The following is a 112,848-nucleotide window of genomic DNA, read 5'->3' on the forward strand; positions in this document are numbered from 1 at the left end:
AGCGCTGCCAACTCGGTCATCTCCCGCAATCCCAACCGCCAGGAAAAGCGTTTGTGGACCGCGGAAGGTGACGGCGAGAAAATCATTGGCTACGTGGGTGAGAACGAACACGACGAAGCCCAGTTCATCGCCAAGGAAATCGACCGGTTGCAGGATGAAGAAGGCTTGCGTCCGGGCGACGTCGCCATCTTCTACCGCACCAACGCACAGTCGCGTTCCATTGAAGACGTTCTGGTCCGGGTGGGACTGCCGTACAAGGTTGTTGGTGGGACGCGCTTCTACGAGCGCAAGGAAATCAAGGATGCCCTGGCCTACCTCCGCGTCCTGGTGAACCCGGACGACGACGTCAACCTCCGCAGGGTACTGAACGAACCGAAACGCGGGATCGGGGATCGTGCAGAGGGCGCCGTGGCTGCCTTGGCCGAGCGGGAACGCACCTCGTTCATGGCCGCTGCGCGCCGCGTTGACCAAGCGCCGGGCATGGCCACACGCTCCATTAACGCCGTCCTGGGATTCGTTAAGCTGCTCGATGACCTTGCCGAGGTGGCTTCGGGCTCTGGTGCTGCCGCTGCGTTGGAAGCCGTCCTCGAACAGACCGGCTACTTGGCGGGGCTGCGCGCCAGCAACGATCCACAGGACGAATCCCGGGTGGAGAACCTCGCCGAACTGGTGGCAGTGGTCCGGGAATACGAACGCGACAATCCGGACGGGTCTCTCGGTGAATTCCTGGAGCAGGTCTCCCTCGTGGCCGATGCCGACCAGATTCCGGACGCGCCGGGCGCTGACATTGATGCCGCCGTCGCGGAGGCCAAACGCATGGGCGTTGTCACGCTCATGACGCTGCACACAGCCAAGGGCTTGGAGTTCCCGGTCGTGTTCCTCACCGGCATGGAGCACGGCATCTTCCCGCACCAGCGTTCCGCGACGGATCCGAAGGAACTCGCGGAAGAACGGCGTCTGGCCTATGTGGGCCTCACCAGGGCGCGCAAGCGCCTCTACGTCACTCGTTCGGAGGTCCGCAGCATGTGGGGCCAGAGCCAGTACAACCCGGCCAGCCAGTTCCTGGAAGAGATCCCTTCCGAGCTGGTGGAGTGGAAGCGCGAAGGAATCAGCCGTCAGGCCGCAGGCGGCTGGGGGAGCGCCCCCATCGGGTCCAACCGCTACGGTGGTTCCTTCTGGGGTGCGGGCACCTCCCGCGGCGCTGCCGCAAGCCCGACCGCAGGGTTCGACGCCGACGTCCCTGCCGCCGTCGTACGCAACAGGGTCCAGCCGCAAAAGGAAGTCATTTCCGTGGTGGTGGGGGACAAAGTCAACCACACGAGCTTCGGCAACGGTGTGGTGCTGGGCATCGAAGGCGCGGGGGACAAGACGGTTGCGAAGGTGAAGTTCGACGTCGGCGAGAAGCGGCTGCTGTTGCGGTACGCGCCCCTGACCAAACTCGATGCATGAAACGGCACGGCATAATGAGGGACATGCGACGGACTGTTTGGGGGATACTGGCCGCCTTGATCATGGTGCTGGTCACCGGGTGTTCCTTCTCCACCGAAGATCCCAACTATGTGCCTCCGGCCCCATTGCCGCCGCTGGAGCAGCTCCAGCAGGTTCCTGTCACTGAGCAGACCACCCTGTCCGCGGGCGAGGATGTCACAGCGTTCATCACTGCTGACAAGAACATTGTGTGCGCCCTGACATCTTCCCGGGGCGGGCACCTTAACCTTCCCTATGAGGCCAACTCCTACTCGGACGCGGCCAACAACAAGTTCGCGGTTGTTCCTGTGGCGCACTGCGAGCTGGCCAAGTATGCCAAACCGGACCTGGATGACGTTGTGGAGGACTGTGCTGGAACAGGCCTTGGCTACCTTGGCGGGACAGCGCTGCTGACTCCTGAGAAGGCTGTCTACGGCTCATGTCGTTCCGGCGTAACACAAATGGAATCGGAGTTCGGGCCAAAGGGCAGTGGTGGGGGTCCTATCTCCAAGCTCCGGGAGCTCCCGGACGGGCAGAACATCGAGCGCAACGGGCTACGGTGTTCGGCCTATAACGGCGGCGTTGCCTGCGGAAACGTCTCTGGTGGCGTGGCATTCTTCGTAAACCGCGAGGGTTACCAGTTGATTTCCGACGGCGGCAAAACGGTCCGCGGGAACCTGAAAGAAGCGTCCTGAACCGCATTCGAAAGCCTTCCGACAGCCCAAAAACCGCGTCATTATGCGGTTTTTCTACATCCGATAGAAGTGTAAGGTTACTCACTTAACAGGTAGTGTGTAGCTGGCGGGACTCCTCAAAGGGCTAAAGTTCCGAGAGGACCTTACGCAATGTGACCGGCTTCAATCCCGGTTGCTACCGCGTACTTTCCGCAGCTGGCTATCGCGGTCATCGCGGTTCCCGGCTGAACAGAAAACTACTTCGACGTAGAAGGACACTAAACCGTGGACCTGTTTGAATATCAGGCGCGCGATATGTTCGAGGCGCACGGTGTACCCGTGCTCGCCGGCATCGTGGCGCACACTCCTGAAGAAGCGAAGGCAGCTGCCGAGAAGATCGGCGGCGTAACTGTCGTAAAGGCACAGGTTAAGGTTGGTGGCCGCGGCAAGGCTGGCGGCGTCAAGGTTGCCAAGACCGCCGAAGAGGCACTTGAGCACTCCACCAACATCCTGGGCATGGACATCAAGGGCCACACCGTCAACAAGGTGATGATCGCCCAGGGTGCTGACATCGCCGAGGAATTCTACTTCTCGGTCCTCCTGGACCGCGCCAACCGCAACTACCTGGCCATGTGCTCGGTAGAAGGCGGCATGGAAATCGAGCAGCTTGCAGTCGAGCGTCCCGAGGCCCTGGCCAAGATCGCCATCGACCCCGCTGTGGGCATCGACCAGGCCAAGGCTGACGAGATCGTTACAGCTGCAGGTTTCGCTGAGGAACTGCGCGGCAAGGTAGCCGACGTCATTCTGAAGCTCTGGGACGTTTTCAAGAAGGAAGACGCAACTCTGGTTGAGGTCAACCCGCTGGTCCGCACCGGTGCTGGCGAGATCGTTGCCCTCGACGGCAAGGTCTCCCTGGACGAGAACGCTGACTTCCGCCACGTGCACCACGCACACCTGGAAGACAAGGACGCAGCTGACCCGCTCGAGGCGAAGGCCAAGGCGCAGGACCTCAACTACGTCAAGCTGGACGGCGAAGTAGGCATCATCGGCAACGGCGCCGGTCTTGTGATGTCCACCCTCGACGTCGTTGCTTACGCCGGCGAGAACCACGGCAACGTGAAGCCCGCAAACTTCCTGGACATCGGCGGTGGAGCATCCGCCGAGGTCATGGCCAATGGTCTGGACGTCATCCTGGGCGACTCCCAGGTCAAGAGCGTATTCGTGAACGTCTTCGGCGGCATCACCGCTTGTGACGCTGTTGCCAAGGGCATCGTCGGTGCACTGGCTGAGCTCGGTTCCTCCGCGAACAAGCCGCTGGTAGTTCGCCTCGACGGCAACAACGTTGAGGAAGGCCGCCGCATCCTGACCGAGGCCAACCACCCGCTGGTTACCCTGGCCGCCACCATGGACGAGGGCGCCGACAAGGCCGCCGAGCTCGCCAACGCAGCTAAGTAAAGGGACGCGACATGTCTATCTACCTCAACAAGGACTCCAAGGTCATCGTTCAGGGCATCACCGGCGGCGAGGGCACCAAGCACACCGCCCTGATGCTCAAGGCCGGTACCAACATTGTTGGTGGCGTCAACGCCCGCAAGGCCGGCACCACGGTCCTGCACGGTGACAAGGAAATCAACGTCTTCGGCACCGTCAAGGAAGCCATCGCTGAAACCGGCGCTGACGTCTCCATCGTCTTCGTTCCCCCCGCATTCACCAAGGACGCCGTGGTTGAAGCAATCGAAGCCGGCATCGGCCTCGTCGTTGTCATCACCGAAGGCGTGCCTGTTCAGGACTCCGCCGAATTCTGGGCACTCGCCCAGTCCAAGGTGGACGCTGACGGCAAGCAGATCACCCGCATCATCGGACCGAACTGCCCCGGCATCATCACCCCCGGCGAAGCCCTGGTTGGCATCACCCCGGCGAACATCACGGGCAAGGGCCCCATCGGCCTCGTATCCAAGTCCGGTACCTTGACTTACCAGATGATGTACGAACTCCGCGACCTCGGCTTCTCCACTGCGATCGGCATCGGCGGCGACCCCGTCATCGGTACCACGCACATTGACGCCCTGGAAGCCTTCGAAGCTGACCCGGAAACCAAGGCAATCGTCATGATCGGTGAGATTGGTGGTGACGCTGAAGAGCGCGCAGCCGACTTCATCAAGGCCAACGTCACCAAGCCGGTTGTTGGCTACGTTGCCGGCTTCACCGCTCCCGAGGGCAAAACCATGGGCCACGCAGGCGCCATCGTTTCCGGTTCCGCCGGTACGGCCCAGGCCAAGAAGGAAGCTCTCGAAGCCGCTGGTGTAAAGGTTGGCAAGACGCCATCCGAGACCGCCAAGCTGCTGCGCGAAGTTTACGCAACGCTTTAGTCTTTACAGCAAATTCACGACGACGGCCCTGGGTCTTCCCAACGGAAGGTGCAGGGCCGTCGTCGTTCCTTAAACCAGCTGACGCGAGCCGAAGAGTCTGGGGGAAAACTCCGACCCGCGCCAGGTCAATGGGGCCGGCTAAGCGATGATCTTCATCGCCTGCCAGCCGGTGCCGAGGCTGATGGGCGGTACGGTGCTGAACGCTCCGCTGCCTGTGCCCGGATACAGCCACAGGGTGTCAGCGATGCGGCCTATGACGTCGTTGCTGCCATCGCCATTGAGGTCGCGGGGCCCGGCTATCGATGTTCGGTTGTCCCAACCCGTGGAGATCTGTTTCCATGGCAGCCATCCACGGGTTCCGTTTCCGGGGTACAGCCAGAGGGCGCCTGTGTCAGAGCGTCGCGCCAGCACGTCTCCCTTTCCATCTCCATTAAAGTCCCCCGTGCTCAGAATTGCATTCATAATATTCCAGCCGGTTCCCACGGTGGTGGGCGTCCGCTGTCCGCCGGTCCCGTTGCCTTCATACAGACGCAACTCGCCGGTGCTTAGCCGCCCCATGAAGTCCGGAATCCCGTCGCCGCTGAAGTCCCCGGGTGAAAACAGTTGGCTCATGGTGCTCCAGCCAGAGCTGACCTGCACCCGGGCCCCGAAGCTGCCGGCACCGTCACCCGGGTAGAACCATAGGATGTCACCGGCACGGGCCAACAGGTCCGGTTTGCCATCCCGGTTGAAGTCACCTGGAGTGATGGTGTCAGTCACGGTGGACCATGCAGGTGCCGGCAGGGCTACCTGCCGGGGCAAAAGGCCGCCTGCGCCGTCTCCTGGGTAGAGATACAGATTGCCGGCAGTATCAGAGGCCAGGACATCGGCTTTGCCGTCACCGTTGTAGTCATGGGCCGACGGCGGCCCTGCTGCCGGGACAGTGTACGTCTGGCTGCCCACGGCCGAGACGTTGCCGGCTGTGTCCACCCCGATGTACTTGAGGACTAGCGTGGAGCTCCCCATGGCAATCGGGGCTGTGTACTTGATGTTGGTGGCCGAGTCCGTTGCCGTGGGCGTGCTGCCATCGGTGGTGTAGTAAATGGCCGCCTCTGGTTCATTTGCCGAGAGGGTGATGGTGGCCCCACTGGCCAAGGCCCGGCTGGTGGGGTTGGCTGTCACCACGGGCGCCGTGGTGTCCGGTGGGACGGTATACGTCTGGGTGACGACGTCGGAGACGTTTCCGGCAGGATCCGTGGCGGAGTACTTCAGTGTCATCGGGGCCGTACCGGGGAACGCTATCGGTGTGGAGTACACCTGTCCGGCTGTCAACGGGTCGCTGCCATCAGTGGTGTATTTGATCACCGAGTTCGCTTCGTTAACCGTAAGGGTGATGGTGGTGCCTGGAGCGTAGGCGCCGCCCAAGGGGTTGGCGGTCACCACCGGCTTGGTCACATCCGGTCCAGTGGAGTACGTCTGGGTAACCACGGCGGAGGGATTGTTCGCAGAGTCCACCGCGAAGTACTTCAGGGTCAGCGGGCCGTCCAAGGTGAACGGGGTGGCGTATTTGCTGCTGGCCACCGTGGGCGTAGACCCGTCCACTGTGTAGTAGATGGTAGCTGGCTCACTGGCGGTAAGTGTGACCTTTTGCCCGATGTCGTAGGTTCCGCCCTGTGGTGTGGCTGTCACCACGGGGGCAACGATGTCAGCGGTGATATGTGCTTCGAATTCGGCCAAGCCCACACTGGTGGTGGAACTGCTGACGGAGGTGATGTTGAAGCGCACGGAGCTGACAGTCCTTGCCGGGAAATTCACTGTCAGGCCGGAGCCATTGTTCGGCAGGGCGGCAACCGGGACAGTGCTGCCATCCGAAAAGACGAGATTGCCGCCCGTGACATGGTCGCTGGTGACGGGTCGATCAAAGAGCGTCACAGCATTGATGGTCTTTGCGGGCGAGAAGTTGTATTGGATCCAGCTGCCCGCTTTGCCCCCGTTGGTGACCCACTCGCGGTTGGCGTCCATGGGGGTGCCCCAGGCGTAGCCGTCACGGGCCTTTTCCGGGCTTTGTGCAGAGGCCCTTTGGGAGGATGCTGAGACTGTGGTGCCTGCCGACTTCGCTGCGTTACCTGTCCATTCGATGGCCGTGATGTACTGCCGTTTGAGCCAGTCGCTGTAGGGCGTGCTCGGACAGATAGCACCGCAGAGGTGTTTGTCGAAATTAGCGAAGTGGACGAAGGCGTCCACCTTGCTGGTGAGTTCATGCCCGTGCACGTTTTGGGCGTACTCATCGATGACGTAGGCATCGTAAGCCGATGACGTATGAGGGCCGGTGTAAGCCCTTGTTGCGATTTGGGCAAACTTGGCCGCAGCCCAGTGATCACTGTGGTCGTAAGGGGTGGTGAAATTACCTGTCCAGTCCTGGGTACGGAAGGTGATGGGCTGGAAGTTGGCTATCAATCTGTTCAGGGTGCTTTGGAGCTGTGCCTTGGTGTAAGTGGCAGACCCGTCAACAGGGCGAATACTGGAGATCCGGCCATCCCACAGTTTGAGGATGCTCTGACCGTTGTAGCGGGAGGTGCCGCCGCCGTTGGGGTAGCCGTCCGGAAGCCGCATGTAGACGACGGAGATATTAGGTGCAGCGTTGAGGGTGTGAACCGTCAATGGACGGCCCGGTACCCCGGCGTCCGAGGCTGTCCACGCGTTGGCAACCCCAGCCATTTTGGCGTAGGTCGACCTGATTCCGTTTTCAAGGCTGCTCCAGTACGCCTGGCCCTCGCCAGCTTCACCAGCGGTGATGAAAACAGTTTGGAGACACCGCTTGGCTTGGATATCGCGCATGAAATCGGGGCTGATGAAGATCAGTTCATCATCGGTGTGCGCGACGATCTGCATGGCACCGCCGGTCCCCGGGCACGGAGGCACGGCGGCCGAAGCGGGAGTGGCAAAACCGAACGTAAGCGCAGAAAGGGCGACAGAAAGGCCCAGCAGGAACCCAATGACTTGCTTGGAAAAGGCGCGGGTCCTAAAGGTGGAATGGCGAGTATGACGACGGGCGTATTTTGGACGGTCCACAACTATGCTCCTTGAGCAGGTGTTGGGCCCCCCAGCCGGCAAACTTACGACGCCCCCAAGACGTCATTTCGAATTCAGTTGTTCACTGCGGGACCCCTTCGGCGGACCGAAAGTGGTGCAGTGACCGCTACTGTACTCCTGCAGACGGGCTATGAATAGGGTTCCCGCAGACATCCACAAAATTCTTGAACGGCAACAACCGCTCAGCGTCGGGTAACTGGGAGGCCTCCGGATGCCATTGGACCGAAACGACCCATCGCGAGGGGTCTTCCAAGGCCTCCACGGTTCCGTCGTCTGCCCCGGCAGTGACCTGCAGGCTTTCGCCTACCCGGGACACAGCCTGATGGTGTCCGGAGGCAATCTTAATGGTGCTCCCACCAGGAGCTCCATATAGCCCTGCAGTCTTGGAACCGGCCGCCAGGAGCACGTCATGCCAAGCCCATTCACTTCCCTGGGTGTCGTGCGGATCCAAGCCGTTGTGGTTTACTGCCGACGGCTCCATGTCCTGGATCAGCGTTCCTCCGTAGAGGACGTTCAGCAACTGATGGCCGCGGCAGACGCCGAACAGCGGCAGGCCGGCGTCGATAGTGGCCCGGGCAACATCCATGTCCAGGTGGTCCTGCTCGGGGTTCACATCATAAAGCGACTCGTGAGGGTCCTGTCCATAGAGGCGTGGGTTGATGTCGCCGCCTCCCGGCAGCACAACGCCGTCGAGCGTTTGCATCTCGGTGGCCAAGCGCCCGGCGCTGTCAGCGGAAACCGGGGTCAACAGCACTGGCTGTGCGCCCGCTTCGCGCAGGAGGTCCACGATGTACGTAAAGAGGTCGTTGGCTTCACCCACACGGGCGTCGGGATTGCCCGAACTACTGAGACGTACCGGAACGCCGATGCGCGGACGAGCAACTCTTGAACTCTTCATGTCTCATGATGCACCGGACTGCTGCCGCACACCCAAAACTTGTAGCAGGCGTTCCGGGCCTGGCCCTCAGAAGTCCTTGCTGCAGGGGCCCGTGCCCAGCTGGGCCAAACCCGTCCGGTCGCCCGCAGCGTATCCGCGAACCCAGGAAGCTTGGTCGAACATGAGCTGTCGGGGATCATCCACATGGTCCAGGCCGAGCAGGTGTCCCAGCTCATGCATGATAACTGCCACGCCGATCTCTTCGCCGCTGGGAGCGTCCACGATATCAGCGAATTGTGGGGCATCCAGGGACACCGTGCCTGTCACGTAGGCCTTGTAGCCGTTGCTGAGGCCAATCGAGGAACTTCCGCCAAGGCCCACGGTCTGCCCGCTCAGGCGTGGCACCTGCTCGGGAGTGCTCCACGCGATGAGGACAGGAGCCCAGCGGTCTCCGTACCTTTCGGGCTGGTATCCGGACCTGTTGGGGGAGGGGATTTCGGAACTGGGGCCGTCGTAGATGAACTTCAATCCTGTGGCTTCGCCGGCCTGCCTCACGGCTTCTTCCACCAGCGGCTGCCACGAGGCCGGTGCGAGGTCCGAGTTGACCACGTAGTGGATGGGCCGGCACGGCGAGTAGGCCAGCGGAGTTCCGTCTTCCTTGAGAGCCAGGAACTTGTACGAGGAACTGGTGCGGTTCAGAGGTGCCGGCGTTCCAAGCGGTGAGTCGGCTTCCTCGAGTCCCGGGACAGGCTCCTGGCGTTGGCCAAACGGGACCAGCCCAGGGCGGGGCGCCTGGCTCTGAGTGGCGGACGATCCGTACAGGAGTTGGTGAAGTTCGCCGCTGAAGTAGGCGCCCGCGCACACCAGGCCGAGCACGCTGAAAAGGAACAGGATGGCCGCGACGCTGCTGTGCTTTATAGGCGGCCTGACCGGCGGAGGATCCGGCGGGCGCGGGGTATGCGGAAGGTAATTCGGACGAGGGGGATCGTGGTCCGGCCACTTGGGCGACCCGTAAGGTTCCATGGAACCCCCTGACGTGGCGGCTGCGGCGGGAAGTGGGGCGCCGCCGTCGGCCGTATTTGTCAGCATAAGTCCCGCTCCGCCGGGAGTCCATGCCGGGAATGCTTGAAGCGCGAAAGGGTTAGATGTCTTTGCGGCAGGGTGCCGAGGCAAGGAGATGCAGGCCATTCAGGTCGCCCGCCGCGAGTCCGTCGGGAGCTCCGATTTCCGGGTACATGAGTTGGATCGGGTCATCAACGTGGTCCAAGCCCATCACGTGGCCCAGCTCGTGCTGCATGACGGCCAGGACATAGTCGGCCCCGCCGGGACTGGCGAGCAGTTCCGTCACCTGCGGAGTGTCCAGCTCCAAGCTTCCAGTGATGTAGCTCTTGGGTCCTTCGTTGAGGGAGTACATGGTGCTGCCTCCTGTGCCGATGACATTGTCAGCCAGTGCAGGTGCTTCCACGGGTGTGGTCCAGGAAATCAGAAGGGGGGCCCACCGGTCGCCGTACTTGGAGGGCTGGTATGGCTCACGCCGGTCCACCGGCAACTCGTCCGTGGTGCCATCGTTGATGAACTTGATGCCGGACGCCGCAGAAATATTTGCCAGGGCGGCGGTCAGGAGGGCATCTGAGCCAAGGGGTGCGGATGCATCGTTGACCACGTAATGGAGCGGACGGCAAGGTGAATAACCTACCGGGGTGCCGTCGTCGTTCGTGGCCAGGAACTTGTACGAATCGTTGGTGGTGCCGGGCGCTGAAGGCGAGGCCAGTGGGGCGTCCGCCTCCTCAAGTCCAGGCGGCGGCGCGTCCAGGGGACGCGCTGGTTCTGCTCCACCTGGCCGGTCCTGCGTGGTTCCCGGCATGCTCACGCCCGGGAAAAGTGCGGAAATACGAGGATCACCCTGCAGGAATCCACTGACCAGGACGGCAACGACGGCGGCAATGGCGGCCAAGAGAACGCCGCGGAGAACACGCATGGCCGTTCCAGTGCGGCGGTGCTTTGGCACGCGCGTTGCTTCCCGCTCCGGGTCCACGGTTCTCCATTCCTGATGCCCTGGTCACGCGGGGCAGCGCGGAGGACGAACCAACATTACGGTCTCCGGACCGAAGCGTCCAAACTTAGACGATTGCTGCTCCGAAGGCCAGGCCCAGCCCGTACGTGGCTGCAGCCGCTCCCAGGCCGATGGCAAGCTGCCGCAGCCCGCGGCTCAGCGGCGAGGTTCCGGACAACAAGCCGACGACGGCGCCGGTAGCCAAGAGCGCGATGCCCACCAGAACGCCGGCCACCAGCAAGGCGGCGATGCCCGTCATGCCGAAAATGAACGGCAGGATGGGCACAATGGCGCCTGAGGCGAAGAAACAGAAGCTGGACATCGCGGCACCCCACGCCGAACCCACGGATTCATGATCGTCAGTGGGCGGCTTCTCCGGCTGCAGGGAGAGGCTGGGATCGCAGTCGCAGCCAAACAATCCCATGCGCTCGGCAGCGCGGTGCTCCGCGGCTTCCCGTGTCATGCCGCGGGCCAAGTACACCAGGACCAGCTCGTTGTGCTCGATGTCCAACGATGGCGCTGCGGTCAGTGTGGCCTGCGTGGGCAGCGTGGCATTAAGCAGCTCCCGCTGGGAGCGGACCGAAACGTATTCACCCGCGCCCATGGAAAGTGCACCGGCCAAGAGGCCCGCCACGCCACTCATGAGCACCACGGAGCTGGAAACACCGGTTGCGGCCATGCCCATGACCAGTGAAAGGTTGCTGACCAGGCCATCATTGGCGCCAAAAACGGCGGCGCGGAAGGTTCCGGAGAGCCTGTTGCGTCCGCGGGTGGCCAGGCCCCGGACTACTTCTTCGTGGATTTGTTCATCGGCCACCATGGCCGGCGTCGCCGCAGGTTCGGTACCGTACGGGGAACGGCCTTCGGCGCGCTGGGCCAAAGCGAGGACAAACACTGACCCGAAGTTACGGGCAAGGAAGCCCAGGAACTGGCTGCGGGTGGAAGCTGCCTTGGGCATTCCGGCGTGCTCGCCCAGGAGCTTGAGCCAATGGGCCTCGTGCCTGCCTTCCGCTTCGGCCAAGGCGAGCAGGATTTGGCGTTCTTCGCCGTCGCGCCGCTGCGCCAATTCGCGGTAGACAGCGGCCTCGGCACGCTCGTCCGCCAGGTACTGCCGCCACCGGCGGATGTCCGCGTGTGAGGGCGGCGGGGCTTGGGTCCCGGTGTTTCCGGCGGCTGCTGATTCGGGGGTGGGGTCCGGAGCGGAGCTCGACGAACTGTGGGATTCCTGGTGCATCTGCACTTTGTCTCCTGTGCTGGGTGGGGTAGTTGCGGCCCCATTGCACGCCCCACACTACCGCTTATCCGCGCGGATTTTTGGCTGGTATTCCTTAAATGGAATGTTCGGTGCACCGTAATTTCCTTGACCCTCGCTTGTGCCGGTGCTCAGATGGAAGGACAGGGGCGGGGCCCTCCCGCCGCTGGATTCCTGCATTCGGGTCAACGGGCAGAACCGCCCACGAGAACCGGCCCACGAGACGGAGGTTGCACCATGAACACCACCGAATCACACGCCAACTACCCGGAACGGACAACTATTGAGTCCGACCCGGCCTACGACTACGCCGAAGACCAGGAAGTGGACGAACCCTGGGTGGAGGAAGTGGACGCCCCCGAGGACGACGAACGTGTTGTCCCCATCGACGAAACCGAAGAGTTCCGCGAGGAAGACGACGAAATCTAAGCTCTGTCCTCGTGCCCCAGTGTGAAGTGACGTTGGAGGCCTTCCCGTTTGCCGACGGCGGCAATAGTCACCGTTAGTGTCTTGGACGACTCGCACCAGCGAGTTGGCCGGACGGCTTGGGCCAACGCCTGCGCGATGAGTTGCGGTTGGGGATGTCCGAATTGCCCGGTTCCCGCGTGGGAAGTGATGGTCACCGTGCCCAGGAAGAGGTCGACGGCGGGAATCACCGCCACGGTGGGGGCAGCCTTTTTGGTGGGGGTGCTTGTTGCTGCTGTGTCTACCTGGGTGGTATCGCCTTGGTACGGCAAGGGACTGCTCCTTGGGGGAGTGCTCTTGCCCGCTCGGTTGTCTCTGGTCCGGGACGGGCCGCTTCCTCATCCGAACCACCCGTGAACATGGGGTTGGTGTGTGGCCAGTCGGAGCTTGGCACCACATCTCTTGAAGCTGGGACCACCCTATCCCATTGCTGTCCACGCCCCCGCGTTGTGGGGCCTGGTTTGCGTCCTTTGGGGTGGTGTTGGCGCGCAGAGCGGGCCTTCCAACGGACGGGGATATAACGCAACGGCGGCGCCGCCCGAAAGGGGAGGCGCCGCCGTCGAACTTTGCTTGTTTCCTGAACCTTGCTTAGTTCCTCGTGCCTGCTTAGGACGCGGGCGTTGTGAGCTCGTCCTCCGCCACGCGGGTGCCGGCGACGCGGTCCGTCCAAGCCTTCATGACCGCCGGATCCGTGGGCTTGCTCAGAAGCGATACGATCACGAACACCAGCGCCGAGGCAATCAAACCGAAGTAGATCGGCTCGTTGGCATACACCCCGTCCAAGGGCTGCTCGGCGTTGATCTCAAGGACGATCATGGTGCCCAGCGTGATCACGGTGCCTACAGCCATGGATGCTGCTGCGGCGATGCCGGTTCCACGCTTCCAGACAAGGCCGCCGATGATGGCGACCAGCAGGCCGCCCACCAGGATGTCGTAGGCGATGGTCAGGGCAGCCACCACGTCCTGGGTGGAAATGGCGATGACGATGGCCACAATGCCCAGGCCAAGGACCCACATGCGGTTGGCCCTGACATCGTGCTCGGGGTTCTCCGAATCGGAGGTGTCGATGGTCTTGCCAAACCAGCTGGCCACGAACGGCAGGACGTCGGCGCGGGCGACTGTTGCGGCAGCGATCAGCGAACCGGACGCGGTAGACATCATGGCAGCGACGGCTGCGGCCAGGACAAGCCCGCCGATGCCAACGGGCAGCAGGTTCGTAGCGACCTCTGCGTAGACGTCGTCATTGGTTTCGATGGCAATATCAGACAGGGCAACGCTTGCTGCCATGCCGATCAGCGCTCCGGCCAGGCCGTAAAGGATGCAGTAGACGCCGGCGGTGGCGCCACCCCAGCGCGCAACAGTGGGTGTCTTGGCGGTGAAGACGCGCTGCCAGATGTCCTGGCCGATCAGCAGGCCGAGTGTGTACACCACAAAGTAGGTGATGATCGTCTGGATGCCGATGCCGTCGATCTGGAAGAAGCTCTCATCAACACGGGCGCGGATTCCGTCCAGGCCACCGGCTGCGTTCAGGGTGAAGGGGAGCATGAGGAAGAAGATGCCCACGGTCTTGATGATGAACTGGACCTGGTCGGCAAGGGTGATGGACCACATTCCACCGATGGTGGAATAGACGAGAACGATCGCACCGCCGACGGCGATTGCCATCCAGCGCTCCCAATCGAACAGGACCACGAAAATGGTGGCGTAGGCGCCGGTGGAGGTGGCGCAGAGCATCAACGTGTAGGCGAGCATCACGATGCCCGAAGTCTGAGTGGCCCTGCTGCCGTAGCGAAGCGTCAGCATCTGGGAGACCGTGTAGATCTTGAGCTTCTGGATGGTGCCGGCGAACAAAAGGCTGAGCAGCAGCACGCCGCAGCCGATGGCCACAACCAGCCACATGCCGGAGATGCCGAACTTGTAGCCGAGGCCGACGCCGCCCACGGTGGACGCGCCACCGAGGACCACTGCGGCCATGGTGCCGGTGTAAAGGAAGGGTCCCAGGCGGCGGCCGGCCACCAGGAAGTCGCTGTTGTTCTTTGTGCGGGACTTGCCCCACCAGCCGAATGCCAGCATGGCGAGCAGGTACACCACCACGATTGCGATGTTTATAGCCGAAGATTCCATGAACGGTCCTTGGAGCTGATGCACGGAGGTTGGGGTTTTCGACGATACTCCTGCGAAGCGTCGAAGTCTCTGTGCTGACGATTGGAGATTGTGGATGTGTTGTGTGCCTCACAGACAACACTTGTTGCCTATGAGGATATGTTGTGATGGGAGTAACAGTCAAGATCCTTTGGTCATGCTTCCGGGTATTCTGGCGCTCTTGGCCTGTCTCCCGGCTACTATTGCTCCAATGACAGGGCCACATGACAGGCCTGAAAGGTTCGTGAATGAAGGCTCTACCCGTTGAACCGAGCAATGTTCCCGTTGCCATCGGTTCCAGAATCCGCGCAGCCCGGCAAGCGCAGCGCCTCACCATCGAGCAAGTGGCGGATGCTACCGGACTGACCAAAGGCTTCCTCAGCCGTGTGGAGCGTGACCTGACATCGCCGTCGGTCGCTTCGCTGGTTACGCTCTGCCAAGTGCTGTCGGTATCCGTAGGCGACTTGTTCGCCGCCCCGGAGACCCACCTGACCAGGCGCGACGACGGCCCCCGCATCTCCCTGGGCGGTCAAGGCATAGTGGAACGCTTGTTGACCGCCCGCTCCGAGCGTCGGCTCCAGATCCTGCAGGCAACCATCGAACCGCGGGGCCGTGGTGAAAACGAGCTCTACGCCGTGGACTGCGACGTTGACGTCCTGCATGTGGTCAAGGGCCGGATCAAGCTCATCCTGACAAATGAAGAGTACGACCTCGAAGAAGGAGACACCCTCTCCTTCCCGGGCCGTGAACCCCACACCTGGATCAACCCCACCGACGAGACCGTCGAGGTGCTGTGGGTGCTGGTTCCTGCGGCGAGCCGCTAGCCCACGTGGACCCACGGCCGCCGGGTGACGTCCGGCTCGGCTTCCCTCAGCACTTCGCGGGTTACCGGCGCGATCTCGCCTTCGCCGAAGAACAGGAACCTGCTGAGGTTGGAAATCGGGTTCCCCTCCGTCCACCGGAAGTAGATGTGTGGCATGAATCCGGTGACGTCGCGGATGTGGAGGAGTACTGCGGCCACGGTGTTGGGCACGTTATTGCTGTGCACCTCCAGGATCTTGAACCCGTGCCGGAGCTTTCCCACCACCTGAAGCTCCTGCTCAAAGTCGGAGCTGTCGTCCACAATGACTTCGATGAACATGGCGTCGCAGTCAATGGGCAGGTGGCTGGCCTGCTGGGCGTGCTGTAGTTTCTCCCTGTAGCGGCTGGCGCTGAGGTGCTTTGGCTCATGGGCGATGATGCGGACAGGTCCTTCGGCGGCGTTCGCCGTGAATTCGAGGGCTTTCTCGTCCAGCTTGATGTGGGTAGCGCGGAGTTCGAAAGCGCGGCGCATGCGGGAGGTAAAGCTGACCACTATGATGCCCAGGATAAAGAGGGCTGCAATCTTTAGGCCGTCGGGGCGCTCGATCGAGTTGACCACGGTGGTGTAAATGAAAGCCAGGGAGATCAATCCAAATCCAATGACCTGCGCGCGCTGCTTCTTTCGCCGGGCGGACAGGGTCACCGCTATGGACGCCGAGGTAATCAGGACAAGCACGCCTGTGGCATAGGCGCCACCTTGGGCGTTTACATCCGCCTTGAAAATGATGGTGATGAAGAATGCGATGACTGTGAACACCAAGACCAGCGGACGGAGAGCCCGAGCCCATGCCGGTGCCATGCCGTAGCGGGGCAGGTATCGGGGAACAAGGTTCAAGAGTCCGGCCATGGCTGATGCGCCTGCGAACCAGAGGATGGCGATGGTGCTGACGTCGTAGACGGTTCCGAAGCCGTCGCCGAGGAATTTGTGGGCCAGGTAGGCGAGCGCGCGGCCCTCGGCTTTGCCGCCGTCTTGGAATTCTGTGGCGGGGATCAGCATGACGGTGGTGAAGCTGGATGTGATGAGGAAGGAGCTCATGATGATCGCGGCGGTGGTGAGGAGCTTGTGGGCACCCTTGATCCGGCCTGCGGGATTCGCTTCAGTATCAGTGGCGTGGCCTTTGATCTGGGGCATGACGGCGACGCCGGTCTCGAATCCGGAGAGTCCCAGCGCAAGGCGGGGGAATACCAGGAGTGCCAGGGCCACCATCATGATCGGATCCCCGTGGGAGGTGGTGAGGGCGGACCACCAGTCGGTAATGACCCTGGACTCAGTGAAGATGTGGCCCATGGACACCGCAATCACAATGAAGTTCAGCGCCAGGAAGACGCCCACCAGCACTACTGCTACGTTGATGGCTTCCTTGAACCCGCGCAGGAAGACGACGCCCAGACCGGCGATCAAAGCCAGGGTGATGACCACTTGTTGGCCTTCAAGGGCGTGCGGGGCGAAGGGATTCTCAATGAGGTGCGCCGTTGCGTCTGCCGCGGACAAGGTGATGGTGATCATGAAGTCGGTTGCGGCGAAGCCAAGGAGGGCAAGGACGAAGAGCTTGCCTCCCCATCGCGGGAGCAGGCGTTCAAGCATCGCGATGGATCCTTCGCCGCGGGGGCTTTCCTTGGCCACCCGTCGGTAGACGGGCAAGGCGCCGGCCAGCGTCGCGATGACCAGGAGCAGGGTGGCCAGGGGAGAGAGCAAGCCCGCCGCCAGTGCTGCGATGGCTGGCTGGTATCCCAGGGTGGAGAAGTAGTCCACGCCGGTGAGGCACATGACCTTCCACCAAGCCTGCGGTTTGTGGGAGGTGGAGGGACGGCCATAAGGGCCTTGGTGTTTGCCCGAGGTATCCGGTGCCCCTTCCAGCAGCCAGAATTTGAGCTTGAAGGAATTCTTGGGCTTGTTGGCCGGGTCGGCCGGGGGCCTCGTCAGGGTGGTCACGGTGTCCTTTCGCGCAGCCAGGTGCTGCTCCGCTAGGAGCGTATGGCCGTGTCCGACGCCGGGACCCCGGTTTTTATGGAATCTTTACGCCCGCTGTGACTGGCATCTCATGCCGCACACAGCTAAATCAGACTTGTAAACAGCTGATGCATATAAGGCAACTTAAAGTGTATGATGGGAGTCACAGCCACAGACCTAACTCGAAGGAGAGGCATATTTTGGAAGAGCTCCGCATTGAGGCCAACGGGAACCTTGGACCCATCGATTCATCCCGCATTCCGCGTTACGCCGGTGCCGCCACCTATGCCCGCTTGCCCAGACTGGACCAGGTCTCCAAAGCTGACGTCACAGTAGTCGGCGTTCCCTTTGACTCGGGTGTCTCCTACCGCCCTGGTGCGCGCTTCGGTGCCAACCATGTTCGTGAAGCCAGCCGACTGCTGCGACCGTACAACCCTGCCTGGGACGTCAGCCCGTTCGAGAACATCCAGGTGGCCGATGCCGGTGACATGGCCGTGAACCCGTTCAACATCAACGAGGCAATCGAGACTGTCCAGCAGAATGCCTTGGACCTCACGGCCAACGGCAGCAAGCTGGTAACCCTCGGTGGCGACCACACCATTGCACTCCCGCTCTTGAGGGCAGCAGCGGAGCGGGCAGGCGAGCCCATCGCCATGCTCCACTTCGACGCCCACCTGGACACTTGGGATACCTACTTCGGCGCCGAGTACACGCACGGCACCCCGTTCCGCCGTGCGGTGGAGGAGGGCATCCTGGACACCGAAGCCATTAGCCACGTGGGAACCCGCGGCCCGCTGTACGGCAAGAAGGACCTGGACGACGACCACCGCTTCGGCTTTGGAATCGTCACCTCCGCTGACGTCTACTACCAAGGCGTCCTGGAAACCGTAGCCAAGATCCGTGACCGTATCGGCAACCGCCCGCTGTACATCTCCGTGGACATCGACGTATTGGACCCGGCCCACGCGCCCGGCACAGGCACCCCCGAAGCCGGCGGCATCACCAGCCGCGAACTCCTCGAAATCATCCGTGGCTTCCGCGGCATGAACCTCGTGGGAGCGGACATCGTTGAAGTTGCTCCTGCCTACGACCACGCAGAGATCACCGGTGTTGCAGGCAGCCACGTTGCGTATGAGCTCGTGACCCTCATGGCAGACAACGCCGTGGAAGGCGACCGCCAGGGTGCCCCGAATGGTTACGCGCAGCAGGCACTCGGCGCTCGCATGGCCGAACTCGCGCAGGCAACCGGAACAGTCGGGGACCAGCGATGATTGATTTCGATCCCGGCACGGCAGCCCCCACCAAGGGGACCAACCAGCGCAACGGTGGGGACCTCGTCGTCGAGACCCTGGAAGCACTCGGTGCTAAGACCGTCTTCGGCATCCCGGGTCAGCACGCGCTCGGGCTGTTTGACGCCATGGGCCGGGGCAACCTGCACTTCGTTTCTTCCCGTGTGGAGAACAACTCGGCCTTCGCCGCTGACGGTTATTCCCGCGCCACCGGCGAGGTGGGTGTGCTGTTCCTGTCCACCGGTCCTGGCGCGCTCACCTCCTTGGCCGGCCTGCAGGAGGCTTACGCCACCGGTGTTCCCATGGTGGTTGTCGCCAGCCAGATCCCCCTCGACGGCCTGGGTGCACGCCGCAAAGGCATGCTGCACCAGCTCGATGACCAGAAGGCCTCGGCCGCGAACGTCACCAAGAGCCAGCGCCTGATCCAGCACGCCTCGGGTATCCCGTCGGCCATCCAGGACGCCTGGACCGAGGCGATTTCCTCGCCACAGGGCCCGGTCTGGATCGAAATCCCGCAGAACGTCCTCCTGGATCCCATCATGGTTCCTCCGGTGGAGGATGCGCTGGCCGAGGCATTCGATAACCCGCCGCGCGTCGAGCTGGTCCGCGAGGCCGTGAAGTGGCTGTCGACGGCGGAACGTCCGGCGATCATCGCCGGCGGCGGTACCCGCCGTGGCCGGGCCGAGAAGTCGCTGCTCTCGATCGCCGAGCAGTTACGGGCTCCGGTCATCTGCACTCCCGGTGGCAACGGTGCGTTCCCGTGGACCCACGAGCTGTCCTTGCAGTCGTGGATCGAGGACCGGTACATGACCGACGTCCTGGAAGACGCCGACGTCTTGATCGTCATCGGCTCATCCTTGGGCGAAGTGACCTCCAACTACTTCACGTTCGAACCCCGCGGCCGCATCATCCAGATCGACGCCGAACCCCGGGTCCTTGAGTCCAACCGGCCAGGTTTGGGCATCCGTGCCGACGCCGGCCAGGCACTCGCAGCGTTGGACGAGGCACTCGCAGCTGCGGGCGCCGCGGACGCGGCCAAGCGTGATTGGCACGGCACCAGCCCGGAAGATGTGGTCAAGGAATCCTTGGCCAAGGTCAAGGCGCGCCTGGAATCACAGGACCTGGCCAAGGAACTGAAGTTCATGGCCGACATCCGCGAGGCCGTCCCGGCGGACATGCAGACGTTCTGGGACATGACCATTTCCGCGTACTGGGGCTGGAGCTGCTGGGACGCCCGCGAGGGTCAGTTCCACTCCGCCCAGGGAGCCGGTGGCCTCGGCTACGGCTTCCCCGCAGCGATCGGCGGTGCCGTGGGTCTTGAAACCACCGGCAAACCGAGTCGCGTGCTCGCAGTATCCGGTGACGGATCTTCCATGTACTCGATCTCCGAACTCGCCACCGCCAAGCAGCACAACGTCCCGGTCACCTGGCTGATCGTGGACGACGGCGGTTACGGCATCCTCCGCGAATACATGGTGGGCGCCTTTGGCCAAGCCACCGCCACCGAACTCGCCCGACCGGACTTCGTGAAGCTCGCCGAGTCCTTCGGTGTCCCGGCCCGCCGGGTAGCCCCGGAGGAAGTGGGGGACGCGCTCAAGGCGTCGTTCGAAGCCGACGGGCCCAACGTCGTCGTGGTTGAAACACTGCTGAAGATGTTCGGCCCCACGCATTTGGACAACTAGAGCGACTAAAAAACTAAACAACCAACGCAGTCAGCCCCCGCACGAACCATCGCGCGGGGGCTGACTGCGTTGTTGGGCCTGCTCTGCGCCCAATTTCCCAAAAATAGGGTGCAGAGCGGGCCCCACAACTTAGACACTCCTCGCATCTTTAGTTTCCCAAAGCAATCAATCTGCGTTATAGTTGCTTTAGGCAAACAATAAGAGGGGTGTTTCGCATGTCCGTCGGTTCTGCCACAGCAACCGATCTTGTGCATCAGATTTTCGATCTCCAGCGCACGCTGCGCTGTGTGGTGACCGCCCACATGGCCCGCGTTCCCGACGTCGGAATGGCCGTGCAGGGGGTGATGCGTTTCATCGGTGAGGGGGAGACCCGCGCAACCCAGCTGGCCACGCGACTCGGCGTCAGCGCCCCGGTCCTCAGCCGGCATATCACCGAACTAGAGGAGCTTGGCTTTGTGGCCAGGCGGCCCGACCCTGCTGACGGTAGGGCCCAGCTTCTCGCCCTGACGGAAAGCGGCGCGGCGAAACTGCGCGAATTCGAAGAACAACGCAGCGTGAGACTGCGGGATTACCTGGCGGATTGGAGCGAGGCGGACGCCCTCGAGGCCTCCCAGGTCATCAACAAACTCACTGTGTCCCTCAAGGACTCAATCCGGGCAACGGCGGCCGGCTCCATCACAACAAACCAGACAGCTTAGGAGCCCACGCATGGCTACACCAGCAGTACAAAATTCCCAGGCGGTGGACGCCTCAGTGACCAAAGCCTCCGCGCCCATGACCCATCGGCAGATCATGGAAGCCCTGACCGGGCTCCTCGCCGCCTTCTTTACGGCGATACTCAGCAGCACGATCGTCGCGAACGCGCTGCCCACCATCATGTCCGAGCTCAAGGGCACGCAAACCGACTTCGCCTGGGTCATCACGGCTGCGCTGTTGGCAAACGCTGCCACCACGCCCATCTGGGGCAAGCTCGCGGACCTCTTCGACAAGAAGCTCCTGGTCCAGCTGAGCATCGTCATCTTCGTGGCCGGCTCGGTCATGGCAGGCCTGTCCGAAACCATTCCGCTGCTGCTGACTGCCCGGGTCATCCAGGGCGTGGCGATGGGTGGGCTCACCGCCTTGGCTCAGGCGATCATCGGCTCCATGATTCCGCCGCGCGACCGCGGCAAGTACTCCGGTTACATGGGCGCTGTCATGGCGGTAGGCACCGCCGGCGGCCCGCTGCTGGGTGGCTTCATCGTTGACAGCCCCCTCGGCTGGCGCTGGACGTTCTTCGTCTGCGTGCCGCTGGCCGTCGTCGCCCTCATCCTGCTCCAGGTGACGCTGAAGATCCAGCACATCAAGCGCCCGGCCAGGATCGACTGGCTCGGTTCCATCCTGCTGACATCGGGGGTGAGCCTGCTCCTCATCTGGGTTTCCTTCGCCGGCAACCCTGACTACTACGACTGGTTCTCCTGGCAATCGGCGCTCATGGTGGGCGGCGGCGTAGCCTTGCTGGCACTTCTGGTTCTGGTGGAGACCAAGGTTCCCGAGCCCATCATCCCTCTCAAGATCATCTCCGAGCGCACCACCGCCTTGGCCATCGTTGCCTCCGTTGCCGTTGGTATCGCCATGTTCGGTTCGTCCACCTTCCTGGGTCAGTATTTCCAGGTTGCCCGCGGTGCCACGCCCACCGAGGCCGGCCTGCTGACGCTGCCGATGATCGCCGGCAACCTGATCGGTTCCGTGGCCTCGGGCATCCTGATCAGCCGTTTCGGTAAGTGGAAGAGGTTCCTTATTGCAGGGTCCGTCCTCCTCATTGGCGGCCTCGCGTTCGCCGGAACTATGGACCACACCACGGAACTGTGGATCGTGGCGATCTACACTGGCGTGTTCGGCCTCGGCCTCGGCATGCTGATGCAGAACCTGGTGCTCGCTGTTCAGAACACCGTCCAGGCCAAGGACATTGGAACCGCCAGTGCCTCGGTGGCGTTCTTCCGCTCCGTGGGTGGCGCGATCGGCGTCTCCGTCCTGGGCGCCATCATGTCCAACCATGTGAAGGAACTTGCCGTTGAAGGCATGACTGCGGCGGGCATACCACCCCAGGGCGGGGCATCCGGAGCCAGCATGGACCTGGCCGACATGCCTGCCCCCATCGCCGAGATTATGCGCGCCGCCTACGGTGACGCGACCGCGCAGATCTTCCTGATCTCAGCGATCATCAGCGTCGTTGCCCTCCTGGCTGTGCTGTTCATCAAGGAACGCCCGCTGCGCCGCACGGTTGATGCTGCTCCGGAAAAGGAGCTTATTGCCACGGCATCAGGAGACGCAGGAATGTCGCTGGACACGGCGTCCATCGACGCAGTGAAAGCGTCCGACGACGGCGCGCGCCGCTTGGGTGCCGCCCCTGCGGTTTCAGGGGGCGCCCATCCGGTGAGGGAGCGTCAGGTTCCAGTAGGGGAGCGACCGGCTTCGAACGTGGAGTCCGGATCCGATCTTGACCTGGAGTTCGCCCGGATCCTCACGCAGGAACGGCCCCAGGTCGCGGCCGATGTGAAGGAAGTTCAGGAACAGCTGTCCCGTACCCAGTACGTCCTGGCCGAACAGCAGCTGCAGCTCAGCCGAGCCAACGTGGAACTGCAGGCCCGGTTGCGGGAGCAACAAACCATTGCGCTGCAGCAGGCCCATACCGCAGAGGAGCTCGCCGCAATCCGTAAGGAGCTCAAGCGCGAGCGCAGGCAACAGGAACGGATGGCGTTGTTGCTCCTACAGGGCGTCGAAGCCCGCGCCGACCACGGTAAGCACGCGGGGTAGTATCCATCACATAAGCGCCGGCTGGGTGACCAGCCGGCGTTTTTGTTGATACTCCGCTGGGATGATCTTTTCCGTAAGTTGTTTCGCCCGGGCAACGAATTTCGTAGAGTGGGGAGGCTAATACTGTCAGCCCCTGCTGCCAAACTTCTCTTATCTCATTCACGCACTCTTTCTAAGGACCCGTGGGCATGCTTGTCACCCTTATACGGCGCTACTCCAAGCCGTATTTGCCGCAGATTGTGGCAGTGCTGATCTTTCAGTTGGCGTCCACCATCGCCACGCTCTACCTCCCCAGCCTCAACGCCAAAATCATTGATGAGGGAGTTTCCCGCGGAGACACCGACTTCATCTGGCAAACCGGTGTGCTCATGCTCGGTGTCGCCCTTGGACAGGTGCTTACCGCTATCATCGCCGTTTACTTCGGCGCCCGCGTTGCCATGGCAATCGGCCGCGACCTGCGCCGAAGCGTCTACCGGCAGGTCAGCAGCTTCTCCGCCCAGGACGTTAACCGATTCGGTGCTCCCACGCTGATCACCCGCGGCACCAACGATGTCCAGCAGGTACAGATGCTGGTGCTCATGGGCCTGAACTTCATGGTTTCCACGCCCATCATGTGTGTTGGCGGCATCATCATGGCCCTCCGTGAGGACCTTAACCTCTCGTGGCTCGTGTGGGTTTCCGTTCCGGTCCTGGTGGCCGTCGTGGGCTACCTCGTGGTCCGGTTGATGCCACTGTTCCGTTCCATGCAGGCCAAGATCGACGCGATCAACGGTGTGTTGCGCGAGCAAATTATCGGTATCCGCGTGGTCCGGGCCTTCGTGCGTGAACCGCACGAGGCCAAGCGCTTCGGCGATGCCAACGAAGACCTCACTGCCGTGTCCGTGAAGATCGGCAACCTGTTTGTCCTGATGTTCCCGGCCATCGGCATGATCCTGCACCTGTCAACGGCTGCCGTGCTGTGGTTCGGCGGGCAGCGCGTGGACTCCGGCGACATGCAGGTGGGCGCCCTCACGGCCTTCCTGCAGTACCTGCTTCAGATCCTGATGGCCGTCATGATGGGTACCTTCATGGCCATGATGATTCCTCGCGCCTCCGTCTGTGCCGACCGCATCGGCGAGGTGCTCGACGTCGAACCTTCCATCCACAACCCCACCTCACCTGTGGTGCCGGCTGCGAAGAAGGGTCGGGTGGAATTCCGCGACGTCACGTTCAAATACCCTGGTGCGGAGGCGCCGGTGCTGAGCAACATCTCCTTCACCGCCGAGCCGGGGAAGACCTTGGCCATCATCGGATCCACGGGCGCAGGCAAGACCACCCTGGTTTCGCTGCTGCCGCGGCTTTACGACGTCGCCTCGGGTGACGTGCTGCTCGACGGCGTACCCGTCACCAAGATGGACGCATCTGAAATCACCAGCCGCGTCTCCGCGGTTCCGCAGAAGCCCTACCTGTTCTCCGGGACCATCGAGCACAACCTGCGTTTCGGCAAGCCCGACGCCACCGACGAAGAACTGTGGGAGGCGTTGGAGACAGCGCAGGCAAGGGGCTTCGTCGAGGAAAAGTCATCCGGTTTGAACCGGCGCATCGCCCAAGGTGGCACCAACGTGTCCGGTGGCCAGCGCCAGAGGCTGTCGATTGCCAGGGCGTTGGTTACCAAACCGAATGTGTACCTGTTTGATGATTCGTTCTCCGCTTTGGACGTCGCTACTGATGCCAGGCTGCGCAAGGCGTTGAAAGCCAAGACCCGGGACGCCACGGTCATCATTGTGGCCCAGCGCGTCTCAACCATTGCGGACGCGGACGAGATCCTTGTGCTGGATAATGGCCGGATCGTTGACCGTGGAACGCACGACGAACTGCTGGAGACGTCACCCACATACCAGGAAATCGTTGAATCCCAGCTGAGCGTGGAGGAAGTGGCATGAGCGAGCAGAACCAGCAGAAGAAGCGTGGCTGGGCTGCCAAGGCAGAGGATGCCAAGGATGCCAAGGCAACGTCCGAGGCTGAGGTAGCAACAGAGCTGCTTGACGACGAAGACTTCGTCGAAGAGGAATACGTCCCTTCCGAAGCCGACGGCGGCATGTTCGGCGATGTTCCGGCCAAGAAGGCCAAGGAGTTCTGGCCCTCCGCCAAGCGACTCATGGGCCTGCTGAAGCCCGAGAGCGTTGGCGTGTACATCGTGATCGGCCTCGTCATTGTCTCGGTGGTCCTCAACGTGATCGCCCCCAAGGTGCTGGGCATCGCCATGGACGTCATTTTCGGCGGCGTCATCGGCAGGCAGGTCCCGGAGGGGGTCTCCCAAGAACAGTTCGTGGAGCTCATGCGTCAGCAGGGGCAAGGCAACTTTGCGGACATGGTTTCCAAGATGGAACTCACCAACGGGATCGACTTCCCTAAGCTGACGTTCCTGATTTCGATCGTGCTCCTCATGTACTTCGTGGCCAACATCTTCCTGTGGGCCCAGGGTTGGTTGCTCAACAGGATCGTCATGCGGGTCATCAAGAAGCTCCGCAACGACGTCCAAGCCAAGCTCAACCGGCTCCCATTGAACTACTTCGACACCCGCCAGCGTGGCGACATCCTGTCCCGCGTGACCAACGACGTCGACAACGTTCAGCAGGGTCTCCAGCAGGCGTTTTCCCAACTGGTCAGCTCCGTACTCACGGTTCTGGGTATCACGGTCATGATGTTTATCGTGTCCTGGGAGCTGGCGCTGATTGCCTTGATCGCCCTGCCGCTGTCCGGCATCGTTGCGGGCGTCATTGGTGCCCGCAGCCAGAAGCTCTTCGCCGCACAGTGGAAGAACACTGGCGCACTCAATGGCCAGATCGAGGAGTCGTTCTCCGGCCACGACCTCGTGAAGGTGTTCGGCCGCGATGCCGACATGCTGGAGCGTTTCGACGAGAAGAACGAGGAACTGTACAAAGCATCCTTCGGTGCACAGTTCGTGTCCGGCGTGATCTTCCCGGCCATGAACTTCGTCTCCTACCTGTCCTACGTCGGCATTGCCGTGGTGGGCGGGCTCCGCGTTGCCTCGGGCTCCATGAGCCTCGGCGACGCGGCGGCGTTCATCCAGTACTCCCGTGAATTCACCCAGCCGCTGGGCCAGATTGCAGGCATGGCCAACATGCTGCAGTCCGGCGTTGCCTCCGCAGAGCGCGTCTTCGAGTTCCTGGATGCCGATGAAGAAGTGGAAGAGAACGCTACGCGCCACCTGCCCTCCAAGACCGATGGCCACGTGGAGTTCGAACACGTCTCCTTCAGCTACGTGGAGGACAAGCCGCTGATCGAGGACCTGTCCTTTGCTGCGGAACCTGGTCATACGGTGGCCATCGTGGGCCCCACCGGTGCCGGCAAGACCACTCTGGTGAACCTTGTGATGCGTTTCTACGAGCTCAATGCCGGCCGGATCACCTTGGACGGCGTGGACATCAAGGACCTCAGCCGTGCCGAGCTGCGATCCAAGGTTGGCATGGTGTTGCAGGATGCCTGGCTCTTTGGCGGGACCATCTACGACAACATCCGGTACGGCAATCTGGACGCCACCGAAGAGCAGATCATGGAGGCAGCCAAGGCCACCTACGTGGACCGCTTCGTGCGTGCCCTTCCGGACGGTTACCAGACGATCATCGACGAAGAAGGCAACAACGTCAGTGCCGGTGAAAAGCAGCTCATCACCATCGCCCGTGCTTTCGTCTCCGATCCTTCGTTGTTGATCCTGGATGAAGCCACGAGCTCCGTGGACACCCGTACTGAGCTGCTGCTGCAGAAGGCCATGGCAGCGCTCCGAACGGACCGTACGAGCTTCGTCATCGCCCACCGACTCTCCACCATCCGGGACGCCGACACGATCCTGGTGATGGAGAACGGCAAGATCGTGGAGCAGGGAAACCACACCCGGCTGCTCGCTCTCCAGGGCGCGTACTACCGCTTGTACATGTCCCAGTTCGCGGGTGAGGAAGAGACCGCTGTGGACGACTCGACGGCGGTGCACAGCTGAGCACGGAAACACCGAAGGAGCCTGTGGCACCCCGGCGCATTGAGGTCCTCGTACCCATGCGCTGGGGTGACATGGACGCCTACGGACACATCAACAACGTCCAAATTGTGCGCATGCTCGAGGAAGCCCGTATCGCAGCCTTCGGGCCGCCCCGCGGTGCCGGCCTCCCCGGCGTCGAACCTCCCGCTGCCCTCTTCAATGATGTTGAGGAGGGGACCATGACCCTGGTTGTGGAGCATAAAGTCCGCTACGTCCGGACGCTGGACTACCGCAACGTGCCGGCCATCGTTGAGATCTGGGTCGGCGCCATTAAGGGCGCGAGCTTCGATCTCCACTACGTCATCAAGGATCCCGTCACACGGGAGGACTGCGTCAAAGCCACCACTCACCTGGCTTTCGTGGCGGAGGCCACCGGACGGGTCCTCCGGCTCACACCGGAGCAAAAGGAAAAGCTCGAACGCTACCGCGCGTAGCTCCTGCTGCCCGTAGAGTTTCAGCATGAAACTTGAAATTGCCGTGGTGAGCGCGGCAGGTGCAGGCACGGCTGCCGCCGAAGGAGCCAACCGCGTTGAGCTGTGCAGCAGCCTGGAACTTGGTGGGATCACTCCAAGCCAAGGACTCATGGAAGCGAGCATGGAGCACGCCGATGGCCGTCTGGAAATTCATCCGCTGATTCGCTCCAGGCCCGGCGATTTCCGGTATTCGGCTTCCGACCTGGACACCATGGCCCACGAGATCCGGCACCTGCTCGCCCAGGGTGCCCGCGGGGTGGTGGTGGGGGCGCTCACTCCCTCAGGAGAAGTGGACGTGCAGGCTGTACAGCGTCTGGTGGACTCAGCCATGGACGCCAATCCTAAAGCGCAATTGACCTTCCACCGGGCCATCGATCAGTCGAAAGACCCTTTGGCCGCCCTTGAGCAGCTCATGGAACTGGGCTTCACCCGGGTCCTGACGTCGGGGCATGAAGCTACCGCCGGAGCAGGCCTGCAAACCCTGACCGCCATGGTGGAACGGGCAGGGGGAGCCCTGGAAATCATGGCTGGCGGGGGACTGTCCTTGGAGGACATCCCGGCGATGCATGCGGCGGGCCTGTCCGCCGTCCACCTGTCAGCAAAGAAGACCGTCTCAACCCTTGGAGAGGGAGCGATTTCCCTTGGCGCCCAGGACGGCAGCGATCCCACCGCTTACACCGTCACGGACCGCGAGGTTGTCAGGGCAGCAAGGGCGAAAGTCAACGCGCTGAACCTTGCCATGCCCAAATAGGCCCTGCGGTCCAGCATACGGACGGGAAAATTGCAGTGATCGCGCATCGTAATGACCCTTTACGACTCCGCAGAACGACGGGATGATGTAAGGATTCACCAACTCGGAGACCAGCCCCGGAAGCTACCTTCAGGAGTCCCAGCGATGCCGCTGCCCGCGCCGGTTTCACCGGCCCCCGTGTCCCTTCCCAAAGGAAGCAGAAACAACACTCCATACAGGGCCCACCCGGAGGTGGAATGTGGCATTGGGGCGTGGGACAAATTGCTCTACGGAAATCACCGGTTCGTGGTGGAAGTGGTCCAAGTAGGGGAAGAGGCGCAGGATACCCACTTACCAGCCAGTGCTCACAGGGTGGTCATCCCCTGGCGACGGCAGGACCACCACCCGGCGTCGGTTGACGTCATCATCGTCTCGGAAAAGAGTGGCACCAGGGTCCGGAACGTGCTCGTGGAAGAGGCTAGCCGGGAGTCCGGAAGCATTATTTTCGAGGCGATCGATGGCTTGGGGATCTACTTCGTCTATTACCTGCCCTTCGCCATGCTGGGCAAACCCCACTATCCCCAGGCGCAGTACCTCCCGCATCGTCCGGCCGCAGACCCTGCCTGGGCTGCCGCCGTCGGGCGTTCAGCGTGGGTTCCGGCGAAGCGTGAGCTGCCAAAGGCCACAGTCCTGCGATACGAGGCGGCCAGCGAGCGGGACACCTTCGCGCCGATGAACTTCACTGCCCGCATGGACGAACTGGAGAAGTTCCACCGGGCTTACGGGGGCCAGGCTTTCCTGGTGTTTCCCGAGGACCGCCTGCACCCCATCTCCATGCAGGGCGACCTTCCAGCACACTGGGTGATCAACGGGCCGGGGACGACATTCACAGCCAATGCCCGGCCCGGGGAGGACTACGTGGTCCAGCTTGGGTTGTACGCCCAGCAGGACCTCGAAGCCGTGACGGTCGAAGTCACTGCGCCGTCCGGGGGACACTGCATCAACACTGATGGCGTGGACCGTCTGGGCAAGCCATGGCAGAGGACGCTTGCCTTGAGAGCCGGGCAGGTGCAGGCGCTGTACGTGATCCTGCCAGTCCCGTGCAATGCTGCCGGAACCACCGTGGAGGCGTTGGTGAGGATTACCGCCACCGGTATAAGCGCCACTGGCCAAGCGGCGCAGGACGTCGAGGTCACGCTTGATGTGGCTGCAGACGCGGACACAGAACCCGACGGCGGCTTTGGCGATCCGCGTTTGCTGCGGCGCCTGGCTTGGCTGGATTCGCGGGTGGCCCAGGACACGGAACTCGTTCGGCCCTTCACGCTCATCACCTTGGACGAATCGAGCAGGACGTTGGGGATTCTGGGCAGGTCCCTGCGGTTGACGGAGTCGGGACTGCCGGCGCAGGTGACGTCCACCTTCACCGCCGCCGTCACCGCAACTGATGGTCCCGCCGTCGAGCTATTTAGTGCCCCGATGCGACTGGACGTCGAGGGAATCGATTGGACGCATGGGCAGCTCGTCTTCATTGAGGAGGGCCCGGGGCGGACGTCGTGGCGGTGCAGCTGGACGGGCCGAAAAGACGGCAAGTTAGTTCTGGCGCTGGAGCTGCACGGCGTTCTCGACGCCGATGGATCAGTTTCGTACTCGTTGCGCCTCAGTTCCGAGGGGAGTGTGGACGTGAACGACGTCGGGCTGCAGCTTGAGTTTCCGGAACCGGCCGTTCTGTTTGCCATGGGCTTGGGTGTGCCGGGTGGTCGACGCCCTGATGCCCTGGACTGGACGTGGGATGTGGCCACGAAGAACCAGGATGCGCTGTGGCTGGGAAGCGTGAACGTCGGAATCCAGCTTGCCCTGCGCGACGGCAGTTATGAACGGCCGCTCAATACCAACTTCTACCGGGAAAAACCGTTGGTGGAGCCGACGTCGTGGGCCAATCGTCAGCAGAGCAGCGGGGACGTCATAGTCCGAGGCGGGGTTAAGCTGCACACGGCGGACGGCACTGTAAAGCTGAACGCCTTCAGTGGCGCGCGGACCCTTACCGCCGGTGAACCACTTGACTTCGATTTCCGCCTGTTGCTGACGCCGTTCAAGCCCATCGAGCCAGCTAAGCACCTTGGGAAACGCTACTTCCACGCTCCTGAAAATCCGGCGGACATCAGAACTGCGGGAGCCACCGTGGTCAACGTTCACCACGCAACGGCACCGGCGCCATATATCAATGACCCCTTGCTGACCCGGGACTCGCTGCGCAACTATGTGGCCGAGTGTCATCGGCAGGGTCTGAAGGCCAAGGTGTACAACACTGTCCGTGAGCTCACCTTCCACAGTCCGGAGCTGTTGCCGTTGCTGCACCTGGACCACGAGATCTTCAGTGATGGACCGGGCAAGGGACACATCTGGCTGCAGGAACATGCGGGAAGCCGTTACGTCTCAGCGTGGTTCGCGCCCAACGTGGACGACATCGCCGTGGTGACCACGGGTGAGTCGCGGTGGGAGAACTTCTATGTTCGAAGCGTGCAGGAACTGGCCAACGGCGAGGACGGGATCGACGGCATCTACTTGGATGACATTGCTTACGACAGGCACGCCATGCTGCGGGTCCGCAAGGTCCTTGAGAGGGCCTGCCAAGCCAGAGGTGTGGACGGGCCGGAAATAGACCTTCATTCCGCCAACCAGTTCACAGCCCATGACGGATACGCGTCCTCAGCCAATCTGTACATGGAACATTTGCCCTACGTGGACCGGCTCTGGCTGGGGGAGTACTTCGATTACCACACCACTGATCCCGACTATTGGTTGGTGGAGCTATCCGGCATTCCCTTCGGCCTCATGGGCGAGATGTTGGAAGGCGGTGGGAACCCGTGGCGGGGCATGGTGTTCGGCATGACGGGCCGGGCGCCCGCCGTCGACAACCGCCCGCTCTGGGAGTTCTGGGCCGCAAGCGGCCTTGAGCGCGGGCAGATGCAGGGCTTCTGGGACCCTCAGTCACCCGTACGGACCAGCCACCCGGACGTGCTGGCCACCACGTGGGTGACGGAGCGCGGAATGGTTGTAGCGCTTGCGTCATGGGCCAGTGAAACTGAGGATGTGACGTTGATTTTCGACGACGACGCTGCCGCCCAGGAGGTCGTAGCCCCGGGCATCCCCGGGTTCCAATCCGCCGCGAGCTACGCGCCCGGCCAAGCCATCACCCTTGAGCCGCAGCGCGGCCTCCTTCTCACGATCGGATACTGACGTGGCCATCACCGCAAGCTCCAACCTCACCGTCACCACGATCTCCCTGACAATGGCTGAGCTCGGACCATTGAACCCCCTGCCGGTGGTGGCAGCCGAACTGGACCAGCCCTACACCGTGGGCGAGGGCGTGCCGAAGGAACTCCAGGCCTCGGCCCGCTACGGTGTGGTGCCCAACGTTTACCCGTACCTCATGCAGGACGGCTACAGCCGGGACGCGGCACCCATGGAACTGACCGCCGTCGTGCTTGAAAACAGCAAACTCAAGGTGACCGTCCTCCCTTCACTGGGTGGCCGCATCTGGGAGTTGTTCGATAAAGCCACAGGCAAACAGCTCCTGCACACCCACGATGCCCCGCAACTGGCCAACATTGCGCTGCGCAAGGCGTGGTTTGCGGGCGGGCTGGAATGGAATATCGGCACCCGTGGACATTCGCCCACCAGTTGCGATCCGCTGCACACCGCGATTGTCCACACTCCGGACGGCAAACACATCCTGCGCATGTGGGAGTACGAGCGGCTGAGGGAAGTGGTGTTCCAAGTGGACATCTGGTTGCCTGCGGACTCGGACGTCCTCTTCGCCGCGGTCAGGCTGCGGAACCCGAAGGATCACGATGTCCCCATGTATTGGTGGAGCAACGCAGCCATCCCGGAAACGGATCGCACTCGGGTCATCGCTCCGGCGGACGAGGCTTTCGGCAGCGACTACGCCACGGACATCACCCGAGTAAGGCCCACTAACCACGAAGGGTATGACGGCACGTGGCTGGTCAACAGCCCGCACGCGGCGGACTTCTTCTTCGACATCGACCCCTCCGAACGGCGTTGGGTTGTGGCAGCCGACGACGACGGCGACGGGCTGGCGATGCTGTCCACGGGCCTCCTGCGGGGAAAGAAGCTCTTCGTGTGGGGCCAAGGACACGGCGGCAAGCGTTGGCAGGAGTGGTTGAGCCCAGGGGCCGGACCGTACGCCGAGATCCAGGCCGGCCTCGCGCAGACGCAGTTCGAACACCTGGTGATGCCCGCCGGCGCCGAGTGGGCATGGGTCGAAGCGTACGGGAACGGGCACCTTGATTCTGAGACCTCGCACGGTGCCGACTGGGATGCTGCGGTGGCACACGCCAGCGAACGTTTGGAACAACTCCTGCCCCACGAACAACTTGAGGCCATGCTTCCAGCAGCCATCAGCAATGCCGACGTCCCGCCGTCGGAGATGCTGCTGCACGGCAGCGGTTGGGGCGTTGTGGAGCGTGCTCGTCGCAGCCAGTCGGGCATGGCTTGGATTGATGAAAGCGGTACGCCTTTCGTGGAGGAGAGCGTCGCGGCCGAGCAGGAACCGTGGCTCGGGTTGCTGCGGGGGCAGGCGTTCGACGGCGCGCCCAGCTTCGTTGCAGGGGCGGACTGGGAAGACTTGCTGTCCGGGCAGGACAGTCCGGAGGCAAAGCTTCATTTGGCCACCATGAAGCATGCACGGCAGGACCTGGGTGGGGCGAAGGCGCTGTATCGCGAAGTATTGGCGGCCCGCGATGTGAGGCCCGGTACCAAGGCGCTCGCGCACCGTGGCCTGGGCTTGGCGCTGCTTGCTGAGGGACAGGAAATGCAGGGTCTGGCTGAGCTTCGGAACGGCGTGAAGACTGACCCTTCAAACGTAGCTTTGCTCACCGAAGCCGTAACGCTCAGTAACCGGCACGGAAACCCGGCCATGGCCCTGGATCTGACGGCGTCGGCACCCAAGGAGGCCGCCGTCGTCGGACGTTTGAGGTTCCTCCGGGCGCTTGCGCTTGCGCGCACGGGAAACCCCGGGGAGGCGGCCGCCATTCTGCGCGAGGGCGTCGAGATTCCGGACCTCCGCGAAGGGGAGGATGCGATCGCCGCTTTGTGGGAAGAGGTTTGTCCGGGCGAGTCTGTTCCCTTCAGCTACCAATTCGGGATGCACTAGAGGTCTTTCTGGTGGTGCCCGGGTGTGGCCTCCCGCACATCTCCGGCAATCTCTGAAAGCGTGTTCTTGACCATTCTTTCAGGCCACAGAGGAGCACCGATTTGATCCCCGAAATAGCAGGAATTCCACCCTTGGAATGGACGTCGTCCGCCGGTCATGCCAGCTATGACGAGACCGAGGGGGCGCTGACGCTCACAGCCGCGCCCGGGGTTGACTGGACCAACGACTCCCTCGGGGGAGAACCGCAACACGGCGCTACTGCGCTGGGGTTCAGGGCTCCGGCGGCTTTCTCGTTGTCGGCCAGGGTCTTGGTGGCCTCACCACGGACAACATTCGACGCCGGTGTGCTGACCCTGTGGGCGGACAACGAGCACTGGGCCAAGCTCTGCTTCGAGTATTCCCCGCAGGGGGAAGCCATGGTGGTCAGCGTGGTGACCAACAGCTATTCCGACGATTCCAACGGGCCTGTGGTGACCGCTCCGTGGGTTTACCTGCGGGTCAGCCGGGTGGGTCCAGCGTGGGCTTTCCACTGGTCATCGGATGGCCGGGAGTGGTCCTTTGTCCGGCTGTTCAGGTTGGATACGGAGAAACCTGTGCACGTGGGGTTCATGTCGCAAGCCCCGATGGGTGAGAGCTGCGTGGCACGATTCGACAGCATAGAACTGAAGGACGAGCCCCCTGCCGACCTCCGCGATGGAAGCTAGCGGCGGACAAACGCAGGCCAATAGCCGGTCACGCGGGTGGAACGGCAAGCCTGTGGATATCCGGATGCTTGGATAAGCCAAACAAGGTAAGTTGGCATGGTGATTCCCTCCGTAAAAACTGCCATTAACCGTGCCCCCGGAGTCTCCAAGGAGATCGAGGACGCAGCCTGGTATGTGCTCGGTCCGGCGCTTCACGGGAGACCTTCCGCGCTGGACGGCAGGACGTTGACGTGGACCGCGGATGCTGCGGGCGAGCTTCTCGAAAGGCTCGAACGCGGGGTCGAGGACTCAAAAGCCCCCATGATGACCAACCTGCGGCAGAACCTGGAAGGCGCATCCCGGGAGGCCAAACTGCTGGCCGTGGAACTGTTGTTCCTGCAATCACTGCCGCTCGCGCACGAGGTCAAATCACTCAGGGTCAAGCGTGCCCGCGTTGCCGAAGCGGCGTCATGGGTTCAGCCGCCCATCGAGCTGCCGGAAGAACTTTATGAGGGGATGACGGACCACGGCGTTATCCGGGACCGCACTGCCGAGTTCAACTGGACCATTTGGGACCATTTGAAGTGGCTGTGCCGTTTCGTGGCCCACGTTGACAGCCAAAGCACGGCCACCCTCAACGAAGCGCTCGCGGACCCGTTGACGTTCCACGAACTCGCTGCAGCAACGCCAGAGGATCAGCCGGCCCTTCGCCGCAGCATCGAGTACCTGGTGTGGCCGAGCTACTTTGAGCCCGTGGTGGCCGATGTCGAACGCCAGGAGATCCGGGACGCCTTCGCTTCACTCGTCGGCGGTGCCAAAGGTGATACGGACGAGGACATCACCGCGGACATTCACCGCATCCGCCTCCACTTGGACGAGCAAGCCGGGCAGCGCATCGACTGGTATTCCCGCCAACTGGTGAGTCAGTGGCGCAAGGTAGGGGATCCGGGTCGCCGTTCCTGGCTCCTGCGCACCCATCATGACAACGGTGACCTCTTGGCCAGCTGGGTTGCCGAGGAAAAGGCCACCTTGGACGTGGAGCACCTGCGTACCCTCACCGCGGGGGTCACGGCCGGCGTGGTTCAGCATGCCGTGGACGAGGATTACAAGCACCTGGGCTACGTGGAACGCGAAGACACCAAAACCGCTGTCTTTGCTTTCCTGACAGTCATGAAGCCCGGCGACCTCACGCTTTACCAGCATGCCGGCAGGGTACGGGTAGGCGTGGTTCTTGGCGAACCTGAACACCACGAGGACAATCGCCGCATCCGACGCAAGGTCCGCTGGTTCGAGGACAGCTACGCTATCCCCGAGCTTCCACGTCACGCCCAGCGTCAACTTTCCACTCCGGGGATCATCGTGGATGTCACCAGGGTGATTCAGGCTTTGCAGGAACTGCTCCCTGTGGAGGCCGAAACCGATGGTGAGGACGAAGCCGTGCCCACCACCGCCGTCGAGGTTGTCCAGCAAGGATTCCGGCCCCTGACAGAAGAGTTCGCGGCGTCCCTGCACATGGACCTCGAACCCCTGAAGGAGATAGCGGAACTGCTCGAAGAAAACCGCCAACTGGTTCTTTACGGTCCTCCGGGAACCGGCAAGACCTACCTGGCCAAGCACCTCGCGTCCGAGCTGGCGGGTGACCACACCGACGAACGGGTGAAGCTGGTGCAGTTCCACCCCTCGTATGCCTACGAGGACTTCTTCGAGGGCTACCGGCCGGACAAAACCGACGACGGTCAAGTGTCCTTCAAACTCGTCGCCGGGCCGTTGAGGCGTCTGGCCGAGGAAGCTGCCAAGGCCGAGAATGCGCACAAACCTTACTTTCTGATCATCGATGAGATGAACCGCGCCAACCTGGCCAAAGTCTTCGGTGAGCTCTACTTCCTCCTGGAGTACCGGGACGATCGTATCTACCTGCAGTACAGCCCCAACGAGCCCTTCAGCCTGCCGGACAACCTCTACATCATCGGCACCATGAACACGGCGGACCGCTCCATCGCCATGATGGATGCCGCCATCCGCCGTCGTTTCGCCTTTATCGAGCTGCACCCCAAGGAGGAGCCGATCCGCGGCACCCTGCGTCGCTTCCTCGAAGCCCGCGGGCTGGACACCCTCAACGCGGACCTGCTGGATGCGCTCAATGACGCGATCGACGATTGGGACCGGGACCTGATGATCGGGCCGTCGTACTTCATGAAGAACGCCGCGCAGAACCCCACAGGACTACGTCGGATCTGGAAGTACGAGCTCATGCCTTTGCTGGAGGAGCACTACCACGGGCAGCTGAACCGTGCGCAGCTGGAGGAACGCTTCGGCCTGGACCAGTTGCTGGGACGTCTTGCAGCCCGCTAAAGTCATCCCGCCCAGGCCGGGCCGTGCGCCCGCTTCTGTCGGCCGGGCGCCTGCCTCTGCCGGGCGGACGCCTGCCTCTGCCGGGCGGGTCATCTCCGGGCCGCGGCATATCGTCATGGACGAGCTCTCCCGTGGTGTGGTGGACAAACTCGATCCCGAGTCGGCTGCGTTTATCAACACCAGCGGCCTGGCCAAGGCGTCGCCCATGGGCATGGGCCTTTACAGGATTGAGCCTGTTGGCAAGGTGGGTTCAGTCCGGACCGCCTCAGTGCAGCTGGAAGTCCGTCCCAAGGATCGGCTGGGCCTCAGCCGGCTTCTTTTCCTGCTCAGCTACGCCGGGGACCAAGGCTTCCGCGACCATTCCGTGGAGGCCGTGGAGCACCCGGATTTGTGGAGCGCACTGGCCGAATCGCTCGCTCAGCTGGCAGATAAAGCCCTGAGCCGTGGCGTACTGCAGGGCTATCTGACCGTGGAAGAGTCCCTGCGCACCGTCAAAGGCCGCATCCGTATCTCGGACCAGATCTCTCGACGCCCCGGGATGATGGTGCCGCTGGAGGTGTCCTACGACGAATTTACGGAGGACATCGCTGAGAACCGTATCCTCCGTGCTGCGTTGGAGCGCATGGGAAAGGTTCCCGGGGTTCGGCCGGATGTGCTGAGCCGCTTGCGGCAGCTCAAGGGAAAGCTCGACGCCGTTACCCGGCTTCAGTCCGGAGCGCCGCTGCCGCCGTGGCGCGCCAACAGGATGAACCTCAGGTATCACGCCGTGCTGCGTCTGTCCGAGGTCATTCTTCGGAACGCTTCCGCCGAGGCGGGCGAGGGCAAGCAGCAAACCGCGTCCTTCGTGGTGGACATGGGCCAGGTGTTCGAAGAATTCGTGGGCACCGCACTGAGGTCCGCCATGGGTTCACATCCGGGGGAGATGCGCCTCCAATACGGGGCGCTGCTCAACGAGGCCGTCAGGGACTCCGATCGCCTGACTGTCCGCCCGGACGCCGTCCACTTCCTGGGCGGCCGCCCCGTGGTGGTCTATGACTCCAAATACCAAGCAGCCTCCGACGCCGGTGCCTCACTGAGCGCAGACCACTACCAGTTGCTGGCGTACTGCACGGCCCTGAGGGTTCCCACCGCTTGGCTCGTCTACGCGGGGGCGGGGGAGATGAAGCTCCGCCGCATCCTCAACACGGACATCGACATCGTGGAGTACCCGCTGGACCTGTCCCTGCCGCCGTCGGAAATTTTGGCTGCTGTGGCTGATCTGGCCGAACAATCATGGGGCGAAGTAGTACGCCAAGCTGTGGCGGGCCGGTCGGCGTCGGACTAGCCTGATAACTAACTCTTCACGGATGGAGGCATCATGGCCCGCAAGAAATCGTGGCGCGATATGACCAAAGGCCAACGGATCATGCTGTTGGTTAGTGGAGCGGTGAATATGGCCCTGCTGGGTGCCGCGCAGAGAAGCATCGGCAAGACCCCGGACGAGCAAATCAGGGGCAAGAAGGTGATCTGGCGTGCGGTCTCCTTCATCAACTTCTTCGGCCCCGTCAGCTACTTCCTCTTCGGACGCCGTCGGGATGCAGAGCATGCCGGGAACGGCACAGCGGCAGTAAAACGCTAACGCTAGGCGGGCATCTTCACCGTAAAAGTGGTGCCCTGCCCGGGGACACTCTCCAACGTGATGGTCCCGCCGTGGGCTTCAACGATGGCTTTGCTGATGGGCAACCCCAGGCCGACGCCCGGGATGGCACTTTTGCGTACCCTGCCGGCGCGAAAGAACTTGGTGAAAGCCTCGGCCTGCTCCTGTTCGTTCATACCCATCCCGGTGTCAGTGACCCGGCAGAAAACAAAGTCCTGCTCCTCCCAGGCAGCTACTTCCACATCCCCGCCGTCGGGGGAGTACTTGATTGCGTTGGACACCAGATTGTCCAGCACCTGAGCAATCCGTGATGAGTCAACATGGGCTTCCAGCGCATCCGGGAGGTCCATCGACAGTCGGATTCCGGCCTTGGCCGCGCGTGGTTCTGCCGAGGTGACACTGCCACGCACCAACTCCACGACGTCCACGGCGTGCGGCTGAATGACGATCTGACCCGAGCGCACGGCCAACAGGTCCGAGACGAGTGTCAGCAGCCGCTCCGCGTTGCGCCTGACAATGTCGAGTTGTTTGCGGGCCCGGGCATCGAGGGCGTCCGGCTCGTCCAGGATGAGCTCGACGTAGCCAAGGATGGACGTCAACGGGGTGCGGAATTCGTGGGAGACATTGGCAACGAAATCATCCTTGGCGGCAAGCGCGTTCACCAGGTCTGTGACGTCGCTGAACACCACCACCGAACCTGCGAATTTCCCGGCGTCGTCCACCATTGGGCGTGCGCTCGCGGTGAAGGCTCGCTGTTCCTTTCCGGAGCCCAACCACACCAACTGGTCCGTGAAACGTTCACCCAAGACGGCACGACGCACCGGTCTCTTATCCGCCGGCAACGGCGTAGTCCTGTCAGTGTCGAAGATCAGCAACTGGGATTCGTTGGGATCGTCATTGTCCGGGGGAGTCGCCAGGATATGGGTTTGGCGTTGGCGGCGGTTCATGAGGATGTCATGCCCATCGCCATCCACGGCTACCACGCCCAGCGGCAGGGCTTCCATGACGGTGTTGAGGAGCCGCTCTTGCTTGGTGCTGACGCTCAGTGCTTCCTTGAGTGCCTCGTCCTTCTCTTCCAGGGCACGCTGCTGGCGCACCATGCTCAACGTTAGGACGCTGACGGAGACTCCAATTCCCAGCATGAGGATGGGGAACAGGAATGGCTTGGTGAAGTCCTGTTCGCTGAAGGTTCCGCGCACGAACAGGGGGACCCAGACGATCCCCAACGGTCCCAGGAAAGACAGGACAATAGCGAGCTTCGGGTACAACCCTGAAGCACACAGCCAGATGACCGGGAGTACCACCAGGACACTGAGGCCGGTGATGGATTCCATGGAGCCTTCACGGGCGAATCCGATGGAGACCATGTCCAAGATGGGGATGGTGAGGAAGCTGGCGAACGGGAGCCGGTGCCACGGCACAATGATGCACAGCGCCAGCAGGAGTGCCTGGCTCAGCAGGAATATAAGGAACAGCGGATTCTCAAGTGTGGCGGGAAAATACAGCCAAACCAGGATGGCCGAAATACAGACACACACAGACAACGGCAGTTGGCTGAGGACAACCCTCATACGCAAGGTATGTTCGTGGAAAGAGCGCCTAAAAACCAACAATTTCTTCTTTTCACCAATATCCCAAGTTGAAGGGTGGGTCATGGCACATCCACCAGAGATGCTGAAGAAAGTCGGTTCATGAGATCAGCCTAACCATAATGGATATACTTCTGAGGTTATCGAAGGGGCTGAGGGGCAGCGATGAGTGAAGCACGTGTGGGGCTGGTCATTGAAGATGACCAGGATATCCGCGAATTGGTACGCGTAGTTCTATCCCAGGCGGGATTTGATGTACATGTCGCGTCCACGGGATCCGCAGGTGTGACATCGGCCCGCGAGCTGAATCCGGACGTTATTACGTTGGATCTCGGACTCCCCGACATTGATGGTTTTGAGGTAGCTCGCCAGATTCGGAAATCCTCCGACGCCTACATCATTATGTTGACGGCACGCGCCGAGGAGCTGGACACCCTTATGGGGTTGGAAGCCGGTGGGGACGACTACCTCACCAAGCCTTTCCGTCCCCGGGAGTTGCGAGCCCGTGTTGAAGCGATGATGCGACGCCCCCGCGCGTCGTCGGAATCCAAGAGCGTGCCCGAAGCTGTGGACCCCGAAGTGAGCCACAACGGGCTGGCCGTTTCAGCCGGTTCCCGCACCGCGGTCCTCAACGGGAAAGAGCTCAAGCTGACCCGCACGGAGTTCGACCTCCTGCTCGCATTGCTGGAGACCGGACGGATAGTGCGGACCAAAGCAGACCTCGCGCGTCGGCTCCGGAACGAACCGTACGACGTCGGCAGTTACGTCAGCGACGCAGACGAGCGCGCCGTCGAGGTTCATATGGGAAACCTGCGCAAGAAACTTGGCGACAGCATCCAGGCGCCGCGCTGGCTTGAGACGGTCCGGGGCGTCGGCTACCGGCTGGCTCCCTCAAGCAACAACTAGGCAAACCCAACTAGGTCGCAGATCAGGTCGTTATGAGCGCTCATAACGACCTGATCTGCGACCTAGACGGGTTGGCCAACGCGCAGAGGCTCTGCGGCGACCACGGGATGGTCGCGGCCCTGATTGCCCAACCCGCCCGCACCTTGCGGCGAGCCCAGTTCCTCGAAAAACTCAGCGTTGGCCCTGACGTAATCGGCCCATTCGTCCGGGACATCGTCCGCGAAGTAGATAGCTTCAACGGGACACACGGGATCGCACGCGCCGCAGTCCACACATTCGGACGGGTGGATATAGAGCGAGCGATCGCCCTCGTAGATACAATCCACCGGGCACTCGTCAATGCAGGCCTTGTCTTTCACATCCACGCAAGGCTGGGCGATCACGTAGCTCATGGCCCGCTACACGCCCGTGTAAACGGTTTTGCCCCACGTGTAGAAGTCCAGGGCGGACCTGCCTTGCTCGCGGAAGGTGTTGGTGGATGAATCCTTCACGCCACCGAAGGGAACGTTGAGGTCCAAGCCTGCGGTGGGGCGGTTTACCTTGACCACGCCTGCTTGCGCCCGGGCAGCGAAGTCCGTAGAGAGGGCCAACGAGTCCGTGCAGATGCCGGCGGTCAGACCGTAGCGGGAGTCGTTGATGGCATTCAAGCCGGCTTCATAATCGGCCACTTCAAGAACTGTAACCACCGGCCCAAAGATCTCCTCGGTTACCGCTGCGTCGTCCATCGGCAGGTCGGTGAGGACTGCGGCCGGGAAGAACAGCGGGCCGTTCGGGTCTCCGTCGTAGCTGCCGTGAAGGAGAGTGGCACCGCGTTCGACGGCGGTACGCACCGCGGCTTGGTCCTGTTCGAATTGCTGCCTGCTCACCACAGCGCCCATTCGCGTGCCGCTTCCCAAGCCGTCACCGGTGGTGTAGGCAGCGGCTTCCTCGACCAAAGCTTCCGTGAAGGCAGCGCGGATTCCCGGCGTCACGTAAACGCGCGAAGTTGCTGTGCATGCTTGTCCCGTCAGGCCAAAAGCACCCGTGGCCACCACCTGCGCGGCTTTGCGGGCATCGGCGTCGTCGAGGACCAAGACCCCGTTCTTGCCGCCCATTTCCAACTGGACCCGGGCCCGGCGGGCGTTGAGGATTTCCTGCAGACCCAGGCCCACGTTGGTGGAGCCGGTGAAGGAAAGGCCCGCGATGCGCGGATCACGGGCCAGAGCATCCCCCACCACGCGTCCCTTGCCGTGCACCACGTTGAACACTCCGGCCGGAAGCCCGGCGTCCTGCAGGGCACGAGCCAGGTGCGTGGCGGACAGCGGAGTGAGTTCGGCGGGCTTGATGACAACGGTGTTGCCGCTGATCAGCGCCGGGGCCGTCTTCCATGCCGGGATGGCAATGGGAAAGTTCCAGGGAGTAATCAGCCCGATAACGCCCAGCGGTTCGCGGCGGGTGGTGATGGTGGTGTCCGGCAGGCCGCTGGGCAGTACCTCACCGGTGGCTGCCCAACCGAGAGAGCCGAAGAAACGAAGGACGTCCGAGGCACGTTTCACTTCGCCCTTGGCTTCGGCGAGTGTCTTGCCTTCTTCGCGGACCAAGTCCTCGGCGATGGCGGCCTGCCGCTCGATCAGCAGGTTCCCGGCAGCGATGAGGATGGCGCCCCTCGACGGTGCGGGCATGGCGGACCATGAAGGCTGGGCTGTTGCGGCGGCCGTGATGGCGGAATCAGCGTCTTCGGCGGTGCCGCTGGGGGAGAGGGCTGCGAGTTCCCCGGGCCTGGCCGGGTTCGTCCGCTGGGTGTCGGCTTCGCCCAGCCATTGGCCGTTGATGAGGTGTTGGGCGGTGCTTGTTTCGGCGTCGTTGGTGATGCTGGATTCCAAGGCTGTGGACGTCATGGTGTTTCCTTTGCAAGTAGTGGGGGTTAGAGGCTGCGGATCAGGCCGCCGTCGCACCTGAGCGCGACGCCGGTGATGTACGACGCCGGTGCGCTGCACAGGAACGCAGCAGCTGCGCCGAATTCCCCGGGTTCTCCATAGCGGCGGGCAGGGATGGTCTTACGGGATTCGAGTTGAATGTCTTCCAACGTTGTGCCGCGACGTTTGGCTGCGGCATGGTCCAGTTGGGCGACGCGATCGGTGGCGATTCTGCCGGGGAGGAGAAGGTTTACGGTCACTTCGTCCAAAGCCACTTCAGCAGCAAGGGTTTTAAGGTAGCCCGCCAATGCGGCCCGTCCGGTATTGGACACTGCGAGGTTGGGCAGCGGGGCTGTGACACCGCTGGATCCGATGGCCAGGATCCGGCCCCAGCGCCGTTTCCGCATTCCGGGGAGTACGTGTGAAACCAATGAGTGGTGCGGCTTGACCAGGAGATCGAACGCCGCCCCGATGTCATCTGAGCTCAGTGTCGCGGCGGCTCCTGGTTTGGGGCCTGGCCCGTTGAGGACCAGAATGTCGATTGGCCCGAGGTCGGCGACGGTTTGTTGGACGGCGGATTCGATGCCCTCCGGGGTGGTGAGGTCGGCCTCGATGGCCACCGCGTCAAAACCGGTAGCGCCCAGTGAGCCTGTCCCGTAAGCAGCCTGCAGTTCTTCGACGATCTCCTTGGCGCGGTCCCGACGGCGGCCAACGATCGCCACCCGTACTCCCTCTGCGGCTAAAGCACGCGCAACGGCCAGGCCCAGCCCACCCGTGGAAGCAGCAACCAAGGCGGTCTTGCCGGCGATTCCGAGGTCCATTAGAAGCTCCCTACAGTTGTCTTCACTGTTGTTTTCGCGGTTTCCGTCGCAGCAGCTGCTTCGCGAAGGTGTGTCACCATGCTGGCCCGCAGGTTTTCGGGGAACCCTGCGGCCGGTGAGCGGACACCGGAGTCCTTGATGAGTCCCCGTTCGCGCAGGCATTCCTTACGGATGGCCAAAGCCACCTTGGCCTGCTGCTCAAAGTTGATCAGGGGGAGGTACGGCAGGAGCTCGTACTGGGCCGCATCGTAGCCGTCCTGTTGCCAGGCACGGACGCAGGCAATCAGGGCTTCAGGGTACGAGAAGCCGGTCATGGCGCCCGCCGCCCCGGCCATCAGTTCGTCCAGCAGGCCTTGCCCGCCCAGACCGCCAAAAACAGACACCCCGACGGCGGCACTCAGCTCCGCGATGGCGACGCTGGTTGGCGGCGCCTCGGCTTTGACGGCGATGACGTAGTCGCAGGCGGTGACTACAGAGATCAGCGTCGACGTTGCGATGCTGACACCGCTGGCCAGCGGGTAGTCCTGCAGGACAACTTTGGCACCGGTAGCCCGGTGAATGGCATCCAGATGCGCAATGACGGTTTCCGCCTTGGCGGAGTTGGCCTGCACCATTACGGCCGCGAGACGGCTGCCGGCCACTTCTTGAGCTGCCAGCACTTCCTCAATGGCCGGTCGCGTCGCCAAAGCGGTCACACCCACTACCAGCGGCAGCGATGTGCATTCGACTACCGTCTCCAGGACATCCCGGCGTTCGTCAGCTGTGAGGGCGGCTGCTTCTCCGAACACCCCCAGGACTGTCAGCCCCGTGGCGCCGATGGTTGCATAGTGCTCCACGAGCTCGGCCAGACTGTCCAAGTCCACATCCAGGGTGCTGCCTTGGAACGGTGTGGCAACCACGCCCCAGACGCCGGCAGGCAAGGACTCACGGCTGAGGGATTCGAGCGCAACTCTTGGCTGCATCGGTATCTCCTTGTATTCGTTCGAAGTGATCACTGCTATTAGCGGCCCGGCCACACTGGCTGGCGCTTTTCCTGGAAAGCACGCACGCCTTCGGCTGAGTCTTCGCTGTCAAGGGCAGCCATCAGGGCGGGTAGGCGAAGCCCTCGCGCTTCCTTGGCGGTGAGGTGGGTGGTCTGGGTGACCATCTGTTTCACCGCCCGAACCGAGGTGGGCGCACAGGCAAGGATCTGGTCCACCCAGCGCTGCACCGCGGCGTCAAGCTCTTTGGCGGGCACTACCTCGTTGACGAGTCCCATCGAATGCATTTCCGTGGCGTCGGCTTTCCGTCCGGTCAGCAACATGCTCATAGCCTGGGTGTGGGGGATCCGCCGCACCAACTGGTGGATGCCGCCGTCGAGCGCCAACCGCCCAACGCGGGGCTCGGTCAGACCGAACTTGGCGGTGTCGGCGGCCACCACGATGTCGGCGCCCAGCACCATTTCCATACCGCCGCCCAGCGCGTAACCGTTGATCCGGGCGATTACAGGGACATCGAGGGTGGTGCGCAGGCTCAGGCCGCCGAAACCGTTGGGATCCAGGCTGGCCCAGTATTCGAGACCGGTTTTGTCTACGGCCGAGGCCGACATGTCCGCCCCGACCGAGAACGCACGAGATCCGGCTCCCGTGATGACCACGGCACGCACTGACGGATCGTTTTCCAGCTGGTCCCAGATCTCGTTGAGCCGGGAATGCGCGGTGGCATCGACGGCGTTGAGAACATGCTGGCGATCGATGACCACCGTTGCCACGTGGTTCTCAATGGTCAGGGTCACGGTGTCAACGCGCTCTTCAACAGGGGCGGTCATCGCAGGACCCCCAACTTCTCAAGGCGCTCAATAGTCTCCTCATCGAAACCGTTCTCCAAGAGGACTTCCATGTTGTGCTCGCCGAGGCGCGGTGCCGCACGGCGGATCGTCGGAGGGGTGGCCGAAAGCCGGATAGGCGCGTTCAACATGCGGACGGTACCTACAGCGGGGTGTTCCGCCTCAACGATCATGCCGTTGGCCTCGGTCTGGGCGTCGGCCAGAGCCTGCTCAAGGGTGTGAACCGGAGCGTTGAGCAGCCCTTGCTCTTCAAGTTCGTGAGTCCAGTACTCCGTGGAGTTTGTGGCGATGTGCTCCCGGAAGATCGCCTGCAAAGCCGGCTTGTTCTTGAACTGTTGCTCCAGGTTGGAGAACTCGGGCCGTTGGGTGAGGTCTTCATCCAGGCCCAAGGCTTTGGAAATGCGGGCCAGGGGGTCCGGGGTGAAGCCACCCACCATGCACACGGCGCCGTCGGTGGTCTCGAACACACCGCTCAGCGGCATGGCACCCCAGTTGACCTCGTAACCGCGGTTGAGCTGCATGCAGGCCTCCTGCATCTGCAGGTGCAGCATGGAGTCGTACATGGTCACCTCCACCTTTTGGCCGGTGCCCGAGGTTTCACGCGTGCGCAATGCCAGCAGGATGCCCTGCATGAGGTGCATGCCGGTGATGTAGTCGCACAACGTGGTGGGGTAGATGGAGGGCTTGGTGTCCTCGGATTCCCGCCGCCACATCACACCGGAGTAGGCCTGGGCGATCGCGTCCTGCCCGCCCTTGTGGGAGTAGGGACCGTCCGGACCGAAGCCGGTGCCGGAGGCCCAGATGATCCCTGGGTTTTTGGCTTTGAGGTCCTCGTAGCCGAAGCCCATGCGTTCCATGACGCCGGAGCGGAAGTTGCTGACCACCACGTCCGCGTCGGCCATCAGCCGGTGCAGCACCTCGCGGCCCTCGTCGCTGCGCGTGTCCACGGAGACGCTGCGTTTGTTCCGGTTGATGGATAGGAAGATCGGATTGTCCTGGCCATCCTGGTCCGGGAAGGAATTGCGCGATATGTCACCGGCGCCGGGGCGTTCAACCTTGATGATGTCCGCGCCGTAGTCGCCCAGCAGTTGCGTGCAGGACGGGCCCATGAACACCTGGGTGAAGTCCACGATCTTGATGCCGTCCAAGGGGAGCGGGGTTGCTGCCGGGGCCGCGTTGGTGCGTGCCGCCGTCGTGCCTTCTGCCTGTTCCAAAATCACAGTGCTCATGCCGGCACCGCTGCGGATTCGTCGACAGTAGCGTTCGACGACGGGATGTCGCCCGGGTCTGCCCCGTGGCGGCGCATACCCTGCTGGATGTCCAGTGCGGAGACGTCGCGGACCAAGAGGTTGTTCTCGACGGCGAGGGCTGCGGCAACGCCGACGGCTTGGCCCATTGCCATGCAGGGCGGGATCTCGCGGGACATCTTCTGCGCTTCCGGTGTGGCGGAGTAGTGCCGGCCGGCCACCAGGAGCTGGTCCACTTCTTTGGGCAGCAACGAGCGGTACGGGTAGTAGTAATCGCGGCCCCGGGCAACGGTGTCAGTGAAGTGGCGGCGTTGGGTGACGTCGTCCTTGGTCATGACGTACTCACCTTCCAGGAGCCGGGTCTGGCGGACGCCCATCTGCGAAGCGACGTCCAGCATGTAGCAGTTTTCGAAGCCAGGGAGGTTGGCGCGGACGTAGTCCACGGCCTCCGAGATGCGGTCCCTCGCGGCAAATTCCGCGGCAGTCATGTCTGCGGGGTCCACGCCGTCGAAGCCCGACATGTGCGGGGCGTTGCACCAGACCACGCCGTCGATGGGTGTTTTGAGCCACCACAGTTCCCAGGCGCCGCCAAGAAGCCGCTTGATCTTGCGGTTGATGGCGCGGGCTTCCTTCGGGTTGGCCTGTTCGAAGGCTTCTGCGGCATTGGTGTCCACGTTGCCGAGGCGGAAAACGAGTGTGGTGAGGTAGTTGTCCTTGGCGTAGCTGGCGCCGGCACGGGAAGCGACGTCGATGTCGCCGGTTGTGTCAATCACGACGTCGGCCATGAAGGCCTGCGGGCCCAGTTTCGTTTCGCAGATGACACCCTTGATGACGCCGTTGTCCACGATGGGGCGGGAGAACCAGGAGTGCAGGCGAAGATCCACGCCGGCCTCACGGACGAGGTCGTTGGAGACGCGCTTCCAGCCATCGGGATCGAAGGCGGCTGCGTAGCAGATGGGCTTGGGATTGGTGTGGGAGTGGAAGTCGAAAGTTCCGAAGCGGCCCCACTTGTTCCAGAGTTCCTCGGAGGTTTTGCGGTCATCAGCTGGCGGGACCACTGCCAGGCCGAGTTTCTGGAGGCGCTCCACGTATTCGGAGACGATGCCCGTGACGGTGATTTCCTGGCCGTTGATCATGTCGTCCAACACCAAGACCATGCCGCCGGAGGCCAGACCGCCCAGGGATGAGTAGCGCTCAAGCAGCGTGACCTTGGCGCCGGAGCGGGCCGCGGTAACCGCAGCGGCCACACCTGCGGGGCCACCGCCAACCACCAGGACGTCGGAACGTGAGATGACCGGGGCGGTGAGGTTCGCCGTCGTAGTGCTGAGTTCAAGCGAGTTCATGGTGAGTCCTTACTTTCCGACGAAGATGCCGTTGGAACGGCGGGCCGCGAGGTAGAAAACGATGCTGAGGATGGAGAGGATGGCCACGTAGACCGGGAATACCCAGGTGAGGTTCAGTGATTGGAACCAGACCAGGAGATAGGAGGCTGTACCGCCGAAGAGCGCCACGCCGATGCCGTAACCCAGGGCTACACCTGTGCCTCGGATGTTCTTGGGCATCAGGGACGAGCTGACCACGTTGTAGAGGGTCATGTTCAGTACCAGGACGATCGAGCCACCCAGGAGGACGGCTGCGAAGCCACCGATGCCCGGCTGGACGTACATCAGCATGAGGAACACGGACGGGATGGCGAGGATGCGGGTGACCAGGAACCACTTGGACATGGCCTTGCCGTCGGCCAGCTTGCCGATGATCCAGCTGCCTATTACCAGGATGACGCCCAAGACGGTGGTGAGGGCGAAGACCGCGGTGGGATCCTCTTTGAACCCGCTGCGTGCTGCGCTGGGGAGGCCCACGTTCCAAGCGTAGTTATAGGCCTGTGCTGCACCCACCACGAAGATGATGGCCAGGACCGAGAGCCAGTGCTTACGGACCCCGGACCACACTGCCCGGGGAGTATTGGTGGCCATTTCCTCGGCCTTGAGGGTTTCAGGCAAGGACCGACGAAGGTAGAGCACCACGAAACCGAACAGTGCGCCGATGATGAAGGGTACGCGCCAGCCCCATTCGGCCATTGCTGCACCGCCAAGGACCAGGCTGCACAGGAAGCTGATGAGCGAGGCGAGAAGGATGCCGATGTTCACGTAGAAGGACATGATGCCTGCCACGTAGCCCTCGCGGCCTTCGGGAGCGAGTTCCACTGCGTGCGAGGTGGACAGCGGGGCTTCGATGCCGGTGGAGATACCTTGCAGGATGCGGCACACCACCAGGATGATGCCTGCTGCGGGACCGATCGTTTCATAGCTCGGCGTGACGGCGATGATCAGGGTTGTGCCAGCCATCAACATGATGGATAGCAGCATCACGCGGCGTCGACCGATCCGGTCTGCCAGTGTTCCGAGGAGGATGCCGCCCAAGGGACGGAAGGCGAATCCGACGGCGAACACGGCCAAGGCGTTTAGCGTCGCGGAGAGCGGATCGGTGTTGGGGAAGAAGTTAGGGCCGATGAAAGCGGAGAGGAGGCCGAAGACCATCCAGTCGTACCATTCCAGGGCGTTGCCCAGGCCCAGTCCGAGCAAGCCTTTACGGACTTCGGGGGTGAATTTGTTGTTCTTGTGGGGGAATGGGTGGCTGGTATCTGGTGACGGGACTACGTTGTCCGTCGTTGTGGTGTGGAGCATGGAAGTGTCCTTACGCTGACGCCCCGGAGGGCGTGGGAGGGTATGACGCAGGAACGCCTGTTGGAGGAGGCGTTTGATGCGAAAGTGGCAAGGATTGTCAGCGGCCACGGTTTCGTGTCCGGACAGTTAAGGGAAAACGCTGGCGCCGTATGGGGGCGGCAGGGTTACCACGCGTGTGGTGCGTTGACCCAGATGGCTACGCATACCTCTTCGTAGCTGTTCTTGTACCAGTGGGGGATCTCTGAGGAGTAGGTGATGGAGTCGCCCTCTTCAAGGCTGTAGCAGACGCCGTCCAAATAGACGTCCTTACGGCCGGAGATGATGTAGCAGAACTCTTCACCACTGTGGGTAAATGGGGTATCGCTGGTGTCATGCCCTGGGGGCGTGCTGATCCATTGGGCTTCGATGCTTCCATCGCGGTTCGGGGTGAGCAGCTCGTGCACTGCTTCCCCTACGGACTCGCGGGTGACGTTCTTGAGGTTGCGCCGATCGGATCTGCGGACCACGGGGGACTTTGATTCGTCCTGCCCGATGAAGAACCTCCCTACGGGGATGTCCAGGCCGTGGGCCAGCTGGGCCAACGTGGTGAAGGAAGGGTTGGCCATGCCGCGTTCGATTTGGCTGACGATCGCTTGGCTGAGGCCGGTGACGTCCGAGAGTTGAGCGAGGGTCATTCCCTTTGCCTTGCGCATGGTGCGCACCTTGTTTCCCACGGTCGCCAGCAGTTCGCTGGTGGCCGGGGGAGCAGGAGTCTCGGTAGTCATTGCCGCATCCTTCGTTGGTGAGCTAACTCACACAACTATAGTGAAGATCTTTAGCGAGTCAATGGTTTCTCTTCAATAAGGTGAAGATGTTTACGGAATCGTGGTTTCCAACTCACGGATCGTCGCCGAGACGAAGTGCTCGATTTCGTTGACCTGCGGGCGAATCTCGTCCAAGTGGGCTGCGTTGGGCAGGAGCCTGATGCTGATTTCCAATTCCGTGGCCAATCGATTCATGCAGATGGCACCCACCATATGGCTGGAGGTCTTCAGGCTAAGGACCGCATCCATGGCGTCTTCGATGTCGAGCTTTTCCAAGGCATGATGAAGCCGATCCACCCGCCATGGCAGAAGCTCTACGTAGTTGCGCACGAAGGTACTGATGATGGCTGGGTCGCCGCCAAGCTCAGCTTGGAGTTCGGTGAGGACGGTGCGATCCACCAGGGCCTCGGTGCACTCGTCATACTCAGACACCAAACCCCTCCCGCCTCCAAACAATAGATTCACGATTCAACAGTAGGACCCGTGGAACTTCCACAGCGCCATATAGCCAAAGATTGATCCAATCTTGAGCGGACTCAGAGCCACTCTTGATCTCGTCCCCACAAAGTAGGGAAAGGCAGATCTGGGCGTTCCAGGCTGAATCAGGGGAAGGGGAAACAACATGGAAAGTGGCGCTCGTCCGTCACCAGGCCTCATGCTCCTCATCGTGGTTTGCATGACCGTCCTGCTGGCCATCGGCGGGTCGGCCGCCTTCGCACTGTGGCAGCAGAGCTCCCAAGCCTCTGTCACGGATCGATCAGTGGAGTCCGCGCCGACCAGCACCACCGTGCCCACCACAACTGCGCGTTAGCCCACCGAGGATTCCAGAAAATCCGTAAGCCGGTCCTCGAGCATGGACCTGTCCTTCAGCTGGCATTCCCACACAGTGAGCACCTCCCAGCCGGCAGCCTTCAACTGTTCCCGTTGCAGCGCGTCCCTTTCACGGGTTCGTGTTCTCTTTGCTTCCCAGAATTCCGCGTTCGCCGCCGGAGCGTGCTGTCCTGCTTTGCAATCGTGGAAATGCCAGAAACAGCCATTGACGAAAATGACCTTGCGCCTGCCCGCGAACACAAGGTCCGGACGGCCCGGTAGTTTCGCCGTTCCCGCTTGGCCGTGCAGCCGGTACCGGTAGCCTTTCGCATGCAGGAGTTTGCGGACCAGCAACTCAGGTTTCGTGTTCTTCCCACGGATTTTGGACATGTTGCGGCTGCGCTGCTCCCGCGTCAAAAGGTCCCGGCTCCCGCCCATGTATCAAGCCTACCCAGGCTCTACCACCACTGTTCGGGGCGCTTGGAAGGACAGCAACCGGATCCAGTCCGGGTTTGAGTCCTGCAGCCGGACCCCCGTAAGAGCCGCTGCTGTTTCATGAACGACGACGACGGCCTCCAGCTCTGCGAGTTTGGCGCCGAGGCAGCGGTGAATTCCGGAGCCAAACGCCAAGCCGTAGGGTGTCGGTCCCGGGCGGCCGGTCCCGGAATGGTCAGCGTCTGCCGCATCGGTGTCTACATTTTCGGACCAGGGGAATCCGTGGTTGCCGGTCAATTCCAGCAGGATCTCTTCACCGGCCGCGATGGCTCGTCCGTCCAAATAGGTGTCCTGCTCTGCCACCCGCCGCCATGTGGGAACGGATGACTCGGTTGCCAGGACGTGCCGAACCAGGTCACGCGCCTTCGGGCCGCTTGCTGCCTCGCTCCACGAGATTCCACGGGAGCCCTCGGCCAACCGGAACAGCGTAGTGCTGATCAGTTGAGTAGTGGTCTCTTGCCCGGCGATCAGGAGGAAGTAGCCCAGGGAACAGATCTCTGGTGTGCTTAGCCCGTGGCGGGCCAGCGCGTTGAAGAGGTTGGGGTCCGGCGACGCCACGAACTCCAAAACCAGTTCCCTCAACCAGCGGTAGAAGTCGGCGGCGCTGTGTGCCAATTCGAGTTGCCGGTCAGCATCCGGCCAACCCCAGAACAGCTCCAGGGAGTCAAGGCTCCAGGCCTTCAACGCCGGCAGGTCCCTGACGGGCAGCCCCAACATTTCCAACATGATGACCGCCGGGGGATCTGCGGCGACGGCCTGCACCAAGTCGACGCTGCCCTCCGAGGCCAGGCGCTGCGCGGCACGGGCTGCCGATTCCCGGGCAAGGCCCCGAATACGTGGCTCCATGGCCGCCACTTTCGCCGGCGTGAAGAATCCCGCCACCACTTTTCGAATCCCGGTATGGGTCCCGGTGTCGTTGCTCGCCAGGACCGGCGGCAATGCGAATCTGGCCTTCTGCAGTATTCGCAGGGCCTGTCCGCTCAACGGAGTTACCGCGAGCAGGGCATTTGCCGGACTGAAGTCCTGGGGCCGGTGCAGCACTTCCCTCACAGTGTCGGGGTTCCGCAACACCCGGTAAGGACAGCCGCCGGTACCGGAAAGCCCCGCTTCGGCAGACGCCGCCGCGCTCATGCCGGCAACCCTTCAAGCCAATCTCCTGCATGAGAGCGGAAATCGGCAGGATCCAGTCCGGAGGCACCGGCAGGAACCGCACCCAGAAACGGAACAGGCCAATTCCTCAGAGTCGCCCGGTTGCTGAGCTCCACCGCACCTGGCCTTGCCGGCCAGCTCCCGAGGACCACCCCCACCACCGGCAGGGCGCGGGCGTCCAACGCCTCCAGCGTCAGCGCCGTATGGTTCAACGTGCCCAGCGCCGGCCGTACCACCACGGCAAATCCAGCCATGTCTCCAAGGTTCGTCCCGAGATCAGCCAGCGTCCCGCCGTCGTGGTCCAACTCCACCAGCAACCCTCCGGCGCCTTCCACCAACACGTGGTTGTGGCGGGCGGTCAGCTCACGAATCCTGCCGGCATGAGTGGCGAGCGACGGCAACGTGACCTCGTCCAGTGCCGCGGCAGGGACGGGTGCCATGGGTTCTTCGAGAACGACGCCGGCTTCCGACGTGATCGGATCGGCTAGCCGAGCCACCTCGGCGCAGTCAGAATCACCCAACGCATTTCCGCTCTGGCACGGCTTGTAAACGGCAACCGTCCGGCCGCGTGCATGGAGTGCGGCCGCGATGGCAGCCGACGTGATGGTCTTTCCGACGCTGGTGTCCGTACCCGTGACCAGGATGACAGGAGGCAGTTTCATGGTGTTCTCTCCAGGATGCTGCGCAACGTTGCGCAGGCTTGCTCGATGTCCGTCGGTGTGAGGGTGGCGCGCGCAGTGAGACGAAGGCGCGACACCCCATCCGGAACGGACGGTGGACGGAAGCATCCCACCAGGACGCCCGCCTCATGTGCTGCTTTGCATGCTGCGATGGCAGCGTCGGCGGACGCCATGGGCATGGACTGGACTGCTCCGATGGGATGGTCGACGGCGATGCCGGGCCTTCCCTGCACAGCTTGCAGTCGGCTGGGTTGCAGCTGGCTGGTCAACGCGGCTGCATTGTGGTGGACAGCCACGGCACGCCACGGCTCGGCCCTGATGACGCCAATGCCCGCGAGCGCGGCAGCTGCAGCAGGGGGAGTCAACGCGGTGTCGAAGACGAAGCTTCTGGCCCGGTTGACCAGGTGCTCCCTGAGTAACAGTGAACCAAGGACAGCGCCGCCTTGGCTGCCGAGTGCCTTGGAAAGAGTAGCGGTGACGATGACGTTGGGATGTCCGGCCAACCTGGTTCCTGCGATGGCGCCGTGCCCGGCTTGTGACCCCGAGCCCGAGACGCCCAGGCTGTGGGCTTCGTCAACCAGCAGCATGGCGTCGTGTTCTTCCGCCAGCTCCAGGAGTTCGGTTAGTGGTGCGGCATCCCCGCCCACGCTATAGATGGACTCCACTGCGATGAGCGCCCGTGGCTGGGTGCGGGCGGTCAGCTTGTCCGCCGCATCCTGCACACTGTTGTGCCTGAAATTCCGCACCTCGGAGCGGCTCAACCTGAAGCCGTCGATCAACGAGGCATGGCATTGCTCGTCGGCCACAATCAAGGTACCCGGACCACCCAAGGCCGTGGTGACTCCAAGGTTAGCGAGGTAACCGGAAGAAAAGACCAACGCTGCGTCCATTCCCGTCAGACCAGCGAGTTCGTGCTCCAACTCCATGTGCAGTTCGGTGGTGCCCGCCACCAACCTCGATGACGTGGCACCCGTGCCCCACTTCCCGATGGCCTCCCTTGCGGCTTCGGCGAGCCTGTTATCCGTGGCCAAGCCGAGATAATCATTGCTGGCGAGATCTATCATCCGATGGTTCGCGCGGCGCACCGACGGGCTTCTCACCAAGCCCCGGCGCTCGCGGACCCGGGCCTGTTCCTCCAGCCACCGGGTCATTGTGATACTCACGCGGCCACCCTTTGTTCCGATGTTTCTTCCACGGCAGCCACCATCGCAGAGGCCATCACGCCTACTTCGGTGGCTGAACTGATGTACGGCGGCATTGCGTAGACGAGGTTTCTGAAGGGGCGTACCCACACGCCACGTTCCACCGCGGCACGTGTCACCGCCGCGATGTCCACGGCGTCCCTTAACTCAATGACTCCCACGGCGCCGAGGGTGCGGACATCAGTAACGGCGTCGAGCTTCAATGCAGGAGCCAGCCCCGCCGCGAGACCGGCACCAACGCGTGCTACGTCCTCTCGCCAGGCCCCCGTTGCAAGGATGCCCAAGCTTGCGTTGGCTGCGGCGCACGCCAAAGGGTTGGCCATGAAGGTGGGCCCGTGGAGGAGTGCCCCCGCCTCGCCTGCGGATACCGTGCGGGCAACTTCGCCCGTACATAGCGTGGCAGCGAGGGTGAGGTAGCCGCCGGTGAGCGCCTTGCCAACGCATAGAATGTCCGGGACGACGTCGGCGTGCTGCCCGGCAAAGAGTTCACCGGTTCGCCCGAAGCCCGTGGCGATCTCGTCCAGGATCAACAACAAACCGTGGTGGTCCGCGATGTCACGCAGGATCCGCATGCACTCGGGCGGATAAACGAACATTCCGCCGGCACCTTGCAGCGTCGGCTCCACAATGATTGCTGCGAGCTCGTTGGAATGCTGCTTGGCCAGCTCTTCCACTTCTTCCCGCCATTCTGCGATGGCAGCTGCACTGGCAGTTGCGTTGGCTGTTGCAGCCGCAGGCGGGCGCGGCGCAAACACGTTGCGCGCCAGCAGCCCAGGGAAGGACGAATGCATGCCGTCCACAGGATCGCACACGCCCATGGCTGCGAACGTGTCCCCGTGGTAGCCGCCGCGGATGGTCAGGAAGCGCTGCCATTTGGGCCGGCCGCTCGCTGTTTGGAATTGCACAGCCATTTTGAGGGCGACCTCCACGGAGATGGAACCGGAATCTGCCAGGAACACCCGCTCCAGGCGGCGGCCCGGTTCGCCCGGTGCCATGGCCAGCAGGCTTTCCGCGAGTTCCACGGCAGGTTGATGTGTTAGTCCGCCGAACATCACGTGGCTAAACCTGCTCAGTTGTCGCGAGATGGCGGCGTCCATGACAGGGTTCCGGTAGCCGTGGATCATCGACCACCACGACGACATCGCATCCAGCACCTCATGCGTGTGCCCTTGCTCGTCGCGCAGCCGCAGCGCTACGCCGTCGGCCGCTTCCACTTCCCATAGCGGCAGTGTGGCCGAGGCCGGCGCGTACGGGTGCCACAACGTAGCCCGGTCCCGCTCGATCAGCGAGCTCATGACGCCAACCTTCCGTGCCGGGAACAGTCCGCGGTCCACCCCAGTGGCGTGACCTGCACTTTCATTCGACGGCGACACTGCGGGCAAAAACGTGGAGGTTCCATCGCCAAACGCTGCTGGCAGCTGCGGTGGGCGTCCGACGTCGATTCATCACCGCCGTCGTCGCCGTCACCGCCGCAGTGCCCGCAGAACTGCTGTGAGACTGCGATGGTCACAGCGACTTCTGGAATTCCTTGATGGGCATGTTGAGCTCCACCAAGAGGTTGAGGTCTGCGTTTGCCGGCCGGCCCAGAGTGGTGAGGTAGTTGCCCACAATGACGGCGTTGATGCCGCCGAGCATGCCCTCGCGGGTGCCGAGGTCGCCGAGGGTCAGTTCACGCCCGCCGGCATAACGCAGTACCGTGCGCGGCATGGCGAGCCGGAACGCGGCGATGGCGCGGAGGGCGTCTTTGCCGTCCATGATGCCTTGGTTCTCCAACGGTGTGCCGGGGCGGGGGTTGAGGAAGTTAAGGGGGACTTCGTGGGGTTCAAGGGCGGCGAGTTGGGCTGCGAGTTCAGCCCGCTGGGCCACTGATTCGCCCATGCCGATCAGTGCGCCGCAGCACAGTTCCATTCCAGCGGCTTTTACCATGGCGCAGGTTTCCAGGCGTTCCTCGTAGCTGTGCGTCGTCACGACTTCCGGGAAGAAGCTGCGGGCGGTTTCAAGGTTGTGGTTGTAGCGGTGAACGCCCCACTCGGCCAACTGGTCCACTTGGCGTTGCGTGAGCATGCCCAAGGAGCAAGCGATGTTGATGTCCACTTCCTCCTTGATGCGGTCGATCGCGAATTTGATCTGGTTCATGAGCTTGATGTCCGGGCCCCTGACGGCGGCGACGATGCAGAACTCGGTGGCACCCGTTGCGGCGGTTTCCTTCGCGGCCTTGACCAACTCCGGGATATCCAGCCACACACCGCGAACGGGGGAGTCGAACAATCCAGATTGGCTGCAGAAATGGCAGTCCTCGGGACAGCCGCCGGTTTTGATGGAGATGATGCCTTCCACTTCCACATCCTCGCCACAGTGCTTGAGGCGAACCTCATGGGCGAGTTGCAGGGCGGCGGGGATGGCATCGTCGGGGAGCTCGAGGATTTCTTTGAGTTGAGACTCGTTCAGGCCTTCGCCGCGTTCGAGGACCTGCTCGCGGGCGGTGTCCAGGATGGCGTAGGTGCCGGTTTCATGGGCTTCTTCTGTTGCTTGGGTGGTCATGTCCTTGACGGTATCCGCGCTGGTTGATGGCGATTTTGTGGAGTGCGTACAAACCCTGGTGCTTGATTTTGGTGGTGGGTGCGCGGGGCGGCTGATGCAGAAGTTACAGCTGTGAAACATGGACGTGACTGAATTGACGCGCTGCGTGACTAGCGTCGGGGTCGAGGCAAAGTCCCCGACGAAAGCGACCACGAATGAGCGACGACAAGACGAGTACCGCTACTTTGGAGCCGACGACGGCGGCAGGAACCGCCGTCGGAATCGGCGTTCCGGGCGCACCACCGCAAGGCAACGCCGACGCAATGAGTGCCGCGAAAGAGAGCTTGGAGGACTACACACTCCGGTTCGCCCCGCGTTCCTACCGGAAGTGGAGTGCCGGGGTAGTGGCGACGAGTGCACTGGGTGGCATCGCGTACTTGGCCGACTTCTCGATCGGCGCGAATATCGGCATTGCCTACGGAACCGTGAACGCGATCTTCGGCATCATCGTGGCCGCGGTCATCATCTTCGCTACGGGTTTCCCGCTGGCCTACTATGCCGCGCGGTACAACATCGATCTGGACTTGATCACCCGCGGCTCAGGCTTTGGCTATTACGGCTCGGTGGTCACCAACATCATTTTCGCCACCTTCACGTTCATCTTCTTTGCCCTCGAAGGCTCCATCATGGCCCAGGGGCTGCAGCTGGGTCTGGGTATCCCGCAGTGGATCGGTTATGCGGTCTCCACCATCATCATCATTCCGCTCGTGATTTACGGTATGAAGACCTTGGCTACCTTGCAGGTGTGGACTACGCCTTTGTGGCTGCTGCTCATGGTGGTTCCGGTGGGCTACCTGCTCCTGTCCCATCCCGAAAGCATTGACGCCTTCTTCGCTTTCACCGGTGCTTCCGGCGAGGGCGGCCCCAACCTGGCTTCGGTGATGCTGGCCGCGGGTGTCTGCCTGTCCCTGATGGCGCAGATCGCTGAGCAAATCGATTACCTTCGCTTCATGCCGCCCAAGACGGCCGAAAACAAGGGCGCTTGGTGGCGCGCGGTGATCCTTGCCGGACCGGGCTGGGTGATCTTCGGTGCCATCAAGCAGATCATTGGCTTGTTTATCGCGATCTACCTCATCGCCAAGCTCGACCCCGCGGCAGCCGCCTCCGCGAATGAGCCTGTCCACCAATTCCTGGGCGTCTACGAAGAGATGATGCCGGCCTGGCTCGCCATGACCCTGGCCGTGGTGCTGGTAGTCATTTCGCAGATCAAGATCAACGTCACCAACGCCTACTCCGGCTCACTGGCCTGGACCAACTCCTTCACGCGCATCACCAAGACCTACCCGGGCCGCATGGTGTTCGTGCTGGTCAACTTGGCTATCGCGTTGGTGCTCATGGAAGCGAACATGTTCGAGTTCCTCAACACCATCCTGGGCTTCTACGCCAACTGCGCCATGGCCTGGGTGGTCACCGTGGCCTCGGACATCACTATCAACAAGTACCTTCTGAAGATCTCGCCCAAGGTCCCGGAGTTCCGCCGCGGGATGCTCTATGCAGTGAATCCTGTGGGGTTCGTATCCATGCTCGTCTCCGCAGGGGTATCCATTGCAGTGTTCTTCGGGGCATTCGGCGCCGCTGTCCAACCGTTCTCGCCCGTCTTCGCGGTTGGACTGGCCCTGGTGCTGCCGCCGGTGCTGGCTTTGCTGACCAAGGGCCGCTACTACCTTCGCAGGACCGACGACGGAATCGATCTCCCCATGTTCGACGCCGACGGCAACCCGAGCGACGCGAAGCTGCTTTGCCACGTCACCGGGCTTGAGTTCGAACGCCCGGACATGCTCCGCTCAGCCCAGGACGGGCCCGACGGCCAACCCCAGTACATCTCATCCCTCGCCCTATCCACGGACAAGTCGGGAGAGCTGGTGCTGCCAGCCCAAAAGTAGCCCACCAAACCCAACTAGGTAGCAGATCAGGTCGTTCTGAGAGCTGAGAACGACCTTATCTGCGACTTACTTGGGTGGACGCGGAACGCCCCGGCTTCCTTTGGGGAAAGCCGGGGCGTTGTGCTCGTTCCGTGTGTGTCTCTTGCTGCGGGCTTACTTGTCGAAGGCGTCCTTTGCGGTGTCCTTCACGTTCTCGCCAGCCTGCTTGGTCTTGGCAGCCGCTTGGTCAGCGACACCTTCGGCCTGCAGTTTCTCGTTGTTGGTGGCGTCACCCAGGGCTTCCTTTGCCTTGCCGGTGACTTCCTGTGCCTTGTTGCTGATCTTGTCTCCGAGTCCCATGGGCCCTCCTTCGATGTAATCCAACACTGACGATTGCTAGGCTAGCGAGCAATTCTGGGTACTTCCTGAACACGTCCGAAGGATCGTAAGCATGCTTACACTGAGAGCATGGCTGAGGAGACCCCCAACGAAAAAACGGAGAAGACCGACCTCGACGAGGATATCGCCATGGCATTGGTGAACCACGTCATCAGCACCCCGGACGACTCCGGGGAGACGGATCCAAGGACCAAGTATCCTTCCGAAGAATTCGAGCCGCAGACCCAGGACTATCCCGGGTGGACCGAGGCCATGAATCCGCGGCCGGACCATGGCGAGCAAAGCTACGTAGGGCATCACCGCATGATGGGCATGCGGACGTTGATCACCGGTGGTGACAGCGGGATCGGCAGGGCGGTGGCGATTGCCTACGCCCGCGAAGGCGCGGATGTCGCGTTCACGTACCTGCCTGAGGAAGAACAGGACGCTGAGCAAACCGTCCAGCTCATCGAGGATGCGGGCAGCAGGGCCTTGGCCTTGCCCGGCGACTTGCAGGACGAGGAATTTTGCCAGGAAGTCATTGCCCAGGCTGTGGCCGAATTCGATGGGCTCAACGTCCTGGTGAACAACGCGGGCTTCCAGATGACCACGAGTGAGGGAATCGAGGACCTCAACAGCGAACAGTTTGATCGGACCTTCAAGACCAACGTCTATGCGCTCTTTTGGCTCACCAAGGCCGCCTTGCCGCACATGAAGCCTGGGGCCGCAATCATCAACACATCGTCCATTCAGGGCTACCACCCAAGTCCGTCGCTGATTGACTACGCAGCCACCAAGGCGGCGATCAACAGCATGACCTTCTCTCTGGCAGAGGCGCTCGGGCCAAAGGGGATCCGCGTCAACGCTGTGGCTCCGGGTCCTGTGTGGACGCCCCTTCAACCACCCACCCAGCCGGCGGAAAAGATCGAAAAGTTCGGCCAGGACACCCCGCTGGGCAGGGCGGGGCAGCCTGCCGAACTCGCCGCCACCTACGTTCTGCTGGCAACGGAGGAATCCAGCTACATTTCCGGCTCAGTCATCGGTGTGACCGGCGGAAAGCACCTGGCCTAGGCTGCGGGTTGAGGGGCCGGCCTTTCTCAGGGCTTTAGTACCACTTTGATGCAGCCATCCTGCTTCTTCTGGAACTTCTCGTAGAGGGCCGGGGCCTCATCCAGTCCCCCCGTGTGGGTGACCAGATGCATGATCCCCAGCGGATCGGCGTCGTCCTCTACCAGGGGGAGTAGATCGTCGATCCAGCTGCGAACATTGCACTGGCCCATACGAAGCTGGATTTGCTTGTCGAACATGGTCATGAGCGGCATGGGATCGGCTTGGCCGCCGTAGACACCACTCAAGGAAACCGTCCCGCCGCGTCGCACCAGGTCCACGGCTGTGTGCAGTGCGGCGAGTCGGTCAACGCTCATGGTTTCCATGGCTACTTGAGCGGGCTTGTCCGGCAACAATGAGACGGCCCTGTGAAGGAAGGATGCCACGGGGGATCCGTGAGCTTCCATGCCCACGGCGTCCACCACGGAATCGGGGCCGCGGCCGAGAGTCTGCTCGCGGATTTGGGAGGCGACGCCGGAACTGTAGTCCATGGTTTCTACGCCGTGTGTCTCCGCCATCGCGCGGCGTTCCGGGACTGGATCCACGCCAATCACCCGGAAGCCCTTGTGGATGCCTATTCTTGCAGCGAATTGGCCCACGGGACCCAGCCCGAGCACGGCAAGTGTGCCGCCATCCGGCACCTTCGCGTACTCCACTGCCTGCCATGCTGTGGGCAGGATGTCGGAGAGGAATAAGTAACGCTCGTCCGGTGCGTCCGAGTCGATTTTGACGGGACCGTAGTCAGCGAAGGGAACGCGCAAATACTGCGCCTGCCCGCCGGGGACGGAGCCGTAAAGTTCGGAGTAGCCGAAAAGTGCCGCCCCTGATCCTTTCGCTGTCACTTGGGTGGTTTCGCATTGGGATTGAAGGCCTTGGTTGCACATGTAGCAATGACCGCAGGAGATGTTGAACGGCACCACCACACGGTCGCCCTTCTTTAGCCGGTGGACTGCGGAGCCTACTTCTTCCACGATTCCCATGGGCTCGTGCCCGATGATATCGCCCTGGTGCATATAAGGGCCCAGCACTTCGTAAAGGTGAAGGTCTGAGCCGCAGATGGCCGTGGACGTGATCCGGACGATCGCGTCCGTGGGTTCCTGAATGGAGGGATCGGGTACGTCTTCGACGCTGACTGAGCGCCGGCCTTGCCATGTCACTGCTTTCACGATCGGTTCTCCCTGCGTTTCGGCTGGGTGGGTCCCTCGCTGCTGGAGACCCTCCCAGCGAAGCAGAGATGGTGCAGGTGCACAAGGCTGCCGGCCTCGACACCGCCAGGGGGCAGGCCTAGATTGAAGCTATGAGCGAAGAACCGAGCGAAGCTGAACAGAGGCCTTCCGAAGCCTCGGAACCCGAGATGCCTGCCGCCGTGGAGCCAGACAACGATGCCGCGGGCACGGGTGACTTCACCACCGAATTGGACCCCACCTTCATTCCGGACGAAAGCGCTGAGACCCCGGAAGAGGAGCGCGCCAGGGAGCATCCGGAGGCCACCGGAAGCTGAAACTAGTAAGTACCCTGATTGTTAGTGTTAAGATGGTGGAGGGAGAGAGTTTTCGGGCAGAGCTGACCGAGGAGTGATCGCGTTGTCCACCATGAAGAACCCGCTGGTTGCCGGGGGAGTACCGCATCTACCTGCGAAGGCGCTGAGCTGCACCAAATGCCGGACGAGTTATCGCCTGAGCTTGAAGACCATCGAATCCATCGAACCGCATGCGGGCGAATTGATGGTCTGGGTTGCCTACAACTGCTTGGGCTGCGAGGCATCTTATGCTCACAACGCCGCGTTCCGGGACGTTGCCGCCGTCCTTAACAGGAACGGAACCGTGTCCGGCTTGCTCCAGTTCGGTGGGGCATATTTTCACTGCGGCGAGCCCATGACTTTTGCGACATCCTCTGCTCGCAGCGTGTATGCCCCCATGACAACCGACGACGTGGATGACAGCCTGCTGGAGGTGTATCTGCAGACCCGGGTCATCCAATGCCGGTGCGGCTTCCGGATGGAGCTGCCCGCCTGAGAGCCCGGAATCGTTTCGAGGAAGCCTGATCGGGGTACAGGTCAGGTACCAAGCACAGCGCGGGCCTCGAGCGGCGCCCACAAAAGCCGCTCACCAGGGAGGTAATGCACATGGATACAGGACAACTGGTACTTATCATCGTGCTGGCCGTCGTCGTCATCGCCGCTGTGATCGTTGCGGTTGTCATTGGGCGCCGCAAAAAAGCAGAGGTCAACCGTCGTCGCGCGGAGGAGTTGCGCGAGAAGGCAGCTGAAGAAGCTATTGGTGCACACCAAGCGAAGGCCGAGTCAGCGCAAGCCGAGGCCGCCGCGCTGCAGGCGGAAGTCGAGGCCAACCGACTCCGCAAAGATGCGGAGAATCACGCGCACAAGGCAGGCGAAGCTCACGAGCGGGTTGAAGAGCACCTTCGCCGTGCCGACAAATTGGACCCGAATTCGAACCCGGACAGGTCGAATGCTGCGGACAGGAACAGGGATGGCGAGAGGGGCCGTCCGGCGGACGCAGATGGCTCACGTGAAGTAGATGGCTCACGTGAAGTAGATCGCTCACATGAAGCAGATCACAACAGGTCCGATATCGCCGAGGGTGAGCGCCTTACCCGGGACCGCAGCGGGCGTGACGGCTCAACGCGTGAGGGCGACAGGAACCTGTAGTTCCAGGGGAGGATCGGAGGTAGGGAAGTGAGTATCGTGGTGAGGCGAACAGGCCAGGCACTGCGGTCGACCGAAAAGAAGCCGAACCGGCATGCAGTCGACGTGGTTCTAGGACACTTAGGCGAGATCGGCCCAGCCGTTGCGGCCCTCCGCCGCGAGTCTTCACGGCTGGCCGAATGGGGCGAAGAACTGGCCCGTGTCAGGCTGCGCGGAGGCAGCGTCTATGCCGCGGGCAGCGACGGATCCTCGCACGAAGCGCAAAGATTCACGTCCGAGCTGAACGCCCACGATCCCACGAATGGATCCGGGTTTAAAGCCATCTCCATCAAGGGCGCCGATCCCAAGGGAGACGGGGCGGGCCGGAGCATCAGCAGCCAGGTATCGGACAAAGTGCGTCGTGGTGACATTGTGGTGTTGCTTGCCGCAAAAGGCATCACCGACGATCTGCGGGAGGCCGCCACGGCCGCGAAATCCAAGGGCGCTCGCGTGTGGGCCCTCACCGGTAAAGAGTCCAAGGACTTGGCCCACGCGGTCAACGAGGCAATATGCATCGACACTGATCCTCCCCATGCCGAGGAAGCGCACCTCGTGGCTGTGCTGGCCCTATGCGAGTGTTTCGACGACGCCCTGAGGACGATCAATCCGGAGTAGCTGCTTGCGTGACCATCACAGCTTCCTTGCACCCGTGTGTCACTGTGTTGTTCGTGAAGAATATTGTCATTGCCTACTTCGCCATCTTGGCGCTTTCTGGACTGGTCACGTTGAGCCTGCTAGGGGCGTCACTGCTCCAAAACCGGGATCCCCTTGGCGTCCCGGTCTTAGCCATCGTGGTGAGCGGGTTGCTGCTGACCTTCATCCATGGAGCGATCGCTGACCGCAAGGTCCAAGCGCAACGCGCAGATGCGGCTAAAGCACATACCTTCAGGGCCACCACAACAACGAGTTCCGCTGAATATGGGTACTCGCCCGCTGTTGTCTGGTCGGCCATCCGGCCCGCAGAGGCAGCGATGGAGGGGAACGATGTGGCGCACGCCTTCGCGGTGCCGGCCATCCCTGACGGGCCAGGGGAACGGCAGTGTTTTTTCGGCTGGAACGGCAGTGTTTCGATGATTGAAGTCATTGAGGAAGTGCCCGAGCGTTTCGCCGTTACCCAGGTGCTTTTTCCTCCCGGTGACGTCTCCACAAAGATGGTGTACCGGCTCGAACCGACCACCCTCGGTTGCAGGCTGACAATTGAAACCATTGAAGAGACTCCTGACTACCTGACTCCCAATCAAGCGGCAATGCAGCAATTCAGCGATTCATTTCTTCACAACCTCGAACCGCTGCTGCAGAAGCGGGCGCTGGAGGAGGTACGCGAGTAGCCTCCTGTGTGATGTGCGCCTCTTTTGGAATAGTTGCAGACGCTATGCAGTTGCTCAGGATGAACCTGATTCATTCTGAAAGGAACTGCGCATGCTGTTTTCCCCACTGGCCCTCGGCGAACTTGAACTTTCCAACCGACTGGTGATGGCGCCTTTGACCCGTCTCCGCGCAGGTCAGAACGGCGTGCCAGGTTCATTGATCGCCGAGCATTACCGCCAGCGGGCTTCCCTTGGGCTGATCGTCAGCGAAGGAACGTACCCGACGCCTGCGGGCCAGTCGTACCCGGGACAGCCGGGACTCGTCACGGAGGAGCAAATCGCTGGCTGGAAGAAGGCCACCGATGCGGTCCACGCTGAGGGCGGACGCATCTTCGCGCAGATCATGCACGGCGGCCGGGTTTCGCACGCCGACATCACCGGCGGCCACGAGATCGTGGGCCCTAGCGCTGTCGCCATCGACGGCGAGGTTCGCACCCCCAACGGCAAACGGCCCTACCCGGTACCGCGTGAACTCCGCACCGACGAACTCCCGGGAGTCATCCAGGAGATCGTCACCGCCTCCAAAAACGCGATCGAGGCAGGTTTCGACGGCGTTGAGCTCCACTCCGCCAACGGGTACCTGCTGCACGAATTCCTTGCACCCAACTCGAACGTTCGCACCGACAGCTACGGCGGCTCCCCGGAGAACCGGGCCCGCTTCGTGATCGAGACCGTCAACGCAGTGGTCGAGTCCCTCGGTGCCAACCGCGTAGGAATCCGCATTTCCCCGGAGCACAACGTGCAGGGAATCGCCGAAACTGACGCCGCTGATGTCCGGGCAACCTACGAGGTGCTGGTGGAAACCATCGCTCCACTGAACCTGGCCTACCTGAGCATCCTCCACCACGACCCCAATAGCGACTTGGTGCAGGACCTGCGCGAGCGATTCAACGGCACGTTCCTGGTGAACACCGGCTTCAGCGAAATCACCACCCGTGACGAAGCCTTCGCGATCATCGAAGACGGCCTCGCCGACGCCGTAGTGGTGGGCCGCCCCGCCATTGCCAACCCGGACCTAGCCCGCCGCTGGCGTGAAAGCCTGCCGCTGAACGAGCCGGATGCTTCCACCTTCTATGCCGACGGCGCCGAGGGGTACACGGACTACCCGTTCTACGCGAACTAAAGCCATACAAATCTCCGACGTCGGCACTCGCCTGAGTGCCGACGTCGTGCGTTCCTATAGGATTTGGACATGGCTGATCCTTCCCCGTCCGTTGTCCGCGCAGGCTACCCTGTCAGCCGGCAAGTGTTGGCCGACCATGTCTACGAGGCCCTCCTCGAGTGGCTCATGGATGGTCGGTTGGAGCCGGGGGCAGCAGTGAGCATCGACGGGATGGCGAGGGAGCTCGATGTTTCGCCGACTCCGGTGCGGGAGGCGTTGGCCCGTTTGGAGCACACCGGCATGGTGCGGCGTGTCGCTTTGAAGGGCTATCGGGTGGCTCCGGTTTTCACGCGCGAGGATTTCGCTGAGCTCATGGAAGCGCGTTTGTCCATTGAGCCGGTCAATGCACGGTTGGCCTGTTCGCGTATGACGCCCGACGGCCTCGAAGCATTGAAGCAAGCTGTTGAGGACCTGAAGACTGCTCCGCGGGGAGGTACCTTCGCTGAGTATCGCAGCTACCTCGAAGCGGATGAACGCTTCCATCAGCTCATCGCCGCGCAGGCCAACAACCAATTCCTGCTGGCGGCCTACAACACCCTGGGTGGACAGATCCAGCGCTTCCGATTGTTCGGGGGAGTGGGAATCACCGATGCCGAACAGGCAATTGCCGAGCACCAGGCCGTGCTCGAAGCCATTACCAGCGGCGACCCCGAGAAGGCCGCGGCCATGATGGTGGATCACGTCGAGAAAGTTCGCGGCCGGGCGATGGCAGACGCGCCGGAGGACTAGTCCCGACGCGCCCGTTTGGGCGTCGCGCCCTTTCGCGCCGAACGCATCAGTGGTTATGGGGGCGATCGACGGCTATTGGTGCGCCCTCGCTGACAACCACCCAGCGGATCGGTGACCCCCTTCACACCCATATGTAAGACATATAGGATCTAGGAAGTTTCGCAAAAGGGTTGACAGCTTCGCTCGGTTCGTAAATCCTATAGGAAACAGGATTCCACGAAGGAGTGATCATCATGGCGTACACCGCCGAGAATTGGCCCATCACCGCGGCCCTCCTGCAGTTCCCCGGCACCGACGCTGCGGGGCAGCACGTCAACGACGCCGACGCTTCCGTTTGGGCGTCCGTTCTCCAGGAAGTGAAAGAGGCCGGGTTCGCAAACGCAGACCTCACAGACAGCTGGGTCCGCCCGGGCGATCTCAGCAAGGAACGCCTCGCCGAGTTCAAGCAGGCCGCCGACGAGGTGGGCATCGGCGTACCAGTCATCTCCGCTATTCGCCGCAGCGTCATCCATGCCACTGATTGGGCCGACAACCTCGCCTACAGTCACCGCACCATCGACGCCGCTGCCGAGCTGGGTTGCGAAGTGGTGTCCTTCGGACTGCACCAAGCGATCACGCCGGAGCAGCAGAAGCAGCTGTGGTTCTGGACCGTCGAGGGCTACAAGGACCCCGTGGGTGACAAGGAAGCATGGGGCAACGCAGTTTCCCGGATCCGTGAGCTCGGAAAGCATGCAGCAGAAGCCGGCATCCTGATCTCGCTGGAAATGTACGAGGACACTTACCTTGGGACCGCTGATTCCTCCGTGCAGCTGGTCCAGGACATCGGCTTGGACAACGTTGGCCTGAACCCGGACCTCGGCAACCTGATCCGCCTGCACCGGCCTATCGAGGACTGGCGCGAAATGGTGGCGAAGACCCTGCCGTACTCCAACTACTGGCACATGAAGAACTACATCCGCGACGAAGACGTGGCCCGCGACAGTTACATCACCATGCCGGCCCCCATGGAAAGCGGGCTCATCAACTACCGCGAGGCGTTCAAGGTTGCGCTGTCCGTCGGCTTCCAAGGCATCCTCTGCACAGAGCACTACGGCGGAGACGGGTTGAGCGTCACGGCCAGCAATCAGGACTACCTTCGCCGCCATGTCCTGCCGAAAACCGAGGGCTATGAGCTCGGCAAGAGCGAAGTCGCCCAGGGACGCCAGGTACCGGTAACCCAGCTCGCAGGAGTCTAGGAAATGACACAGATTTTCGACAACCCGGCAGATTTTGCCGATGAAGCGCTAAACGGTTTTGTAGCTGCCAACCGCGGCTACGTCGCCCGAGTGGACGGCGGTGTGGTCCGCTCCACGGAGGTCCCCTCCGGCCAGGTGGCCCTGGTGGTCGGCGGCGGCTCGGGACACTACCCGGCTTTCGCCGGACTGGTAGGCCCCGGACTTGCAACTGGATCAGCCTGCGGCAACATGTTCGCCTCCCCGGCAGCCGGCCAGGTCTATCGGGTTGCGAAGGCGGCTAACGCCGGCGGCGGAGTCCTGCTCAGTTACGGCAACTACGCCGGCGACGTCCTGCACTTCGGCCAAGCACAGCTCAGGCTCAACGCCGAGGGTATCGAAACCCGAACCGTCACCGTCACCGATGACATCGCCAGCGCGCCGATCGAGCAACTGGAGAAGCGCCGTGGAATCGCAGGCGACCTGACAGTGTTCAAGATTGCCGGTGCCGCCGCAGAAGCGGGACTGGACCTTGACGACGTCGAGCGGTTGGCCATCAAGACCAACTACCGGACGCGGTCGCTGGGTGTGGCCTTTGACGGCTGCACGCTCCCAGGCGCCAAGGATCCTTTGTTCCACGTTCCTGCCGGGCAGATGTCGCTGGGCCTCGGAATTCATGGCGAGCCTGGAATCTCGGAGCACCCGATGCCCACTGCTTCAGAGCTGGCGGAGCTGCTGGTCACCAAGCTGCTAGAGGACAAACCTGAGGACGCCGGGGGCCGGGTGGTGGTTATCGTCAACGGCCTTGGCACGGTGAAGTATGACGAACTCTTCCTGCTGTTCGGCAAGATCGAGAAGCTTCTCAGCGCTGCGGGCCTCACCGTGGTGGAGCCCGAGTGCGGTGAGCTGGTGACCAGCCTGGACATGTCCGGACTATCCCTGACGTTGCTGTGGTTGGACGAAGAACTTGAGCAGTACTGGGCTGCGCCCGCCGACACTCCAGCGTTCCGCAAGGGCAGCATGTCACCTCGCGCACCTCGCGCTGAGGCAGCAATCGACGACGCCGAAACCGCCGACGTCGAACAGCCCACCCCGGCAGCCGCTGAACTCGGGCGGCAGGCCGTGGCCATCCTCGCCCAAGTGCGTGACGTCGTCGTCGAGCATGAAGAGGAACTCGGCAAGCTGGACGCGATCGCCGGTGACGGTGACCACGGCATCGGCATGCGGCGCGGCGTGGATGCGGCAGCCGCAGCCAGCGAGGCTGCTGAGGGTTCTTCAGTAGCGCGCATCCTGACGGCAGCCGGGGAAGCCTGGAGCGAGCGGGCCGGCGGGACGTCCGGGGCGCTTTGGGGTTCCGCAGTGATCGCTGCCGGGCTGTCGCTGGGCAACCGTGAAACGTACACCTCGGAGGACGCGGCGGCCGCCGTGAAGGCCTTTGCCCGCGCGATTACCGAACTCGGCAAAGCCGATCCCGGGGACAAAACCATGGTGGACGCGCTCCTGCCCTTCCGGGACACCTTCCTGACAGAGCTCGACGGCGGAACTCCGGTTGATCGGGCCCTGGCAGTTGCCGCTGCGGCAGCTGAGTCCGCTGCCGCGAAGACAGCTGAACTTCGCCCGCTGAAGGGCCGTGCACGTCCCCTCGCGGAGAAGAGCATCGGCCACCCTGATCCAGGCGCAGTGTCCTTTGGCTTGATCGCCACCAGGATTTCCCACTTCATCGATTCACAACTGGCCACCGCATCTTCAGCGGCAGCAGCAGGAAACGGAGCCCAAGCATGAGCAACAACCAAGGCTGGCGCATCATCGTCGGCAATGACGAAGCCGGTGTCGAGTACAAGCAGGCCCTCGTTGCCTTGCTGGAAGCAGACCCGCGTGTGGCCTCGGTGACGGACGTCGGCGTCGGTTTCAATGACTCCACCGCCTACCCGCATGTCGCCGTCGATGCCGCCCGCAAAGTCGCAGTTGGGGAAGCAGACCGGGCATTGTTGATTTGCGGTACGGGACTGGGGGTGGCCATCGCGGCCAACAAGGTCCCCGGAATCCGGGCCGTCACAGCCCACGACAGCTACTCCGTTGAACGGTCCGTGCTGAGCAACAACGCCCAGGTCCTCACTCTCGGACAGCGGGTGATTGGCTTGGAACTGGCCAAAAAGCTCGTAGGGGAGTGGCTCGACCACCGCTTCGACCAAAGCTCATCTTCCGCCGCCAAGGTGGACGCCATCTGCTCGTACGAGCCCGACTACACGAAGGCAGTCTGATCATGACCACTCCTGAAGCAACCGGACCCACCGCCAACAACGCAGCCCGGAAGATCGCCGTCGTCGGCTCCGGCTACATGGGCGGCGGCATCGCCCAAGTGCTGGCGCTCGGTGGCGCGCGCGTTGCGCTTGCCGATGTTTCCGCTGAGGTAGCGCAGAAAAACTTCGACCGCCTGCTGGTGGAATCGGACCAGTTTGTTGCCGATGGCCTGTTCCCGGCCGGTTCAACCGAAATTCTGAAACAGAACCTGTGGGCAGCCAAGGACATTGAGGAAGCTGTTGCGGACGCTGACTTCATCGAGGAGTGCGTTCCCGAGGTATTGGAAATCAAGCACCAGTCCTTGGCCCGGATCAGCGCCGCAGCCCGTCCGGATGCCGTCATCGGTTCCAACACGTCCACGATTTCCATCGCTGCCCTCGCCGAAGCCGTTACCCGTCCCGAGCGCTTCCTGGGTGTGCACTTCTCCAACCCGTCGCCGTTCATTCCCGGTGTCGAGATCATCCCCCACGCTGAGACTTCTGCCGCAACGGTGGCCGTATCCCGCGAGCTGGTCCATGCGGCCGGTAAGCAGACCGCCGTCGTCAAGGACGTCACCGGTTTCGTGCTGAACCGGCTGCAGTACGCGCTGTTCCACGAGGCAGCGCAGCTGGTGGAACAAGGAATCGCAACGGCGGACGACGTCGACACCCTCGTGCGTACGACGTTCGGCTTCCGCTTGCCTTTCTTTGGTCCGTTCGCCATCGCGGACATGGCCGGCTTGGACGTCTACAACTTCTGCTACAAGTCGCTGCAGACCGGATTCCCGGAACGCTTCGCCACGCCGAAGATCCTCTCCGACCTGGTGGAAGCGGGCAAGCTCGGCACCAAGACCGGCGCAGGCTTCCTCAACGTGCCCGCCGAGCGCACCCCGGAACTCATCGCCTACCGCAACAAGGCCTACGTGGCCATGCAGAAGCTCATTGAAGAGCTCGGCCCGGCCCCCATCAACTAACACTTTCAGGAGAAAACACATGACTTTCCCCACTGAACGCACCGCAATCGTCACCGGCGCCGTCTCTGAACGCGGCATTGGCCGCGCTACTGTCAACTACCTGGCCGCCCAAGGCTGGAACATCGGCATCATCGATCTTGATGACGCTGCCTGCAAGATCGCAGCTAAGGAAATCGCCGCAGAGTACGGCGTGCAGGCTCACGGTGTTGGCGCAAATGTGGCCAGTGAAGCCGAGGTCCGTGCGGCCATTGACGAACTTGAGGCCGAACTGCCGCAGATCGTCGCACTGGCCAACGTTGCCGGTGTCAGCTCGCCCGTTGGCTACCTGGAGCTCGAAGCCGCTGAGTGGGACCGCGTCCTGAACATCAACCTCAACGGCGTCCACTACGCCACCCGCCGTGTTGCCGAATCCATGGTCAAGAACCGGATAGGTCGCATCGTGAACATCTCCTCCGTTTCCGCCCAGCGCGGCGGCGGCACGTTCTCCAAGACCCCGTACTCCGTGGCCAAAGCCGGCGTCATCGGTTTGACCCGCGCTACGGCCCGTGAACTTGGCGAGTACGACATCACCGTCAACGCCATCTCTCCCGGCCCCATCGACACCGACATCATGGGTGGAACGCTGAGCCAGGAACGCAAGGATGAACTCACCAAGGACCTTGTAGTGAACCGTGTGGGTTCCACCCGGGACATCGCCGCCGCCATCGCCTTCCTCATCAGCGAGGACTCCGGATACATCTCCGGCCAGACGCTGAATGTGGATGGCGGACTGTACATGCACTAGGGCCCGCGCCATGAAGACCTGGACACGAGAACGCAAGATCTACCTTGCCGTGGGCGTCCTCGCCTGCGCAGTGGGCATGGTGCTCATTTTCTTCCCGCGCTGATCGCGCTGCACTAGTCATTTTCCTGGCACTCAAAGAGGAGTTTCAATGTCTGTTGCCACCAATTCCACTAAGGAGTTGCTGGATACGCCGGTCTTGAAGTCGGCGATTTCCAAAGCCTCGCGGCGGCTCATGCCAATGCTCGTCATCCTGTACGTGGTGGCCTTCCTGGACCGCACCAACGTTGGCTTCGCTGAAGCCGCGCTGGAAGTGGATAAGGGTATTACTGCAGGTGCTTACGCGCTGGGTGCCGGTATTTTTTTCATCGGCTATGCCCTGTTCGAGATCCCCAGCAACCTGCTGCTCACCAAGTTCGGAGCGAAGGTGTGGCTGGCCCGGATCGCCATTACGTGGGGCATCGTTTCGGCGTGCTTCGCTTTTGTCCAAGGTGAGACGTCCTTCATCATCCTGCGGTTCCTGCTGGGTGTGACCGAGGCCGGCCTGTTCCCGGGCGTCATCATGTTCCTGGCCGCGTGGTTCCCCAACAAAGTCCGAGTGAAGATGTTCGCCATCTTCTACCTGGCCCAGCCGTTCTCCCAAATGATGGGTGCGCCGCTGTCTGGCTGGCTCATCAACATCGGCGACCAGGTTCCGGGCGTAGCCGGCTGGCAGGTCATGTTCTTCGTAGAAGGCATGCTCGCCGTGGTGGCCGGTATCGCAGCTTACTTCTTCCTCATCAACAGCCCCCAAGACGCCAAGTTCCTCACCAAGGAAGAGAAACGGGCCCTGTCAGATGTCATGGCGTTGGAGGACACCGTGAAGGAAGAAACGGGGCCCCGCGGCGTTCTGGCGTCCATGCGGAACGGCCGGGTTTGGTACTTCACCGTCATCTACTTCTGCCTGCAAGTGGCGGTTTACGGTGTGACGTTCTACCTGCCCCAGCAGGTGGCGCAGCTGACCGGCCAAAAGGTGGGCATCGCCGTCGGACTCCTGGCCGCGATCCCGTGGTTCTTCGGCATCTTCGCTTGCTACTTCATCGGCAAGGCCGCCAACACTGTGGAACGCCGACGTCGTTGGGGCACGGCCTTGTTCATCTCCACGGGCCTCTGCATCTTCGGCTCGGCATGGGCAGGCGCGAACCAGATGCCGGCCGTCGGCATCATCTTCATCACCCTTGCGGTGTGCAGCTTCCTGTCGACAGGCCCTATCTGCTGGTCATACCCGACGGCGTTCCTCACCGGAACTGCCGCGGCTGCCGGTATCGGTTTGATCAATTCCCTTGGAAACCTGGGTGGGTTCGTTGCCCCGATCCTGCGAACCACGGTCAACCAAGTCACGGCCTCGGATACGGGAACCATGGGTGTGTACGCGCTGGGTGTGCTGCCCTTCGTGGCGGCTGTCCTGATGTTCGGCACCAAGCGCTTCAGCAATAAAGCCGACGAACTGCTGGGGAAGTAGACCGTGCAGCTGCCGGCTACTGACACCACGCCGGACACTTTGTTCGTAGGCGTCAGCACCAAGATGTACATGGGCTACGCGCAGAGCCTGGAATGGCTGGAACAGCTGGTAGCTGAAGTGGACGCCCGTCCGGCCCTCGTGGCCGGGCAGGTGGTCCCGTTCGTGATCCCGTCGTTTCCGGTGTTGCCCGAGGCGGCACGGTTGCTTGAAGGTACGCCGCTGGTCCTGGGCGCCCAAAACTGTGGTTGGTCCGACGGTCCGTGGACGGGCGAGGTTTCTCCGTCCATGTTGAGGGAACTCGGTGTCGGCCTCGTGGAGATCGGCCACGCAGAACGTCGCCGGTACTTCGCGGAGGATGAGGCGATGATTGCGCTCAAGGTGAGGGCCGCCGTCGACGCCGGAATGACGCCACTGCTGTGCTTGGGGGAGCGCGAGATTTTGGCCCCGGCGGCAGCGGCTGGCACGGTTTACCGGCAGATCAAGGCAGCCGTTTCCGGCGACTGGTCGGTTACCTCCGAGCTGGTCATTGCCTACGAGCCTGTATGGGCGATTGGTGCTCCGGAGCCGGCTTCGGCAGAGTACGTTTCGCAGGTGGTCGGTTCCTTGCGTTCGGCGCTGGCCCAGCATGGCCTGGCCCGGCTGCCCATCATCTACGGGGGTTCGGCTAAGCCAGGTCTCCTGCCGCAGCTGAACGGGGTGTCCGGGCTCTTTCTCGGCCGTTTTGCGCACGACGCCACCAACTTCGGCAAGGTCTTGGACGAAGCCCTCGCTCTCCAACTAGGTAGCACTTCAGGCCGTTCTGAGGGCTCATAACGGCCTGAAGTGCTACCCAGTTGGGTGGGGGAGGCGTGCGGTCACTGACGCGCCGGGGCGACTGCCCGCTGGCAGAGGGCCACGAAGCCGCCGAGGCTCTCAAGACCTTCGGGATGCGTTGGCAGGTAGTTGGTCAGTTCGAGTGAACGCACGACGACGGCACGCCACTGACCGCGCGACACCGCCACGTTGATCCGGTTCCGGGACAGCAGGAACTCCATACCCCGCGGGACTTCTCCGGCTGCTGACGCGGCCATGGACACGAACACGACCGGGGCTTGCTGACCTTGGAACTTGTCAACGGTACCCACCCGCACCTTACCTAGGCCGGCGCCTCGAAGATGGTGCTTGATCAGCTGGACCTGGGCGTTGTACGCGGCGACCACCAGGATGTCGGTTTCCTCGAGGGGCCGGGGGTCCGGCGATTCCGAAGGGTCGAGCCACGTCAGGCCGAGGTGGGCCTCGACCTGACGGACCACCTCCGCCGCTTCCTCAGGTGAGGACGTTGAATTACCGGTATGCGGGACGTAGACGCAGGAAATGCCGGGAGCAACACCGTCCAGGTGCCGTTCCTTGGCCGCGGGGGCTGCCTCAAGTCGGTTGTCGTAGGAAAGTTCGGACACTGCGCCGCAGAGCTCTGGATGCATGCGCCATGAGAGCGCCAAAAAGTAGCCGAGTTCGGGCGGCAACGTGTTGTACCCGTCAGAGAGCCAGCCGAGTGCTGATTCATCAACAGGTTCCGGATGCTTCCCTTGGGTTACCTGTGGAAGCTGCTGGGGATCCCCGAGCAGCAGCAGCCGCTTCGCAGCCCGGCTGACGGCCATGGTGTTTGCCAAAGAGAACTGTCCGGCTTCGTCGATGACCAAGAGATCCAGCGAGCCAGCGGGGACCGAACTGCCCACCATGGTCCAGGCTGTTCCGCCAATCAAGGCCCCGCCTGGCTTGGACAATAGTTCTTCCACGTCGCCCTTGGCGCACTGGGTCCATGGCACGGGGTCTTCGTGTTTGACTTCCTTGGCCACCCTCACCGGGTCAACACCGGCCTTCTCCACAGCAGCGCAAAGCATGTTCTCCACCACGGCGTGTGACTGGGCTACGACGCCCACTTTCCAGCCAGCAGCGACGAGCCGGGCGATGACATGTGATCCGACGTACGTTTTGCCGCTGCCCGGAGGTCCCTGCACGGCCAGGTAGGAGTTGTCCAAGTCATCGACTGCGGTTGTGATCGCATCAACGTAGCCGTCAGCTCCGGCCGCGACGGCTGGAAGAGCGGGCAGTGTACGAAGCTTCGGAGGCTGCCTCCGCACCAGATCCAAGGAACAGTCCCGAGGCCACGACGGCAAGGAAGCACTGAGCTTTGTGGCCAACGCCGCGAGTGCAGCCCGCTGGCCGTTGGTGGCAATGGGCGGATCCGGGGTAAGCGCCATGGGCAGTTGACTGAACGCCGTGGAGTCCTTGCGAAGGCCCTCGGAGATGGTGACTGTTTCGAAGTCCTCGTCGTCCCCAACCTCGGTGACCAGGGTTCCGTTCCAGCCTGCACGGCCAAGCGCGGCAGATTCTTTCGCCTGGAGCGAGTCCGGCAACGGAGGGCCGTACATGCGGAAGTATTTCTTTCCCGGTTCCAGCCCCGCGCCGTCACCGGACCGGCCATAGAGTTTCACGAGCCGCGCAGGGTTGCTCCGAGGTGTCGGTTTTGCCCAGTCCTGCAGCAGTTCGGCGTGGTCGACAATGAAGAGGTCGCGCTCGTCAGGCCACTGGGAGCTTGGCTTTTCCAAACGGTCGAAGTGTCCCCACCAGTGCTGTTTGTCCTCGCGCCGGTGATACCCGACTCCCGCAGCGACAATGCCAATAGCGCGCGACTCGGGAGTGGCCCTCTCGTCCTCGGGCAGCCCGGCGACGTAGTCGAATAATGCTTTCTCTTCCGGCGCCGCCTCGTACTGATCCGGTTCGGTCTTCTCTGACTCGGCATCTGCCGGGGGCGCGTCGTCCGTTCCATCCCCTGGCGCGATGGAACGCTCCGCAGCACGGGCAAGCAACCAGTTGCGCAGTTCCAGCGTCGATAGGCAGTCGTATTCGTTGTAGTCCCGGATGCCTTCCAGGATCACGGCTGCTTCATCACGATTTCCCGCGTCCCTGGCCATGCAGTAGTCCGCGTAGGCAACAACGGAGGCGCCGGCGTCGGTCACGTCACCCGAGCGCAGGTGTTGGCCCATGTAGAGAGGCTCGAGCTTCTTGATGCTGTAAGAGTTCTCTGAGATACGGATGCTGTGCCGGACGGTGTCGTAGAGGTCCACCAGAACACCTTGGCGCAGGAGGTCGTCGACGGCGGTTTCGCCCACCACGTGCGTCAAGGACAGGTTGCGCAGCGCCGTCTTCTCGTACGCCGCGTAGTGGTAGATGTGCATGCCCGGATACTGTGCCCGCCGCTTGGCTACGTACTCGAGGAAGTCCACAAACGCTTTGCCCTCTTCAGCCCGTGAGTGCGCCCAGAAGGGCCTGAACACCGGCTCGGCACCGGGTTCTACAGGGTTCTCGATAACCCCGAACAGGTACTCCAATCCCCACTTTTCGGTGACAGGGTCCTGCCACAGGGGATCGCCTTCGAAATCGAAGAAGATGTCACCCGGATCCGGTGCGGGTAGCCTGCCCAGCGTGTGGTCCGGCAGGACGTTGTAACTGATGGCTTTGGCTTCACCGGACTTGTCCGTGTACTGGACCGTGCCATCCGGCTTACCTGTTCCGGTCTGCAGCCGCGCCTGCTCACGGAGCCGCAGCAGCGCGGGATCACCCGCTTCGGGCAGGGCTGCCAATTCATCAATGGTGGTAACGCCGGCCTCGATCAGTTTCTTGCGCCGGCTGACCCGCATGCCCGCCACCATGAGGAGATCCCGATGAAGTTGGACTTGCTCAGCGCAGTAGTCGCAGCGGCCACAAGCGGAGTAGCGGGAGTCACCCCATTCCACGGGGCCGTCCTCTGAAACATGCGACTCGGTCATGCCAAGGAAACGTTCCCGGCGCTCCCTAAAGACGGGGAGGATCTGTGCCAGGGGGTGGTCGCTGTGGACACGGTTGCCGAGCACCAGGGTGACCGTGGGGTCCGGTGTGATCCCTGCCTGAATGAGTTGATCCCCATAAGCTGCCAACTGCAGGAGGGCTGTGACTTTGGCGTGCCGTGCCAGCTTGGTGTCGAAGACGGCGTACTGCCCGCCGGGGCGCCTTACCAGGAAGTCGGATCGGCCATGGAACTGGCCATCGAAGAAGGCGGCTTGGAAGACGACGTCCGCTCCGGAGCGCAAGGCGTCGATGGATTCCACATGCTTGGCCGTAAGGGCGGCGCGGTCCATCGCTGAGGCGGGGACGACGTCGTAAACGCCTTTTCCGGTGGCCGCGTCCCATGCCCCGAACTCAGCCACGAACTCATCCAGGACCCGGTGCTCGTGGACGTCGCCCAGTTTGGCTGTGCGCTCCAACATGGCGTCAGTTGCGAAGTCCCGTTTAGGCGTGCGGCCCAGTTTTTCGTCGAGTTTCCGGAGTAACTGGTACTCGCAGGTGGCGGCGATAACGAGGTCGCTGGCCGAGAACACCAAGTCCTGCCGGGCGCCCGCGATCTGAGGATCGAGAAAGAACACCGCGACCCACCTGCCTTTCCATGCCGTGATTAAACCCTTGCAGCCAAGCTATCAGCGGGCCCTGACAATATAGGGCGCAGCCACTTTAGACTGCACGCATGACTGAATCAGCCCCCACCCCGGATCCCGCATTCGAAGCCGCCTACCAAGCCGCGCAAAAGAGCCTCAGCGAGGGCGGCATCCCCATCGGAGCCGCCTTGGCCCGTGGTGGGAAAGTCATTGCCAGCGGGCACAACGAACGGGTCCAGCACGGCGACCCGATCGCGCACGGCGAGATGTCCGCCCTGAGGGCCGCCGGGCGCCAGAAGAGCTACCGCGACACCACGCTCTACACCACCTTGGCGCCTTGCGCGATGTGCACGGGAACCATCATCCAGTTCAAAATCCCCCGGGTGGTGGTAGGCGAGGCCGAAACGTTCCCCGGTGAATTCGACCTCCTGCGTTCACGAGGCGTGGAGGTCGTGGTGCTGGACGACTCCCGGTGCGTGGATATGATGCGCGCGTTCCAAGAGGAGCACCCGGAACTCTGGGCAGAGGACATCGCGGAATAACCACCTCAGCAGAAACCGCAACAGATGAGGGAACGACGGCGGCACCAAGGGCGGGGTGCCGCCGTCGCCGGCTGCTGGGGAGCCATTTACCACCTAGCCATCCGACGGCTTTTTGGCAGGCTTCCTCGGAGCCGACCGGCGGGAACGGGCCGCCGGAGTTGACGGGATCATTTCCTTGACCTGCGCTACCACAGCAGCGTTGGCCCCGCGGGTGCCCAGATCCTTGACCAGGGTCTCCACCTCAGTTTTCGCGGCCGCAGAATCGTCCGCCTTCGCATGCAATTCCGTCCGCAACTCCACCAAGCCCCGGTAGGCAAGGTTGCTTGCCGCGCCGCCTGCCTGCTGGTAGCTGGCAAGTCCCGCGTCTGTCAGCTCAAGAGCGCGCTGCGGATCGGCGGTATGGTATTTGACCATCTTTTCGTCCTTGCGCCGGTAGAAGTCATGTCCCACGGATTTCGCGACGGCGGTTGCCGCCTTGACGCCCAACGGCTCACCATTGAAGCGCTCGGCCGCCTCTGTGAGAGCATCCAATCCGTTCGCCAGATAGGGTGACATGGACCCTTCAAACGCCAGGGTCAGTCCGACTTCCCTGGTGAAAAACTCCGGCGCAAAACGGTCCTCTTCACGGGTGACGGGAAAACCAACGCGAAGGGGCAGCGTGTTGGATGCTTGGACGATGCCGTCTGTGGAGTAGACAGCACGGAGCAAATACTGGCCGGGTTCGTCGAAAGCGAAACCCTCCACACCATAGGCGAGTTGGACCAATTGGCTGTAGCGGTCACCGCCATCGCTTTCGCCATCCGGAGCGGGGCCAAGCTCTATCATTTCGGGGATGCCGTAATAGCACACCACTGATTCATGCAGCACAATGGTCCCGTTCGGCTTCTGGACGTAGACCGTGGTGTTGCCGTAGCGAGGGTCCAACCTGCCATCCACCAGCACCGGTGCGTCGCTGGTGTTGCGCAACCGGAACTCCACGAAGACCGGCTCCATGTAGTCGAAATGGCTCTTTGCCGACAACGTCAGTTCAACGTCGCTGCCTGGACCGGTCACGGTCATGGCGCCCGCAGGGGATTCCAGGTGGCCACCGGATGCCCACGGATCGCCGCCCATGATCACAGCTGCACGATCGCCGTGACGCATGTGGAGCAGTTCGTCGTCGTCGAACCGGAAACGGAAGTTACCCCAGAAAGTGTCTGTGCCGTTGCGCTGATCGTATTTCCAGTCGTAGTTCATCCAGGACAACGAGTCCGGCCTGGCCTTGTCCCACGCATGCAGGAAGTTGAAAGCGTGCCCGGCTTCGTGGACCCAGGTGTAGAGGAAATGGCGCATGGCCCAGGCCTGGTCCTGTGTGGTCGGGTTGGCGACAAGGTCGGTGAACCAGGAGTGGTTCCGGAATACCGCAAAACCCTGGCGATCGGGGCCTCGACCAGCGCCGCCAAAGCCTGCAGCGGCGTCGAACATGATGCCACCCACCCCGGCGCTGTCGAAAATGCCGGCTTGGATGCCCCACATATTCCAAGCAGGCCAGCCTGAGTTGAACTTGCCGAACGAGGTTTCCATGGCGTCATGGAGTTCGCCGACGCTCCAGGAAGCGAAATCGGGGGCACTGTCGTCGATGACTGTATGGGCCGAATCAACCGTGACGGCGATCCCGGCGTCCCGGTACGACGACTCGATGGTGATGGTCCTGTTGGAAAGATCGGCCGGACGGTTGTTGTGCGCGTGGCTGTTATAGACCGGAATCTTCGGTTCAACGTCCACAGAGGAGCAGTAGTCCAATTCCAGGTTTATGTCCCGGAAGGAATCCGAGCGATAAGCACAGGAGTATGGCCTGCCAGCAACACCGCCGGCCGTGAAAGTAACCACGGCGCCGGTAATGGCCCCCTGGAACCACGACACCAGGATGTCCACTGTGGTGGCCGGATGGGCTCCTTTCCAGTACCGGACGGTTCCGGAAATGCGGGCGTTGCAGCGGGTGACGGACACGGTGGGGTTGTCCACGATCCACGACTCGACATACGTTTTCACCAGTTGGAAGCGCCCGCCGATCCGTATGAAACGCGTGCTGTAGAAGTCGCCGCTGACCTTGTTCAGGACTGGAGATTCCACGTTTCGGCGCGGATCAATATCCAAGCGGAGATCCAGCGAACTCCCAATCAGGGCCGGCCCGGCCTGCGTCCCTTCATAACGTCCGCTGATGGGCGAGGAACGCCAGCACTTCCACCAATCGTCCGGTGGCCGGGGAATGGGAAATGGTTGCGGGAAGGGCAGCGGTTCCGGAAACGGTGAAGGATCCGGAGGAAACGGCGGGACGGGCATGGGGGTGGGGCCGTCAGGCACAGGGGTGAACTGGGAATTGGGGACGTTGGGGGAGTCCATGGGGGGGATCTTTCTCGCTCTGCAAGCAGCCAATATTCGTCCGCACAGGCGCTGCTGCGGGTGTGCGACATGACGGTTCAGGGCGGGGCGGGGTGCGCGTGGGGAAACTCAGATGAGTCAAAGTGGCCAATGCCCAGAAGCCGTGTATAAACCCAAGTTGAGGATACTCCAGCGAATGGATTATATCTAGGGGGTCGCGTAATTTTCCTCCTCACCGCGACCGAAATCATCTGGTCAGGAATACATGCCAAGCGTAGGCTGGCATCATCGGCGTCGGTGCCGAGAGGCCCCGCGTCGATAACCCCAATCGATGAAGGAGGACCCATGAGTGCCGTACGTGAATTCATGACAACCAACGCTCAGTGCATCGAAGAGGACAAGACTCTTCAGGAAGCCGCCAGGCTGATGAGGGATATGGACTGCGGTTCACTGCCCATCTGCGGCCACGACGGCAAGCTCACCGGCTTCATCACCGACCGCGACATTCTGGTCAAGTGTTTGGCCGAAGGCAAGGACGCCCGCGAAGTGCGCGCCAGCGAACTCGCCACCGGCAAGCCGTACTGGGTGGATGCCGATGCCAACGTTGACGAGGCCGTCACCATGATGGAAGAGCACCAAGTGCGGCGCTTACCCGTCATCAGCGATCACAAGTTGGTGGGCATCATCAGCCAGGGCGATATTGCCCGCAACCATTACGCGGAACAGCGCTTGGGTGAAATGGTGGAGCACATCTCCGCCAAGGAGCGCATGTCTCACTGAGTGGCCGAACTGATAACCCAACCCAGCCGCCGCGAGGCATCCCTTTAGAGGAACGCCTCGCGGCCCGTTCCTTCACGCAATACGAGTTCACCGTCTTCAATCGAGACGAGCAGGCTCTTGGGTTTCCCCGCGAGTTTCTTCGTGGCGCTAAGTTTTCGGCTGCTGACCTCCACACCCACAGTGGCGCCCTTCGCCGGCAGCTCCACTGTTAGTTCATCGGCCATCCCCAACAACATCTTGGTGGACACATCCCGCTCGGACACGGCCTCCTTGCCGTTGACGGTAACGGTTACGTCATCGGAAACAAACCCGTCCTGGAGGATGATGAGCAGTTCCTGCATGGTCCAACTACAGCACTAACTGCCCCCACTGGATAGGTCCTAGCGATACCTGCCTTCGGAAACTGTCGGCCAGGTGAGGCAAACTGTCATGGTGACTTCAAATCTCCAACACCAGTCAGCTGACTCCGCCATCCACGCCCTGATCGCCCAAGAGCTCGGTGTTAAGACCTGGCAAGTCAAAGCCGCGGTGGAACTGCTCGACGCCGGATCCACCGTCCCCTTCATCGCCCGCTACCGTAAGGAAGTCACCGGGACGCTCGATGACACCCAACTCCGCGACCTCGAGGAACGCCTCAGATACCTGCGTGAGCTGGAAGAACGACGAAAGTCCGTCCTGGAAGCGATCGCCGCCCAAGGCAAGCTGACCCCGGAACTGGAAGCCGCCGTCGTCGGGGCCGATACCAAGGCGCGGCTGGAAGACATTTACCTCCCGTTCAAATCCAAGCGCCGCACCAAGGCCCAGATCGCGCGCGAAGCCGGGCTGGAACCACTGGCCGACCTCCTGCTGGCCAACCCTCAATTGGACCCCGCTACCGAAGCCGCAAAGTACTTGAACGCCGAGCACTCCATCGACGACGCCGCCACAGCGCTCGCGGGAGCCCGCGCGATCCTGGTGGAGCGCGTCGGGCAGGATGCTGACCTCGCGGAGGACCTCCGTGAACGCCTCTGGAAGCAGGGGCGCATGGTGTCGCGCGTCAAGAAAGGCATGGAAGCTGATGGCCAGAAATTCAAGGACTACTTTGACTTCACTCAGGTGCCGTCCGGTATGCCGTCGCACCGTGTTCTTGCCCTGTTGCGTGGCGAGAAGGACGGTGTCCTTGAGCTGGATCTCGCCGAAGCAGATCCAGCTGACGACGACGCCCTTGCCGCCGCCCGCGGCCGCTACGAGAACGCTGTGGCCAAGTGCCTTGGGGTCGCCAATCAAGGGCGGCCCGCGGATGGCTGGCTGATGCAAACCGCTCAGCTGGCCTGGCGGGGACGCATCCTGGACCGGCTGACCACGGACCTTCGCGGACGCATGTTCGCCGACGCAGAAGATGAAGCGGTTCGCGTGTTCGCCGCCAATCTGCGCGATGTGTTGCTTGCCGCGCCTGCCGGCAACCGGGCCACGCTTGGCCTCGATCCCGGACTCCGGACCGGTGTGAAAGTGGCCGTCGTGGACGGTACCGGCAAGGTTGTCACCACGGACACCATCTATCCGCACGCGCCCGCGAAAAAGTGGGACGAGGCGTTGGCCACGCTCGGACGGCTCGCCAAGCAGTACAACGTGGAGCTGGTGGCGATCGGCAACGGTACGGCTTCCCGCGAAACGGACAAGCTGGCCACGGAACTCATCAAATCCCTCGAAGCTACAGGTTCCAAGGGAATCCAAAAATTGGTGGTGTCCGAGGCCGGGGCTTCGGTGTACTCAGCCTCCGCCCTCGCGGCTTCCGAACTCCCGGGCATGGACGTCTCGCTTCGGGGTGCTGTTTCCATCGCCCGCCGGCTTCAGGACCCCTTGGCTGAGTTGGTCAAGATCGAACCCAAGTCCATCGGCGTGGGGCAGTACCAGCACGATGTCACCGCCGCCAAGCTCGACCGCTCGCTGGATGCGGTGGTGGAAGACTGCGTGAACGCCGTGGGCGTGGACGTGAACACAGCATCGCCCGCCTTGCTTAGCCGCGTGGCCGGCGTCGGGCCGCTGCTGAGCGAGAACATTGTGGCCTACCGGAACGAGAATGGGCCGTTCGCCAAGCGCAGCGACCTCAAGAAGGTGCCCCGGCTGGGTGCCAAGGCGTTTGAGCAATGCGCGGGGTTCCTCCGGATCACCGGAGGAGCGGAGCCATTGGATGCCTCCAGTGTGCACCCGGAGGCATATTCCGTGGCTCGGAAGATCCTCGTAGCAGCCGGTGGCGGTCCTGCCACGGCGCTGGATCCGCAGGCATTCGTCGATGGCACGTTCGGTCTCCCCACCGTCAAGGACATCATGTCTGAACTGGAGAAGCCCGGCCGCGACCCCCGTCCCGCGTTCCAAGCGGCGTCCTTCTCTGAAGGCATCGAGAAGATCTCCGACCTCAAGCCCGGCATGATCCTGGAAGGCACTGTCACCAACGTGGCGGCTTTCGGCGCCTTCGTTGACGTCGGCGTGCACCAGGACGGGTTGGTCCACGTCTCGGCACTGTCCAACAAATTCGTCTCGGATCCACGGGAGATCGTGAAGTCCGGCCAGGTGGTACGGGTCAAAGTGCTGGAGGCCGATCCCGAGCGCAAGCGCATCTCGTTGACCTTGAGGCTCGACGACGAACCCGGCACTGCTGGTGGGCGCACCTCGGGTGGACGTGCTTCAGGCGGGCAGGGCGCCGGCGAACGTGGTGGTGGTCAGCGCGGCGGCCAGCCAGGGCAGCGTTCCGGCCAGCCGGGCCAGGGTTCCCAACGGCAGGGGCAGGGAGATCGCCGTCAGGGCGGCGCGCGCCAAGGCAAGCCTCAGCAGGCTCCGGCCGCTCCCGCAAACACAGCCATGGCTGAGGCGCTGCGCAGGGCTGGGCTGGGTAAGTAGCTCCAAGCCAGGACCAGGTGCGGCCTACAAACCTGCGGTCCTGGCTACCCATGCCTCCGCATTCGACGGTTGCAAAGCCATGGGTAACCATCGTCCGATGCGTTCGAACGCCTGGCGCCTGACGGGTTCCGGCGAGAGGAAGATGTCGTGGAACGCGTTCGGCAGCCGGCTCACCGTGACGGTGTCCGCCAGGGACAACGCACGGTGGGCCACGGCGTCGACGTTGAGTGCCACGTCAGCGGTGAGCGCGTCTGCGGACCACTTGGGTTGAAGATAGCTCTTGTCCGAGAGCAGCACGAGGACGGGAACTTCGATGCCCAAACCGGCAGCGACGGTCGCCTGGCCACGGAACACGGCGTCGAGGAAGGCCGGAGTGATAGGGAATCCGCGGTCAGGCCGCCACTCGAGGTTGTAGTCCCATTCGCCGTCAAGGGTGGCTGATACGGCTCGGGTGTAGATGCCCGGATCTACTGGCGGCAGCGGCGTCAAGGGATGAAGACGGGCGTGGAGCCCCACCAAGGGTGCGATCGCCCGCCTTCCGAGTTCGGTCGCCTGGAATTCCAGCCAAGGGCTGTTGAGAATCACGGCCGATGCGATGCCGGGATGGCGGGCGGCCCACAGGCTGAGAGTGAGCCCACCGGTGGAGTGGCCCAACAGGATGAGCGGCCGGTCCCGCCCAAGTGTGCCAGAGCGGCCCATGGCTGACAGCGCTGCTTCGATGTCGGCGTCGTAGTCCGCGAGGTTCGTGACAAGGCCCGGCACCATTCCCGGGCTTAGGCTGCGCCCATAGTTATGCAGGTCCAGGGCGTAGAAGCGAGCGCCGGCCCGATGCCAGAACTCGGCTACATGCTTTTGGAAGAAGTAATCGGACCAGCCATGGACATACAGGACATCGGCGTCGATTCCAGTGTCGTCCGGAGATGCGCCGGAGACCGCGAGCCACTCCGGGTCGACGCCGAGGTACCGCACCAAGGTGGCTACAGCACCGCCGTCGAGATTTAGCGTTTGTTGCTCGAAACCTTCGCCAAGAATGTCTGGAGTCCACGGTTGCGTCATGAGTCTCTTTCCTTCTGCCACGGCCAGCGGCCCGCAATTTCCAGCTCAACCATGGCCCTCCCTCACTGGGTGCGTGCCTCCACCGTCTCACAGAGCAATCGCCGCATGCAGCAAACAACGACGGCGGCAGCCGGGTTCCGTTCAGAAGAACCTGGCTGCCGCCGTCGAGGCGTTGCTGAAAGGTGCCGCTACAGCGCCGGCGCCGGGACCGGGAAGAAGACCCGGGGATCCTGAAGGAGCGCGGGGTAATCGAAGTCGGTGCGCTTGATCACGTTGGTGACCTCGAAGTTGCGCGCAAACCGGCCGTCAACGGTGATGGGTCGGCCCTGGATCAGGCCAACAGCGAAGATTTGGCCGCCTTCAAAGGGCACGGCCAGCTCGGTCTTGCCGGGCAGGGTGTTGAACGCTTGTTCCTGGGCCTGACGCTTTCGTGTGGGCTTCTTCTCAAGCTGTTTGACGGGCCGCTTCTTGGGGCCCTTAACCTGGCGGCGGGACTTTTCCTCGGCGTACACGAATTGGTACTCGTCCGGGTCTGACGGGGCGGCGGCGCGGGCCTTGCCGTGCGGCGGCATGGCAACCGTGGTGAGTTGCTCCGGACGGAGGTCCTCCACGTTGGCGCGCAGGATCAACAGGCGATCCTCTTCCGGGTCCTCCGGGTGGAACTCGTGCTTGGGTTCCGGCCACACGTACTCGAGCTTTTCCTCGGTGCCGGGGAAGATCTGGGAGTAGTGCTTGGGATCCTTGGAAATCAGCTTGGAGCGGTGGCTGAGGTGCAGGTCCTCGTGTCCGAGCCACGGCGGCATGATGATCCTGGAGGCGTAATCCGGGTGTGCCGCCTGCGGGGCGAACTCCGTGATGTTGGTGCGGGTGTTGTCCGGGTGGCCGCGCGCAATCCACTCATCGGCCATGGCCAGGCCGTACATGGTGAGCGCGGGGACGTGGCCCATCCACATGCGCACGGCGGGGTGGGACTGCCAACCGTACTCCGGGATCACCAACGCGCGGAGAACCTGGAGGGCTTCGACGCGCTGTTTGCCGAGCCTTGAAGTGTCGAGCGCCGCGGCACTCTCACGGAAATCGGCGAAGGGGAGGAAAGTCTGCATCCTTTCAGTTTGAGGGTGCCGGGCGTGAGAACCAAGTTGAGTGCTCCGGGACACGTCCCGGTGTTGGGGCCTAGAGTTGTCAGGTGGAAACTTTTGGCGAGAAAACTACGACCACGGCGCCTCCGGTTGCCGAACTGCACCTGCACATCGAAGGGACTCTCCAGCCAGAGCTGATCTTTGCTTTGGCCGAACGAAACGGCATCGAACTGCCGTACGAAGACATCGGGGAACTCCGGGAAAAGTACGAGTTCACGGACCTGCAGTCTTTCCTGGACCTCTACTACTCCAATATGGCCGTCCTGCAGACCGAGCAGGATTTCACCGACATGACGCGCGCCTACCTGAAGCGGGCCGCTGCCGGGCGAGTGCGCCACGCGGAAATCATGATGGACCCCCAGGCCCACACCTCCCGAGGCGTGGCCCTGGAAACCTGCGTCAACGGTGTAGCCAACGCCCTGGCCACCTCTGAGGAAGACTTCGGCGTCTCCACGCTCCTCATCGCCGCGTTCCTGCGGGACATGTCCGAAGATTCGGCGCTTGAGGTCCTGGACCAGCTCCTGGCAATGCATGCTCCGATCGCCGGCATCGGGTTGGACTCCGCTGAGGTGGGCAATCCGCCGTCGAAATTTGAGCGCCTGTACCAGCGTGCCGGCGAGGCCGGCTTACGGAGGATCGCGCACGCGGGCGAGGAAGGACCGGCTTCCTACATCACCGAGGCGCTGGATGTACTTCACGTGGAGCGGATCGACCACGGCATCCGCTGCATGGAAGACACGGATGTAGTGCAGCGGCTCGTCGCTGAACAGGTTCCCCTGACTGTCTGTCCGCTGTCCAATGTCCGGCTCCGCGCGGTGGATAAGCTGGCTGACCACCCCTTGCCGGAGATGTTGGCGATTGGCCTGAACGTTTGCGTGAATTCGGACGACCCCGCTTACTTTGGTGGCTACGTGGACGACAACTTCGAGCAACTGGCCAAGGTCCTGGAGTTCTCGGTTCCGGAGCAGGCCACCCTGGCTGCCAACTCCATCCGGTCCTCCTTCGCCAGTGACGCCCGCAAAGCGGTGCTGTTGGACGAGGTCACGGAGTGGGTCAAGGCATCCGTAACACCCGCCTAAAAGCACGGCAGCCGAGACCCGTAGATCACTTGTGGCGTCTGTGATGTCACACTCAGTCACGACACACGGTGTTTACCTTCTGCAGTCGCGGGAATTAACAATTCATTGGCAAACTTTGAGGGAGTATCCACCGTTGAAGGAGAAGCATGGGCGCGAACACCGCCGAGAACACCAACCTTCGTCTGAAGGCCGTACTGGACATCCTCGCTGAGAGTGTATGGTCCGGGGCAACGTTGAACGCCGGCGAGGTGCTGGCCGAAGCGATCGTCCGAGTGCCTTTCAATGACCACGAGGCTGAACTTCTCAGTGGCGGCATCCCTCGCGGCCACAAGACCCTGACGTCGGCCTCGGCAAAGCTGGTCAAGGCTGGCTGGCTGGTCAAGGGCCGCTCGGGTTGGACCATTCCGGAGGACGGCCTGCGTGCGACGGTCGCTTTCCCGGACGCGGCAGCATTTGGAGCAGCGCTCGACGCCGGAACGCCGGTACCGGCCGACGTCGCCGTTCCGACGGCCCCGCCTGTGAAGCCCCAAGCCAAGAAGACAGCCGCAACCAAGCGGACCGCTGCGAAGAAGGCCACCGAGCCCAAAGTCGCAGCCGCTGATGTAGCTGAGCCGAAGGTCGCTGCCGCCAAGGTCTCGGCGCCGAAAGCCAAAGCTGCAACAGCCAAGGCTTCCGCGGCCAAAGCTGGCCCCGCTGCCCCCGCCGCGAAGAAGTCCACCCGCAAGGCGCCGGCGAAAGCAGCAGCAGCCTCCGCCGTCGAGACCATTCCGCAGCCTGACGCCGTGGCGATCGCCGGGGACTTCAACAAGATCCTTGGAGCGCCCGAGGATTGGGCGCCGCAGTACGACGAAGCCCAGATGGAGTTCAACCCGCTCGTCCAGGTGTGGACGCTGACGGCTGAATTGCCCGCCGGCTTTTACACCTACAAGATCGCGCTGAACCGTTCGTGGGATGAGAACTACGGTGCGTTCGGCGCCCGGGATGGTGCGAACCATGAGTTGAACCACGACGGCGGCTCTGTCACCATCACGTACAGCCACGCGACCCGGGACATTGTGATCGGGTAGCTGTTGCTACTGGACACTGCCCTTGTTCGACCCAGATCGCCTTCGACGGTGAGTGGGACGAACGAGGGCAGGTCTCGTTAAGGTGGTTCCATGACTGACGAAACCGTTCGCCTAACAGCCCGCATCACCGGAGTGGTCCAAGGGGTCGGGTTCCGTTATTGGACTGCCCGTAAAGCTGATGAGCTGCTGTTGAAGGGAACGGTGCGGAATGACCACGACGGCTCGGTGTTGTTGGTCGCTGAAGGATCTGTATCCGATATTGAGCAACTCGTGAAGTGGCTCCACTCCACTCGGGTACCTGGGCGCGTAGAGAACGTTGACTTCGAAGTTTCCGAAGCCTCCGGGGAGTTCGACGACTTCCGCATTGTGGGCTAGACGTTGCTAGGACCCGGGCGATGCCGTGATGAGTCCTGATTCGGTAGCGGCGAGGAGGAGCTCTTGGTCGTACGCGACCAGCCTGTCGGTCTGCAGTCGAATGGCTGTTGCCAGATGAATAGCATCCGCGCTCCGCAACTGTCGCGGGAGTGCCGCTGCGTACATGAGGTCTGAACGGGTTACGTCAACCAAATTGATTCCGGCCAAAACTGCATTGACGACGTCGAACGGCATGTCCCTCCGACGAGCCGCACAGTGCAGTTCCGTGTAGAGCAGCATGGAGGCCACGAGATGCGCTCCTGAGGCTGCCATCTCCACCAAATAGGCAGCAGCGGCGGCTGACTCCTGTTCGTTAACCACCAACTTCATGACCGCAGAAGTGTCAACGCAAACGATCACCTGTCGCCGCGCAGATCGGCCAGGATTTCGGCTGTCGTCATGTTGCTGCTGATCCTAGGCAAGATTGTGAAGTCCACAGGTGTCTCACTTGCCGGCCGGACGCTACCTGCTTGGAGTAGACGCTCAAAGGGCGAAGCCGACGGTGGGATGAGGGTTGCCGCCACCTCGCCGTTGTTGGTGACGTCGATGACTTCCCCATTTTTGACGCGTTCCAGAATCTTGCTGCTCTGATTACGCAGTTCCCGGTGCGGAATAGTTGTCATGATCAGCCTCCGTAGCAATCGTAGCACGCTCTTTTAGGGGCAGACCTTCCGCTGCCTCAGGCCTGATTGATAGCAGGGCGCGTCGCCTCAATGTAGTGCTCCAGTGGCTTCAGCGCAGGCTGCGAGGAGCTATCCCTGACAGCGTCGGCACCAACGGCGTTGGCTACAGCGAGCGCATGCGCGTACTCAAGCCCGGACTGGAGCGCCAAGACCAGCGCGGCACAGAAAGCATCCCCGGCGCCGATGGTGTTGGCGATATCTGTGACTCGCACTGCCGGAGCTTCGGCCACCCTTTCGCCGTCGACGAAGATCGCCGAACCGTCTCCGCCGTAGGTTACTGCCACCAAGGGAGCATCGCGGAGGGCCGGGATCAGTTGGTACTCCGTCTCGTTCACGATCACCAGGTCGCAGCGCTTCAAGAGCTCGGGAATGATCGGTGCTGCAGGGGCGGCGTTCAGGACAAAGAAACCCTTGGCTCGGCGTGCGGCTTCCAGCACAACTTCCTGGTCCACTTCGAGCTGGCACAGGACGGCCTCATCGTCAGCGAACGTAACACCCTCAAGGCTCACCGAAGCGTTGGCGCCGGGGCACACCACAATCTGGTTCTCGCCCGCACCGTCTACCAGTACCAGGGCAGTTCCTGTGGCGGAGTCCGCGCGGGAAACGTCCTGGACGTCGACGCCGGCGGCCGCCATCGCGCTGAGAAGGCTGGCGCCGGCGTCGTCCTGGCCTATGGCCCCCACCATGCGGGAGTGTCCGGCCAGCCGGGCCGCAGCAACAGCCTGGTTGGCGCCCTTCCCTCCGGGTTGTTGGCGAAGAACGCCTCCGCCAACGGTTTCACCGGGCGAGGGGAGGCGGTTGGCTGTCGCCGTGATGTCGAGGTTAATGCTGCCCACTACCGTGAGCGTGGGGGCCAATTTGGGCGCAGGGGACTGCAGGGACGTGCTCATGGAAGAACCCTTTCGGGATATTGGCGGAGGGGAGATTTCAGGAGGACTGGATGACGGAGAGGTGCCCGGCTTTGGCGGCCACCAGGCATTTGGCGAGATAGAACGGAGAACCATTCCGGCGGACGTATTGGGTGAGGACCAGCACGGGATCGGAGGGGCGGAGGCCCAGCAACTTCGCGCGGCTGGGGCCGGCGGTGCTCAGGCTGATCTGGCATTCGCCGGGGCCAAGGGGCGCGCCGGGGAGCCCGCTGAGGACCTCCAGGAGCGTTGATGCGGAAAGCGTGGGAGCTTCTGCAGCTTCGGCCAGGGCCTCGGCTTCGGGGATTCCTTGGGCAACGTTCTCTTGGAGATGCGCCAGGGGCTCACCGTTCCGGATCAGCACGCTTTCCCAGAACCATACGTCCTCGTCAGGCTGGACGCCGATGCCTGGTGCCACGAATTCCGATGCCGGTTGCTTGATTGCGGCTACCCGTTTGACCTGGATGTCTTGGTCGGTCCCGCCAAGAAGCTGATCGAACGGTCGAATGTGTTCAATCCCGATGCGGGGGAGTGAATCGGCAACAAACCGGCCAACTCCGCGTCGTGCCCGGGTGAGGCCGTCTTCTTCCAGCAACATCAGCGCTTCCCGGATCACGGTGCGACTGACGTCCATCATGCTGCCCAGCTCGGTTTCCGTGGGGAGCAGGGAACCTGGCGGCAGGATTTTGGTCCGGATCGCTTCGGCGATGCGGGAGTAGGCCGCTACGCGCAAAGGCTGCCCGGGCTGGGCGGCGATGGGTCGTGACAGGAACTGGACGGCGTTGTCGGTCAAGGGTGCCTCACTTGAGATGGGTTACGGATACTGTACCGGATGACTGTGATAGGTTGCACAAGCTCGTAATACATGCTTGTATAACAACTCACATCTCGTGGCGCCGCCCGCGCCCTCGGACAAAGGAGTTTGATGTGAACATCCCCACCGCCACAGGCCAGCAGACGGTAGACCCGCAGGCCCCAGCTTCAGTGGACAGCACTGCCGCCGCCTCACCCGCTGATGCCGGTCGCTTCCACGGCAAAGCCGCAGCACTGCTGATCACCACGCTGGTCCTGGCCGTGCTGGCCTTCCAGCTCAACGCCAGCATGATCACCCCGGCACTGCCACACATCGGCTCCTTCTTCGGTGAAACGCCCGAAGCAGTGGCCCAAGTCCAGTCGATGTTCTTCCTTGCCTGCGCCATCGCCGGACCCGTGATCGGCCGCTGGAGCGATTTCATCGGACGCCGTAATGCATTGCTCCTGGTGCTGGCCATCATGGGTGCGGGAACCGTGCTGTGCATTTTCGCTCCCACCCTGCCGCTGCTGGTCACCGGACGCTTCATGCAAGGTGTTTCAAGCGCCATCTTTGCGCTCTCCTACATCGTCCTGAACGAATACCTGCCTGCCAGACTCTTCGGAACATCCATCGGCATCATCGCTGCCATCAACGGAGGGGTTGGCGGCGTGGATGGCTACTTCGGCGGGCTTATGGCTGAGACCCTTGGCTTCCAGTCGATCTTTGTCGCCGTCCTGGTACTGGCCGCAATCGCCGTCGTGTGTGTCATCAAAGTGGTCCCGGGCGGCAAGTCAGCCGTTGCTCCAGGCCGGATGGACTGGTGGGGCGCGGGCTCGCTGTCCGTGTTCCTGGTGTTCATCACCTACTTCGTGTCCACGGGCTCGTCGGCGGGCTGGACTTCACCTGCGGCCCTCGGCCTGCTTGCCGGCAGCATCGCGTCCTTCACGGCCTTCTGGCTTATCGAGAAGAAGCGCGAAACCCCTCTTGTGGCCGTTCACCACCTCCGTTCACGGCAGGTATGGCCCGTGATCGCCACCACCGTGCTGACCCTCGCGGGAATCTTCGCCATCATCAACTTCACTGTGGTGTTGCTGAGCCAGGACAAGGAAAACGGCTTCGGACTGTCCGCTTCGGTCGCAGCCCTGCTGTTCCTCACGCCCGCAGCACTCATTGGTGTGTTCGCCGCTCCCCTCGCTGGCTGGATTGCCGACCGTCGCGGCTGGATCAAGACTGTCCGCGTTGGCACTGCAACCAGCCTCGCCTGCGCAATCGTCGCGGCGCTTTTCGCGCACAACCAGGTAGCAGTCCTCATCGCCATCGCCGCTTTGGGCATCTTCTACAACGGCTTCTTCCTTACCGCCATCAACGGCCTGTCCGTGCTGCTCTCGCCCAAGGAAGCACCGGCTGCGCTGCCGGGTATCAACGGTGCGTCCTTCGGCATCGGGGCGAGCCTCGGCGTCGTGGTCGTTGCACCGTTCGCAGGCCAGGGCACCGCAGCCGGATACTCGGCGGCCCTCTGGATTTCGGTGTCCATCACGGCGCTTGCCTTCATCGTCAGCCTGTTCATCGCGGCCCCCAAAGGCGAAAAGATCTAACGCGCGACGCCGGCACGCGGCTGCGCGCGCAAACTCGCCCCAGCTTCAGCCCACTCCGCAAAACAAGTAGTCCGCTTCACCTGAAACGAGAGACCACCATGACCCAGCCCGCACCCTTCTTCCTCGACTGCGATACAGGCATCGACGACGCCCTCGCCCTGGCTTACCTCCTCGCCTCCCCGCGGGCCAACCTCGTGGGCATTGGCACCGTGAGCGGCAACGTCAGTGCGGCAGGCGGGGCACGGAATACCCTGGACCTGCTGAACTTGGCAGGCCATCCGGACATTCCCGTGGCTATCGGCGCCCACGATCCGCAGGTTGGCACTTTTCACGGCGGCGCTCCGCACGTCCACGGTGATAACGGCATCGGCGGGGTAGATCTGGTGCCGTCGGACCGTGAGCCCGTCAAGGCCACGGCCGCGGAGCTGCTGGTTCAATTGGCACACAAATATGCGGGGGAGCTTCGCCTTGTGGCCATTGGCCCGTTGACCAACATCGCCGAAGCCCTGCGCCTGGAACCGAAACTGCCCCAGCTGATCGCCGAGGTCACCATCATGGGCGGCGCAGCGCTGGCCCCGGGAAACATCACGCCAGTTGCCGAGGCCAACATCGCCAACGATCCCGAGGCCGCCGCGGAAGTCCTGGCCGCCGGCTGGAACGTGGCGCTGGTGCCGTTGGATGTCACCATGACCAACGTCCTGGAGGAAAACCACCGCCAGGAACTGCTCGCCACCGAGCACCCGGTGTCGCAGGCACTGGGCGAAATGCTTGGCTACTACTTCGGCTTCTACATCGACATTTTCGGTCGGGCTTGTTCTGCGATGCACGATCCCCTCGCCGCGGCCATCGCCGTCAGGGGAGTGGAAGTCACGCTCGCGCCGACCGTCCGGGTCCAAGTGGACACCACCGAAGGGCCCAGTCGCGGCCAGACGGTCTGCGATCTCCGTGGCCAGTACGCGGGATTCCCGGCGCAGCGCGGCGCACGTTGCCGGGTGGTGCTGGAAATCGGCGAGGACTTCGCGCCACACCTGCTGGGTACCATGCAGGCGGCCTGGCTTACTGAGGCACAAGCGGTGGCACCGGTCGCCTGACTGGCGGAAGACTGAGGTATCGACGACGACGGCGACCCAAGCGGTCCGCCGTCGTCGTCCTCTTTTAAGCCGTAGTCCTCTAGTGGCTACGCGTACATGAGCGAGCCGGGCGTGGTGAGGGTTTCACCGGTTTCCAGCCAGGTCTTGAGGCCCGAGAGGATCATGGGCCAGCCGCCGTACAGTTGGTCGTTCGCACCTTCGCGGAGCTGATCGTGTGTGACGGTGAGGTGGCAGGAATCGCCGACGGGCTCAATTTCCCAAGTGACCCGCGACGTTCCCTCGGCCTTCACATCTTCGCCCCAGAGAGCGCGCATGGTTTGGACGAGGCGGCGTGGAGGATCCACCTCGATGTTCTCGCCCTCACCGAGGGGCGCGTCCGCCTTGACGTTGTGCATCTCGAAGCGGCTGCCCGGAGTCCAATCCGACGTGAAGGTGTTTCCGAACTGGTATTTGCTGCGGATCTCGCTGTTGGTTATGGCTTCCCAGAGCCGCTCCGGGGTGGTCTTGATGTAAATTTCGAAGATCTTTTCCATGGGACTTTCCAATCTGGATTTGAGGTCGCTGAGGGCAGCGGCCCATGGTTCTGCGTATTTACTCACCCAGCGATCGTGGATGAGGCGGATGGGAACAGGATTCAGGAAATGCAGCTTTTCGCGCCCCCGACGGCGGGTAACCACCAATCCTGCATCCTCCAACAACTTGAGGTGCTTGGCGATGCCGAAACGGGTCATCTCGAACCGGGCCCCCAAGGCGGTGGCAGATTGACCATCCTCGCGGAACAGCTCATCCAGCAGTTCCCTGCGGGTCGGGTCTGCCAAGGCCTTGAACACTACGTCCATGGGCCCAGAATAGGTGACCAATTGGTCACGTGTCAATGGATTTTCTGCGAGGGCCTCTATGTTCTTTGGGGTGTGTGGTGGTGGATCTCGGGGACCGCTGACGCAGCAGCGCATCGGCGCGGGGCGAACGTGCCCGCCTTGCCAATATCTGCCCGATTGCTCCGCGAGCCGTTACTGGGTGATCTGCTCACGCAGGATATCGGCATGACCGCAGTGTTGTGCGAGCTCGCGGAGCATGTGCAGGTAGACCCATCTGAGGGGTAGAGGACCGCGTCGGTTGCCTAGAACCAGGTCATCGAGTCCAAGGGGAGCGGCCGCACGTCGGGAAGCTTCGCATGCCTCTCGATGCGCCGCCTGAATGGTGGCAACAGTGTCTTGGTCGTCCAGAATGAACGACTCGTCAGGCGTGGCAGGGATGCCAATCTCGCTCCGTGGCCGGGAGGTGATGGCTTCGTCGAACCACACCTTTTCCACAAAGGTCACGTGCTTCACCAATCCCAGAAGTGTTGTGCGGGAAGGCACCAGGGAGCGGCGTGCTTGTTCCTCCGTGAGTCCATCCAAGCACTCGTTGAGGGTTCTGCGATGCTCGTCCAGGAAGGCATCGAACTGCGTCCGGTCATCGAGCTGGATGGCATCTTCAGCCATGGTCGGCGGCGTGGCACTCATCCGAAAACCACCGTGCCGTCGTCGTTGATGCCCCAACCGGGGTTGTGTGCGATTTCCCAGACAATACCGTTCGGGTCTTTCACATGACCATGGAAGATGCCACCGAAAGCGCCGGAGTGGGCCGGTTTCACTACAGTCGCCCCGGCGGCCACCAAGGCGTCGATGGTGCTGGACACCTCCGCCGGGCTGTCGACGTTGTGTGAAAGCGTCACACCGCTGACTCCTGATGTAGGAGCAGTGCCACCGAGGTCCTGATCAAATTTCTCGGCGTCAAACAGGCCGAGCATCATTCCCGGCGCAACCTGAAAGAAAAGGATCTCGCCGGGAACATCCATGGCCGGATCCCAGCCGAGCCCGTCCTTGTAGAAGGCGCGCGCGGCGTCGAGGTCCTTTGTGGCGAACGTGAGGAAATGCAGTCGCTGGTCCATACGGGAATCGTAGCGGGAAGGTACGACGGCGGTTCCCGCCTGCCATTGCGGCGCAGGCCCGCTGAGGTGCTTCCACAACGATCCGGTGGTCATTCGTGGGAATCAGGAACCCCGATCGTCCGGCACGGCAACAATGGGTGCATGAGTTCCTCTGCACGCCTGACCCGGCGCCGGCTTCCACGCGCCGCCCTGCTGCTATCAGCCGCGATGTTGGCGACTTTGGCTTCCGCTGGTTGCGGTGCCTCGGTGGGCGGGGCACCGCCTTGCTTGCCGCCGGAACATACCGTCAGTCCTTCCTCGGTGAAACCGGGTGATTCAGTCACTGTTTCTGCAGCGGAGGCCAAGTGCGATCCCCGATACGGTGACGACGCTCGGATCAGTATTGTGCTCATTGATGCGGCTGGGGTGGAAGTACTCAACACGACAGCACCCATGGCCGACGCCGGCGGGTTCACCTTCACGGCGGAAGTCCCTTTGAACTCCGCCCCAGGCGTCATGGCTGTGAATGCCATGCCCCAAGGCGTCGATTGGTGTGACGACACAGGCAAGAACAACAGGGTAAGCCAGGGCGAGTTCCCACTCGAGAGGGCATCCTGCGTCCTTCCCACGAAGCCCCTCAACATCACCAAGTAGGCCGACTTGCCGGGTCCTGTTGAGGCTCGGTCAAAGCTGGTGGGAGACTGGAGCAGTGGAACCCCTCTTCGACTTCCTTGGCAGCTATTGGTGGCTCATTTTCCCTATCGGCGGGATGGCTGGTGGCTGGGCAAGGTCGTGGTCCAAGGCCAGCGAGGAGCGACACCGGCGCAAAGTTGAGTTGCTGAAATTACGGAACCAACTGGCGGTCCATGAGGAAGCCAATCAAGCCGAGGTGGTCTCGTTGATGGCCGCACATGATTCGGTGAACCATCGGTGGCTGGAGTACGAGCTCGACGTAGGCAACCTCATCGATTTCCCGCTCATGACGGACGTCCGCGAACCCCTTACGGTCGCGTTCCTACGAGCCAAAAAGGAAGCCGACGGCTTACGCCCCGCTGCACCCGAAGACATTTCGACGCCGGCGCGGTTGGCTGAGTACCGGGCAGCTGTCCATAGCTTCGAACTCGCTTTCGACGTTGCCGAACGGGAAGCCCGGCGCATCAAGGACGGCAACTTCAGTGGCCCGGAACGGCAGCGATTGGCTACGGCAAGGAAGCTGCTCCGCATTGCAGAAGACACCGCAGCCACCCCAGCCGAACGTCAAACGGCGTACAAACGTGCCCGCAAAGAACTCGATGGCCTGATCGTCCTGCCGGAGGCAACGGTCGCCGCGCTCGAGAGCAAGATCATCAGCATGCTGGACACCCGCAAAGACCCCGACACGGACGTCCGGTTCGCTTGAGGCTCTGGTGTTGCTTCCGGCCCCTCTTTGAACCCTAACCAAACTCGACACCCATCACCGTCAGCACCAACGCCCTGCCTAGATCGTCCTCGAGCTGCCGCATTCCCAGCCGCTCGGCCACGCGACGAGAGGCTACGTTGTCCGGGTGGATAATCGCCACCAAGCGACCAACTTTGAGAACATCCCGCGCGAGTTCCAGGCACGCCAAGGCCGCCTCCGTTGCATAACCCCGTCCCTGAAGATCCTTGCGAACGTGGTAGCCGACTTCGAGTTCGGACCGCCCGTTGACTTGTTGCCACGTCAGCCCGCAGTCGCCGACGAACCCGCCGTCGTGCGTTTCCACAATCCACAACCCAAAACCGTAGCGAGCGTAATTCGCCTGGTTCCACTCGATCCAAGCCGCTGCTTCGTCCCTAGTTTTGGGCGCCGGGTAGTACATCATCACTGCGGGATCGCCGAGCATCGAGCTCATCTCGCCGAGGTCAGCGTGCGTCATCTCGCGAAACCGGAGGCGGGCTGTCGGGCGGGGGAGCATCCTCGAAGCCTAGTAGCAGGAGGGCTGTGCCTCCACCACCTTCTTTGAAATCGGCAGGGCCCTAAAACAACCATAATCGGCTGAATTAGAGCCCCGAGGAATCCAAAGTGGGTGGTGACGGCCCGCCTCCTCTTGACCCGAGCCTCCTATTAGCCGCGGCCCATGCTTGTCGACGGGTCGCCGCCACCTTCTGAAGGGTCGGCGCGTAGGTCATCAGGGTCGCCGCTGGGCAGACCGGCCGAGCCTGACACGTCGCCTGAGCCGGCAGAAACGTCAGCGTCCGTTTCGCCGTCCTGGTGAGTTCCGCCGTCGGCGTCACGCACGTCGGCGTCCCGCGCCCCGGTTTCATGCGCGCCGGCGTTGCGGTGCGGCGCGTCACCTGTCGCGGTGTGGCTCCGCTGAGTGTTATCCGGAGAGAGGTCCTCATCCATGGCGTTGGAGCCTTCGCTGATGGAGGAGTGGACTTGGACGTCGTCGTCTTTGTCGCCTGGCTCGGGGACATGCCCGTCGTCGACGGGGTCGGAGGTGCCTGCCAGATCTTCCATCGCGTTTTCGGTGGCCTTGCGGATGCTGTCTTCTACGCCCATCAGAACGACTCCTTTGCACGAATGGTCCGAATCCGGATCTCGGATTGCATTAGTAAGCCTACTTACTTCCGCGAGCATACGAAACCCTTCCCTAGGTTGACAAACGCCACTTCGCCACTCATGTATCCGCAGGTCAAGCGCACTCGGGCCGCACTTTGTACCGGTGATCGTTGGACGATAAGGTATTGCCAGACCGTTTTGCAGAGGGCGGCAATATTCGCTCCTTTGCTGTCTGCTGGGGACGCATTTCAGTCAGTAGGAACGTGCATGGTCAACCCCCGCCCTGAGCAGGAAGCTCTCCAGAATGGATACTTTTTGGATCTAGTCCTGGGCAGCGAAGATGTCGAGGCTTTTCTCGGCGATCTCGCGGCTTTCTCCGCCGAAAGCCTCTCGCACCCGGAAGCACCCGTCTTTTGTGGCATCACTGTATTGCGTCGCAAAAAGTCGGCTACCGCAGCCAGCAGCGACGACCGCGCCAGAGCGATGGATGAGCTCCAAAACGACTTTGATGGCCCTTGCCTCACGGCCATGGACAAGCTCACCGCTGTAATGGTGCCGGATCTTCTTCGGGAGCACCGCTGGCCGGAGTATGTACAGGCTGCCTCACAGTCAGGCCTGCGGTCCATCCTCAGCGTCCCACTCTTGGTGGAAGGCGATACCCGTGCTGCGTTGAACCTTTACTCGGAGCAGCCGGATGCCTTCAGCGGTAACGACACTGAGCGGGCTGAAGTTTTCGCGTCCCACGCCTCGAAGTCGTTGCGGCTCGCCCTGAAGATTGCACAGCTCAGTGACGCCCGGAACGATCTCGCAGCGGCCATGCAGTCGCGCACGGTGATCGACCTTGCCGTAGGGGCAATCATGGCGCAGAACCATTGCAGCCAGGACGAGGCCTTCACCATCCTCCGCACCGCGTCCAGCAACCGCAACATCAAGCTGCGGCATTTGGCGAAGTCGATCATCTCGGCGGTTTCGTCGGGGAAGATCACCACGCACTTCGAGGAGTAAGTCCGCCCACCGAACCTGTCTCGTGACCCGAAGCAACCATGGAGCAGACTTATACGGGTGACCGCCAAAAAACCCCGCCCCGGCCTTGCGATCGCCGCCCTGAGTCTCGGGACGGCGCTGAACCCGTTGAACTCGTCCATGATCGCTGTGGCGCTGGTGGTTCTGCGGGAACATTTCGAGCTCGACGTCGCCACCGTCACTTGGGTGATCACTTCGTTCTACCTCGCGTCCGCCGCGGGCCAGCCGCTCATGGGCCGGCTCGCCGACCGTTTCGGTCCGCGCCGCCTGTTCATGTTCGGCATGGCGTTGGTGGCGGTCACGTGCGCCATCGCACCGTTCCTGCCCAACTTCGCCTTGGTCTGTGTGGCCCGCGCGCTCATGGCTGTGGGGACCGCGACGGCGTACCCGTCCGCCGTCGTGATGGTCACCGAGTTGAGCCGGCTGACCAACCTGCCGTCCACGCGGCCGTTGGGCCAGATTCAGATGGCGAACACATCGGCCGCGGCTGTGGGCCCCGTGGTGGGTGGTCTCCTGGTTAGCCTGGTGGGGTGGCAGGCGCTGTTCGCGATCAATGTGCCCATCGCTTTGTTGGCGATGATCGCGGTGTACAAGGCGGCGCCGGTGGATTCCGGGCGCGAGACCGGCAAGCTCGGGCAACTGATCCGCGATTCCGACATCCCCGGCATCCTCGCGTTCGTCACCTCACTGATGCTTGCCATGATGGCGCTGCTCAACGTCATGCCCGGCTACCGCTGGTACCTGCTGGGCGCCGCCACGGTGATCGGCGCGCTGTTCGCTTGGCGCGAGCTGCGTTTCAAACCGCCGTTCCTGGACCTGCGCTTGCTGGGCCGGAACCGTCCGTTGCTATTGGTGTACCTGCTGTTCGTCGTCTTCAGCGGGGTCTACTACTTTGCGTTCTTCGGGCTTCCGCAGTTGCTGCAGGAGGCAGGGAATTACGACGCCGGTGTGGTGGGCCTGCTGATGCTGCCCCTTGCGGCGTTGTCGGTTGTGGTGACGCCACTGACCGTGCGGTTCATTGAGCGGTTCGGCGTGCGTTCCGTAATGATCACCGGGGTGTTGATCCTGACCATTTCGGCCGGCACGCTCGGGTTCCTCACCATGACCCTGTGGGCGCCGCTGGTGTTCGTGCTGACCGCATTGATGGGCGTACCGTATGGCGTGGTGAGCACCGCCTCCAACCAGGGCCTCTACGTTTCTGCCCGCCCCGAAGAGAGGGGAGTGGCCGCCGGGATCTTCCAGACGTGCCGCTACCTCGGAGCCATCACCGCCACTGTGTTGATCGGCGTGCTCTATAGCCCGGGTGTGAATCAGGCGAACTGGGGGATCATGGTGCTGGTGATGCTTGGCCTCAGTGCTGTGGTGCTGGTGCTTGCCGTAATGTGGCGGAAGCCCGCGGCATAATGCCCCGAGCTTACTCGCCGGTGTAGCTTACTCGCACGTGTAGCTCATGCGCCGGTCCCTATGCGCCGGTGTGCTGCGCGCAGTGCTCGCAGCAGAACATGCCGCGTTCGTTTTCCACGCCGTGACCCAGAATGCGACAGCCGCAGTGTCCGCAGTTGGGGGCCATTGCGTGGATGGCGCATTCAAAGCTGTCGTAGGTGCCGGTTCGCTCGCCTTGAGTGATGGTGAACGTCTTGTCGTAATCGTTGCCACATGTATCGCAGGTTGCCATGGTGGAGCTCCATTTCGAAGAGGCGGACCCGGCTCCCGCTGGAGGTGGGAGCCGGGATGTTCTTAAGCTAAGCATGCTTACTATTCCTCATCAAGATGCTGTCGAAACTGACCCCTTGATAAAATTACTGAGTAAACTCATAATTGAGTATAGTCATTAATCGACCATGGGAGAGATTCAGTGAAGGCCTTCGTCCTCACGCAGTACAAGAAACCGCTACAGCAGATCGATGTGCCTGAGCCTGAGCTCGGAGACCGCGACGTGCTGGTGGACGTGAAAGCTGCCGGCCTGAACCAGCTGGACGAGAAGATCAGACTGGGAGAGTTCAAGCAGATCCTCCCTTACAAGCTGCCGCAGGTTCTTGGTCACGATGTCGCAGGCGTGGTCCTGCAGGTCGGGGCGAAGGTTCGGTCCTTCAAGCCCGGCGACGAAGTATTCGCCCGCCCCGGAAATGACGGCATCGGGACGTTCGCTGAGCGCATCGCCGTAGCCGAGGAAGACCTGGCCATCAAACCGGCAACCATCAGCATGGACGAGGCCGGCTCACTTCCTCTGGTCGCGTTGACCGCCTGGCAGGCGTTGGTTGAGCGGGGCTCGGTACGCCCGGGCCAGAAGGTGCTCATCCACGCGGGCGCCGGGGGAGTTGGCTCCATCGCTATCCAGCTCGCCAAGTACCTCGGCGCCACGGTCGCTACCACGGTCAGCGCCGGAAACAAGGACTTTGCCCGGGATCTCGGCGCGGATGTGGTGATCGACTACCGGACCGAGGACTTCGCGGAGAGCCTTCACGACTACGACCTCGTCCTGGACAGCCTCGGCGGCGAGAACCTCGAGCGCTCGCTGACAGTCCTGAAGCCCGGCGGAAAAGTAATCGGAATCGCCGGGCCGCCGGACGCCGCCTTCGCTCGCCAGTTGGGTGCGAATGCGCTGTTGCGGGGTGTCATGACACTGTTCAGTTCGGGTGTGCGACGCAAAGCCAAGCGCCTCGGTGTCACCTATGAGTTCCTCTTCATGCAGGCCAGCGGCAAGCAGCTGAGGGAGATTGCGGGACTCATCGACGCCGGAGACATCAAGCCGGTAGTGGGACGAGTAGTTCCGTTCGATCAGACCTCCGAGGTCCTGGCAGCACTTGAAAAGGGCGGTGTCCGAGGCAAGACCGTGGTCAGTCATCTCTAGCCAAAACCATTCGAAGCGATAGGAACCAAAACCATGAGCAGTGAACAGCAACACCAGAGCAGTTACTTCCAAGTGCCCGCGAAAACAGTGACGGCTAACGGCGTCAGCTACGCGTACCGCGAATTGGGGCCCAAGGGCGGTGTCCCGGTGGTTTTCCTCATTCACCTTGCGGGGACCATGGACAACTGGGATCCGCGCATCATCGATCCCATCGCGGAGAAACATCACGTGATCACGTTCAGCAACCATGGTGTGGGCGCGTCCACGGGAAGTGTTCCCGACAGTATCGAAAGCATGGCCGATGATGCTGTGAGCTTCATCAAGGCCCTCGGGTATCAGAAGGTGGATCTCTTCGGCTTTTCACTCGGCGGCATGATCGCCCAGTCGCTGGTGGTCAAGCACCCCACTCTGGTCCGCAAACTTGTGCTCGCCGGTACGGGGCCTGCCGGTGGAGAAGGCATCCAGAAAATCATCGGCACCACGTACTACGACGTGCTCCGGGGTACCTTGACCCGGCAGGATCCTAAGGAGTTCCTGTTCTTCAACCGCAATGCCGCCGGCAAATCTGCGGCGAGGGCGTTCATTCAGCGGCTGAAAGAGCGCACCACTAATCGCGAGACGCCCATCAAGCTCCAGGCGTTCCAGACGCAACTGAAGGCCATCCGCAGGTGGGGACTGTCGCCGTCGGCCGATCTGGGTGTCATCACCCAGCCGACGCTGATCGCTAACGGTGACAACGACCGCATGGTGCCCTCGGTTCTTTCGAGCGACATGCACCGGAGGATTCCGGGTAGCGAGCTGGTTATCTATCCTGACTCAGGGCACGGTGGCATCTTCCAGTTCCATGACAAGTTCGTCCCTGTAGCCCTCGAATTCCTGGGCCGCTGATACGGTAGCTGAATGCAGCCTGCGCCCCAGACGCTTGGCCGACGTGAGCGGAATAAGCAGGAAAAGCTTGACCGCATCACCGCGGCCGCGCGAGAACTTTTCACCCAGTACGGAGTAGACGAGGTCACCACCCAGCAGGTGGCTGAGAAGGCCGACGTCGGATCGGGAACCTTGTTCTTGTACGCCAAGACCAAGGCGGAGCTACTTCTCCTGGTTCACAACGTGAAATACGCTCAAGCCCTCGACGCGGGCATCGATGCCGCCTCGACGGAAAAATCGGTGCTCGACGCCGTGATGGCCATCATTCGCCCCATCATTGAGTGCAACCGCGTTCAGATCGAGAACGGCCGCACTTACCTGAGGGAAATCGTCTTCGGCGATCCTTCAGAGCCCCACCATGCAGAGGCGTTGTCGCTCACCATCCGTACTGAAGCCGCCATTGCCGAGATTTTTTCCCGGGATGAGCAGTTGCTTGCCCGTGATCAGGAGAAACTGGCCCGGATCGTGTCGTCAATCATGTTCATCAGCATGACGTCATCAGCCAACATCGGACACACGGACGCCCAGGTTGGCGACGAGATCCGGGATCAGATCAACGTGCTCCTGGGCGCCTAGCTTGTAAGGGGTTCTGCTCTTTAGTGGGTCTTAGCGGTTGAGGAAATCCTCGTGCTGGCGGTGTGCTTCGGCCACCTGCTCGCGGATCGTCTCCACGTCCTTGGCCTTGTTCCGGTACTTCAGCGGCATCTGCATGATCTGGGCTTCCTCAGCGGTCAACGCGCGGTAGATGCGCTCGCGCTCGTTGGCGTCAGCTGTGTAGTCGAGGTCCAGATATTCGACGGCGTGGCGGCGGGCGTTGTTGATGGCCGTCTGGGCCTTGCCTGCAGGGCTGAGGAGCGAGAGCACCACCGTGATGATCAGCGTACCGATGATGACACTCAGCGAGAGGCCGGTGCTGATTTCGATGACGCTGACGTGCTCGCCGTCGTTGATGAACGGCAGGTTGTTCTCGTGCAGGGCGTGCAGGATCAGCTTGACGCCGATGAAGGCGAGGATTGCCGCCAGGCCGTAGGAGAGGTAGATGAGGCGATCGAGCAGGCCGTCGATGAGGAAGTAGAGCTGGCGCAGGCCCATCAGCGAGAACGCGGTAGCCGTGAAGACGATGAAGACGTTCTGTGTGAGGCCGAAGATCGCCGGGATGGAGTCGAGGGCGAAGAGGATGTCCGTGCCGCCGATGGCCACCATCACCAGGAGCATGGGGGTGAGGGCTCGTTTGCCGTTGACCACGGTGAAGAGCTTGTCGCCGTCGTACTTGTCGGTGGTGTGGAAGAGCTTCTTGGCGAGGCGGATCATGAAGTTATTGGCTTGATCGTCGCCGTGGCCGTCGGGCTTGAGCAGGTTTCCTGCCGTCAGCAGCAGGATCAGGCCGAAGATGTAGAACACCCAGGCGAACGAGTTGATCAGCGCTGCGCCCAGGAATATGAAGCCGGTTCGGGCGATCAGGGAGAACACGATGCCGAAAAGCAGGACCTTCTGCTGATCCTCACGCGGTACCCGGAAGCTCGCCATGATGATCAGGAATACGAACAGGTTGTCTACTGAGAGGGCTTTCTCCGTAATGTAGCCGGCGAAGTATTCGGACCCCATTTGGCCGCCGCCGAAGATCAGCACCAGGATGCCGAAGACCACAGCCAAGCCCACGTAGATGGAGGACCAGATGGCCGCTTCCCTCAGGGTGGGGACGTGGGCCTTCCGGATGTGGAAGAAGTAGTCGAAGGCGAGCAACGCCAGAATGACGACGATGGTGATGCCCCAAATGAGGGGAGAGACAGTCATGTGATCCTGCTTTCGTGAGGCGGGGCGTGGTACTCACCGAGGGTCAGAAGTTCTTCACTCAAATTTACCGGCTTCGTTGGGGCGGGTGATAACTGGGATGAAATGCTTCCGGTTGCTGTCACTTTCACGAGCTTGGCAATCATGGGTTCCTGCTGATGATCGGGATGCACATTCTGACCCACGTGGGATACGGCGCGGCCCTTCTAGCCTGTTCAGTGGGCGCCTGGGGTGCGATCACTGCGTGCATCTGGCCCATGTTCCAAAGGTCAACGAAAGCCGGCTTCACCAAACGCTTCCTAACGTCCCTCATCGCCTACTTCGCTCTGTACGTTGTAGCGCTTGTTGGCGGTGCGTACTTCTTCCCGCACGGTAACCTCTGGTTTTATATCCCGGCAGCTATTGCCCTGGCGGCCATCGGACTTGCCGCTGCCTTCCGTGAGCTGCGCGCATGAGCACGCCCGCAGAACACCCGAGGCACAAGCTCAACGAGCTCATCCACTCGCCGGTCCGCTTCTCCATCATGGCGGCCCTCTCGAAGGCGGAGTCGCTGGACTTCAAGGACCTGCGAGACGCCATACAGGTGAGCGACTCCGTGTTGAGTAAGCAGCTCTCAATTTTGGAAAAGGCCGAGTTCGTAAAGATCAAAAAGAGCTTCGCCGGCAAGATGCCCCGGACGTCGGCTAGCCTGACGGCTGCCGGGCGGGACGTATGGGCGGCGCACTTGCAGACGCTGCGGGAGATTGCTGGCGGTTAGGCGCGCTCGTTGTATCGGTGAGGCAAGCGCGACGCCGGGACTCGTGTTGGGGTCAAAGTGTCTTCCGCAACCTAGCGCTATTCCCGAAGTTGGCCAGACGCGGTTTCGCGTAGAGCCACGCGAGGAGTCCGAGGAACGGGAGTACAAAAAACAGGACCATCCAGAGTGCTCGGGTGGTTTGGTCGAGACGAACCTCGCTGAGCACATCAAAGACTGCCCAGATGATCGATCCCATAGCGAAAATAGCGGACGCTCCCGCCTACAACACCAAGATCCATTGCCAAGCTTCCAGGTCGTCCCCCTCGACCAGATGGTCCGATCAAAGTAGTACCCCTTGGTAGCGGCGGAGTAGCGTCCTGCCACCGCTCGTCTCAGTACCCAGAACTTGTAACGCTGCGGTAGGGGAGTGCTCTGGTGAACGAAGGGCTGAACATCATGGATATCTAATGGAGTCACGCAGGGGTAGAGCTTGGCTGATCCCCATCGTGAGTGGCAGATGTTACGTCCGCACTCCAGAGTGCTAGTCCATGTCCCGGCAAGGAAACGAGCAATAGGCCGTCTGGCCCGGCAAGCGTCCAAGCCTCGTGCCGCTCGTCTGGCAGAACATCGATGGTGCTTCCGTCTGAGAATTCCAGGTGAAGAGCGCCGGCTTCGTTAGCGAAGCCGTTTACGACAGCCGAACGGACGATACTAAGCACCGGCCCGAGCGTTTTGCAGTGCCTCGTCGACTACGGCTTCTGCGTAACAACAGAATTACTGGTCCCTTGCAGTTTCAAGAAGTTTGCGAACTTCGTCCGTGGATGCATCGAGAAAATCGACGAGCGCTTGCATGGGTGCCGGCCCTTCTCTCCATCCCCATACGTCGGCGTCATAAGCGTCGTCCAGTTCAACCAGGCCTTGGGCGAGCGGGTGTCCTTCATGCCGAACCACGGTGTGCGCCCAAGCCGCAAGTTCGCGTATTTGAAGTGTTCCTTCAATGACTCGGCGGGCATGAAAGTGGGCTGCGAGTAGCTGAGCGTCGTCTAGCGTCATGCTTGCAGTCGCCAGACCTTGCTCCCGAAGAGCTTCTTCAATGAGAGCTCCGAGGTGGAACACGTTGATCTTCACGGATGCTCCAGCGAGTTCACGGAGCGTTTCGCTGTCATGACCCTCTAGGAGGGCATTCGTTGCAGCGGTAACCCCGACCTCTGCTGCATCTTGCTTCAAAAGCCATAGAGCGCGCGCCGCAAGAAGCTCCATGATCGCTGACGTTAGCTCTGAGGTCACGCGTTCAGCATAGTCATGCCCGGGGGCTGCTCTGTGCTTAGGAGGGTTCGCCGTCGTTGTTTGTTAGTAGGAACTTGCGCAAGAGGTTAGCGAGTTGCACTCGCTCGGTTTTGGACAGCCCTTCGAGCATCTTGTGTTGGTTCTCCACGTGGTGGTCTACCACCTCATCCACCAAGGCGAGTCCCTCAGGGGTGAGGCTGATCAGCAGTTGCCTGCGGTTGTCCGGGTTGGTTTCACGATGAACCAGCCCCCGGTTTACGAGTCGGTCCACGCGGTTGGTCATGGCTGCGGAACCGATCATCGTCAGGCTCGCGAGTCGCCCGGGAGTCAGCGGCGCTTCAGCTGCCGAGCGCCGGAGCGTTGCCAGCACGTCGTACTCCCACGGCTCCAGGCCGAACTGGCTCATGAACTTCTGCACGTCCAGTGAGGCCAGGCGGCTGGCCCTGTTCAGCCGGCCCAGAACGCCCATCGAACTGACGTCCAGGTCGGGGCGCTCCTTGTTCCATTGCTCAAGAATCGTGTCTACTGCGTCGCGGTCCATTGTCCTCCCATGCTTGACCTCAAACAGTACAACACCTACATTGTCTTATATCAAATAGTTCGACATCAAAATGTATGGAAGTGAATAATGGATAAGGCGTCTCCTCGGGATCTATTCATCACTGCACTGGCGCCCATGGTCTGGGGATCCTCTTACTTGGTGACCACCGAGTTTCTCCCCGCCGACAGGCCGCTCCTGGCCGCAACCGTCCGTGCCCTTCCGGCTGGCATCGTGCTGATGCTCGTCACCCGCACATGGCCGCGGGGGAGCTGGTGGTTCAAGGCGGCCGCCCTGGGCGCACTCAACATCGGGCTGTTCTTCTTCCTCCTGTTCTTCACCGCCTACCAACTGCCCGGCGGGGTGGCGGCGCTGGTCGGGTCGATTCAGCCGCTGTTCGTGTTGCTTCTTGGAGTGCCGCTGCTGGGGGAGCGGATACGTATGACGCACATCATTGCTTGCGGAGTGGGAGCCGCAGGTGTCGGTTTGCTCGTCCTGCGATCAGACGCGTCGCTGACTTTTGTGGGTGTGCTCGCCGGGATGGCGGCGGCGCTGAGCATGGCGGCCGGCATCGTTCTCACCAAACGCTGGGGAAGACCCGACGGCGTGGGGCTGCTTGGGTTTACCGGCCTGCAGTTGGGGATGGGCGGGGTTATGCTCCTGCCGGTGACGCTGGTGGTTGAAGGGCTGCCGGGGTCGGTCTCGGTGCCTAACCTGGCAGGGTTTGCGTACCTCAGCGTGATCGGTGCGCTGGCTGCCTACGCGGTCTGGTTCCGGGGGATTCAACGATTGCCCACGATGGTGGTGTCGTTCCTGGGATTCCTGAGCCCTTTGGTAGCTACGGTGCTGGGGTTTGCGTTCCTGGGGGAGGCGTTGTCGGGCTGGCAGATTGTGGGGGCTCTGTTAGTTCTGGCGGCTGTGTTTTTGGTGCAACGGCCGGGGGCGGTTGTGGGCCGGCAAACTGCCACAGAAAGTGGAAGTGCCCGGTGAGCAATAGAGCAAATGTCTGACCGCGGCAAGCCAGATGGGCTCGTACTACGTAGTCCGTTCAGAACAGACTACGTACTTGCGCCCTGCTTTCTCACGAATCTGCATCCTCCCTAACAGTCATGCCAAGCTTTTTCCCGTGCATCCAGAGGGCAACGTCCATGGTGCGTAAGTCAGAAATTTGGAGGCTAATTCCGGATTTTTCCCTTATTGCGGTAAGCCGCTCAGGAAGTCCGGCTCCATCGGTCAGAGCAGCGTGCCAAGTCCGCCATTGAGTGTCGTTGTTGTTCAGGCCCATGAGCGGACCTACTACAGAATCGTAGATGGGGACGAGGCGAGGGCGCTTTCGGGCCATTATCTTGCTTGCCGTGGTGGGCCCGATGCCCCACCGGTACGTGTCTGTGCCGCGGAGCAAACGCCAGAGTTTGCTGGCAGGACTCAGAGCACCAAGGATGGTTTCGTACTCGTCGGCCGTAACGGCTGCCAGATCCAAATCGGTCGGAATCTCCTCCAGCAACCTCCTAGCCTCCGCGCTACGAGTTTCAACGAGCCCGATTATCGCTGGGGCTGGCACTGGCACCGATAGGAAGGAGACGGCGAGGAGATCATCTGCCGTGATGGCGTTTGCCACCTCTACCCGGTCGCCTCCTCCGGCCCAGTTGTCGAAGCGACTTCCGGTCTGAGGGACACCGTTGCGGTAGAGCTTCGTGTAATACTCATTCACGAGAGCAGCAGCCTCGTCCACGAGCGCAGGTAAGAGAATTTCCGGCAAGGCCATCGTTGAATCCTTCGTGTGCGTTGTTGGCGAGTTTTACGGGCCGCGGAATGGCCCATTGGTCGTGCGGTTCAGCTTTCCTGCGGCTTGGGCCAGTAGGTAAAGGCGCTGATGTCGCCGCGCTTTTTTGGAGGCGTCCGATAGCCGTACCTTCCCACGATCTCATCGTGCAACGGTCCGCTCAGAACGGGGTCCACGCTGAACCCACGGCGGCCCGTTTTGGCGTCCAACTCCCAACTGCCCTGTCGGATATGAAATAGGCCTCGAGTTACTCCGCGGTGGACGGCCACCACGTGTTTGACCTTGAGTCTTTCCACGGCTTTCGGATCGATCCGCCACCATGCTCTCACCGAGTCACCGAGTTCAGTCGCGATTAGCGACTTGTTGGACGCGCTTAGCCATTCAGTTCGGAAACCATAGCCAGCGCGCATTCCACCACCTGGTAGAGGTTCCTCCAGGTCTACCCACGGCTTTAGCGTGATAAGTAGGAGCGGGGGAGTTTGAGGAGGGAGTTTAGGGGCACCGAACTCCGCCACTATATTTGCCAACGTTTCTATTCCGTGGCCCTTCGAGGATTCGCGTCGCTCATTGGTCAACTGGTCGAGGTTGGCCAGCGGGTGCAACCCAGATACCGGCCGGACCAAGAATGTTGATAAGAGATCTATGGCCGCTGCCTCCACTTGCGTGTACTCGGAGCTCATGCCATGTCGCAGTATCCAGATGTCTGGCTCGAGTCCTGCCGCACGAATTTCTTGGATGGTTCGGATCTTGCGAGAATGCTCAGCTGTCGATTCGTCCTCGGGCGAGGACAGTGCTTCGGCTTCGAGCCCATGGTCGGCCACACGAGTCCGGGAACCTTTGCCCACGTAGAAGGGTACTGATGTTCTTGGGTCCAAGAGCATGTACACGTAGTTGCCCAAATGCTCAGCTACCTGTTCCAAGATCTTTGGATCAATTTTCATTGCCTGCCCTGTCTGTGTAAAACGCATCGGGGTCGAATCCCAAATTGGTGAGCGTCTTACTGATGACACCCCATACCTCCGCGGTTGCCGGTGTCTGTTGCAGTCTTGCAAGTGCCAACAGATATCGACGCAGTTCAATCTCGTCCGGGCTGAGGCCTTGTGTGTAGGCGGGCGCAAGCAAATACGAGTGTTCATCGGCGGCGTAAGCAGCTGTCATGTCCAGAAAGATCTCCATATCGCGGCCAGCCTCTTGAATGGCTGCATCTCGTTCGCTGCTCGTCGTCCAAGTGGGGAACGATCCGGTCATGGGGAGGATGTCGAGCTTGCCGGACCAGACCAGTCGTTGGTGCGGCTCGTCGAAGAGGCTAAGAACCGTGCCCATCTGCTGCCTTTGCGGGTCGTGGCTCGGCAAGGCCCTTCGCACGTCGTGAACGATTTCGTGGAAATGGTCATCGGCAAGGCCAAAGCCGACGAACAGCAAGTGATGTGTCAGCAGGTGTGCTTTGACCAAGGCGGACAAGGCCGCGCGACTGCTGTTGAAGCCGAGGTAGTCGTCCCGGGTGAGCACGATTGTGTCCGGCTTGCTGACTGATCCATGAAGCTTCAACAGCCACTCGCCGCCAACGCTTGGAACATTTTCCGGTAGAACAGTTCGCGGTCGTTGGGCGTCCGCGCATGCCATCTCGAAGAGACGATCGTAGTTGAGTGTGATAGCGCCAGCGGATGGCAAGGTTGCCAAGAGAGCCGGCGCCAGTCCATAACGAGGTAGATCGACGACGGTGGCCACCGCCTTTTCGAATGCCGCCCGGGAACCATGCTGATCCACATACATCTGCTCGAGGACGCTAGCTTGGTCCAAGGGCCCAAGCCGGTCAAAGTCTACGTTTGAGGCGTCCTTCAGGTCGATGCCATCGCGAAGGCGCTCCAGAAGTTGGCCCCACGTAGGAGCCCCCGCGCTAACACTTACGCCGGCCCCCAAAAAGGGCACAAGATGGCCAGCCTTCGCTTTGCCACCGAGAGTTAGAGCCTTGGCCTGAAGCTGTGGATCCAATGGCGTCCATCCGCTTCCTGCGGCTTGCGCTTCACGGCGAAGTTTTTGGGCGAGAGAGAAAGCAGCCCGATCTTGGAGAACCAGAACGATGTCAACTGAGTAGCGCTCACTCAGGTCTGAAGCGCAATTGAGGATATCCCTCACCACCGCGCCAAGATGTCGTCCTGCACCACCACCGGCAGTACCAAAAAACGGCATCGCCAGCAGAGGGAACGGTCTCTGCGAAGACGGCTCTCGAAGACTGTCTTTTGCCGCTTTGACGAATGCTTCCAATCGTTCGGCCACGACCTGTGGTCCCCATGCCATGTTGTTGGGAACCGCGGTGAGCACCGGTAGTGGCGACGTTTGGTCCCAGTCCTTGACGGCTTGGGCGAAGAGGCGGCCTGTGTGGAAATCGTCTCCACATGACGCCGCCGCAAGGTGTTGTAGGTCTTCGTGGGCACCGAGCCAATGACGTCTAATGGTTAGAAATGAGTCCGTAGGAAGGAGCCACGCATCGCATTCCAGGTTCAGGATGTCGGCCATCGTGACGAAAACATGGGGAATAGTCATGGGCGGTGGCATCCAAAGCTCTGGGTCTGAACTGGGCAAGTTTGATTCTTATGTAAGGGCATTGAGGAGCCGCTCGAGGTTACGCTCGAAGGCGGCTTTGCCATTGCCATCCGGTGCGGGGATGCGAATCAGGGGAGGGTGCCCCATGGCAGGCGTGGCGAGATCACGCAGTGCGTCGTAGTACGCGCGTTGTCGTTGCCTTCCACCAACGCCGAAGGCTACGGCAGACTTTGAATGCCTGTACTTATCTGCTAGCGGTGAGTACCGTTCGCAGAGTGACGAATATTGGTTCACGTCAAAGCCCAGCGGCAATGCGCCAGGGTAAAAACTGAAGGTCTGCAGCCGAAAGCTGGTGAAATGCTGTATCTCGTCGACTTCGATGATGGTCCCAGTGCCTTCATGTATAAAGTCGCCAGGAAGTGCAGTAGTTCGTTTGACGGACTGCTCTGCACCTTTGCCTCCGAGCGAAGCAAAGATTTTCTCCAAAGGAACTGCAACAGCCGAAGCGGAATCTGGGAGGCCAAAGTGGCCACGTTGATTTAGCCACGGCATCTTGTAACGGACAAGCTGGACACCGTGCTTCAGTGCAGTCTCAACAAACGCATTCTCACAATCTCCAACAGGCATGGGCTCATCATAGTGGTCCGGGTGGCGGACCAGAGGCACACAGAGGGACCGAACAAAGGTTGCGAGCTTCGGGCCGTCTGCCACGCTGCATACGATGTTCACTGCCATCAAGAAGTCGGCTCCCGACGCTTCACAATAGCGTTCGCCGATCGAGCCTTACCCGACCAAAAGGCTTAGGCCAGGTATCTTGGCAATGTGGGGGAACCAAAACCTTGGAATGAAGCCGAGACAAACGCGCTCTTGAAAGCATATTTTGCAATGCTGGATAGCGAGACGCGCGGTATAGCCTACTCAAAGATCGCTCACAATCGACACGTGCAAGCTCTGACAGGTCGCAGCAAAGGATCAATTGAGTTCAAATTCTGCAATATCAGTCATGTTCTGGCAGAGGTCGATCATCCGTTTGTCGTTGGGTATAAGCCACGGAGCCACGTCCAAGAAGCGCTGCGAGTAGCAGTCATGAGACAGCTCAGTCCAAGAGAGCCGTTCATCGGTTCCGGGGATACTCTGCCGAAAGCCTTGATGCTATCTTCAACCGATACTCCCAGCGATGCGGCCGAACCGGCCGCAGTCTCCAACGAAAGAGGACCGTTGTCTGCACCGACCGCTCCTGATAGGCAGAATGAAGATATATGGCACAGTCTCGCAGGCTTGTGGGATCGCGCCACTGGAGGAACCGATGTCGCGGCCCGACCCGA

General features: G+C 62.1%; 108 protein-coding genes, 1 pseudogene and 1 riboswitch (2 of these 110 running past the window's edge). Of the genes and pseudogenes, 58 read left to right on the top strand and 51 right to left on the bottom strand.

What is annotated here, in order from left to right:
- From pcrA to sucD, 4 genes are all read left to right on the top strand, one after another.
- Positions 1-1,449, top strand: partial view of a DNA helicase PcrA gene (pcrA, locus tag RIF72_RS04715; protein WP_309073695.1) — the 3' portion only. 1,098 nt of this gene lie to the left of the window's left edge; only the last 1,449 of its 2,547 coding nucleotides appear in the window; the start codon falls outside the window, past its left edge; its stop codon occupies positions 1,447-1,449.
- A gap of 14 nt (positions 1,450-1,463) precedes the next feature.
- On the top strand, positions 1,464-2,162 hold the full coding sequence (locus RIF72_RS04720) for a hypothetical protein (RefSeq protein ID WP_309073800.1): 699 nt from the start codon (positions 1,464-1,466) through the stop codon (positions 2,160-2,162).
- A 264-nt stretch (positions 2,163-2,426) separates the two neighbouring features.
- Positions 2,427-3,596, top strand: a complete 1,170-nt coding sequence (sucC, locus tag RIF72_RS04725; RefSeq protein WP_309073696.1) for an ADP-forming succinate--CoA ligase subunit beta — start codon at positions 2,427-2,429, stop codon at positions 3,594-3,596.
- 11 nt (positions 3,597-3,607) lie between these two features.
- Positions 3,608-4,510 carry a succinate--CoA ligase subunit alpha gene (gene sucD, locus RIF72_RS04730; RefSeq protein WP_309073697.1) on the top strand — a complete coding sequence of 301 codons (903 nt, stop codon included), beginning with the start codon at positions 3,608-3,610 and terminating at the stop codon, positions 4,508-4,510.
- 138 nt (positions 4,511-4,648) lie between these two features.
- On the opposite strand, the gene RIF72_RS04735 is transcribed toward sucD, so the two are convergent.
- From RIF72_RS04735 to RIF72_RS04755, 5 genes are all read right to left on the bottom strand, one after another.
- Positions 4,649-7,561: a chitobiase/beta-hexosaminidase C-terminal domain-containing protein gene (locus tag RIF72_RS04735; RefSeq protein WP_309073698.1), complete on the bottom strand. Its 2,913-nt coding sequence runs from the start codon at positions 7,559-7,561 to the stop codon at positions 4,649-4,651.
- A gap of 127 nt (positions 7,562-7,688) precedes the next feature.
- Complete coding sequence (locus RIF72_RS04740) at positions 7,689-8,480, bottom strand: type 1 glutamine amidotransferase (RefSeq protein ID WP_309073699.1); 792 nt, start codon at positions 8,478-8,480, stop codon at positions 7,689-7,691.
- A 66-nt stretch (positions 8,481-8,546) separates the two neighbouring features.
- Positions 8,547-9,548: a matrixin family metalloprotease gene (locus tag RIF72_RS04745; RefSeq protein WP_309073700.1), complete on the bottom strand. Its 1,002-nt coding sequence runs from the start codon at positions 9,546-9,548 to the stop codon at positions 8,547-8,549.
- A 52-nt stretch (positions 9,549-9,600) separates the two neighbouring features.
- Positions 9,601-10,437, bottom strand: coding sequence for a matrixin family metalloprotease (locus RIF72_RS04750; RefSeq protein ID WP_309073801.1), 837 nt, complete (start codon positions 10,435-10,437; stop codon positions 9,601-9,603).
- Between the two features lie 142 nt (positions 10,438-10,579).
- On the bottom strand, positions 10,580-11,746 hold the full coding sequence (locus tag RIF72_RS04755) for a VIT1/CCC1 transporter family protein (protein WP_309073802.1): 1,167 nt from the start codon (positions 11,744-11,746) through the stop codon (positions 10,580-10,582).
- 255 nt (positions 11,747-12,001) lie between these two features.
- Between RIF72_RS04755 and RIF72_RS04760 the strand changes: the two genes are divergently transcribed.
- On the top strand, positions 12,002-12,193 hold the full coding sequence (locus RIF72_RS04760) for a hypothetical protein (protein WP_309073701.1): 192 nt from the start codon (positions 12,002-12,004) through the stop codon (positions 12,191-12,193).
- Here the strand turns inward: RIF72_RS04760 and RIF72_RS04765 are convergent.
- Positions 12,190-12,501: a hypothetical protein gene (locus tag RIF72_RS04765; protein WP_309073702.1), complete on the bottom strand. Its 312-nt coding sequence runs from the start codon at positions 12,499-12,501 to the stop codon at positions 12,190-12,192. The genes RIF72_RS04760 and RIF72_RS04765 overlap by 4 nt on opposite strands.
- A 16-nt stretch (positions 12,502-12,517) precedes the next feature.
- A riboswitch (SAM riboswitch) is annotated at positions 12,518-12,637 on the bottom strand.
- A gap of 198 nt (positions 12,638-12,835) precedes the next feature.
- Positions 12,836-14,353: a sodium:solute symporter gene (locus RIF72_RS04770; RefSeq protein ID WP_309073703.1), complete on the bottom strand. Its 1,518-nt coding sequence runs from the start codon at positions 14,351-14,353 to the stop codon at positions 12,836-12,838.
- 266 nt (positions 14,354-14,619) lie between these two features.
- Here RIF72_RS04770 and RIF72_RS04775 point away from each other — a divergent pair, with 266 nt between their 5' ends.
- Positions 14,620-15,195, top strand: a complete 576-nt coding sequence (locus RIF72_RS04775) for a helix-turn-helix domain-containing protein (RefSeq protein WP_018777077.1) — start codon at positions 14,620-14,622, stop codon at positions 15,193-15,195.
- Here RIF72_RS04775 and RIF72_RS04780 read toward each other — a convergent pair.
- On the bottom strand, positions 15,192-17,165 hold the full coding sequence (locus RIF72_RS04780) for an amino acid transporter (protein ID WP_309073704.1): 1,974 nt from the start codon (positions 17,163-17,165) through the stop codon (positions 15,192-15,194). The two genes, RIF72_RS04775 and RIF72_RS04780, sit on opposite strands and share 4 nt — an antisense overlap.
- A gap of 218 nt (positions 17,166-17,383) precedes the next feature.
- Between RIF72_RS04780 and speB the strand changes: the two genes are divergently transcribed.
- The 14 genes from speB to RIF72_RS04850 all read left to right on the top strand — a co-directional run bounded on the left by speB (position 17,384) and on the right by RIF72_RS04850 (position 38,015).
- On the top strand, positions 17,384-18,454 hold the full coding sequence (speB, locus tag RIF72_RS04785; protein ID WP_309073705.1) for an agmatinase: 1,071 nt from the start codon (positions 17,384-17,386) through the stop codon (positions 18,452-18,454).
- Positions 18,451-20,154 (top strand): thiamine pyrophosphate-binding protein, encoded by a 1,704-nt coding sequence (locus RIF72_RS04790; protein WP_309073706.1) that lies wholly within the window; start codon positions 18,451-18,453, stop codon positions 20,152-20,154. Before speB ends, RIF72_RS04790 begins: the two co-directional genes overlap by 4 nt.
- Before the next feature lie 215 nt (positions 20,155-20,369).
- On the top strand, positions 20,370-20,852 hold the full coding sequence (locus RIF72_RS04795; RefSeq protein ID WP_309073707.1) for a MarR family transcriptional regulator: 483 nt from the start codon (positions 20,370-20,372) through the stop codon (positions 20,850-20,852).
- 10 nt (positions 20,853-20,862) lie between these two features.
- Positions 20,863-22,947 (top strand): MFS transporter, encoded by a 2,085-nt coding sequence (locus tag RIF72_RS04800; protein ID WP_309073708.1) that lies wholly within the window; start codon positions 20,863-20,865, stop codon positions 22,945-22,947.
- Positions 22,948-23,135: 188 nt separating this feature from the next.
- The gene (locus tag RIF72_RS04805) at positions 23,136-24,869 is read left to right on the top strand and encodes an ABC transporter ATP-binding protein (RefSeq protein WP_309073709.1); all 1,734 of its coding nucleotides are present in this window, start codon (positions 23,136-23,138) and stop codon (positions 24,867-24,869) included.
- Positions 24,866-26,944, top strand: a complete 2,079-nt coding sequence (locus RIF72_RS04810; protein WP_309073710.1) for an ABC transporter ATP-binding protein — start codon at positions 24,866-24,868, stop codon at positions 26,942-26,944. The genes RIF72_RS04805 and RIF72_RS04810 overlap by 4 nt, the downstream gene beginning before the upstream one ends.
- Before the next feature lie 56 nt (positions 26,945-27,000).
- Complete coding sequence (locus RIF72_RS04815; RefSeq protein ID WP_309073803.1) at positions 27,001-27,417, top strand: thioesterase family protein; 417 nt, start codon at positions 27,001-27,003, stop codon at positions 27,415-27,417.
- Between the two features lie 25 nt (positions 27,418-27,442).
- Complete coding sequence (locus tag RIF72_RS04820; protein ID WP_309073711.1) at positions 27,443-28,207, top strand: copper homeostasis protein CutC; 765 nt, start codon at positions 27,443-27,445, stop codon at positions 28,205-28,207.
- Between the two features lie 144 nt (positions 28,208-28,351).
- A complete protein-coding gene (locus tag RIF72_RS04825; protein ID WP_309073712.1) occupies positions 28,352-31,423 on the top strand; it encodes a glycoside hydrolase domain-containing protein in 3,072 nt (1,023 codons plus the stop codon).
- 1 nt (position 31,424) lies between these two features.
- On the top strand, positions 31,425-33,362 hold the full coding sequence (locus RIF72_RS04830) for a DUF5107 domain-containing protein (protein ID WP_309073713.1): 1,938 nt from the start codon (positions 31,425-31,427) through the stop codon (positions 33,360-33,362).
- Positions 33,363-33,463: 101 nt separating this feature from the next.
- On the top strand, positions 33,464-34,066 hold the full coding sequence (locus tag RIF72_RS04835) for a DUF1349 domain-containing protein (protein WP_309073714.1): 603 nt from the start codon (positions 33,464-33,466) through the stop codon (positions 34,064-34,066).
- 96 nt (positions 34,067-34,162) lie between these two features.
- Positions 34,163-36,397: an AAA family ATPase gene (locus RIF72_RS04840; protein WP_309073715.1), complete on the top strand. Its 2,235-nt coding sequence runs from the start codon at positions 34,163-34,165 to the stop codon at positions 36,395-36,397.
- 115 nt (positions 36,398-36,512) lie between these two features.
- Positions 36,513-37,721 carry a restriction endonuclease gene (locus RIF72_RS04845; RefSeq protein ID WP_309073716.1) on the top strand — a complete coding sequence of 403 codons (1,209 nt, stop codon included), beginning with the start codon at positions 36,513-36,515 and terminating at the stop codon, positions 37,719-37,721.
- A 33-nt stretch (positions 37,722-37,754) separates the two neighbouring features.
- Positions 37,755-38,015: a PLD nuclease N-terminal domain-containing protein gene (locus RIF72_RS04850; RefSeq protein ID WP_309073717.1), complete on the top strand. Its 261-nt coding sequence runs from the start codon at positions 37,755-37,757 to the stop codon at positions 38,013-38,015.
- A gap of 2 nt (positions 38,016-38,017) precedes the next feature.
- Here RIF72_RS04850 and RIF72_RS04855 read toward each other — a convergent pair whose 3' ends face one another.
- Positions 38,018-39,688 (bottom strand): ATP-binding protein, encoded by a 1,671-nt coding sequence (locus RIF72_RS04855; RefSeq protein ID WP_309073718.1) that lies wholly within the window; start codon positions 39,686-39,688, stop codon positions 38,018-38,020.
- A gap of 99 nt (positions 39,689-39,787) precedes the next feature.
- Here RIF72_RS04855 and RIF72_RS04860 point away from each other — a divergent pair, with 99 nt between their 5' ends.
- Positions 39,788-40,528 carry a response regulator transcription factor gene (locus tag RIF72_RS04860; protein ID WP_309073719.1) on the top strand — a complete coding sequence of 247 codons (741 nt, stop codon included), beginning with the start codon at positions 39,788-39,790 and terminating at the stop codon, positions 40,526-40,528.
- Between the two features lie 62 nt (positions 40,529-40,590).
- On the opposite strand, the gene fdxA is transcribed toward RIF72_RS04860, so the two are convergent.
- The 10 genes from fdxA to RIF72_RS04910 form a co-directional block, all read right to left on the bottom strand.
- Entirely contained in the window at positions 40,591-40,920 is a 330-nt protein-coding gene (gene fdxA / locus RIF72_RS04865; RefSeq protein WP_309073720.1) for a ferredoxin, read from the bottom strand.
- 6 nt (positions 40,921-40,926) lie between these two features.
- Positions 40,927-42,405, bottom strand: coding sequence for an aldehyde dehydrogenase family protein (locus RIF72_RS04870; RefSeq protein ID WP_309073721.1), 1,479 nt, complete (start codon positions 42,403-42,405; stop codon positions 40,927-40,929).
- 26 nt (positions 42,406-42,431) lie between these two features.
- Positions 42,432-43,244 (bottom strand): SDR family oxidoreductase, encoded by an 813-nt coding sequence (locus tag RIF72_RS04875; protein ID WP_309073722.1) that lies wholly within the window; start codon positions 43,242-43,244, stop codon positions 42,432-42,434.
- A complete protein-coding gene (locus RIF72_RS04880; protein WP_309073723.1) occupies positions 43,244-44,206 on the bottom strand; it encodes a dihydrodipicolinate synthase family protein in 963 nt (320 codons plus the stop codon). The genes RIF72_RS04875 and RIF72_RS04880 overlap by 1 nt, the downstream gene beginning before the upstream one ends.
- Before the next feature lie 38 nt (positions 44,207-44,244).
- On the bottom strand, positions 44,245-45,051 hold the full coding sequence (locus RIF72_RS04885; protein WP_309073724.1) for an enoyl-CoA hydratase-related protein: 807 nt from the start codon (positions 45,049-45,051) through the stop codon (positions 44,245-44,247).
- Entirely contained in the window at positions 45,048-46,298 is a 1,251-nt protein-coding gene (locus RIF72_RS04890) for a CoA transferase (RefSeq protein WP_309073725.1), read from the bottom strand. The genes RIF72_RS04885 and RIF72_RS04890 overlap by 4 nt, the downstream gene beginning before the upstream one ends.
- Positions 46,295-47,659, bottom strand: coding sequence for an FAD-dependent oxidoreductase (locus RIF72_RS04895; RefSeq protein ID WP_309073726.1), 1,365 nt, complete (start codon positions 47,657-47,659; stop codon positions 46,295-46,297). The genes RIF72_RS04890 and RIF72_RS04895 overlap by 4 nt, the downstream gene beginning before the upstream one ends.
- A 9-nt stretch (positions 47,660-47,668) precedes the next feature.
- The gene (locus RIF72_RS04900) at positions 47,669-49,000 is read right to left on the bottom strand and encodes an MFS transporter (protein WP_309073727.1); all 1,332 of its coding nucleotides are present in this window, start codon (positions 48,998-49,000) and stop codon (positions 47,669-47,671) included.
- Between the two features lie 164 nt (positions 49,001-49,164).
- Complete coding sequence (locus RIF72_RS04905) at positions 49,165-49,764, bottom strand: XRE family transcriptional regulator (protein ID WP_309073728.1); 600 nt, start codon at positions 49,762-49,764, stop codon at positions 49,165-49,167.
- Positions 49,765-49,854: 90 nt separating this feature from the next.
- On the bottom strand, positions 49,855-50,235 hold the full coding sequence (locus RIF72_RS04910) for an Hpt domain-containing protein (RefSeq protein WP_309073729.1): 381 nt from the start codon (positions 50,233-50,235) through the stop codon (positions 49,855-49,857).
- Between the two features lie 190 nt (positions 50,236-50,425).
- Between RIF72_RS04910 and RIF72_RS04915 the strand changes: the two genes are divergently transcribed.
- Positions 50,426-50,614 (top strand): hypothetical protein, encoded by a 189-nt coding sequence (locus tag RIF72_RS04915; protein WP_309073730.1) that lies wholly within the window; start codon positions 50,426-50,428, stop codon positions 50,612-50,614.
- Here RIF72_RS04915 and RIF72_RS04920 read toward each other — a convergent pair.
- The 5 genes from RIF72_RS04920 to bioA are packed head-to-tail and all read right to left on the bottom strand — an operon-like array spanning position 50,611 to position 55,434.
- Complete coding sequence (locus RIF72_RS04920) at positions 50,611-51,051, bottom strand: very short patch repair endonuclease (protein ID WP_309073731.1); 441 nt, start codon at positions 51,049-51,051, stop codon at positions 50,611-50,613. The genes RIF72_RS04915 and RIF72_RS04920 overlap by 4 nt on opposite strands.
- A 9-nt stretch (positions 51,052-51,060) precedes the next feature.
- Positions 51,061-52,239 (bottom strand): cytochrome P450, encoded by a 1,179-nt coding sequence (locus RIF72_RS04925; RefSeq protein WP_309073732.1) that lies wholly within the window; start codon positions 52,237-52,239, stop codon positions 51,061-51,063.
- Positions 52,236-52,919, bottom strand: a complete 684-nt coding sequence (bioD, locus tag RIF72_RS04930) for a dethiobiotin synthase (RefSeq protein ID WP_309073733.1) — start codon at positions 52,917-52,919, stop codon at positions 52,236-52,238. Before bioD ends, RIF72_RS04925 begins: the two co-directional genes overlap by 4 nt.
- On the bottom strand, positions 52,916-54,088 hold the full coding sequence (locus tag RIF72_RS04935; RefSeq protein ID WP_375164199.1) for an 8-amino-7-oxononanoate synthase: 1,173 nt from the start codon (positions 54,086-54,088) through the stop codon (positions 52,916-52,918). Before RIF72_RS04935 ends, bioD begins: the two co-directional genes overlap by 4 nt.
- 8 nt (positions 54,089-54,096) lie before the next feature.
- Entirely contained in the window at positions 54,097-55,434 is a 1,338-nt protein-coding gene (gene bioA / locus RIF72_RS04940; protein WP_309073735.1) for an adenosylmethionine--8-amino-7-oxononanoate transaminase, read from the bottom strand.
- 14 nt (positions 55,435-55,448) lie between these two features.
- Between bioA and RIF72_RS04945 the strand changes: the two genes are divergently transcribed.
- Positions 55,449-55,634 (top strand): hypothetical protein, encoded by a 186-nt coding sequence (locus tag RIF72_RS04945; RefSeq protein WP_309073736.1) that lies wholly within the window; start codon positions 55,449-55,451, stop codon positions 55,632-55,634.
- Between the two features lie 11 nt (positions 55,635-55,645).
- Here RIF72_RS04945 and bioB read toward each other — a convergent pair whose 3' ends face one another.
- Entirely contained in the window at positions 55,646-56,680 is a 1,035-nt protein-coding gene (gene bioB, locus RIF72_RS04950; protein ID WP_309073737.1) for a biotin synthase BioB, read from the bottom strand.
- Positions 56,681-56,874: 194 nt separating this feature from the next.
- Here bioB and RIF72_RS04955 point away from each other — a divergent pair, with 194 nt between their 5' ends.
- Positions 56,875-58,602 carry a hypothetical protein gene (locus RIF72_RS04955; protein ID WP_309073738.1) on the top strand — a complete coding sequence of 576 codons (1,728 nt, stop codon included), beginning with the start codon at positions 56,875-56,877 and terminating at the stop codon, positions 58,600-58,602.
- A gap of 153 nt (positions 58,603-58,755) precedes the next feature.
- On the opposite strand, the gene RIF72_RS04960 is transcribed toward RIF72_RS04955, so the two are convergent.
- On the bottom strand, positions 58,756-58,941 hold the full coding sequence (locus RIF72_RS04960) for a CsbD family protein (protein WP_026005342.1): 186 nt from the start codon (positions 58,939-58,941) through the stop codon (positions 58,756-58,758).
- Positions 58,942-59,049: 108 nt separating this feature from the next.
- Between RIF72_RS04960 and RIF72_RS04965 the strand changes: the two genes are divergently transcribed.
- Positions 59,050-60,030, top strand: coding sequence for an SDR family oxidoreductase (locus tag RIF72_RS04965; RefSeq protein WP_309073739.1), 981 nt, complete (start codon positions 59,050-59,052; stop codon positions 60,028-60,030).
- Positions 60,031-60,056: 26 nt separating this feature from the next.
- Here the strand turns inward: RIF72_RS04965 and RIF72_RS04970 are convergent, their stop codons facing one another.
- Positions 60,057-61,232 (bottom strand): zinc-dependent alcohol dehydrogenase, encoded by a 1,176-nt coding sequence (locus RIF72_RS04970; RefSeq protein WP_309073740.1) that lies wholly within the window; start codon positions 61,230-61,232, stop codon positions 60,057-60,059.
- 131 nt (positions 61,233-61,363) lie between these two features.
- Here RIF72_RS04970 and RIF72_RS04975 point away from each other — a divergent pair, with 131 nt between their 5' ends.
- The 14 genes from RIF72_RS04975 to RIF72_RS05040 all read left to right on the top strand — a co-directional run bounded on the left by RIF72_RS04975 (position 61,364) and on the right by RIF72_RS05040 (position 73,587).
- Positions 61,364-61,567 (top strand): hypothetical protein, encoded by a 204-nt coding sequence (locus RIF72_RS04975; RefSeq protein WP_309073741.1) that lies wholly within the window; start codon positions 61,364-61,366, stop codon positions 61,565-61,567.
- A 91-nt stretch (positions 61,568-61,658) separates the two neighbouring features.
- The gene (locus RIF72_RS04980) at positions 61,659-62,081 is read left to right on the top strand and encodes a hypothetical protein (RefSeq protein ID WP_309073804.1); all 423 of its coding nucleotides are present in this window, start codon (positions 61,659-61,661) and stop codon (positions 62,079-62,081) included.
- A 110-nt stretch (positions 62,082-62,191) separates the two neighbouring features.
- Positions 62,192-62,734 (top strand): hypothetical protein, encoded by a 543-nt coding sequence (locus RIF72_RS04985; protein WP_309073742.1) that lies wholly within the window; start codon positions 62,192-62,194, stop codon positions 62,732-62,734.
- Positions 62,735-62,761: 27 nt separating this feature from the next.
- Entirely contained in the window at positions 62,762-63,385 is a 624-nt protein-coding gene (locus tag RIF72_RS04990; protein WP_309073743.1) for an SIS domain-containing protein, read from the top strand.
- 53 nt (positions 63,386-63,438) lie between these two features.
- Positions 63,439-64,098 carry a hypothetical protein gene (locus RIF72_RS04995; protein ID WP_309073744.1) on the top strand — a complete coding sequence of 220 codons (660 nt, stop codon included), beginning with the start codon at positions 63,439-63,441 and terminating at the stop codon, positions 64,096-64,098.
- A gap of 91 nt (positions 64,099-64,189) precedes the next feature.
- Positions 64,190-65,260, top strand: a complete 1,071-nt coding sequence (locus RIF72_RS05000; protein WP_309073745.1) for an alkene reductase — start codon at positions 64,190-64,192, stop codon at positions 65,258-65,260.
- Positions 65,261-65,329: 69 nt separating this feature from the next.
- Positions 65,330-66,028: a GntR family transcriptional regulator gene (locus tag RIF72_RS05005; RefSeq protein ID WP_309073746.1), complete on the top strand. Its 699-nt coding sequence runs from the start codon at positions 65,330-65,332 to the stop codon at positions 66,026-66,028.
- A gap of 233 nt (positions 66,029-66,261) precedes the next feature.
- Complete coding sequence (locus tag RIF72_RS05010) at positions 66,262-67,263, top strand: sugar phosphate isomerase/epimerase family protein (RefSeq protein ID WP_309073747.1); 1,002 nt, start codon at positions 66,262-66,264, stop codon at positions 67,261-67,263.
- A 3-nt stretch (positions 67,264-67,266) separates the two neighbouring features.
- Positions 67,267-69,021 (top strand): dihydroxyacetone kinase subunit DhaL, encoded by a 1,755-nt coding sequence (gene dhaL / locus RIF72_RS05015; RefSeq protein WP_309073748.1) that lies wholly within the window; start codon positions 67,267-67,269, stop codon positions 69,019-69,021.
- The gene (locus tag RIF72_RS05020; RefSeq protein WP_309073749.1) at positions 69,018-69,500 is read left to right on the top strand and encodes a ribose-5-phosphate isomerase; all 483 of its coding nucleotides are present in this window, start codon (positions 69,018-69,020) and stop codon (positions 69,498-69,500) included. The genes dhaL and RIF72_RS05020 overlap by 4 nt, the downstream gene beginning before the upstream one ends.
- 2 nt (positions 69,501-69,502) lie before the next feature.
- Positions 69,503-70,492 carry a 3-hydroxyacyl-CoA dehydrogenase family protein gene (locus RIF72_RS05025; protein ID WP_309073750.1) on the top strand — a complete coding sequence of 330 codons (990 nt, stop codon included), beginning with the start codon at positions 69,503-69,505 and terminating at the stop codon, positions 70,490-70,492.
- Positions 70,493-70,511: 19 nt separating this feature from the next.
- Positions 70,512-71,276, top strand: a complete 765-nt coding sequence (locus RIF72_RS05030) for an SDR family oxidoreductase (protein ID WP_309073751.1) — start codon at positions 70,512-70,514, stop codon at positions 71,274-71,276.
- 148 nt (positions 71,277-71,424) lie between these two features.
- Complete coding sequence (locus RIF72_RS05035; protein WP_091465855.1) at positions 71,425-72,774, top strand: MFS transporter; 1,350 nt, start codon at positions 71,425-71,427, stop codon at positions 72,772-72,774.
- A gap of 63 nt (positions 72,775-72,837) precedes the next feature.
- Positions 72,838-73,587, top strand: a complete 750-nt coding sequence (locus RIF72_RS05040) for a triose-phosphate isomerase family protein (RefSeq protein ID WP_375164200.1) — start codon at positions 72,838-72,840, stop codon at positions 73,585-73,587.
- A gap of 41 nt (positions 73,588-73,628) precedes the next feature.
- On the opposite strand, the gene RIF72_RS05045 is transcribed toward RIF72_RS05040, so the two are convergent.
- Positions 73,629-77,216, bottom strand: coding sequence for a TM0106 family RecB-like putative nuclease (locus tag RIF72_RS05045; RefSeq protein ID WP_309073753.1), 3,588 nt, complete (start codon positions 77,214-77,216; stop codon positions 73,629-73,631).
- Positions 77,217-77,314: 98 nt separating this feature from the next.
- Between RIF72_RS05045 and RIF72_RS05050 the strand changes: the two genes are divergently transcribed.
- Positions 77,315-77,767, top strand: coding sequence for a nucleoside deaminase (locus RIF72_RS05050; RefSeq protein ID WP_309073754.1), 453 nt, complete (start codon positions 77,315-77,317; stop codon positions 77,765-77,767).
- A gap of 93 nt (positions 77,768-77,860) precedes the next feature.
- Here RIF72_RS05050 and RIF72_RS05055 read toward each other — a convergent pair whose 3' ends face one another.
- A complete protein-coding gene (locus RIF72_RS05055; protein WP_309073755.1) occupies positions 77,861-80,149 on the bottom strand; it encodes a hypothetical protein in 2,289 nt (762 codons plus the stop codon).
- A gap of 324 nt (positions 80,150-80,473) precedes the next feature.
- Between RIF72_RS05055 and RIF72_RS05060 the strand changes: the two genes are divergently transcribed.
- Positions 80,474-80,908: a CBS domain-containing protein gene (locus RIF72_RS05060; protein WP_309073756.1), complete on the top strand. Its 435-nt coding sequence runs from the start codon at positions 80,474-80,476 to the stop codon at positions 80,906-80,908.
- Positions 80,909-80,952: 44 nt separating this feature from the next.
- Here the strand turns inward: RIF72_RS05060 and RIF72_RS05065 are convergent, their stop codons facing one another.
- On the bottom strand, positions 80,953-81,249 hold the full coding sequence (locus RIF72_RS05065) for a hypothetical protein (protein WP_309073757.1): 297 nt from the start codon (positions 81,247-81,249) through the stop codon (positions 80,953-80,955).
- A gap of 88 nt (positions 81,250-81,337) precedes the next feature.
- On the opposite strand from RIF72_RS05065, the gene RIF72_RS05070 reads away from it, so the two are divergent.
- Positions 81,338-83,785 carry a Tex family protein gene (locus RIF72_RS05070; RefSeq protein WP_309073758.1) on the top strand — a complete coding sequence of 816 codons (2,448 nt, stop codon included), beginning with the start codon at positions 81,338-81,340 and terminating at the stop codon, positions 83,783-83,785.
- A gap of 24 nt (positions 83,786-83,809) precedes the next feature.
- Here RIF72_RS05070 and RIF72_RS05075 read toward each other — a convergent pair whose 3' ends face one another.
- Together RIF72_RS05075 and RIF72_RS05080 are read right to left on the bottom strand one after the other, a co-directional pair.
- A complete protein-coding gene (locus tag RIF72_RS05075) occupies positions 83,810-84,841 on the bottom strand; it encodes an alpha/beta hydrolase (protein WP_309073759.1) in 1,032 nt (343 codons plus the stop codon).
- A gap of 188 nt (positions 84,842-85,029) precedes the next feature.
- Positions 85,030-85,944, bottom strand: coding sequence for an MSMEG_6728 family protein (locus RIF72_RS05080; RefSeq protein WP_309073760.1), 915 nt, complete (start codon positions 85,942-85,944; stop codon positions 85,030-85,032).
- Positions 85,945-86,027: 83 nt separating this feature from the next.
- On the opposite strand from RIF72_RS05080, the gene RIF72_RS05085 reads away from it, so the two are divergent.
- The 3 genes from RIF72_RS05085 (at position 86,028) to RIF72_RS05095 (ending at position 88,501) form a co-directional block, all read left to right on the top strand.
- A complete protein-coding gene (locus RIF72_RS05085; RefSeq protein ID WP_309073761.1) occupies positions 86,028-87,059 on the top strand; it encodes an adenosine deaminase in 1,032 nt (343 codons plus the stop codon).
- 146 nt (positions 87,060-87,205) lie between these two features.
- On the top strand, positions 87,206-88,126 hold the full coding sequence (locus tag RIF72_RS05090) for a glycosidase (protein WP_309073762.1): 921 nt from the start codon (positions 87,206-87,208) through the stop codon (positions 88,124-88,126).
- Positions 88,127-88,216: 90 nt separating this feature from the next.
- Positions 88,217-88,501, top strand: coding sequence for an acylphosphatase (locus tag RIF72_RS05095; protein WP_309073763.1), 285 nt, complete (start codon positions 88,217-88,219; stop codon positions 88,499-88,501).
- A 6-nt stretch (positions 88,502-88,507) separates the two neighbouring features.
- On the opposite strand, the gene RIF72_RS05100 is transcribed toward RIF72_RS05095, so the two are convergent.
- Genes RIF72_RS05100 through RIF72_RS05115 form a run of 4 tightly spaced genes read right to left on the bottom strand, consistent with a single transcriptional unit; the run spans position 88,508 to position 90,924 of the window.
- Positions 88,508-88,900: a type II toxin-antitoxin system VapC family toxin gene (locus RIF72_RS05100; RefSeq protein WP_309073764.1), complete on the bottom strand. Its 393-nt coding sequence runs from the start codon at positions 88,898-88,900 to the stop codon at positions 88,508-88,510.
- On the bottom strand, positions 88,897-89,163 hold the full coding sequence (locus tag RIF72_RS05105; protein ID WP_309073765.1) for a type II toxin-antitoxin system prevent-host-death family antitoxin: 267 nt from the start codon (positions 89,161-89,163) through the stop codon (positions 88,897-88,899). Before RIF72_RS05105 ends, RIF72_RS05100 begins: the two co-directional genes overlap by 4 nt.
- A gap of 56 nt (positions 89,164-89,219) precedes the next feature.
- Positions 89,220-90,113, bottom strand: a complete 894-nt coding sequence (locus tag RIF72_RS05110) for a ribokinase (RefSeq protein ID WP_309073766.1) — start codon at positions 90,111-90,113, stop codon at positions 89,220-89,222.
- Positions 90,114-90,150: 37 nt separating this feature from the next.
- Complete coding sequence (locus RIF72_RS05115; RefSeq protein WP_309073767.1) at positions 90,151-90,924, bottom strand: GntR family transcriptional regulator; 774 nt, start codon at positions 90,922-90,924, stop codon at positions 90,151-90,153.
- Positions 90,925-91,058: 134 nt separating this feature from the next.
- Between RIF72_RS05115 and RIF72_RS05120 the strand changes: the two genes are divergently transcribed.
- Both RIF72_RS05120 and RIF72_RS05125 read left to right on the top strand, forming a co-directional pair.
- A complete protein-coding gene (locus RIF72_RS05120) occupies positions 91,059-92,519 on the top strand; it encodes an MFS transporter (protein WP_309073768.1) in 1,461 nt (486 codons plus the stop codon).
- 98 nt (positions 92,520-92,617) lie between these two features.
- Entirely contained in the window at positions 92,618-93,610 is a 993-nt protein-coding gene (locus RIF72_RS05125; protein WP_309073769.1) for a nucleoside hydrolase, read from the top strand.
- A gap of 86 nt (positions 93,611-93,696) precedes the next feature.
- Here the strand turns inward: RIF72_RS05125 and RIF72_RS05130 are convergent, their stop codons facing one another.
- From RIF72_RS05130 to RIF72_RS05140, 3 genes are all read right to left on the bottom strand, one after another.
- Positions 93,697-94,449, bottom strand: a complete 753-nt coding sequence (locus RIF72_RS05130) for a metalloregulator ArsR/SmtB family transcription factor (RefSeq protein ID WP_309073770.1) — start codon at positions 94,447-94,449, stop codon at positions 93,697-93,699.
- A 171-nt stretch (positions 94,450-94,620) separates the two neighbouring features.
- Positions 94,621-95,115: a DinB family protein gene (locus tag RIF72_RS05135; protein WP_309073771.1), complete on the bottom strand. Its 495-nt coding sequence runs from the start codon at positions 95,113-95,115 to the stop codon at positions 94,621-94,623.
- Positions 95,112-95,636: a VOC family protein gene (locus RIF72_RS05140; RefSeq protein WP_309073772.1), complete on the bottom strand. Its 525-nt coding sequence runs from the start codon at positions 95,634-95,636 to the stop codon at positions 95,112-95,114. The genes RIF72_RS05135 and RIF72_RS05140 overlap by 4 nt, the downstream gene beginning before the upstream one ends.
- Before the next feature lie 48 nt (positions 95,637-95,684).
- On the opposite strand from RIF72_RS05140, the gene RIF72_RS05145 reads away from it, so the two are divergent.
- Complete coding sequence (locus RIF72_RS05145; protein ID WP_309073773.1) at positions 95,685-96,176, top strand: hypothetical protein; 492 nt, start codon at positions 95,685-95,687, stop codon at positions 96,174-96,176.
- 55 nt (positions 96,177-96,231) lie between these two features.
- Entirely contained in the window at positions 96,232-96,921 is a 690-nt protein-coding gene (locus RIF72_RS05150) for a hypothetical protein (RefSeq protein ID WP_309073774.1), read from the top strand.
- Between the two features lie 34 nt (positions 96,922-96,955).
- On the opposite strand, the gene RIF72_RS05155 is transcribed toward RIF72_RS05150, so the two are convergent.
- Positions 96,956-97,456, bottom strand: a complete 501-nt coding sequence (locus tag RIF72_RS05155) for a GNAT family N-acetyltransferase (RefSeq protein WP_309073775.1) — start codon at positions 97,454-97,456, stop codon at positions 96,956-96,958.
- Positions 97,457-97,605: 149 nt separating this feature from the next.
- Positions 97,606-98,043: a hypothetical protein gene (locus tag RIF72_RS05160; protein WP_309073776.1), complete on the bottom strand. Its 438-nt coding sequence runs from the start codon at positions 98,041-98,043 to the stop codon at positions 97,606-97,608.
- A gap of 267 nt (positions 98,044-98,310) precedes the next feature.
- Here RIF72_RS05160 and RIF72_RS05165 point away from each other — a divergent pair, with 267 nt between their 5' ends.
- Together RIF72_RS05165 and RIF72_RS05170 are read left to right on the top strand one after the other, a co-directional pair.
- The gene (locus RIF72_RS05165; protein WP_309073777.1) at positions 98,311-99,048 is read left to right on the top strand and encodes a GAF and ANTAR domain-containing protein; all 738 of its coding nucleotides are present in this window, start codon (positions 98,311-98,313) and stop codon (positions 99,046-99,048) included.
- Positions 99,049-99,105: 57 nt separating this feature from the next.
- Positions 99,106-100,470, top strand: coding sequence for an MFS transporter (locus tag RIF72_RS05170; RefSeq protein ID WP_309073778.1), 1,365 nt, complete (start codon positions 99,106-99,108; stop codon positions 100,468-100,470).
- A gap of 58 nt (positions 100,471-100,528) precedes the next feature.
- Here RIF72_RS05170 and RIF72_RS05175 read toward each other — a convergent pair whose 3' ends face one another.
- Positions 100,529-100,741: a hypothetical protein gene (locus tag RIF72_RS05175; protein WP_309073779.1), complete on the bottom strand. Its 213-nt coding sequence runs from the start codon at positions 100,739-100,741 to the stop codon at positions 100,529-100,531.
- A gap of 180 nt (positions 100,742-100,921) precedes the next feature.
- Here RIF72_RS05175 and RIF72_RS05180 point away from each other — a divergent pair, with 180 nt between their 5' ends.
- Genes RIF72_RS05180 through RIF72_RS05190 form a run of 3 tightly spaced genes read left to right on the top strand, consistent with a single transcriptional unit; the run spans position 100,922 to position 103,420 of the window.
- Positions 100,922-101,917, top strand: a complete 996-nt coding sequence (locus tag RIF72_RS05180) for an NADP-dependent oxidoreductase (RefSeq protein WP_309073780.1) — start codon at positions 100,922-100,924, stop codon at positions 101,915-101,917.
- Positions 101,918-101,950: 33 nt separating this feature from the next.
- Positions 101,951-102,805: an alpha/beta hydrolase gene (locus tag RIF72_RS05185; protein WP_309073781.1), complete on the top strand. Its 855-nt coding sequence runs from the start codon at positions 101,951-101,953 to the stop codon at positions 102,803-102,805.
- A gap of 12 nt (positions 102,806-102,817) precedes the next feature.
- Positions 102,818-103,420, top strand: coding sequence for a helix-turn-helix domain-containing protein (locus tag RIF72_RS05190; RefSeq protein WP_309073782.1), 603 nt, complete (start codon positions 102,818-102,820; stop codon positions 103,418-103,420).
- Between the two features lie 30 nt (positions 103,421-103,450).
- Here the strand turns inward: RIF72_RS05190 and RIF72_RS05195 are convergent, their stop codons facing one another.
- Entirely contained in the window at positions 103,451-104,638 is a 1,188-nt protein-coding gene (locus tag RIF72_RS05195; protein WP_309073783.1) for a TerC family protein, read from the bottom strand.
- Positions 104,639-104,892: 254 nt separating this feature from the next.
- On the opposite strand from RIF72_RS05195, the gene RIF72_RS05200 reads away from it, so the two are divergent.
- Together RIF72_RS05200 and RIF72_RS05205 are read left to right on the top strand one after the other, a co-directional pair.
- Positions 104,893-105,090, top strand: a complete 198-nt coding sequence (locus RIF72_RS05200; protein ID WP_309073784.1) for a hypothetical protein — start codon at positions 104,893-104,895, stop codon at positions 105,088-105,090.
- Positions 105,087-105,392 (top strand): transcriptional regulator, encoded by a 306-nt coding sequence (locus tag RIF72_RS05205; RefSeq protein WP_309073785.1) that lies wholly within the window; start codon positions 105,087-105,089, stop codon positions 105,390-105,392. Before RIF72_RS05200 ends, RIF72_RS05205 begins: the two co-directional genes overlap by 4 nt.
- A gap of 52 nt (positions 105,393-105,444) precedes the next feature.
- On the opposite strand, the gene RIF72_RS20075 is transcribed toward RIF72_RS05205, so the two are convergent.
- From RIF72_RS20075 to RIF72_RS05215, 4 genes and pseudogenes are all read right to left on the bottom strand, one after another.
- The gene (locus RIF72_RS20075; protein WP_375164198.1) at positions 105,445-105,627 is read right to left on the bottom strand and encodes a PLDc N-terminal domain-containing protein; all 183 of its coding nucleotides are present in this window, start codon (positions 105,625-105,627) and stop codon (positions 105,445-105,447) included.
- Positions 105,628-105,844: 217 nt separating this feature from the next.
- Positions 105,845-106,093: pseudogene (locus RIF72_RS20080) on the bottom strand (DUF6188 family protein); the annotation flags it as partial.
- A gap of 52 nt (positions 106,094-106,145) precedes the next feature.
- A complete protein-coding gene (locus RIF72_RS05210) occupies positions 106,146-106,658 on the bottom strand; it encodes a hypothetical protein (RefSeq protein WP_309073786.1) in 513 nt (170 codons plus the stop codon).
- A gap of 37 nt (positions 106,659-106,695) precedes the next feature.
- On the bottom strand, positions 106,696-107,199 hold the full coding sequence (locus RIF72_RS05215; RefSeq protein ID WP_309073787.1) for a MarR family transcriptional regulator: 504 nt from the start codon (positions 107,197-107,199) through the stop codon (positions 106,696-106,698).
- An 87-nt stretch (positions 107,200-107,286) separates the two neighbouring features.
- Here RIF72_RS05215 and RIF72_RS05220 point away from each other — a divergent pair, with 87 nt between their 5' ends.
- Complete coding sequence (locus tag RIF72_RS05220) at positions 107,287-108,186, top strand: EamA family transporter (RefSeq protein WP_309073788.1); 900 nt, start codon at positions 107,287-107,289, stop codon at positions 108,184-108,186.
- A gap of 91 nt (positions 108,187-108,277) precedes the next feature.
- Here the strand turns inward: RIF72_RS05220 and RIF72_RS05225 are convergent, their stop codons facing one another.
- The 4 genes from RIF72_RS05225 to RIF72_RS05240 form a co-directional block, all read right to left on the bottom strand.
- Positions 108,278-108,961, bottom strand: coding sequence for a DUF6308 family protein (locus RIF72_RS05225; protein ID WP_309073789.1), 684 nt, complete (start codon positions 108,959-108,961; stop codon positions 108,278-108,280).
- Positions 108,962-109,029: 68 nt separating this feature from the next.
- Entirely contained in the window at positions 109,030-109,920 is an 891-nt protein-coding gene (locus RIF72_RS05230; protein ID WP_309073790.1) for a hypothetical protein, read from the bottom strand.
- A complete protein-coding gene (locus RIF72_RS05235; protein WP_309073791.1) occupies positions 109,910-111,523 on the bottom strand; it encodes an SIR2 family protein in 1,614 nt (537 codons plus the stop codon). The genes RIF72_RS05230 and RIF72_RS05235 overlap by 11 nt, the downstream gene beginning before the upstream one ends.
- Before the next feature lie 48 nt (positions 111,524-111,571).
- Entirely contained in the window at positions 111,572-112,150 is a 579-nt protein-coding gene (locus RIF72_RS05240; protein ID WP_309073792.1) for a hypothetical protein, read from the bottom strand.
- 315 nt (positions 112,151-112,465) lie between these two features.
- Here RIF72_RS05240 and RIF72_RS05245 point away from each other — a divergent pair, with 315 nt between their 5' ends.
- On the top strand, positions 112,466-112,848 hold the 5' end (the start) of the coding sequence (locus RIF72_RS05245; protein ID WP_309073793.1) for a hypothetical protein. 1,963 nt of this gene lie beyond the right edge of the window; 383 of the gene's 2,346 nt are visible here — the first part of the coding sequence; its start codon is at positions 112,466-112,468; its stop codon lies off the right edge, out of view.

Origin of the sequence: Paenarthrobacter sp. (assembly GCF_031180005.1) — a bacterium.
GTDB lineage: Bacteria > Actinomycetota > Actinomycetes > Actinomycetales > Micrococcaceae > Arthrobacter.

What these genes read in the sequence shown, in the direction of transcription:
- RIF72_RS05110 (WP_309073766.1), bottom strand. Translation starts at nt 90,113, where the DNA reads ATGAGCACGTCCCTGCAGTCCCCTGCGCCCAAATTGGCCCCCACGCTC.
- RIF72_RS05145 (WP_309073773.1), top strand. Translation starts at nt 95,685, where the DNA reads ATGAGTTCCTCTGCACGCCTGACCCGGCGCCGGCTTCCACGCGCCGCC.
- RIF72_RS05155 (WP_309073775.1), bottom strand. Translation starts at nt 97,456, where the DNA reads ATGCTCCCCCGCCCGACAGCCCGCCTCCGGTTTCGCGAGATGACGCAC.
- RIF72_RS04800 (WP_309073708.1), top strand. Translation starts at nt 20,863, where the DNA reads ATGGCTACACCAGCAGTACAAAATTCCCAGGCGGTGGACGCCTCAGTG.
- RIF72_RS04915 (WP_309073730.1), top strand. Translation starts at nt 50,426, where the DNA reads ATGGAAAGTGGCGCTCGTCCGTCACCAGGCCTCATGCTCCTCATCGTG.
- RIF72_RS04980 (WP_309073804.1), top strand. Translation starts at nt 61,659, where the DNA reads ATGAAGAACCCGCTGGTTGCCGGGGGAGTACCGCATCTACCTGCGAAG.
- dhaL (WP_309073748.1), top strand. Translation starts at nt 67,267, where the DNA reads ATGACACAGATTTTCGACAACCCGGCAGATTTTGCCGATGAAGCGCTA.
- RIF72_RS04925 (WP_309073732.1), bottom strand. Translation starts at nt 52,239, where the DNA reads ATGAGCGCGGCGGCGTCTGCCGAAGCGGGGCTTTCCGGTACCGGCGGC.
- RIF72_RS04815 (WP_309073803.1), top strand. Translation starts at nt 27,001, where the DNA reads ATGCGCTGGGGTGACATGGACGCCTACGGACACATCAACAACGTCCAA.
- RIF72_RS05230 (WP_309073790.1), bottom strand. Translation starts at nt 109,920, where the DNA reads ATGAAAATTGATCCAAAGATCTTGGAACAGGTAGCTGAGCATTTGGGC.
- RIF72_RS04790 (WP_309073706.1), top strand. Translation starts at nt 18,451, where the DNA reads ATGATTGATTTCGATCCCGGCACGGCAGCCCCCACCAAGGGGACCAAC.
- bioD (WP_309073733.1), bottom strand. Translation starts at nt 52,919, where the DNA reads ATGAAACTGCCTCCTGTCATCCTGGTCACGGGTACGGACACCAGCGTC.
- RIF72_RS20075 (WP_375164198.1), bottom strand. Translation starts at nt 105,627, where the DNA reads ATGGGATCGATCATCTGGGCAGTCTTTGATGTGCTCAGCGAGGTTCGT.
- RIF72_RS04875 (WP_309073722.1), bottom strand. Translation starts at nt 43,244, where the DNA reads ATGGACCTCGGAATCGCCGGCAAGACCGCCTTGGTTGCTGCTTCCACG.
- RIF72_RS04985 (WP_309073742.1), top strand. Translation starts at nt 62,192, where the DNA reads ATGGATACAGGACAACTGGTACTTATCATCGTGCTGGCCGTCGTCGTC.
- bioA (WP_309073735.1), bottom strand. Translation starts at nt 55,434, where the DNA reads ATGAGCTCGCTGATCGAGCGGGACCGGGCTACGTTGTGGCACCCGTAC.
- RIF72_RS05190 (WP_309073782.1), top strand. Translation starts at nt 102,818, where the DNA reads ATGCAGCCTGCGCCCCAGACGCTTGGCCGACGTGAGCGGAATAAGCAG.
- RIF72_RS04960 (WP_026005342.1), bottom strand. Translation starts at nt 58,941, where the DNA reads ATGGGACTCGGAGACAAGATCAGCAACAAGGCACAGGAAGTCACCGGC.
- RIF72_RS04965 (WP_309073739.1), top strand. Translation starts at nt 59,050, where the DNA reads ATGGCTGAGGAGACCCCCAACGAAAAAACGGAGAAGACCGACCTCGAC.
- RIF72_RS05105 (WP_309073765.1), bottom strand. Translation starts at nt 89,163, where the DNA reads ATGACAACTATTCCGCACCGGGAACTGCGTAATCAGAGCAGCAAGATT.
- sucD (WP_309073697.1), top strand. Translation starts at nt 3,608, where the DNA reads ATGTCTATCTACCTCAACAAGGACTCCAAGGTCATCGTTCAGGGCATC.
- RIF72_RS04895 (WP_309073726.1), bottom strand. Translation starts at nt 47,659, where the DNA reads ATGAACTCGCTTGAACTCAGCACTACGACGGCGAACCTCACCGCCCCG.
- RIF72_RS04755 (WP_309073802.1), bottom strand. Translation starts at nt 11,746, where the DNA reads ATGCACCAGGAATCCCACAGTTCGTCGAGCTCCGCTCCGGACCCCACC.
- bioB (WP_309073737.1), bottom strand. Translation starts at nt 56,680, where the DNA reads ATGACCACCCAAGCAACAGAAGAAGCCCATGAAACCGGCACCTACGCC.
- RIF72_RS04880 (WP_309073723.1), bottom strand. Translation starts at nt 44,206, where the DNA reads ATGCAGCCAAGAGTTGCGCTCGAATCCCTCAGCCGTGAGTCCTTGCCT.
- RIF72_RS05195 (WP_309073783.1), bottom strand. Translation starts at nt 104,638, where the DNA reads ATGACTGTCTCTCCCCTCATTTGGGGCATCACCATCGTCGTCATTCTG.
- RIF72_RS05220 (WP_309073788.1), top strand. Translation starts at nt 107,287, where the DNA reads ATGGATAAGGCGTCTCCTCGGGATCTATTCATCACTGCACTGGCGCCC.
- RIF72_RS05030 (WP_309073751.1), top strand. Translation starts at nt 70,512, where the DNA reads ATGACTTTCCCCACTGAACGCACCGCAATCGTCACCGGCGCCGTCTCT.
- fdxA (WP_309073720.1), bottom strand. Translation starts at nt 40,920, where the DNA reads ATGAGCTACGTGATCGCCCAGCCTTGCGTGGATGTGAAAGACAAGGCC.
- RIF72_RS04935 (WP_375164199.1), bottom strand. Translation starts at nt 54,088, where the DNA reads ATGACCCGGTGGCTGGAGGAACAGGCCCGGGTCCGCGAGCGCCGGGGC.
- RIF72_RS05095 (WP_309073763.1), top strand. Translation starts at nt 88,217, where the DNA reads ATGACTGACGAAACCGTTCGCCTAACAGCCCGCATCACCGGAGTGGTC.
- RIF72_RS04870 (WP_309073721.1), bottom strand. Translation starts at nt 42,405, where the DNA reads ATGACGTCCACAGCCTTGGAATCCAGCATCACCAACGACGCCGAAACA.
- RIF72_RS05050 (WP_309073754.1), top strand. Translation starts at nt 77,315, where the DNA reads ATGACTGAATCAGCCCCCACCCCGGATCCCGCATTCGAAGCCGCCTAC.
- RIF72_RS05020 (WP_309073749.1), top strand. Translation starts at nt 69,018, where the DNA reads ATGAGCAACAACCAAGGCTGGCGCATCATCGTCGGCAATGACGAAGCC.
- RIF72_RS04775 (WP_018777077.1), top strand. Translation starts at nt 14,620, where the DNA reads ATGAAGGCTCTACCCGTTGAACCGAGCAATGTTCCCGTTGCCATCGGT.
- RIF72_RS05185 (WP_309073781.1), top strand. Translation starts at nt 101,951, where the DNA reads ATGAGCAGTGAACAGCAACACCAGAGCAGTTACTTCCAAGTGCCCGCG.
- RIF72_RS05200 (WP_309073784.1), top strand. Translation starts at nt 104,893, where the DNA reads ATGTTCCAAAGGTCAACGAAAGCCGGCTTCACCAAACGCTTCCTAACG.
- RIF72_RS04720 (WP_309073800.1), top strand. Translation starts at nt 1,464, where the DNA reads ATGAGGGACATGCGACGGACTGTTTGGGGGATACTGGCCGCCTTGATC.
- RIF72_RS05235 (WP_309073791.1), bottom strand. Translation starts at nt 111,523, where the DNA reads ATGACTATTCCCCATGTTTTCGTCACGATGGCCGACATCCTGAACCTG.
- RIF72_RS05005 (WP_309073746.1), top strand. Translation starts at nt 65,330, where the DNA reads ATGGCTGATCCTTCCCCGTCCGTTGTCCGCGCAGGCTACCCTGTCAGC.
- RIF72_RS05000 (WP_309073745.1), top strand. Translation starts at nt 64,190, where the DNA reads ATGCTGTTTTCCCCACTGGCCCTCGGCGAACTTGAACTTTCCAACCGA.
- RIF72_RS05135 (WP_309073771.1), bottom strand. Translation starts at nt 95,115, where the DNA reads ATGAGTGCCACGCCGCCGACCATGGCTGAAGATGCCATCCAGCTCGAT.
- RIF72_RS05215 (WP_309073787.1), bottom strand. Translation starts at nt 107,199, where the DNA reads ATGGACCGCGACGCAGTAGACACGATTCTTGAGCAATGGAACAAGGAG.
- RIF72_RS05075 (WP_309073759.1), bottom strand. Translation starts at nt 84,841, where the DNA reads ATGACGCAACCGTGGACTCCAGACATTCTTGGCGAAGGTTTCGAGCAA.
- RIF72_RS05035 (WP_091465855.1), top strand. Translation starts at nt 71,425, where the DNA reads ATGTCTGTTGCCACCAATTCCACTAAGGAGTTGCTGGATACGCCGGTC.
- RIF72_RS05125 (WP_309073769.1), top strand. Translation starts at nt 92,618, where the DNA reads ATGACCCAGCCCGCACCCTTCTTCCTCGACTGCGATACAGGCATCGAC.
- RIF72_RS05040 (WP_375164200.1), top strand. Translation starts at nt 72,838, where the DNA reads ATGTACATGGGCTACGCGCAGAGCCTGGAATGGCTGGAACAGCTGGTA.
- RIF72_RS04975 (WP_309073741.1), top strand. Translation starts at nt 61,364, where the DNA reads ATGAGCGAAGAACCGAGCGAAGCTGAACAGAGGCCTTCCGAAGCCTCG.
- RIF72_RS04805 (WP_309073709.1), top strand. Translation starts at nt 23,136, where the DNA reads ATGCTTGTCACCCTTATACGGCGCTACTCCAAGCCGTATTTGCCGCAG.
- RIF72_RS04900 (WP_309073727.1), bottom strand. Translation starts at nt 49,000, where the DNA reads ATGCTCCACACCACAACGACGGACAACGTAGTCCCGTCACCAGATACC.
- RIF72_RS04885 (WP_309073724.1), bottom strand. Translation starts at nt 45,051, where the DNA reads ATGACCGCCCCTGTTGAAGAGCGCGTTGACACCGTGACCCTGACCATT.
- RIF72_RS05080 (WP_309073760.1), bottom strand. Translation starts at nt 85,944, where the DNA reads ATGCAGACTTTCCTCCCCTTCGCCGATTTCCGTGAGAGTGCCGCGGCG.
- RIF72_RS04770 (WP_309073703.1), bottom strand. Translation starts at nt 14,353, where the DNA reads ATGGAATCTTCGGCTATAAACATCGCAATCGTGGTGGTGTACCTGCTC.
- RIF72_RS05140 (WP_309073772.1), bottom strand. Translation starts at nt 95,636, where the DNA reads ATGACCACCGGATCGTTGTGGAAGCACCTCAGCGGGCCTGCGCCGCAA.
- RIF72_RS04825 (WP_309073712.1), top strand. Translation starts at nt 28,352, where the DNA reads ATGCCGCTGCCCGCGCCGGTTTCACCGGCCCCCGTGTCCCTTCCCAAA.
- RIF72_RS04810 (WP_309073710.1), top strand. Translation starts at nt 24,866, where the DNA reads ATGAGCGAGCAGAACCAGCAGAAGAAGCGTGGCTGGGCTGCCAAGGCA.
- RIF72_RS05055 (WP_309073755.1), bottom strand. Translation starts at nt 80,149, where the DNA reads ATGGACTCCCCCAACGTCCCCAATTCCCAGTTCACCCCTGTGCCTGAC.
- RIF72_RS04795 (WP_309073707.1), top strand. Translation starts at nt 20,370, where the DNA reads ATGTCCGTCGGTTCTGCCACAGCAACCGATCTTGTGCATCAGATTTTC.
- RIF72_RS04740 (WP_309073699.1), bottom strand. Translation starts at nt 8,480, where the DNA reads ATGAAGAGTTCAAGAGTTGCTCGTCCGCGCATCGGCGTTCCGGTACGT.
- RIF72_RS04840 (WP_309073715.1), top strand. Translation starts at nt 34,163, where the DNA reads ATGGTGATTCCCTCCGTAAAAACTGCCATTAACCGTGCCCCCGGAGTC.
- RIF72_RS04955 (WP_309073738.1), top strand. Translation starts at nt 56,875, where the DNA reads ATGAGCGACGACAAGACGAGTACCGCTACTTTGGAGCCGACGACGGCG.
- RIF72_RS04760 (WP_309073701.1), top strand. Translation starts at nt 12,002, where the DNA reads ATGAACACCACCGAATCACACGCCAACTACCCGGAACGGACAACTATT.
- RIF72_RS05205 (WP_309073785.1), top strand. Translation starts at nt 105,087, where the DNA reads ATGAGCACGCCCGCAGAACACCCGAGGCACAAGCTCAACGAGCTCATC.
- RIF72_RS04745 (WP_309073700.1), bottom strand. Translation starts at nt 9,548, where the DNA reads ATGCTGACAAATACGGCCGACGGCGGCGCCCCACTTCCCGCCGCAGCC.
- RIF72_RS05165 (WP_309073777.1), top strand. Translation starts at nt 98,311, where the DNA reads ATGGTCAACCCCCGCCCTGAGCAGGAAGCTCTCCAGAATGGATACTTT.
- RIF72_RS04850 (WP_309073717.1), top strand. Translation starts at nt 37,755, where the DNA reads ATGGCCCGCAAGAAATCGTGGCGCGATATGACCAAAGGCCAACGGATC.
- RIF72_RS05175 (WP_309073779.1), bottom strand. Translation starts at nt 100,741, where the DNA reads ATGGCAACCTGCGATACATGTGGCAACGATTACGACAAGACGTTCACC.
- RIF72_RS05240 (WP_309073792.1), bottom strand. Translation starts at nt 112,150, where the DNA reads ATGCCTGTTGGAGATTGTGAGAATGCGTTTGTTGAGACTGCACTGAAG.
- RIF72_RS05065 (WP_309073757.1), bottom strand. Translation starts at nt 81,249, where the DNA reads ATGCAGGAACTGCTCATCATCCTCCAGGACGGGTTTGTTTCCGATGAC.
- RIF72_RS05025 (WP_309073750.1), top strand. Translation starts at nt 69,503, where the DNA reads ATGACCACTCCTGAAGCAACCGGACCCACCGCCAACAACGCAGCCCGG.
- RIF72_RS04820 (WP_309073711.1), top strand. Translation starts at nt 27,443, where the DNA reads ATGAAACTTGAAATTGCCGTGGTGAGCGCGGCAGGTGCAGGCACGGCT.
- RIF72_RS05090 (WP_309073762.1), top strand. Translation starts at nt 87,206, where the DNA reads ATGGGCGCGAACACCGCCGAGAACACCAACCTTCGTCTGAAGGCCGTA.
- RIF72_RS04855 (WP_309073718.1), bottom strand. Translation starts at nt 39,688, where the DNA reads ATGACCCACCCTTCAACTTGGGATATTGGTGAAAAGAAGAAATTGTTG.
- RIF72_RS04890 (WP_309073725.1), bottom strand. Translation starts at nt 46,298, where the DNA reads ATGAGCACTGTGATTTTGGAACAGGCAGAAGGCACGACGGCGGCACGC.
- RIF72_RS05060 (WP_309073756.1), top strand. Translation starts at nt 80,474, where the DNA reads ATGAGTGCCGTACGTGAATTCATGACAACCAACGCTCAGTGCATCGAA.
- RIF72_RS04860 (WP_309073719.1), top strand. Translation starts at nt 39,788, where the DNA reads ATGAGTGAAGCACGTGTGGGGCTGGTCATTGAAGATGACCAGGATATC.
- RIF72_RS04845 (WP_309073716.1), top strand. Translation starts at nt 36,513, where the DNA reads ATGGACGAGCTCTCCCGTGGTGTGGTGGACAAACTCGATCCCGAGTCG.
- RIF72_RS05070 (WP_309073758.1), top strand. Translation starts at nt 81,338, where the DNA reads ATGGTGACTTCAAATCTCCAACACCAGTCAGCTGACTCCGCCATCCAC.
- RIF72_RS05010 (WP_309073747.1), top strand. Translation starts at nt 66,262, where the DNA reads ATGGCGTACACCGCCGAGAATTGGCCCATCACCGCGGCCCTCCTGCAG.
- RIF72_RS05225 (WP_309073789.1), bottom strand. Translation starts at nt 108,961, where the DNA reads ATGGCCTTGCCGGAAATTCTCTTACCTGCGCTCGTGGACGAGGCTGCT.
- RIF72_RS04905 (WP_309073728.1), bottom strand. Translation starts at nt 49,764, where the DNA reads ATGACTACCGAGACTCCTGCTCCCCCGGCCACCAGCGAACTGCTGGCG.
- RIF72_RS04920 (WP_309073731.1), bottom strand. Translation starts at nt 51,051, where the DNA reads ATGGGCGGGAGCCGGGACCTTTTGACGCGGGAGCAGCGCAGCCGCAAC.
- RIF72_RS04750 (WP_309073801.1), bottom strand. Translation starts at nt 10,437, where the DNA reads ATGCGTGTTCTCCGCGGCGTTCTCTTGGCCGCCATTGCCGCCGTCGTT.
- RIF72_RS05130 (WP_309073770.1), bottom strand. Translation starts at nt 94,449, where the DNA reads ATGGACGTAGTGTTCAAGGCCTTGGCAGACCCGACCCGCAGGGAACTG.
- RIF72_RS05160 (WP_309073776.1), bottom strand. Translation starts at nt 98,043, where the DNA reads ATGGGCGTAGAAGACAGCATCCGCAAGGCCACCGAAAACGCGATGGAA.